The sequence below is a fragment of the Paenibacillus camerounensis genome (assembly GCF_000723885.1).
Lineage (GTDB): Bacteria > Bacillota > Bacilli > Paenibacillales > Paenibacillaceae > Paenibacillus_AQ > Paenibacillus_AQ camerounensis.
Genome location: NZ_CCDG010000059.1, coordinates 1 through 115,343 on the forward strand (window position 1 = coordinate 1; position 115,343 = coordinate 115,343).

105 protein-coding genes, 2 pseudogenes and 1 other annotated feature (1 of these 108 running past the window's edge) are annotated in these 115,343 nt (G+C 50.9%); of the genes and pseudogenes, 83 read left to right on the top strand and 24 right to left on the bottom strand.

The features are described from left to right. Window positions 1–244, top strand: a pseudogene (locus BN3772_RS21425) (hypothetical protein); the annotation flags it as partial. Window positions 245–324: 80 nt separating this feature from the next. On the opposite strand, the gene BN3772_RS21430 reads toward BN3772_RS21425, so the two are convergent. After that, window positions 325–531 carry a DUF1657 domain-containing protein gene (locus BN3772_RS21430; RefSeq protein WP_042176500.1) on the bottom strand — a complete coding sequence of 69 codons (207 nt, stop codon included), beginning with the start codon at window positions 529–531 and terminating at the stop codon, window positions 325–327. Window positions 532–705: 174 nt separating this feature from the next. Here BN3772_RS21430 and BN3772_RS21435 point away from each other — a divergent pair, with 174 nt between their 5' ends. The 7 genes from BN3772_RS21435 (at window position 706) to BN3772_RS21465 (ending at window position 8,907) form a co-directional block, all read left to right on the top strand. Beyond that, window positions 706–1,566: a DUF421 domain-containing protein gene (locus BN3772_RS21435; RefSeq protein ID WP_042202122.1), complete on the top strand. Its 861-nt coding sequence runs from the start codon at window positions 706–708 to the stop codon at window positions 1,564–1,566. Window positions 1,567–1,693: 127 nt separating this feature from the next. Beyond that, on the top strand, window positions 1,694–3,142 hold the full coding sequence (locus BN3772_RS21440) for a spore germination protein (protein ID WP_042202125.1): 1,449 nt from the start codon (window positions 1,694–1,696) through the stop codon (window positions 3,140–3,142). Then, window positions 3,139–4,299 carry a Ger(x)C family spore germination protein gene (locus tag BN3772_RS21445; RefSeq protein WP_042202127.1) on the top strand — a complete coding sequence of 387 codons (1,161 nt, stop codon included), beginning with the start codon at window positions 3,139–3,141 and terminating at the stop codon, window positions 4,297–4,299. The genes BN3772_RS21440 and BN3772_RS21445 overlap by 4 nt, the downstream gene beginning before the upstream one ends. 24 nt (window positions 4,300–4,323) lie before the next feature. Next, on the top strand, window positions 4,324–5,415 hold the full coding sequence (locus tag BN3772_RS21450) for a GerAB/ArcD/ProY family transporter (RefSeq protein ID WP_042202129.1): 1,092 nt from the start codon (window positions 4,324–4,326) through the stop codon (window positions 5,413–5,415). A 94-nt stretch (window positions 5,416–5,509) separates the two neighbouring features. Then, window positions 5,510–6,487: an AAA family ATPase gene (locus tag BN3772_RS21455; protein WP_042202130.1), complete on the top strand. Its 978-nt coding sequence runs from the start codon at window positions 5,510–5,512 to the stop codon at window positions 6,485–6,487. Window positions 6,488–6,490: 3 nt separating this feature from the next. Beyond that, window positions 6,491–7,573: a DUF58 domain-containing protein gene (locus BN3772_RS21460; protein ID WP_042202131.1), complete on the top strand. Its 1,083-nt coding sequence runs from the start codon at window positions 6,491–6,493 to the stop codon at window positions 7,571–7,573. Next, window positions 7,570–8,907 carry a hypothetical protein gene (locus BN3772_RS21465; protein ID WP_042202132.1) on the top strand — a complete coding sequence of 446 codons (1,338 nt, stop codon included), beginning with the start codon at window positions 7,570–7,572 and terminating at the stop codon, window positions 8,905–8,907. The genes BN3772_RS21460 and BN3772_RS21465 overlap by 4 nt, the downstream gene beginning before the upstream one ends. Before the next feature lie 61 nt (window positions 8,908–8,968). Here BN3772_RS21465 and BN3772_RS21470 read toward each other — a convergent pair whose 3' ends face one another. The 3 genes from BN3772_RS21470 to BN3772_RS21480 form a co-directional block, all read right to left on the bottom strand. Beyond that, entirely contained in the window at window positions 8,969–9,295 is a 327-nt protein-coding gene (locus tag BN3772_RS21470; RefSeq protein WP_042202133.1) for an AzlD domain-containing protein, read from the bottom strand. Then, window positions 9,286–10,023, bottom strand: a complete 738-nt coding sequence (locus BN3772_RS21475; protein WP_042202135.1) for an AzlC family ABC transporter permease — start codon at window positions 10,021–10,023, stop codon at window positions 9,286–9,288. The genes BN3772_RS21470 and BN3772_RS21475 overlap by 10 nt, the downstream gene beginning before the upstream one ends. A 221-nt stretch (window positions 10,024–10,244) precedes the next feature. Then, window positions 10,245–12,299: a beta-galactosidase gene (locus BN3772_RS21480; RefSeq protein WP_042202136.1), complete on the bottom strand. Its 2,055-nt coding sequence runs from the start codon at window positions 12,297–12,299 to the stop codon at window positions 10,245–10,247. Between the two features lie 144 nt (window positions 12,300–12,443). Here BN3772_RS21480 and BN3772_RS21485 point away from each other — a divergent pair, with 144 nt between their 5' ends. The 5 genes from BN3772_RS21485 to BN3772_RS21505 all read left to right on the top strand — a co-directional run bounded on the left by BN3772_RS21485 (window position 12,444) and on the right by BN3772_RS21505 (window position 19,299). Beyond that, window positions 12,444–13,277 carry an AraC family transcriptional regulator gene (locus tag BN3772_RS21485; RefSeq protein ID WP_052380632.1) on the top strand — a complete coding sequence of 278 codons (834 nt, stop codon included), beginning with the start codon at window positions 12,444–12,446 and terminating at the stop codon, window positions 13,275–13,277. Window positions 13,278–13,457: 180 nt separating this feature from the next. Beyond that, window positions 13,458–16,034: a hypothetical protein gene (locus BN3772_RS21490; RefSeq protein WP_042202138.1), complete on the top strand. Its 2,577-nt coding sequence runs from the start codon at window positions 13,458–13,460 to the stop codon at window positions 16,032–16,034. 34 nt (window positions 16,035–16,068) lie between these two features. Next, window positions 16,069–16,782 (top strand): ABC transporter ATP-binding protein, encoded by a 714-nt coding sequence (locus BN3772_RS21495; protein WP_042202139.1) that lies wholly within the window; start codon window positions 16,069–16,071, stop codon window positions 16,780–16,782. Beyond that, a complete protein-coding gene (locus BN3772_RS21500) occupies window positions 16,779–18,158 on the top strand; it encodes an ABC transporter permease (RefSeq protein WP_042202140.1) in 1,380 nt (459 codons plus the stop codon). Before BN3772_RS21495 ends, BN3772_RS21500 begins: the two co-directional genes overlap by 4 nt. A 43-nt stretch (window positions 18,159–18,201) precedes the next feature. After that, window positions 18,202–19,299, top strand: a complete 1,098-nt coding sequence (locus BN3772_RS21505; protein WP_042202141.1) for an efflux RND transporter periplasmic adaptor subunit — start codon at window positions 18,202–18,204, stop codon at window positions 19,297–19,299. A 65-nt stretch (window positions 19,300–19,364) separates the two neighbouring features. Here BN3772_RS21505 and nagZ read toward each other — a convergent pair whose 3' ends face one another. Then, the gene (nagZ, locus tag BN3772_RS21510) at window positions 19,365–20,723 is read right to left on the bottom strand and encodes a beta-N-acetylhexosaminidase (protein ID WP_244444810.1); all 1,359 of its coding nucleotides are present in this window, start codon (window positions 20,721–20,723) and stop codon (window positions 19,365–19,367) included. Window positions 20,724–20,819: 96 nt separating this feature from the next. On the opposite strand from nagZ, the gene BN3772_RS21515 reads away from it, so the two are divergent. Beyond that, window positions 20,820–21,323, top strand: a complete 504-nt coding sequence (locus BN3772_RS21515; protein WP_042176531.1) for a ferritin — start codon at window positions 20,820–20,822, stop codon at window positions 21,321–21,323. A gap of 71 nt (window positions 21,324–21,394) precedes the next feature. On the opposite strand, the gene BN3772_RS21520 is transcribed toward BN3772_RS21515, so the two are convergent. Further along, window positions 21,395–22,747: a PQQ-binding-like beta-propeller repeat protein gene (locus BN3772_RS21520; protein ID WP_042202142.1), complete on the bottom strand. Its 1,353-nt coding sequence runs from the start codon at window positions 22,745–22,747 to the stop codon at window positions 21,395–21,397. 295 nt (window positions 22,748–23,042) lie between these two features. Between BN3772_RS21520 and BN3772_RS21525 the strand changes: the two genes are divergently transcribed. The 11 genes from BN3772_RS21525 (at window position 23,043) to BN3772_RS21575 (ending at window position 33,290) form a co-directional block, all read left to right on the top strand. Continuing rightward, window positions 23,043–23,906 carry a cation diffusion facilitator family transporter gene (locus BN3772_RS21525; protein ID WP_042202143.1) on the top strand — a complete coding sequence of 288 codons (864 nt, stop codon included), beginning with the start codon at window positions 23,043–23,045 and terminating at the stop codon, window positions 23,904–23,906. Window positions 23,907–24,500: 594 nt separating this feature from the next. Next, entirely contained in the window at window positions 24,501–25,400 is a 900-nt protein-coding gene (locus BN3772_RS21530; RefSeq protein ID WP_042202145.1) for an NUDIX hydrolase, read from the top strand. 28 nt (window positions 25,401–25,428) lie between these two features. Continuing rightward, on the top strand, window positions 25,429–25,905 hold the full coding sequence (locus BN3772_RS21535; RefSeq protein ID WP_042202147.1) for an NADAR family protein: 477 nt from the start codon (window positions 25,429–25,431) through the stop codon (window positions 25,903–25,905). Between the two features lie 30 nt (window positions 25,906–25,935). Continuing rightward, complete coding sequence (locus BN3772_RS21540) at window positions 25,936–26,799, top strand: TIGR02452 family protein (RefSeq protein WP_042202148.1); 864 nt, start codon at window positions 25,936–25,938, stop codon at window positions 26,797–26,799. Window positions 26,800–26,890: 91 nt separating this feature from the next. After that, on the top strand, window positions 26,891–27,301 hold the full coding sequence (locus BN3772_RS21545) for a bacteriohemerythrin (RefSeq protein ID WP_052380633.1): 411 nt from the start codon (window positions 26,891–26,893) through the stop codon (window positions 27,299–27,301). 154 nt (window positions 27,302–27,455) lie between these two features. Next, complete coding sequence (locus tag BN3772_RS21550; protein WP_042202149.1) at window positions 27,456–28,646, top strand: metallophosphoesterase; 1,191 nt, start codon at window positions 27,456–27,458, stop codon at window positions 28,644–28,646. A gap of 82 nt (window positions 28,647–28,728) precedes the next feature. After that, window positions 28,729–28,968, top strand: coding sequence for a DUF3977 family protein (locus BN3772_RS21555; protein ID WP_042202150.1), 240 nt, complete (start codon window positions 28,729–28,731; stop codon window positions 28,966–28,968). A gap of 379 nt (window positions 28,969–29,347) precedes the next feature. Beyond that, window positions 29,348–30,025 (top strand): response regulator transcription factor, encoded by a 678-nt coding sequence (locus BN3772_RS21560; protein WP_042202152.1) that lies wholly within the window; start codon window positions 29,348–29,350, stop codon window positions 30,023–30,025. Beyond that, a complete protein-coding gene (locus BN3772_RS21565; protein WP_042202153.1) occupies window positions 30,022–31,398 on the top strand; it encodes a sensor histidine kinase in 1,377 nt (458 codons plus the stop codon). Before BN3772_RS21560 ends, BN3772_RS21565 begins: the two co-directional genes overlap by 4 nt. 69 nt (window positions 31,399–31,467) lie before the next feature. Continuing rightward, a complete protein-coding gene (locus BN3772_RS21570; protein ID WP_042202154.1) occupies window positions 31,468–32,586 on the top strand; it encodes an ABC transporter permease in 1,119 nt (372 codons plus the stop codon). After that, window positions 32,583–33,290: an ABC transporter ATP-binding protein gene (locus tag BN3772_RS21575; protein WP_042202156.1), complete on the top strand. Its 708-nt coding sequence runs from the start codon at window positions 32,583–32,585 to the stop codon at window positions 33,288–33,290. Before BN3772_RS21570 ends, BN3772_RS21575 begins: the two co-directional genes overlap by 4 nt. A 42-nt stretch (window positions 33,291–33,332) precedes the next feature. Here BN3772_RS21575 and BN3772_RS21580 read toward each other — a convergent pair whose 3' ends face one another. Beyond that, window positions 33,333–34,220, bottom strand: a complete 888-nt coding sequence (locus BN3772_RS21580) for a LysR family transcriptional regulator (protein ID WP_042202157.1) — start codon at window positions 34,218–34,220, stop codon at window positions 33,333–33,335. A 182-nt stretch (window positions 34,221–34,402) separates the two neighbouring features. Here BN3772_RS21580 and BN3772_RS21585 point away from each other — a divergent pair, with 182 nt between their 5' ends. Continuing rightward, window positions 34,403–35,509 (top strand): YeiH family protein, encoded by a 1,107-nt coding sequence (locus BN3772_RS21585; protein ID WP_042202158.1) that lies wholly within the window; start codon window positions 34,403–34,405, stop codon window positions 35,507–35,509. Between the two features lie 37 nt (window positions 35,510–35,546). Here the strand turns inward: BN3772_RS21585 and BN3772_RS21590 are convergent, their stop codons facing one another. Beyond that, entirely contained in the window at window positions 35,547–36,527 is a 981-nt protein-coding gene (locus BN3772_RS21590) for a helix-turn-helix domain-containing protein (protein WP_341872587.1), read from the bottom strand. Window positions 36,528–36,903: 376 nt separating this feature from the next. On the opposite strand from BN3772_RS21590, the gene BN3772_RS21595 reads away from it, so the two are divergent. The 7 genes from BN3772_RS21595 to BN3772_RS21625 all read left to right on the top strand — a co-directional run bounded on the left by BN3772_RS21595 (window position 36,904) and on the right by BN3772_RS21625 (window position 43,738). Next, window positions 36,904–38,067: a Gfo/Idh/MocA family protein gene (locus BN3772_RS21595; protein ID WP_042202159.1), complete on the top strand. Its 1,164-nt coding sequence runs from the start codon at window positions 36,904–36,906 to the stop codon at window positions 38,065–38,067. Window positions 38,068–38,094: 27 nt separating this feature from the next. Continuing rightward, a complete protein-coding gene (locus BN3772_RS21600) occupies window positions 38,095–38,859 on the top strand; it encodes a sugar phosphate isomerase/epimerase family protein (RefSeq protein ID WP_042202160.1) in 765 nt (254 codons plus the stop codon). Window positions 38,860–38,877: 18 nt separating this feature from the next. Further along, entirely contained in the window at window positions 38,878–39,966 is a 1,089-nt protein-coding gene (locus BN3772_RS21605; RefSeq protein WP_042202161.1) for a Gfo/Idh/MocA family protein, read from the top strand. A gap of 44 nt (window positions 39,967–40,010) precedes the next feature. After that, a complete protein-coding gene (locus tag BN3772_RS21610) occupies window positions 40,011–41,045 on the top strand; it encodes a Gfo/Idh/MocA family protein (RefSeq protein WP_042202162.1) in 1,035 nt (344 codons plus the stop codon). Window positions 41,046–41,125: 80 nt separating this feature from the next. Beyond that, the gene (msrA, locus tag BN3772_RS21615) at window positions 41,126–41,638 is read left to right on the top strand and encodes a peptide-methionine (S)-S-oxide reductase MsrA (protein WP_042202164.1); all 513 of its coding nucleotides are present in this window, start codon (window positions 41,126–41,128) and stop codon (window positions 41,636–41,638) included. 238 nt (window positions 41,639–41,876) lie between these two features. Then, window positions 41,877–43,235 (top strand): glycoside hydrolase family 64 protein, encoded by a 1,359-nt coding sequence (locus BN3772_RS21620; protein WP_042202166.1) that lies wholly within the window; start codon window positions 41,877–41,879, stop codon window positions 43,233–43,235. A gap of 77 nt (window positions 43,236–43,312) precedes the next feature. Beyond that, on the top strand, window positions 43,313–43,738 hold the full coding sequence (locus tag BN3772_RS21625) for a MaoC family dehydratase (protein ID WP_042202169.1): 426 nt from the start codon (window positions 43,313–43,315) through the stop codon (window positions 43,736–43,738). A gap of 76 nt (window positions 43,739–43,814) precedes the next feature. Here the strand turns inward: BN3772_RS21625 and BN3772_RS21630 are convergent, their stop codons facing one another. Next, the gene (locus tag BN3772_RS21630; RefSeq protein WP_042202171.1) at window positions 43,815–44,261 is read right to left on the bottom strand and encodes a GNAT family N-acetyltransferase; all 447 of its coding nucleotides are present in this window, start codon (window positions 44,259–44,261) and stop codon (window positions 43,815–43,817) included. 312 nt (window positions 44,262–44,573) lie between these two features. On the opposite strand from BN3772_RS21630, the gene BN3772_RS21635 reads away from it, so the two are divergent. Continuing rightward, complete coding sequence (locus tag BN3772_RS21635) at window positions 44,574–45,281, top strand: response regulator transcription factor (RefSeq protein ID WP_209443689.1); 708 nt, start codon at window positions 44,574–44,576, stop codon at window positions 45,279–45,281. Beyond that, complete coding sequence (locus tag BN3772_RS21640; protein ID WP_042202172.1) at window positions 45,278–46,693, top strand: sensor histidine kinase; 1,416 nt, start codon at window positions 45,278–45,280, stop codon at window positions 46,691–46,693. Before BN3772_RS21635 ends, BN3772_RS21640 begins: the two co-directional genes overlap by 4 nt. Window positions 46,694–46,732: 39 nt before the next feature. Here the strand turns inward: BN3772_RS21640 and BN3772_RS21645 are convergent, their stop codons facing one another. Beyond that, on the bottom strand, window positions 46,733–47,218 hold the full coding sequence (locus tag BN3772_RS21645; RefSeq protein WP_042202175.1) for a DUF6803 family protein: 486 nt from the start codon (window positions 47,216–47,218) through the stop codon (window positions 46,733–46,735). Window positions 47,219–47,365: 147 nt separating this feature from the next. Here BN3772_RS21645 and BN3772_RS21650 point away from each other — a divergent pair, with 147 nt between their 5' ends. From BN3772_RS21650 to BN3772_RS21675, 6 genes are all read left to right on the top strand, one after another. After that, the gene (locus BN3772_RS21650) at window positions 47,366–48,040 is read left to right on the top strand and encodes an HAD family hydrolase (protein WP_042202177.1); all 675 of its coding nucleotides are present in this window, start codon (window positions 47,366–47,368) and stop codon (window positions 48,038–48,040) included. Window positions 48,041–48,478: 438 nt separating this feature from the next. After that, window positions 48,479–50,392, top strand: a complete 1,914-nt coding sequence (gene thrS / locus BN3772_RS21655; protein WP_042202179.1) for a threonine--tRNA ligase — start codon at window positions 48,479–48,481, stop codon at window positions 50,390–50,392. A 186-nt stretch (window positions 50,393–50,578) separates the two neighbouring features. Then, entirely contained in the window at window positions 50,579–51,175 is a 597-nt protein-coding gene (locus tag BN3772_RS21660) for a GNAT family N-acetyltransferase (RefSeq protein WP_086074704.1), read from the top strand. A gap of 246 nt (window positions 51,176–51,421) precedes the next feature. Continuing rightward, entirely contained in the window at window positions 51,422–52,930 is a 1,509-nt protein-coding gene (locus tag BN3772_RS21665; RefSeq protein WP_042202180.1) for a hypothetical protein, read from the top strand. Between the two features lie 11 nt (window positions 52,931–52,941). Next, complete coding sequence (locus tag BN3772_RS21670; protein ID WP_042176583.1) at window positions 52,942–53,700, top strand: DUF6063 family protein; 759 nt, start codon at window positions 52,942–52,944, stop codon at window positions 53,698–53,700. Further along, on the top strand, window positions 53,687–58,168 hold the full coding sequence (locus BN3772_RS21675) for a coiled-coil domain-containing protein (RefSeq protein WP_042202181.1): 4,482 nt from the start codon (window positions 53,687–53,689) through the stop codon (window positions 58,166–58,168). The genes BN3772_RS21670 and BN3772_RS21675 overlap by 14 nt, the downstream gene beginning before the upstream one ends. A gap of 52 nt (window positions 58,169–58,220) precedes the next feature. Here BN3772_RS21675 and BN3772_RS21680 read toward each other — a convergent pair whose 3' ends face one another. Continuing rightward, the gene (locus tag BN3772_RS21680) at window positions 58,221–58,649 is read right to left on the bottom strand and encodes a hypothetical protein (protein ID WP_042202182.1); all 429 of its coding nucleotides are present in this window, start codon (window positions 58,647–58,649) and stop codon (window positions 58,221–58,223) included. Between the two features lie 83 nt (window positions 58,650–58,732). Continuing rightward, on the bottom strand, window positions 58,733–58,972 hold the full coding sequence (locus BN3772_RS21685) for a hypothetical protein (protein ID WP_042202184.1): 240 nt from the start codon (window positions 58,970–58,972) through the stop codon (window positions 58,733–58,735). A gap of 201 nt (window positions 58,973–59,173) precedes the next feature. Between BN3772_RS21685 and BN3772_RS21690 the strand changes: the two genes are divergently transcribed. The 4 genes from BN3772_RS21690 (at window position 59,174) to BN3772_RS21705 (ending at window position 64,152) form a co-directional block, all read left to right on the top strand. Further along, window positions 59,174–60,667 (top strand): TPM domain-containing protein, encoded by a 1,494-nt coding sequence (locus tag BN3772_RS21690; RefSeq protein ID WP_052380634.1) that lies wholly within the window; start codon window positions 59,174–59,176, stop codon window positions 60,665–60,667. Between the two features lie 185 nt (window positions 60,668–60,852). Further along, the gene (locus BN3772_RS21695; protein WP_042202185.1) at window positions 60,853–62,001 is read left to right on the top strand and encodes a phosphodiester glycosidase family protein; all 1,149 of its coding nucleotides are present in this window, start codon (window positions 60,853–60,855) and stop codon (window positions 61,999–62,001) included. 84 nt (window positions 62,002–62,085) lie between these two features. Further along, window positions 62,086–63,018 (top strand): LysR family transcriptional regulator, encoded by a 933-nt coding sequence (locus tag BN3772_RS21700; protein WP_042202186.1) that lies wholly within the window; start codon window positions 62,086–62,088, stop codon window positions 63,016–63,018. 15 nt (window positions 63,019–63,033) lie between these two features. Continuing rightward, window positions 63,034–64,152, top strand: coding sequence for a 5-methyltetrahydropteroyltriglutamate--homocysteine S-methyltransferase (locus BN3772_RS21705; protein ID WP_042202188.1), 1,119 nt, complete (start codon window positions 63,034–63,036; stop codon window positions 64,150–64,152). 432 nt (window positions 64,153–64,584) lie between these two features. Here BN3772_RS21705 and BN3772_RS21710 read toward each other — a convergent pair whose 3' ends face one another. Beyond that, window positions 64,585–65,322 carry a thermonuclease family protein gene (locus BN3772_RS21710; RefSeq protein WP_052380635.1) on the bottom strand — a complete coding sequence of 246 codons (738 nt, stop codon included), beginning with the start codon at window positions 65,320–65,322 and terminating at the stop codon, window positions 64,585–64,587. 153 nt (window positions 65,323–65,475) lie between these two features. Here BN3772_RS21710 and BN3772_RS21715 point away from each other — a divergent pair, with 153 nt between their 5' ends. The 7 genes from BN3772_RS21715 to BN3772_RS21745 all read left to right on the top strand — a co-directional run bounded on the left by BN3772_RS21715 (window position 65,476) and on the right by BN3772_RS21745 (window position 71,592). Then, window positions 65,476–65,832 (top strand): hypothetical protein, encoded by a 357-nt coding sequence (locus tag BN3772_RS21715; protein ID WP_042202190.1) that lies wholly within the window; start codon window positions 65,476–65,478, stop codon window positions 65,830–65,832. Window positions 65,833–65,903: 71 nt separating this feature from the next. Next, window positions 65,904–66,172: a binding site (T-box leader), on the top strand. 60 nt (window positions 66,173–66,232) lie between these two features. Continuing rightward, window positions 66,233–67,792 carry a lysine--tRNA ligase gene (gene lysS / locus BN3772_RS21720; RefSeq protein ID WP_042202192.1) on the top strand — a complete coding sequence of 520 codons (1,560 nt, stop codon included), beginning with the start codon at window positions 66,233–66,235 and terminating at the stop codon, window positions 67,790–67,792. Window positions 67,793–67,884: 92 nt separating this feature from the next. Beyond that, window positions 67,885–68,601, top strand: a complete 717-nt coding sequence (locus tag BN3772_RS21725) for a YebC/PmpR family DNA-binding transcriptional regulator (protein WP_039873029.1) — start codon at window positions 67,885–67,887, stop codon at window positions 68,599–68,601. An 82-nt stretch (window positions 68,602–68,683) separates the two neighbouring features. Beyond that, on the top strand, window positions 68,684–69,124 hold the full coding sequence (locus BN3772_RS21730) for an NUDIX hydrolase (RefSeq protein ID WP_042202193.1): 441 nt from the start codon (window positions 68,684–68,686) through the stop codon (window positions 69,122–69,124). 59 nt (window positions 69,125–69,183) lie between these two features. Further along, window positions 69,184–69,948: a TSUP family transporter gene (locus tag BN3772_RS21735; protein ID WP_042202194.1), complete on the top strand. Its 765-nt coding sequence runs from the start codon at window positions 69,184–69,186 to the stop codon at window positions 69,946–69,948. 23 nt (window positions 69,949–69,971) lie between these two features. After that, window positions 69,972–70,430, top strand: a complete 459-nt coding sequence (locus BN3772_RS21740) for a GNAT family N-acetyltransferase (RefSeq protein WP_209443690.1) — start codon at window positions 69,972–69,974, stop codon at window positions 70,428–70,430. Further along, window positions 70,423–71,592, top strand: a complete 1,170-nt coding sequence (locus BN3772_RS21745) for an alanyl-tRNA editing protein (protein ID WP_042202196.1) — start codon at window positions 70,423–70,425, stop codon at window positions 71,590–71,592. Before BN3772_RS21740 ends, BN3772_RS21745 begins: the two co-directional genes overlap by 8 nt. Window positions 71,593–71,799: 207 nt before the next feature. On the opposite strand, the gene BN3772_RS21750 is transcribed toward BN3772_RS21745, so the two are convergent. After that, the gene (locus BN3772_RS21750) at window positions 71,800–72,324 is read right to left on the bottom strand and encodes a YfiT family bacillithiol transferase (protein WP_042202198.1); all 525 of its coding nucleotides are present in this window, start codon (window positions 72,322–72,324) and stop codon (window positions 71,800–71,802) included. Window positions 72,325–72,407: 83 nt separating this feature from the next. Here BN3772_RS21750 and BN3772_RS21755 point away from each other — a divergent pair, with 83 nt between their 5' ends. The 12 genes and pseudogenes from BN3772_RS21755 to BN3772_RS21810 all read left to right on the top strand — a co-directional run bounded on the left by BN3772_RS21755 (window position 72,408) and on the right by BN3772_RS21810 (window position 83,557). Beyond that, window positions 72,408–74,759 carry an ABC transporter permease gene (locus tag BN3772_RS21755; protein ID WP_042202200.1) on the top strand — a complete coding sequence of 784 codons (2,352 nt, stop codon included), beginning with the start codon at window positions 72,408–72,410 and terminating at the stop codon, window positions 74,757–74,759. A 17-nt stretch (window positions 74,760–74,776) separates the two neighbouring features. Continuing rightward, complete coding sequence (locus BN3772_RS21760) at window positions 74,777–75,553, top strand: ABC transporter ATP-binding protein (RefSeq protein WP_042202201.1); 777 nt, start codon at window positions 74,777–74,779, stop codon at window positions 75,551–75,553. 63 nt (window positions 75,554–75,616) lie between these two features. Next, window positions 75,617–76,303 (top strand): response regulator transcription factor, encoded by a 687-nt coding sequence (locus BN3772_RS21765; RefSeq protein WP_042202203.1) that lies wholly within the window; start codon window positions 75,617–75,619, stop codon window positions 76,301–76,303. Further along, window positions 76,290–77,570, top strand: coding sequence for a sensor histidine kinase (locus tag BN3772_RS21770; RefSeq protein WP_052380636.1), 1,281 nt, complete (start codon window positions 76,290–76,292; stop codon window positions 77,568–77,570). The genes BN3772_RS21765 and BN3772_RS21770 overlap by 14 nt, the downstream gene beginning before the upstream one ends. Window positions 77,571–77,709: 139 nt before the next feature. After that, window positions 77,710–78,172 (top strand): annotated as a pseudogene (locus tag BN3772_RS31750) (YdcF family protein). Window positions 78,173–78,230: 58 nt separating this feature from the next. Further along, window positions 78,231–78,449, top strand: a complete 219-nt coding sequence (locus tag BN3772_RS21780) for a hypothetical protein (RefSeq protein ID WP_042202208.1) — start codon at window positions 78,231–78,233, stop codon at window positions 78,447–78,449. Window positions 78,450–78,734: 285 nt separating this feature from the next. Beyond that, on the top strand, window positions 78,735–79,538 hold the full coding sequence (locus tag BN3772_RS21785; protein ID WP_042202209.1) for a GNAT family N-acetyltransferase: 804 nt from the start codon (window positions 78,735–78,737) through the stop codon (window positions 79,536–79,538). Window positions 79,539–79,634: 96 nt separating this feature from the next. Beyond that, the gene (locus tag BN3772_RS21790; protein WP_042202210.1) at window positions 79,635–79,814 is read left to right on the top strand and encodes a hypothetical protein; all 180 of its coding nucleotides are present in this window, start codon (window positions 79,635–79,637) and stop codon (window positions 79,812–79,814) included. Window positions 79,815–79,962: 148 nt separating this feature from the next. Beyond that, window positions 79,963–81,927: an elongation factor G gene (locus BN3772_RS21795; protein WP_042202211.1), complete on the top strand. Its 1,965-nt coding sequence runs from the start codon at window positions 79,963–79,965 to the stop codon at window positions 81,925–81,927. 104 nt (window positions 81,928–82,031) lie between these two features. Then, the gene (locus BN3772_RS21800; protein WP_042202212.1) at window positions 82,032–82,433 is read left to right on the top strand and encodes an NUDIX hydrolase; all 402 of its coding nucleotides are present in this window, start codon (window positions 82,032–82,034) and stop codon (window positions 82,431–82,433) included. A 169-nt stretch (window positions 82,434–82,602) separates the two neighbouring features. Next, complete coding sequence (locus tag BN3772_RS21805; RefSeq protein WP_042202213.1) at window positions 82,603–83,028, top strand: DMT family transporter; 426 nt, start codon at window positions 82,603–82,605, stop codon at window positions 83,026–83,028. A 25-nt stretch (window positions 83,029–83,053) separates the two neighbouring features. Beyond that, window positions 83,054–83,557, top strand: coding sequence for a DMT family transporter (locus BN3772_RS21810; RefSeq protein WP_042202214.1), 504 nt, complete (start codon window positions 83,054–83,056; stop codon window positions 83,555–83,557). Between the two features lie 238 nt (window positions 83,558–83,795). Here the strand turns inward: BN3772_RS21810 and BN3772_RS21815 are convergent, their stop codons facing one another. Further along, on the bottom strand, window positions 83,796–84,851 hold the full coding sequence (locus BN3772_RS21815; protein WP_042202215.1) for an anthranilate phosphoribosyltransferase: 1,056 nt from the start codon (window positions 84,849–84,851) through the stop codon (window positions 83,796–83,798). A 12-nt stretch (window positions 84,852–84,863) separates the two neighbouring features. Continuing rightward, window positions 84,864–85,460 (bottom strand): ANTAR domain-containing response regulator, encoded by a 597-nt coding sequence (locus BN3772_RS21820; protein WP_042202216.1) that lies wholly within the window; start codon window positions 85,458–85,460, stop codon window positions 84,864–84,866. 342 nt (window positions 85,461–85,802) lie between these two features. Between BN3772_RS21820 and nirB the strand changes: the two genes are divergently transcribed. The 5 genes from nirB to BN3772_RS21845 all read left to right on the top strand — a co-directional run bounded on the left by nirB (window position 85,803) and on the right by BN3772_RS21845 (window position 90,702). Then, window positions 85,803–88,235 carry a nitrite reductase large subunit NirB gene (gene nirB, locus BN3772_RS21825; RefSeq protein WP_042202217.1) on the top strand — a complete coding sequence of 811 codons (2,433 nt, stop codon included), beginning with the start codon at window positions 85,803–85,805 and terminating at the stop codon, window positions 88,233–88,235. A gap of 19 nt (window positions 88,236–88,254) precedes the next feature. Then, window positions 88,255–88,566, top strand: a complete 312-nt coding sequence (nirD, locus tag BN3772_RS21830; RefSeq protein ID WP_042202278.1) for a nitrite reductase small subunit NirD — start codon at window positions 88,255–88,257, stop codon at window positions 88,564–88,566. Window positions 88,567–88,597: 31 nt separating this feature from the next. Then, a complete protein-coding gene (locus BN3772_RS21835) occupies window positions 88,598–89,473 on the top strand; it encodes a formate/nitrite transporter family protein (RefSeq protein WP_042202218.1) in 876 nt (291 codons plus the stop codon). Continuing rightward, a complete protein-coding gene (cobA, locus tag BN3772_RS21840; protein ID WP_042202219.1) occupies window positions 89,470–90,240 on the top strand; it encodes a uroporphyrinogen-III C-methyltransferase in 771 nt (256 codons plus the stop codon). Before BN3772_RS21835 ends, cobA begins: the two co-directional genes overlap by 4 nt. 129 nt (window positions 90,241–90,369) lie before the next feature. Further along, on the top strand, window positions 90,370–90,702 hold the full coding sequence (locus tag BN3772_RS21845; protein ID WP_042202220.1) for an iron-sulfur cluster biosynthesis family protein: 333 nt from the start codon (window positions 90,370–90,372) through the stop codon (window positions 90,700–90,702). Between the two features lie 331 nt (window positions 90,703–91,033). Here BN3772_RS21845 and BN3772_RS21850 read toward each other — a convergent pair whose 3' ends face one another. Continuing rightward, on the bottom strand, window positions 91,034–91,792 hold the full coding sequence (locus BN3772_RS21850) for an SDR family oxidoreductase (protein ID WP_042202221.1): 759 nt from the start codon (window positions 91,790–91,792) through the stop codon (window positions 91,034–91,036). A 148-nt stretch (window positions 91,793–91,940) separates the two neighbouring features. Here BN3772_RS21850 and BN3772_RS21855 point away from each other — a divergent pair, with 148 nt between their 5' ends. The 7 genes from BN3772_RS21855 to BN3772_RS21890 all read left to right on the top strand — a co-directional run bounded on the left by BN3772_RS21855 (window position 91,941) and on the right by BN3772_RS21890 (window position 98,315). Continuing rightward, the gene (locus BN3772_RS21855; RefSeq protein WP_052380637.1) at window positions 91,941–93,431 is read left to right on the top strand and encodes a sedoheptulokinase; all 1,491 of its coding nucleotides are present in this window, start codon (window positions 91,941–91,943) and stop codon (window positions 93,429–93,431) included. 338 nt (window positions 93,432–93,769) lie between these two features. Then, on the top strand, window positions 93,770–94,516 hold the full coding sequence (locus BN3772_RS21860; protein ID WP_244444812.1) for a carboxymuconolactone decarboxylase family protein: 747 nt from the start codon (window positions 93,770–93,772) through the stop codon (window positions 94,514–94,516). Window positions 94,517–94,557: 41 nt separating this feature from the next. Next, window positions 94,558–95,427, top strand: coding sequence for an aldo/keto reductase (locus BN3772_RS21865; RefSeq protein WP_042202224.1), 870 nt, complete (start codon window positions 94,558–94,560; stop codon window positions 95,425–95,427). 14 nt (window positions 95,428–95,441) lie between these two features. Then, a complete protein-coding gene (locus tag BN3772_RS21870; protein WP_042202226.1) occupies window positions 95,442–95,849 on the top strand; it encodes a cupin domain-containing protein in 408 nt (135 codons plus the stop codon). 269 nt (window positions 95,850–96,118) lie between these two features. Then, on the top strand, window positions 96,119–96,715 hold the full coding sequence (locus BN3772_RS21880; RefSeq protein ID WP_042202227.1) for a DUF2441 domain-containing protein: 597 nt from the start codon (window positions 96,119–96,121) through the stop codon (window positions 96,713–96,715). A gap of 262 nt (window positions 96,716–96,977) precedes the next feature. Further along, window positions 96,978–97,562: a hypothetical protein gene (locus BN3772_RS21885; protein ID WP_042202228.1), complete on the top strand. Its 585-nt coding sequence runs from the start codon at window positions 96,978–96,980 to the stop codon at window positions 97,560–97,562. Between the two features lie 327 nt (window positions 97,563–97,889). After that, complete coding sequence (locus tag BN3772_RS21890) at window positions 97,890–98,315, top strand: VanZ family protein (protein WP_052380638.1); 426 nt, start codon at window positions 97,890–97,892, stop codon at window positions 98,313–98,315. A gap of 356 nt (window positions 98,316–98,671) precedes the next feature. Here the strand turns inward: BN3772_RS21890 and lacZ are convergent, their stop codons facing one another. Beyond that, complete coding sequence (gene lacZ / locus BN3772_RS21895; protein WP_042202229.1) at window positions 98,672–101,782, bottom strand: beta-galactosidase, LacZ type; 3,111 nt, start codon at window positions 101,780–101,782, stop codon at window positions 98,672–98,674. A 108-nt stretch (window positions 101,783–101,890) separates the two neighbouring features. Here lacZ and BN3772_RS21900 point away from each other — a divergent pair, with 108 nt between their 5' ends. Beyond that, window positions 101,891–102,712 (top strand): helix-turn-helix transcriptional regulator, encoded by an 822-nt coding sequence (locus BN3772_RS21900; protein WP_042202230.1) that lies wholly within the window; start codon window positions 101,891–101,893, stop codon window positions 102,710–102,712. 61 nt (window positions 102,713–102,773) lie between these two features. On the opposite strand, the gene BN3772_RS21905 is transcribed toward BN3772_RS21900, so the two are convergent. Continuing rightward, window positions 102,774–102,998, bottom strand: coding sequence for a DUF6199 family natural product biosynthesis protein (locus tag BN3772_RS21905; RefSeq protein WP_052380639.1), 225 nt, complete (start codon window positions 102,996–102,998; stop codon window positions 102,774–102,776). Window positions 102,999–103,189: 191 nt separating this feature from the next. Here BN3772_RS21905 and BN3772_RS21910 point away from each other — a divergent pair, with 191 nt between their 5' ends. Then, complete coding sequence (locus tag BN3772_RS21910; RefSeq protein WP_042202282.1) at window positions 103,190–104,113, top strand: NAD(P)/FAD-dependent oxidoreductase; 924 nt, start codon at window positions 103,190–103,192, stop codon at window positions 104,111–104,113. A 623-nt stretch (window positions 104,114–104,736) separates the two neighbouring features. Beyond that, entirely contained in the window at window positions 104,737–106,404 is a 1,668-nt protein-coding gene (locus BN3772_RS21920) for a DUF6138 family protein (protein ID WP_042202234.1), read from the top strand. Here BN3772_RS21920 and BN3772_RS30730 read toward each other — a convergent pair whose 3' ends face one another. The 3 genes from BN3772_RS30730 to BN3772_RS21930 all read right to left on the bottom strand — a co-directional run bounded on the left by BN3772_RS30730 (window position 106,405) and on the right by BN3772_RS21930 (window position 107,864). After that, a complete protein-coding gene (locus BN3772_RS30730; protein ID WP_157643636.1) occupies window positions 106,405–106,569 on the bottom strand; it encodes a hypothetical protein in 165 nt (54 codons plus the stop codon). Window positions 106,570–106,631: 62 nt separating this feature from the next. Then, window positions 106,632–107,213 (bottom strand): nitroreductase family protein, encoded by a 582-nt coding sequence (locus tag BN3772_RS21925; protein ID WP_244444813.1) that lies wholly within the window; start codon window positions 107,211–107,213, stop codon window positions 106,632–106,634. Between the two features lie 63 nt (window positions 107,214–107,276). Further along, complete coding sequence (locus tag BN3772_RS21930) at window positions 107,277–107,864, bottom strand: P-loop nucleotide/nucleoside kinase family protein (RefSeq protein WP_042202235.1); 588 nt, start codon at window positions 107,862–107,864, stop codon at window positions 107,277–107,279. Window positions 107,865–107,992: 128 nt separating this feature from the next. On the opposite strand from BN3772_RS21930, the gene BN3772_RS21935 reads away from it, so the two are divergent. Both BN3772_RS21935 and BN3772_RS21940 read left to right on the top strand, forming a co-directional pair. Then, window positions 107,993–108,469: a GNAT family N-acetyltransferase gene (locus BN3772_RS21935; RefSeq protein ID WP_042202237.1), complete on the top strand. Its 477-nt coding sequence runs from the start codon at window positions 107,993–107,995 to the stop codon at window positions 108,467–108,469. A 20-nt stretch (window positions 108,470–108,489) separates the two neighbouring features. Further along, window positions 108,490–109,056, top strand: a complete 567-nt coding sequence (locus BN3772_RS21940) for a 5' nucleotidase, NT5C type (RefSeq protein ID WP_042202239.1) — start codon at window positions 108,490–108,492, stop codon at window positions 109,054–109,056. Window positions 109,057–109,142: 86 nt separating this feature from the next. Here BN3772_RS21940 and BN3772_RS21945 read toward each other — a convergent pair whose 3' ends face one another. Both BN3772_RS21945 and BN3772_RS21950 read right to left on the bottom strand, forming a co-directional pair. Next, the gene (locus BN3772_RS21945; protein ID WP_042202242.1) at window positions 109,143–110,864 is read right to left on the bottom strand and encodes an ABC transporter ATP-binding protein; all 1,722 of its coding nucleotides are present in this window, start codon (window positions 110,862–110,864) and stop codon (window positions 109,143–109,145) included. Between the two features lie 161 nt (window positions 110,865–111,025). Then, entirely contained in the window at window positions 111,026–112,078 is a 1,053-nt protein-coding gene (locus tag BN3772_RS21950) for an ArsR/SmtB family transcription factor (protein ID WP_042202244.1), read from the bottom strand. 179 nt (window positions 112,079–112,257) lie between these two features. On the opposite strand from BN3772_RS21950, the gene BN3772_RS21955 reads away from it, so the two are divergent. Together BN3772_RS21955 and BN3772_RS21960 are read left to right on the top strand one after the other, a co-directional pair. Next, on the top strand, window positions 112,258–114,111 hold the full coding sequence (locus BN3772_RS21955; protein WP_042202248.1) for a glycoside hydrolase family 13 protein: 1,854 nt from the start codon (window positions 112,258–112,260) through the stop codon (window positions 114,109–114,111). 40 nt (window positions 114,112–114,151) lie between these two features. Further along, a protein-coding gene (locus tag BN3772_RS21960; RefSeq protein ID WP_157643637.1) for an amylo-alpha-1,6-glucosidase crosses the window boundary here: on the top strand, window positions 114,152–115,343 show its 5' portion. Its footprint extends 1,085 nt past the window's final position; only the first 1,192 of its 2,277 coding nucleotides appear in the window; its start codon is at window positions 114,152–114,154; its stop codon lies beyond the right edge, outside the window.

Below are 115,343 nucleotides of genomic sequence, written 5' to 3' on the forward strand. Positions count from 1 at the left end.
ATACGAGCGGACGCAGGGAGCTGAGGTTCTGATGGATGAGACCTTCCATCACGGCTGCCTCCGGGAAATGTTCCAAGCCGTCAGTGAGCGGCGCCCGGCTGAAACGGACTGCCGGGACAACATTTACAGTATGGCGATGGTGTTCGGGGCTCTGGAAAGTGCAAGAACCGGCCGCAAGCTGGAAATTGCCGACCTGCTAGGCCAATCCGGCGGAGAGCTGCGGCAGAAGCTGGAATCTGTATAGAATAGAACTTAAAGAGGCTGTTCCGTATTCTGCAGAGGTCTGCAGCGGAACAGCCTTTTTACTGTATCTATTAATTAACGTTAAAATCCCCGGTACTGCGGCTCCTCCTTCTCAAGCTGGGCTACCCGGCCTTCAACCTGCTCCACGATCTGCTGGGTCTGCCCGGCAGCATTAGTGAACATTGTTTTGGCTTCTTCGTTCTGGGTCTCCATAGCGAACTGTTCGAGGCTGGCCTGAGCACTTTTGAGTGAAGAGAGGCAGGTCTTCACTTGTGAGGCAACGGTCATATTGTAATCCTCCTTGTGATTAAAGTTGTACAGACTTGTATACCTAGTATCGGCTGCGTAACGGAAGATGATTCAGGAAATGATCTAACCTATAGGGAGTAAATCCCCCCTCTTTTGACAAATAATGAATAGGACACAGGTACGACAAAGCTCTTATTCACAGGGGGAATCCAAATGCCGGATTGGTTAGAGGTTATGGTAAGAACTATATTTGCTGTAGTGGTCTTGTTCTTTTTGATTAAGCTGCTTGGTAAAAGACAGGTGTCCCAGCTCTCCTTCTTTGAGTATATAACAGGGATAACCATCGGGAATCTGGCTGCTTACATCTCGCTGGATACGGATAATACGTGGCATCTGGGGTTTCTGGCCCTCTTTGTATGGGTTGCCTTTTCGCTGGGCATTGAGTTCCTGCAGATCAAGAGTAAAAAGGCCCGCGATTTCATCGACTTCAAGTCCACCGTGCTGATCAAGGACGGCAAGATTCTGGAGAGCAACATGCGCAAAGAAAAGCTGACGACCGATGAGCTGCTTGAAGGACTGCGGAAAAAGGATGTTTTTACAGTTGCAGATGTGGAATTTGCCATTATGGAGTCGGACGGTGCCATTAATGTGCTGCTTACAAGAGAGAATCAGCCGCTTACCCCAAAGCATCTTGGGATTAAGGTAGCTCCGGAGAAGGAGACACAGGCTGTTATTATGGACGGAAAAATACTGGATCAGCCTCTGGATGATCTGAATCTGACACGCGGCTGGCTGAATATGCAGCTAGAAAAGCTGGGGCTGACGGTGGAGAATGTTTTTCTCGGACAGGTGGATTCCTACGGGGAGCTGACAGTTGATCTGTATGCAGATAAGGTGCAGGTGCCGCAGTCCCAGGAAAAGCCCCAGCTGTATGCCCTCCTGAAAAAATGCGAAGCGGACCTGGAGCTGTTCAGCCTGTCAACAGTTAATCCGGAGGCGAAGCAGCTGTATGAGGATTGCTCGGTAAAGCTGCAGCGCCTGATACAGGAGCTTAAACCGTTTATTCAAAGTTAGTCACGCTTAGACCGGCACAGCTGCCGGTCTTGTTGGCTGTGTGCAGGTGGGCAGCAGGTGTATATTTCCAGTGAGGCTTGGCAAACTAAGCCAGATTCAAATTTATGCTGAAGGAGGCGGGAAAGCGATGGCGGCAAGCGTTCTGGATGCGATTAAAGAGCAGCTGCACGGCAGCAGTGATGCAGTCTACCAGTCGATTAACATTCACGGGCAGCCCTGCATGCTGATCTACATCCCGTCCATTGTGGATACGCTCAGTCTGCAGGAATTTGTTGCTTCCCCGCTGAAGGCCGAGGCCAATGCCGAGCCGGACTGGCCCGGATTTCTGAAGCGGCTGGATCACGGGTCAGCCTTTGCTATTCCTTACATCAAGGTATATGACATTGACAGGGCGGTGGAGCTGGCGGTCAGCGGAAATGCAGTGCTGTGTATCGAGGGTATGCCTTTTCTCTATTATTTTGAAATTACCCATTATCAGAAGCGGGCTGTATCTGAATCACAGAATGAGCTGGTGGTTATCGGGCCGCAGGAAGCCTTCATTGAGGATGTGGCAACCAATCTGTCCCTGCTGCGCCATATCATTAAGCATGCCGATCTGAAGACCAAGCATTTCTCCATCGGAAAATATACTAAAACCGACGTGTACCTGGTTTACATTGAGGGTCTCTACAAGCCGGAAATTCTCGCTGAGATTGAGGAGGTTCTGGTTAATCTGAATATGGACGGGGCCCTGGGCATCAGCTATATCGCCGAGCATGTGAAGCAGGGCAAGTTCTCTCCGTTTCCGGTATTCCAGTATACAGAACGTCCTGATTCTGTAGCTGCCTCTCTGATGGAAGGCCGTGTCGGTATATTACAGGACGGAACACCCTCCGCGCTGCTGACTCCGGTAACCTTTATGTCGCTGCTGCAGTCGTCAGAGGACTACTATCAGAGCTTTTATGCAGGCAGCTGGATCCGGATGGTCCGTTTTTTATTTTCAATAATAGCCTTGGTGCTTCCAGCCTTTTATGTAGCGGTAACCACGTTTCATTCGCAGATTGTTCCGTCTGACCTGCTGCTGACGATTGCGGCAGCACGAGAAAATATTCCCTTCTCTGCCCTTACGGAAGCACTTATTATGGAGCTGACCTTTGAAGCGCTGAGGGAAGCCGGAACCCGGATTCCCAAACCCGTCGGCCAGACAGTCTCTATTATCGGAGGGATCGTTATCGGCCAGGCAGCAGTGCAGGCAGGCATTGTATCTGCCCCGATGGTCATTGTAGTCTCCATTACAGGCATAGCCTCGTATATCATTCCGCATCTGGAGCTTGGGCTGACCTTCCGGCTGCTGCGTTTCGTGCTGCTCGTGCTTGGCGGTACTATGGGACTGCTTGGCGTTATCGTAGCTGTCTTCATTATTTACGGGCATCTGGTTCATTTAAAATCATTCGGCACTCCTTACATGCAGCCAATAGCCCCGCTGATTCTGGAGGACTGGAAGGATACGCTGCTTCGTGTACCTAATCCGTTCATGACCAGGCGGAGCAGCTCCTTCACCGGCAGTAAAAATGACAGGAGGCAGAGACCGAAATGAAGCTGCTCAGGCTGGGAATGGCTCTGCTGCTGTTGTTTAGCCTGACCGGCTGCTGGTCCAAGCTTGAGCTGGATGAGCTGACATTTATTTTCGGCATGTATGTTGACTCCGGGAAAGAGCCTGAAACTGTGGAATTAACCATCAGCACACCGCTGCCGAACCGCTTAGTATCAGGTACTCAAGGCGGAACTTCCCAGGGCAAAAGCTATTCGACCGTTACTAAAACGGCCCACAGCATTACCGATGCTATCATTATGATTCAAACGGATCTGTCCCGGCGTCTGGAAATTTCACATATTAAGGCGATTGTCATCGGTCAAGAGTATGCGGCGAACGGGATACATGAACTGCTTGAGTGGTGTAAGCGGCAGCCTGAGATTCCGCAGGGAACTTATATTATGGCGGCTCCGGGTAAGGCCAGTGAGGTCGCCAGGCTGTCCGCGGTCTATGAGCAGCTTCCGGATCAGGTGCTGAGAAACTTTTCCGAGCTGAATCTGACCTATGCTACAACGATCAGAGATTGCCTGCTGGCAGAGGCTAACAATATGGGATATGCCATGAACTATCTTTCGTTTGGCGTGAAGCCGGATGAGAAGGATCAGGGGGAGCCGGTGAAATGGGCAGGCGTGCAGGGGGTCATGCTCTTCAATGGTATGAAAAAGACAGGAACGCTAAACAGTGACGAGAGCAGGGCGCTTTCCTGGGCCGCGGGAGATCTCTCCGGACATCTATCCCTTCCAATGTACACGGTAGTCTGGAATGAGCAGGACAGCAAAGGCAAAGCCAGCGCTCTTTTTTATAGTGATACTGTATCCAGAAAGGTACAAATGACAGCAGACGGGCCTGTTTTTCATATCAGGTTGAAGGGGAAGGCCAGCGTTACTCTTTTTGACGACAATAATACAGATGAGGCAGTGGATCACAACCGCCTGATTCAATCCAAGCTTGAGGAGAGAATTAAATCAGAAGTAAAAAAAGCGCTGGAGCATACTCAGGAGGCGGGATCAGATGTCCTGCAGCTTGGGATGCTGCTTGAATGGAACCACCCCAAGGAATGGAAGAAGCTGAAGGAACGCTGGAGTGACTATTATGCTGACAGGGCGAGAATTGTCGTGAAGACAGATATAAGCATTGTTGATTTTGGGGCAAGCAAATAAACGATCGGAAACAGGAGGGGGGCAATGCGTACAACGAACTGGCAGATTTTCCGCTTCAGTCTGGTTTATTTTAACTCGCAGACCTCTATATTTCTGATCCCCGTCATTGTATCCGGTTCTGGCTATCAGGGCTGGATATCAATTCTGTTCGGCAGTGCAATGTCGGTGGTCCTGCTGTTTTTTATGATTAAGGCCGGAAAGTTGAAGACAGGGGACTCCTGGATAGATTTTGGCAGCCAGTTTATGGGCAAATGGGGACATCGTGTGCTGGTGTTGTTACTGTTATGCTGGTGCGTATACTATACTTCTTACGATATAGAAAATTTTGTGCTGTTCTTCGGATCGAATTATATGCGGGGCACCCCTCCGCTGTTTATTCAGCTTGCCATCGGCATAGTCATCGCGTATACGGCGGCTAAGGGGGCGGCTACGATAATCTATATGGCAGACGGCGTTTTCCTGCTGTTAATTGCCACTACTTTTTTTTCACTGTATCTGTTTTTGCCCAATGCCAATTTTCAGATGCTTCCGGCTTTTATTCACTACTTTGATCCGGGCACAACAATTAAGGATGCCGTCACAGTTACTTCATGGTTCGCGGAATGGGTGGTACTCCTGTTTGTCGCGCCAGAGCTTAAGATCAACTATAGCTTTATGAAAAAGGTTCTGCTGGCTGAATTCGTATTGACGGTGCTCGTTCTGGCCGGTTGGGCGCTTACTATGCTGAACTTCGGACCGCATCTCGGAAAAGACGTTCAGTATCCTTACCTTGATATGGTGCGCAGTTCGTCGCATGACGATATTATGGGTAATCTGGACCCGATTCTGATCGGCATCTGGTCCGCCTCCATGTTCATTCACAGCTCCTTTATGATCTATGCAGCCAGTAAGTGCGCCCTGTACCTGACGAAGCAGAAGGGGAAAAAGCTGATGGTACCATTCCTGGTCTTCTGTTCAATACTCATCGCCTACCTGTATTCCCGCAGCATAACCAGATATTACAGTGATTTTAATTCATTCCTGGTGGTTATACTCTGGCTGGTTGTGGAGTGCATTCCCGTCTATTACACTATGGCTGCGTTCATCAAATCCAGAATAAATAAGCCTGCCAGCTGATTGCAGCGACTTATGTATTATAAAATGGATGCGCTTTCTGGTATGATTAAGCTTTAGTACATACCTTATAGACGATAGGATGGTGGAATGCTTCATGAATATTCAAGAGGCTGGCAGGCTGATCAGCTCTATCCGCAGCAATCTCTCAAAGGTTATCGTAGGAAAAGAAGCCGGTGTGGACCTGCTGCTCACGGCGCTGCTGGCAAACGGCCACGTGCTGCTGGAGGATGTCCCGGGTACCGGAAAAACACTGCTGGCGAAGACACTTGCCCGGTCTCTGGACTGCCCGTTCAAAAGAATTCAGTTCACCCCGGATTTATTGCCCTCTGATCTGAGCGGAATCAATTACTACAATCAGAAGACCGGTGAATTTGAATTCCGGCCTGGTCCGGTGTTTGCCAGTATTTTGCTGGCGGATGAGATCAACCGTGCGACTCCGCGGACACAATCCAGCCTGCTGGAATGCATGGAGGAGCGCCAGATTACCATCGACGGCGTAACGCATGGGCTGGAAGCACCTTTTCTCGTTATAGCAACCCAGAATCCGGTTGACAGCCAGGGAACCTTTCCGCTTCCGGAAGCACAGCTGGACCGGTTCCTGCTGCGGATAACGACCGGTTATCCTGCTTTTGAGGAGGGCGTGCAGATTCTTCAGCGGTTCCGCCTGAACAATCCGCTGGAGGATACCGGCGCTGTTGCGGATGCCCGTCAGATTCAGGAGGTCCAGCGCCTGACTGCTGAAGTCAATATCAGCGATGATCTGCTGGCTTATATGATACGGATTGTAGAAGCGACCCGCAAAGCCCAATCTGTCAAGCTCGGTGCGAGTCCACGTGCAGGCTTTGCGCTGCTGCGCGCATCACAGGGCTATGCCTTAATCCAGGGCCGGAGTTATGTCATTCCTGATGATATTAAGGCTGTGGCGGGACCCGTTCTCGCGCACCGTCTGGTCCTCCAGCGCGGTCCCGGATCACGGGAGGGGCAGGCTGCAGAGGTTGTGCAGCAGATCCTCCGCGAAGTGGAGGTTCCGGCCGAGCCTGTATCGGCAGCCAGAGGCGGAAGGGGGGAGTAGCCCATGTCCCTTCCCTGGCTTATTATGAGCACACTGCTGCTGCTGGTGTTCGTGTCAGTGATTTACCAGCGCAGCGCACTCAAAAATCTCAGCTATACCCGTTATTTCTCTGCATCTACTGTCTATCAGGGGGAACAGATAGAGATGGTAGAGGAGATTGCCAACGGCAAGCTGCTGCCGCTCCCCTGGCTGCGTCTGGAATCCAGTATTGCCCGGGGGCTTGAATTCGGCAGCCAGGAGAACCTGGGGGTCAGCAGCGGGGAGATCTACCAGAATCATATCAGCCTGTTCTATCTGCGGTCTTACCGGCATATCAAGCGCCGGCATCAGATCCGGTGTGAACAGCGCGGCCTGTTCCGGCTGGAATCGGTAACGATGACGACCGGAGACTTCTTCGGCATGAGCCGCCGAAGCCAAATGTTTCCGCTGCAGCTGGAGCTGCTGGTATATCCGGCAATGATGGATGTCTATGAGCTGCCTTTGCCTGTCCACAGCTGGCTCGGTGAGCTGCCGGTCAAGCGCTGGATCGTAGAGGACCCGTTCCTGACGGCCGGAACCCGGGAGTACAGGCCGGGAGACTCACTCGGCGGGATGAACTGGAAGGCTACTGCCCGGACCGGCAGGATGCAGGTGCATCAGAAGGATCACACCGCCGATGCCAGGCTGATTATCTGTCTGAATGTGGAAATCAGCGACGCGATGTGGCGCAATATTACAGATAAAGAACGGATTGAGCTGGGTATCCGCTATGCGGCAACAGTAGCGGAGTATGCAGCCGGACACGGTCTTGAAGTCGGACTGATGTCTAACGGAAGGCTGGACGGAGAGAATGATCCTGTAAATGCCGGTCCGACGGGAAGCCTGCCGGAAATGCTGGGACTACTGGCCCGGCTGCAGCTGGACCGTACGATTCCGATGTCGCGGCTGCTGGAGCTTGAAGCTGAGGGCAGTCCGTCTGACAATGACTACCTCATCATCAGCTGCCACAGGGGTGCTGAGCTTGATCTTGCGGCAGAGGAGCTTAGGCTGCTCGGAAACGGCATTGCCTGGCTTGATATTCCCGGTGAAGGGAGGAATAGCGCATGAGCAGCAGGGTAGGTGAGCCGGTTATGGCTTCCTTAAGATTATGGCTGGCCTGTCTGATTGAAGGATTACTGTTTCTTCCGCTCTGGATCTTCCTTCAGGTATATCTGCAGTCCGGTCAGGCTTCGTTGCCGTGGTACTGTATTCTGCCGGTATTATCCTTGGCCGGCGTACTAATGCGGCATGTGTTCAAGCGCAGATGGATGCAGATTCTGGCCTCGCTTCCCCTTGGGGCAGCAGCAGGATTAATAGTAGGGGGAATGGAGCCTGATGCCATTCCGTTTATGGTTGTCAGTGCACTATTCGCGTATCTGGGAATGAACGCGGCTAACCGGGAGCATGGGATCAAAACCTATGCGATCGGCCTCATGGTATATTTTGCAGCGGTCATTATTTATGCAAGGGTTCCTGAGCTTCAGCATAGTCTGACTCTGTTGACCTGGTGCGGCGGAGTTTGTCTTGTGCTGGCCCTGCTGAATACTAATACCAGCTTCATGAACTATAATATATTCGCTGCAGGAACCAAACGTCTGCCTCCCGGAATGCGGCGGTATAACCGGATGTTCATGCTGATCTTTATTATCGCAGCGGTATTATTAGCTTCCGGGGCCGTTAAAGCAATCGCAACGGTAGCGTTAGGTGCCGTTTATACACTGTTTGGTTTGCTCTCCAGGCTATTCTCCAAGTCAGAGGACGTCCCGTTAACCCGTCAGGACATGCCTTCGTCACAAGAGTTTTTGCAATTCGAAAAGAAAGAGCCCGGATTGCTGTCAGCAATTCTGGATGTGCTCTTCTATGGGCTTGCGGCTGTAATCGTTATCGCTGCTTTATATTTCGGCCTGCGCTGGCTGTACAGGAACAGCACCGGTATTTTCCGCCGGGCGGTTGATGCACTGCTGAGCATGCTGCGCAGGGAAAATAAGCAGGAGCAGGCTGCTTATCAGGATGAAGAGGTGAGTATTTTTGCCTGGGAGAAAACGGTGCAGAATTTCCGTGAGTACTGGCGCAGCCGGCTGAAGAGCGGAAGCAGGAGTGACCGTTGGGAGGCTATGGAGGGCAGCCGGGAGCGGGTGCGCTGGCTGTACCGGCACTGGCTGACGGCCAGAGCGTCTGAAGGTTATGAGGTCAAAGCCTACCTGACTCCCAAGGAGACCGGTGACGACATTGCTGAGTGGTCGGGAGGCAGGAAGCAGAACCGCAAAGGGGATCGCAGCGGCAGCGAGGCTTCTCCTGCAGAGCTGCTGCAGCTGTATAATGAAGCGAGATATGGCCAGACAGCCGGTTCAGGCAAGGAAGATGTGCTACTGGAGCAGCTGAAAAAACAGCTGAAGCTGTGATCTTTAGCTGTGATCTCTAAAGGTAAGCAGGGTTGCTGCAGCAGGCAACAGATTACGCGGGTCAGAATACCAGCCGCAGCAGCATTAGTGATAACACACCCGTGATGACAGTCCCCAGCAGGCTGCGGGTTTTGACGGCAACCCAGAAGGCCGGGAGGGCAGCAATCAGCTCCACATTGGTGGAGAGCGCCGAGAACCGCCCGCCGTCAATGAACAGCTCCTGGGCGATGAGTGCGGACATAACAGCGATAGGCATGTAATTCAGCCAGCGCATTCCCCATCCGGGAATGGTAATCCGGCTGAGCAGCATTAGCGGCAGCACCCGCGGGATAAAGGTGACCAGTGCGGCTCCGAGAATAATCAGAAAGATATCAAGCCTTACTTCCATTTTTCGATCACAGCTCCTATCGTTGAGGCTATTACCGCAGCGGCAATAACGCCGATGCTGGGGGACCATAGGATAGACAGGCCGACGGCTACAGCCATAGCAATGAGGCCGACTGTAATATCCAGCGCATATCTGCTTCTGCTGATCAGCGTAAGCACCAGCAGTCCGATGAACATGGCCGGCAGAGCGAAGTCCAGCCCCCATTCTTCGGGACTGGAGATCCACTGCCCGAGCACAGCACCGGCCAGATTGGCAATGATCCAGTTGAGATATGCGGTAATATTGAGGCCGTGCATCCATTTCTCGCTGATGGCCTTCCTGTTCGCGCTTCTCTGGATTGCCACACCAAAGGTCTCATCTGTCAGCAGTGTGCCGATCAGCAGGTTGCGCAGCGGCGTCAGATGGCGAAAGTAAGGCGAGAGAGCTGCACTGAGCAGCAGATGGCGGAGATTAACCAGCAGAATTGTAATAATGATGCTGGTCGCCGTGCTTCCCGCTGCGATCATCCCGGCCGCTATGAACTGGGCTGACCCTGCATACAGTATAGTCGAGATCAAGGCGATTTCGGCCAGGGAGAGGCCGGCGGTCTTCTCGACAACACCGGCGGCGAAGCCGATGCTCAGATAACCAAGCAGCGTTGGAATACAATCCTTCACCCCCTGCAGGAAGCTCTCCTCGCTAACCGGTGCGGCAGCAGCAAGCTCCGCCTGTACAGATTCGGATTTCATGTTTACGGCCTCCTTTCGGGCTGTCATGAGTTAACGTATTGCCGGAAAAACGCATTATCTTAATATCTTATACTTTCCGCAGCTTGGCAAGGGAAATCTTCATGCCCCTTCCGCTGGCAGCCGGAACAGAAAAGGTCCCGCCGCATGAAAGTCATGCGGCGGGACCTTTTTGAAGTTAAAGAATGCCTAACTAGGCAGCTTCATCGGCCCTAGACACCCGTTTATTGCAGCACCAGAACGCCGAAGCCGTCCATAATAAATGTACCGTTCAGTGTTTGGCCTGTCAGCAAATCGGTGCGCGGCTCCTTGAGCAGAATTTCTACCGGCAGCTCATTATAGTTGAGCAGGAAGGTCAGGCTGGCAGACTCGCTGCTGCGGATCTGCAGCTCTACCTCCGACGGGAGCTCCAGCCAATCAGCAGCAGGGGAGGCCAGCTCCAGGCTGTCGATGATGCGCAGTGCCGATTCTTCATTGAATACAGCCCCGTAGTACCATACCTCGCCAAGACCGCGTTTGTTACGGGTAACCGCAGGCTTGCCGGCATAATAATCACTGGCGTACGTACCCATGACCTCGACAGTATCAGCTTCTACCTGCAAAATATCATTGAACGAATCGGCACCGGTCAGCTCTTCACTGCCTTGGGTCCATTTGATTGTTGTAGGGAGACGTCTGCCTTTGACCATAGTGAACTCTTCAACGGTTATCCCGCACAGCTCCTTGGCAGCTCCCGGGAATGCGCGCATATAGCATTGCCCCCTGGAATCCTTGTATCCGGTCCGGCAGCCAAAGATGAGCTTACCGCCCTGCTGCACGTATTCATCCAGTACAGCAGCTGTGGCATCGGTCATAATGGCCGGATGCGGATAGACAAGTACGTCATAACGGGACAGCTCCTTGGCGGTGGTCTTGCTGCGCATATACACTACATCCGCCGGGATATGCTTATGCTGCAATGCTTTGAACCACTCTTTATTGCTCTGCCACATGAACGGCCCGTGCCAGATATCATATTCGCCATCCCACTCATTATCGTAATCCCGCACAATGGCAATTGAGGCTTGAGCCTTTGTGCCAATAATGGTGCTGCCTGCTGCAGCGAGCTCCTTGCCGATAGCAGAAGCTTCGCGGACCCGGCGGTTAGGCAGATTGTGATAGTCATTAATGCCGTGCCAGTAAATCTCGTTCCCCATGGTAGCTGTGCGCCAGCGGAAGTAGAGCACCATATCCGCGCCGTGGGCAATAGACTGGTAAGTCCACAGACGCATCTGCCCCGGCTTAGGTGAAGGCATATCCATCCGGTTAACCCAGCCGCCCGGACCGGACTGCTGCTCCATAATGCAGTAGTTCGGGCTGATTGAACGGATGACCGACAAGGATAGGCTCCAGCTTCGGTCAGCAAGCGGATTCTGCTCATCCGGATCGGAATGGATGCTTGAGAACTGCGGATATGAATCGTAGCTGAAGAAATCCAGCTGTTCATTGTTAAGCTCATGGCTGTCAAGATGGCCAAACAAGCCGTTGGTTGTCACCCATTGGTCGGGCGCCTTAGCGCGGAGTATATCGGACTGTACCTTGGCAAAGGAAATCGTATTATCTGAGATGAAACGCTTCTCGTCCAGCGCCTGATGCGGGTTCGGCTGATGTGGGACAGGAGTAGGGCGGGTCAGGAAGACCTGTGACCAGTCTGAGTAAGTCTGATTCCAGAATATAGCTCCCCAGGCTTCATTCAGCTTATCCAGCGTACCGTATCTCTGCTTTAGCCATTCGCGGAAGCAGGTGTGATCGCTTTCAGAGTAGAAAACATTGATCTCGCAATTCAGCTCATTATCAATCTGCCAGCCGGTAACACCCGGATGATTGGCATAATGCCCGGCCATCTCAGTTACAATCCGGGCACACAGCTCACGGTATTTGGGGCTGCTGTAATTATAGTGCCGCCGCATGCCGTGCTGAAGGGTTACACCTTCCTGGCTCACGTTCAGCACCTCAGGATATTTATAAGTAAGCCAGGCCGGCGGTGTGGCTGTCGGTGTACCCAGAATGACCTTAAGTCCATGGCTATGCGCCAGATCAATAGCCCGGTCGAACAGTCCGAATTGAAAGCTGCCTTCCTCCGGCTCAAAGATGGACCAGGCGAATTCGCCCATCCGGACAATTGTGAATCCGGTCTCCACCATACGGCGGTAATCGTCATCCCACATTTCCTCCGGCCAGTGCTCCGGGTAATAACAGACGCCGAGTTCAAACTGCTTATCAGCAACGGGTTTCTTCATAATAACCTCCAAATGTAAAAAGATGCTTTATTAAAGCTATGAATCTATTGTAATGGCAGCAGTGATATATCTTATATAACAGAATATTGCTATTATATGATTATATTGCGTGCCCCGTGTTAAGAGGCGGAAAGAGGTAATGTAATGATGAAGCAACGGGTACTCCCGGCTCCGGCCTATGCCCATTATGTCTGTTATCCGGATTTTATCGGACATTACAGCGAATTCCCGCAGCATGCGGTCCGCAGGAGTGAGGGGATGCTTAACAGCTACAATCTGCATCTGGTTGTTGACGGCTCCGGATATGTGTTTCAGGACGGTGAACGGATTCCAATGGGAAAAGGCAGCGGCTTCCTGTACTCCCGCGGAGCATATCAGCAGTACGGCTCAGACCCCACGCAGCCGTGGGAGATCCGCTGGGTCCACTTCAGCACCTCGGTTTCCTTGCCTTTGCTGGAGGAGGCAGACCAGTCACGGGGCTATTTCTTCACCTTTGATCTGAACGCCGGCCTTGAACAGCTGTTCGAGGAGATGTACGGCCTCAGTGCAGCCTATGAGACCAGGAGCGAGCCGCGCCTGTCAGCTGTCCTGTATGAAATTCTGGTCACCCTGCTGCAGAATTCCGAACCGCTGCACGGCTCGGTACCGCTGGAAATCCGTCATTCGATCCGCCGTACGGCCGATCTGATCCATAATGAATGTGAACGGCCCTGGACGCTTGAGAGCATGTCAAGGCTGGCAGGATACAGCAGCTATCATTTTCTGCGGCTGTTCCGTTCCACCATGGGGAAGACGCCCAACCGCTATTTAAGCGAATGCCGTCTGGCCAAGGCTAAGCTGCTGCTGGTTTCAACCGAGCTGCCTGTAGAGCAGATCGCCCTGCAAAGCGGATTTCAGCAATCCAGCTATTTTATAAAAGTATTTAGAGGGGCAGAAGGTCTGCCTCCAAGCCAGTACCGGCGCTCTTTCCGCTCATAGTCTGTTGACAGGGAAGATAAAGTTAACAAAGCCTGTGCAGAAAACAGCAACCATTATGCTGTTTTTGGCGTATTTAGGGGGAAAAGGTTACAACACAGCCGGAACAGTTACAAATTGGATACAAATCCCTGGTTGTCAGCAACTATAATAACCTTAGCAAATATTTCTGGGAGGATATCAATGAGAGAGTTCAGCAAAAGAACGGCCGTTCTGCTCTTAAGCAGCCTGGCCTTGGTTCAGGCTGCCGGGGGGATAGCGGTGCCCGCAGCCCAGGCTGCAGGCACACAGGCTGCGGCCAGCACTGCAGCAGCAGTCAAAATTAATCCGGTTACGATGGCGGCTGGAGTTACAGCAGCAATTGAAGACATCAACATCTGGCCGCAGTCCGGCGGTAACATACTGGCTTACACCCTGAAGATTACGAATAACAGCAGTTCAACTGTGAATCTGCAGCGTTACTTCTCACGCGTCGTCACTCCTGGAGGCTCGGTCATTCCGGGCAATCCGGTAACCGCAGACGCTACGAAGAAAAAGATTGCTGCCAAGAACAGTATGAGTATTACATACTATGTGAATATCGGACAGACCAAATCCCTATCAGGCGTCAAAATTGCCATGTATGTGTGGGATGCCAAAAGCAAGGGTTACCTGAAGCATTCCGGTTCCTTTGCCATTCCGGCTGCTTATTCCAACATGGTGGCAACGGGCAAGAGCCTCGACACTAAGATGAATGACATTCCGGTTACAGCAAGTGCAGCATCGCTGGAGCTGTACAAATACGGCGGCAAGGTATATGCCAAAGCAGGCATCAATATTACGAACAAAGGCGGTAAAGTGCTCGGCGATCCGGGCTACACAGCCTATCTGGTCACAGCCAGCGGAACAGCCTTTGAGCTTGCGCTCAGCAGCTCCCAGACCGGCTATAAGATCCAGCCGCAGGAAAAAAAGAGTATCTATTATTTGACCGAAATTCCGGCCTATCTGAATACCACCAATATGAAGCTGCAGTTCACGCAGAAGGATGAGGCGCTTAAGCTTGAGCTTCCGAGGTCTTCATTTAAGCTTCCGGCAGCGAGTACGCCTAATCTGGTCGTAGCCAGCGGCGCCGTCAAAAAAATCGTCGTAAACAACAACACGGTCGACACTAAGCTCACCGGAGCTTCTGTCTTTGCAGAGGATGCCACGGCGGTCTGGGCATTCCAGCTGCAGCTTAAGAATACCGGAAATACAGCAGTGACACTGCCTGCTTATGAGCTGGCTGTGAAGTCAGCCAAAGGAACGGCATTTCCGGTTAATGCCAAAGGCTTGAGCGGTCTTACCCTGAAGCCGATGGAGACAAAGGTGGTTCCGCTGACGGTGGAAATTCCGTTACAGGTGGAGCAGTCCTCGCTGCAGCTGCAGATGATTGAAGCTGTTACCGCTGCTGCCGGAACGGACGGCGGTACTTCCGGTACAGGGGATACAGGCGCTGCCTCCGGGAAGCTGATTTTCCCGGTTGCTTATTTCACTATTCCATACACCCTTAAGGCTGACGTTCGAAGCGGGCAGGAATATGGAGCAACGAACCAATATGGTTCATTCGCCTACAGCCTGCAATCGCTGCAGCGTTATCCGTGGAAGAATGATGACATTGTCCTTGCCAAGGTTAGAATAACCAACACACAAGCCGTAAATCTGACGATTCCTGAGCTCAAAGGAGCGCTGAAGCTCGATACCGATAATCTGTCGGCAACGACGGACCTGCTCATGGATAAAGAGGCTGCAGTACTTGCTCCGGGGAAATATGCTGATATTTCGCTGATAACCAAAATTCCCTATACCGATGAGTTCAGCAATGTGCGGGTAAACCTAAGTGTCAAATCGGAAACCGAAAGCATTCCGTTCCTCGACTTCAGTACAACCAGCTTTATAAGCAGTGTAGACCAGCTGAAGCGCGGGGACAGCTACACTATTTCCGGCAAAGGCAAAAATGCTGCAGTACAGGAGAACAAAACTACCGTCTATGAAGGCAGCAACTATAATATTCTGTACACCGAGGTGCTGATGACCAGTGCCGAGAAACGGCAGAGCAAGATGGCACGTCTGCAGGCGTATTTCAAAACAGCGGACGGGCAATTTTATGAAGCTAAGGTGAACCAGTCTGACAGTCTGGCGATACCGGGCGGCAAGCAGCTGGTTACATTGTGGGCTAAGCTGCCTAAACCGGCAAGCACAACGGATGTGTCATTGTATGTGGGATCTGGCGTCACAGCCGGCAGACTTAGCGAGAGCGGAGAGGAAGCAACCGGATTTATTAATGTAGCCTCACTGCCGCTTACACCAAGAGCTGTTGTTCCTGCTAACAATCTACAGAACGTCGTCCTTTATCCTTATACTTTAAATGTTCTTACCTCAGATGCGAGCCATGTAGAAGCCAGTGATACAGTAACGTTGAACATTACCTACAATCTGACGCGGGAAAACAGCTATGATGCCGGAGAATCAGAGCATAAGCTGGTTCTGCGGATTACAGATCCATTCGGCCAATCTCAGGACAAGGTACTGGCAATCGGTACGGAGCTGACAGAAGGGACTAATCATAATTTTGCCGTGTCCTTTACCAAGAATCTCTACCGGCAGATCACAGGCGGTTCTTATAAACTGACGGTATATGATGAGTTCCAGGGGGAACGGCAGGAGCTGGGCGGCCAGACCTTCACTATGCGCTTTATCCCGCTGCCAAAGGTTGAAGATGAGGAGAAAGAGACAGGAAAATAACGTTCTATTCTAAGTCCGTAAAGGAGCAGCACCCATGTTGCGAGTTGAAAATATCAAGCATTCGTTCAAAACCGGCAACGAATGGACCACGGTTTTGCACAATATTAATTTTACAGTTAACAAAGGTGAGATGGTCGCGCTGCTCGGAAGCTCCGGCTCAGGCAAGTCCACCATGCTGAATCTGATGGCCGGGCTGATGAAGCCGACGGAAGGCCATATATACATTGCCGACCATGATATCGTCCAGATGGGGGAGAACAAGCTGGCGGAATTCCGCCGTAAGCATATCGGCTTTATCTTTCAGGCTTACGAGCTGATTACAAGCCTTACGGTACGTGAAAATGTTGAGCTGCCGCTCGTATTCCAATCCATATCGCCTTCGGTCCGCAAGCAAAAAGCGCTGGCGCTCCTGGAGCAGGTCGGCATCCCGGACAAGGCGGATCTGTTCCCGTCGCAGCTGTCAGGCGGCCAGCAGCAGCGGGTCAGTATCGCCCGTTCGCTGATTACCGAGCCCTCCGTTATCTTCGCGGATGAGCCGACCGGGAATCTGGATACCAAGACTGAGGAAGAGATTATTGCAATTCTGCTGAAGCTGAACCAGTCGCTGAAGACAACCTTTATTGTTGTCACACATGAACTGGAGGTTGCAGAGCAGATGCAGCGTACATTCTCCCTGCGTGACGGCTATCTGATCAATAATCAACAGCCGCCAGCAGATGCGGAGTCTGCGGAAGGAGGCGCCGGATGAAGATCAGGGATATTTCCCGGATGGCCTGGGATCAGGTGAAACGGCGCAAGGTCGTTACCGGACTGTGTATGACCGGGATTTCAATCGGCTGTGCCGCCATTATCGTGGCGCTCAGCATCGGGCAATCCGCCCAGACCTATGTTACCGATCAGGTTAACCAGAATTTCAAAATGGATGAAATCACCGTAACTCCCGGCGGGGGCATTCCCTCACGGGGAGGCGGCGGTGGAGGTTCTGGAGAAAGTAACGAGAACCTGGACCCTGGCAAGCTGACTGCCCAGAAGCTGGAGATCATCAAGAGCCTGAATCATGTTGTAGCCGCTGCACCTTTTGAAGATGCCGGCTATATGCAGATGCTGACCGTCGATAACAAAATTGCCGATGTTCAGGTCAAAGCGACGGATCTGCGGATGTTAACCGAGTTTGGCTTTAAGTTCAAGCAGGGCGGTGTTACGGATCTGCCGGGCATGGTCGTGCTGAATTACGGGGCTACACTCGGACTGATTGACAATGAGACCCGGCAGAAGCTGTATGAGCAGCTGGGAGCGGACCCGTTCAACTCTGCACTGATGGACCAGTATAACAGCATGTCAACCCTGCCTTCTGAGATGTACCGGCAGCAGGTGCAGCTGCAGGCCACAGATTATTCCACTTCGGAAGGGAACATCAGGCTCAGCTCAGCGCTGCAGGTCGGCGGTATTCTGTCTACAGCGGAGGGAACCGATGATCTGCGTGCCTCCTACGAAAAGATTATGTATGTATCGCTTGAAACGGCGGCCCAGCTGACCCAGCAATTATCTTTCGGCACTAATAACGGTATGACTCCGAATGTGGAAGAAAACAGCTACAAAACGGTTACAGTCAAGGTTGACAGCACGGATAATATCAAATCGGTTGAAGCCATAATCCAGAAGCTCAATCTGAATGCCATGGACAATCTGTATCAGCAGGAGATGCTTAAAGAGCAGTTCGATATGATAAAAATGGCTGCGCTAGGTATAGGGGTATTCATTCTGATTATTGCCTCTATCTCAATCATTGTGGCCATGACCATGTCCACACACCAGCGCAGGCGGCAGATCGGGATCATGAAGGTGCTTGGCGCCAACATGGGGCAGATCCGCAATATGTTCATCACGGAAGCTGCTCTGCTGGGCCTGCTCGGAGGCCTGCTTGGAGTGCTGTTCTCTTATCTGATTATCATGGGTCTTAATAAGCTGGTGGGCACTGCAGGGGACAGCCTGAACTTCGTTATCCCGTTAACGACCATTCCGGTCGGACTGGCCTTTGCAATTATGACAGGCGTTCTGTCCGGTATATATCCGGCAATCAGTGCCTCCAGAACAGATGCGCTTACAGCAATTAAACGGGATTAATGCCTGACCGATTTTGTATTTCAAGCTGAAAGGAAGCAGGGGAATGAAAAGGATATTAAAGCGCAGCCTGAAATGGATTATTATCGCGGTGATCATTATAGGCGCAGGGTACATGCTCTACGGAAAAATATTTAAAGATAAAGAGGCGGAGATTGTGATGGAGCCGCCGCAGGTAATCAGTTTTCCTGTGACCGAAGAGACCATGACAAGCACCGTTCAGGTTAAAGGGAAATCACAATATCAGGAAGAGACACTCGTATATGCACCTTTTGCTTCCAAGGTAACCGGCTGGAAGGTAGAGAACGGCGGGCAGGTGAAGAAGGGGGATGTGCTCTTTACGCTTGACCAGTCCACGCTTAAGAACGAGATTGCCCAGACGGAGGCTGCAATCCGCAAGGCTGAGCTGGAAGCAGAGCTTAATGACTTTGTCAGCCAGCAGGAGGATGAAAATACAGCTCCAATCGGCACTGAGGCAGAGCGGCTGAAGGCACTGGCAGCCGAAGAGGCAGCAAGGCTGAATGAAGAGCTGAACCAGGTGAATGCGGAAATCCAGCAGAAGGATCTGGCGGATAAAAAAACCAAGCTGAACACTGCTATTTATCATGCACCGGCAACAGGAATATTCCTGTATGACAGCAGTACGGAACGGCCCCAGACGGTGTCTGACAACCAGTATATCGGCAAAATTGTCGACCTGAACAAGCTGGAATTCATCGCCTCTGTCGGAGAGCAGGAAATATTCAAAATCAAGCAGGGAATGAAGGTTAACGTCAAAATGACCGCGATGAAGGATTTAGTTCTGAGTGGTGAAGTGACTGAGGTTTCAAAATTTGCGACCAACACTACGGGGCAAAATTCAGCCAGTCAAATTCCGCAATTCGAGGTTGTAATTTCACTGCAGCCGGACGAGCGACTGATTGGCGGCCTTAGCCTAAGCGGGGATATTGAAACCCTGCGCAGGGAGAATGCTGTGGTCGTCTCCAGTATGGCTGTTATCCATGAAGGGGAACAGGCCTTTGTTATGCTGGATAAAGGGGACGGACAGTATGAACGGCAGGAGATTACAATTGGGCTAGAGACCTCTGATAAGACAGAGGTTCTGACCGGCTTAAAGGCAGGAGATACGGTTGTTCTGCAATAGCAGGTGATAAGATTAAGGGAGCACCGGCAGATGATGCCGGTGCTCCCTTTTTCGATAGACAATCCTTATTCGGCTAAGGCTCTGCGCCATTTCTTAATGTCTTGGTTCAGTAACGTCAGGTCAGGTATTGCGGCGGGCTTGTCCGTGAGCTGATACTTTTCTTTCAGCTTCAGAATCCGCAGAACGCTCTGATCGATACGCGCTTCGGAGATAACTCCGTTATGAACACTATCCAGAAGAGCTGCCCGTACCTTCTGCTCGTTGGAATACCCGTGGGCAATCAGCAGAATGTCGCTGCCTGCCAGCACAGTATCTACTGCTGCGGCAGGCAATGTATAGTGATCAGTGATGGCGCCCATAGTCATATCGTCGGTAATAACAACCCCGCTGAAACCCATCTGTTCCCGGAGCAGGCCGCTAATAATGTCTGCAGAGAGGGATGCGGGCTTATCCGGATCAAGCTGCGGATACAGGATATGGGCGATCATCACGGCGTCCGCACCATCCTTGACCGCTGACTGGAATGGCAGCCACTCCAGCCGTGCAAGCTGGGCAGCGCTCTTATTCACGACAGGCAGCTCAAGATGAGAGTCAACAGAAGTGTCACCGTGACCCGGGAAATGCTTGATAACCGGAATAACGCCTTCCCCGGCGATTCCCTGCATTTCGGCTATACCCAGCCGGGTTACAAGCTCAGCAGTATTCCCGAAGGAGCGGTCCCCGATAACCGGATTATCAGGGTTACTGTTAATGTCCAGCACAGGGGCAAAGTTCATATTGAAGCCGGCGGACTGGACTTGTCTGGCCAGCAGGCTGCCCATCATCCTGGCACTTTCCGGACTATCAGCTGTCCCCACCTTGCTGTTTCCGGGCATTACAGCATACGCCTCAGGCATCCGGCTGACTTTGCCGCCTTCCTGGTCAACGCTCATGAACAGCGGTATATCATTGCTGCTGTTGCTTTTTTTGAGATCATTGATAAGACTGACCATGCCTGTGAGGCTGCTTATATTATCCTTGTACAGAATAATTCCGCCGATCTGATCTTCAGCAATCATCCGTCTGGCTTCACTACCCTGAACCCTGCCGTCGATACCAGCCAGCAGCATCTGTCCGATCTTCTGCCCGAGCGTCATTCCGGCGATTTGCCGGGCAATGGCATCATCGCTGCTGCCTGGTACGGGAGAGGGTGAGGCTGGCGGTAATGCAGAGATTTCAGGTGTAGTCTGCGGCTGAGGAGTATTTGCCGGCATGGCTCCTGCACCTGACGGCGCTGAAGTACCGGTGGCATCCGGTACCTGCGTAGATATCCCGACAGCGGTAGTATTGCTGCCGCAGCCAGAGATAAGCAGAGCAGAGAGGAAGACGGTTAAAGGTATATTTTTACGGCAGAGATGAATCATTTCAGTTATCCTTTCTCTCATTTGCAGATTAACCTGCCATGATGATAAGATGTATAAGATGAAGTGGTACATAGGTTTATAAGGTAACTAATTATACAAGGATGAGGTGGCGTGTTAATGAAGGAAGATTTAATGAAGACACTCAATGAACAGATGAACTTTGAGTTTTATTCTGCTCATGTCTATCTGGCTATGGCTGCTTATTGTTCCGGTGAAAGCCTGGACGGCTTCGCTAACTTTTTCCTGGTACAGGCCGAGGAAGAGCGGTTCCATGCGATGAAGATTTACAGATTCCTCAATGACCGAGACTACCGCGCCACTCTGGCTGCCCTGCCGGAGCCGAACAACACTTACACTTCCATGCTGGATGCATTCGAGCATGCCTATGCCCACGAGCAGCAGAACACCAAGAAATTCTATCACCTTGCTGATCTGGCGCTGGATGCGCGTGAGCACGCCACGATCTATTTCCTTAAATGGTTTATTGATGAGCAGGTGGAGGAAGAGGCCCTGTTCAGCAATATTATCGCCAAGCTCAGACGGATTGAGACGGACAGCAATGCTTTCTATATGCTGGATAGTGAATTTGCAGCCCGTTCCTTTACACCGCCGGCTGAATAACCGCGCTCAGACAGACACGGAGATTATCCCTTCAGGGATAATACCCGTGTCTTTTTTATAAGCATAGTGGATTATTTAATTGACGCCGGAAGCTTGACACCCATCAGCTTGCCTCCGCTCCGCACGATCAGCGTGCTGCCTGTTTTGAGGGTAGGCGCAAAATCGCGGGAACCGGTATTAACGGTGAACAGCGGTTTGTAGCTGATAAAATCATAGGCATGGAACAGTCCGTCGGATTGCCCTGTGTATATGGTGGAGCCGAAGATATCAAGCTGGACCGCCGGATTTTCTCCAGCCGGGAGCCGCATTACCTGTCCGTTGGCTAATTTGAGTGCAGCAAGGGACTGGTCCCCGTAATTGATAAACAACATCCGCTGCTGGTGGACTTTGTAGAGTGGAGCTTCACTTTCAAGGATAGCCTGCTCCCATACCTGCTGCGGTGTGCCGTCTGCCGAATACTTCCAGAAGTCATACCTGGCCAGTGTGTCTCCTTGGAAGATGTAGAGGCTGTCACCATCGAGAAAAGCGGAGCCGTATGCACCTCCTGAACGGAACCCGATGTCCGGGTTGGCTGTTTCTGTCCAGCGGTATTGCCGCTCGCCTTTGATTTCGCCGGTTTTTACATTGATCACGGATACGGGGATTTTGCGGTTCACCGGATCTTCATCCAGCACTGCCAGATTCTTCACGGAGTATAGAAGGCCGTCCTTTATAGCCAGCGGCAGCTCGTGGCGGTACTGCTCCCACAGCTTTTTGCCGGACTCTGCGTCGTAGGCAACGAGCGTGGAAAGGGCCAGGACACTTTCACCTATATAGGTGCGTAAGACTACTCCGTCTGCTTGGGCAAGCTGGTCGAGGCCGTAATAGCCGCTGTTTAAGTTGATCTTCCATTTGAGCTTGCCGCTTGCTGCATCAACTGCCGCAAGGTAGATTCCCTGGGTGACATAAACGGTATTGCCGATTTTTTGAATACTGGAGGCATTAGGCAATGCAAGATCTGTTGACCACAGCTTTGTACCGTTCTCCTTGACGGCATAGAGTGAGCCTTTTTGTGTAAGCCCGTAAATATTTCCGCTATTATAGATGAAAAGCGGGGCAAGGGCACTGCCGAACTCCCATATTTTTTTGCCGGTAGCCGCCTTTAGTGCGATTAATTTGTAGTTATTCTGAAGGGCAAATACGGTGCCGTTTTCGGCGAGAGCTGTCACGGTCTGTGTGCTTTGCGGATTGTTTACAGCAGCAGTAGTGAAGCTCCATAGCGGTTTGAGGACTGGTGCAGAGACCTTGGTGTAATAGGGATTGCCAGAAGTGATGATTGCGGATTCTGCAGATGCATTCGGAGCAAGCCAGCCCGCAGCAAGCGGCAGTATTATAGCACCTATGGCTAATATCGCAGCTGCTTTGTACTTTTGTGTATATTTCATTATAACAACTCTCCCTTTGAGCGGAATGTATACACTGGAAAATTCTCTCTCTGTATAGACTCCTTTTATTGAAAAAAGTTACATTTACGGTCAAAGTTATGATTGTGCTGACAGCTTATGGTATGAAAGTTGAACGGATGCAAACTATATTGCGTGCGGCAACACACTTCCGGCTGCCCAACTCTATTTAGGAGGGTTAACTATTACGCCGCCCGGCAACACTGTTTCTCTAGACCCACCCGGATGCCAGCGTGTAGTATGGAACAATACTAACTGTTTTGGAGGTTCTTTTGTTTTGGATAACTACAGCGACATCAAACAAAGCGAAAAAGGAGCCTGGCTAAGCCTGCTGGCATACATAGTGTTATCTGCGGTCAAGCTGCTGATCGGGACCTACTCGGGCTCCCAGGCGCTGCTTGCGGACGGACTTAACAACAGCACCGATATTATTGCATCTATCGCCATTCTGATCGGTCTTAGAATATCGAGAAGGCCTCCGGATTCCAATCACAGCTACGGGCATTTCAGGGCAGAGACGGTTGCCGCACTGATTGCCTCATTCATTATGGTTGCTGTAGGTTTTCAAGTTCTGTACCAGGGAGTGAACAAGTTCATTCAGCCGGTGCTGGAGACGCCTGACCTGATTGCTGCATGGACGGCTGCAGGCAGCGCAGCGGTTATGGTGATCGTATACAGGTACAACATTAGACTGGCCCGCAGGCTGAACAGTAACGCAATGCAGGCGGTGGCGCAGGATAACCGTTCAGATGCGCTGGTCAGCATGGGTGCCTTTACCGGTATTCTCGGCTCGCAATTCGGCCTGCCATGGCTTGACCCTGTAACGGCGGTTATTGTCGGCCTGCTGATCTGCAAAACGGCCGGGGACATTTTCAGCAAGGCTACGCATGACCTGACCGACGGCTTTGACGCCGGACAGCTGGAGCTGATGAAGCAGACGGTCGCAGGAATTGCCGGTGTGGAATCCATCAAAGATATTAAGGCGAGAGTCCATGGCAACAATGTGCTGGTCGATACAACGGTGTTAGTCAAGCCCAGCCTGAATGTGGTGCAAAGCCATGATATAACTGAAGAGATCGAGGATCAGTTAAAGGGACAGTATAAGGTTTCTAATGTGCACGTGCATATTGAGCCGGTGTGAAATGTTAATGGTATAGCGGTATAAGCGGAAAGCCTGAGCGATCAGGCTTTTTTCGTTGTATAGGAAATTATACAATGCAAAAAAATGTGGATAACTCCGATGAAAAATAAAGGAGGGGTGGACGTGAAGAATCAGGAGACATGGAAGAAACGACCTGATACCCCCCCAACATTCGTTTTTTCGCATAAATTGGCCCGTTTACCCTCATGGTGGCAGAATGTATTCGTTTTTTCGCATACATTTGGCCAGTTTACCCTCATGGTGGCCTAATGTATTCGTTTTTTCGTATACATTAGGCCAGGGTATGTGCCTATATTCGCTATTTCAATACAGCTGCCAGCTGCCAAGAACAATGAACGCCTTTAGTGAGTAAGACCAAATTAAAGTTAAGCAGCTGCCAGAAGTCAGCAAATTAGATTCTTAAGTACTCTATATATTGATCCACCCTTCGGGTAGATTTGTTCTGTTGTTCCACCCATACTTAACCAATATATACTTGACTTCAGTATGGCTTATATGTATATAATAACAATATGATAATAACAATGTAATAATAAGTTGAGATGCCATTTACAAGCAGAAAAGGAGCGTTGTATGAATAAGCAACCGATAACCGATGCCCAGGGACTGACAGAAGAGCAGTTTCTGCAAAGCTATGATGCCGGGGTGTATGAGCGCCCGTCCGTGACGGTTGATATGCTGATTTTTACCGTAATGGAGCAGGAGCAGAATAACTACCGCAAGCTGTCTGAGAAGTCACTTCAGCTTCTGCTGATTAAGAGAGGCCAGCATCCGTACCTTGGACAATGGGCATTGCCGGGAGGTTTTGTATCTGTAGAGGAGAGCATTGAGGATGCTGCGAGAAGAGAGCTTTATACAGAGACGAATATTGATAATATTTACATGGAGCAGCTCTATACCTGGGGGGATGTTGGACGTGATCCGCGTATGCGTGTCATCAGCTGCTCCTATATGGCGCTGGTTGACCGGACGACGCTGAATGTACAGGCAGGCGATGATGCGGATGATGCCGCGTGGTTTGAGGTTACGCATCAATTGCTCGATACGGTCCGCACGGAGCTTGATCAGGGATTCGAGCTGGAGACAATGATCCGAATTACGCTGCAAAATGAGCAGACAACACTTACCGGTGTGGTTAAGCATACTGTGACTGTCCAAGGGCATGTCCGCAAATCGCATAGCCGGATCGTCGAGAGCGACGGCTTGGCCTTTGATCACCTGCTGATGGTTCAGTACGCGATTGAACGCCTGCGGGGCAAGGTTGAGTATACAGACATTATTTTTAATCTGATGCCTCCGCTGTTCACCCTGTCTGAGCTACAGCGGGTCTATGAGATTATACTCGGCAAAGAGCTGCTGGCCGCAGCCTTCCGCAGGAAGATCGCCGACAGTGTAACAGAGACGGATGAATACACAAAAGACGCCGGACACCGGCCTTCAAGATTGTACCGGTATAACATGAACAAAGAATAAACAGGACGGGATAGAGGTGTTATATAAGATGGAAAAGTTCACCTATTTCTATAAAAGTCAATCTCCCTTTTCACAATGGTATCCGTGCTCGTTCACAGTAGGTGATAATCATTTTAACAGTGCGGAGCAATATATGATGTACGGGAAGGCTGTTTTATTCGGGGACGAGGAACGGAGCCGGAAGATTCTGCTGGCCCGCATCCCCAGAGAACAAAAGGAATTAGGCAGACAGGTTAAGGGCTTCGAACAAAGCTTATGGGTACAGCATTGTAAAGCTATCGTCTACGAAGGGAACAAAGAGAAATTTATTCAGAACGAAGAGCTGCTTCAGCAGCTGCTTGATACTCAAGGCACGACACTCGTGGAAGCGAGTCCGACAGACCGGATCTGGGGTGTAGGCTTGACGGAGGATAATCCGGCGATCCGCAGCAGAAGTACATGGCGCGGCTCGAACTGGCTGGGAGAGGTTCTGACCAGTCTGCGGGATGATCTGATCAAGGGGTAGCTACAGTGATTCCAGTAATGGAGGGAAATAATGAATAATACCAGCAACGCAAGAAGTAGAAGGGCGTTAACCGCACAGGAAACATTAGATATTATTGCCTCAGGGAGCTATAAGAGCCATAACGGACAACTGGTGGACATAACGGAATCCGTCAGAGCGGCTGTCTCCGGCTCGCAGTTATATTCTCCGGAGCAGCTGAAGACGCTTGATGAGCGCACAGCCGGGCAGATCCGCAGCTTAGCGCAGCACAAGGCGGTAATTACCGTAACGGACGAATCTACCTTGGAGGCTGCCCGGCGCCTGGTTGATCAGGAGGGTATTCAACACACCGTGTGTCTGAACTTCGCCTCAGCCAAAAATCCCGGCGGCGGCTTCCTGGGCGGCAGCCAGGCGCAGGAGGAAAGCCTGGCACGCGCCTCTGCCTTGTATCCGAGTATCTCACAAATGAAGGAAATGTACGACTATAACCGCGGACGCAAAACCTGTCTATATTCGCACTACATGATTCATTCTCCGGGTGTTCCCGTATTCCGGGACAGCCGGGATCTGCTGCTGGAGAAGCCGTTCACGGTATCCATGATTACTGCCCCAGCCGTTAATGCAGGTGTAGTCAGGGAACGGGACCCGCAGGAGGTACCGCTAATTGCCGGAGTAATGCTGGAGCGGCTCCGATATATCCTTGCGGTTGCTGCGGATCAGGGACACCGGGCCATTGTGCTTGGAGCGTTCGGCTGCGGCGTATTCCGTAACGACCCGGTTGAGGTTGCCGGATTCTTCCGGAAGGTGCTGCTGCAGGAGGGTTATCTGGTGCTTTTTGACAAGATTGTATTTGCGATTCTTGACCGTTCACCGGGGCAGGCCGCAATCAACGCCTTCCGGCAGAAGCTGTTGTGATGTTGTTCACAGAACATGCGCATGGAAACGGTGAAAATAAAGGAGGTTGTATCTGTATATTTAAGAAATATGGAAAAGGGCAGGGTGAGCTATGATCCACTGGAAGGAATCGTACGACATCGGTGTGGAGCAAATTGATTGCCAGCACAGACAGCTGCTTGTGAAGCTGAACGAATTTTTTGATGCGTGCACCAATCAGAAGGGCAAGGAGCAAATCGAAGAAACACTGAGATTCCTTAAAGAGTATACGCTTGAGCATTTCAGCAGTGAAGAGCAGCTCATGAAGGACATTGATTTTCCAGAGCTGGCCGAGCACCAGAAGACGCATGCTGAATTTGTAAAGACAGTACTTGAGCTGGAGGAGACGGTTAAGACCAAGGGAGTATCCGTACTTTCGACCATTAAGCTGAACCGCACACTCACAGACTGGCTGCTCCAGCATATCAGTAAATGCGACCAGTTGATCGGCGATTGTATCGCTAACAAGGGCAAGGCAGTCTAACTACATAAAGATAGATTCGAAGATGCCGCAGGGCATTTTCTTTTTTTTTGTGTTTTGTAGTATACACCGGGCAGAATTTATACCTGGCAAATACTTTGTGATATGATTTGAACTAGACCGTAAAGATAGGCTCTATGCTAAAGGAGTGGGGATCATGAAAAACCTGCGCATGCTGCTGTCAGGAACTGTAATGCTGCTGGTGCTGGGACTTGTTAACTTCTATATCGGGTATCATCTCTGGGTTCTGCTGGAGGAATTCGTGCCGGGTCTTTCTGCAGGCTTTTACTGGACGGTGTTCATGGTCATTGCTTTTGCATATATGATCGGAATGGTACCGTGGCCGAAGAGCTTGAAGCCTGCAGCCAGATTGTTCAAGGTAGTCGGCTCTTATTACCTTGCCTGTATGGAGTTTGCCGTTATTATGCTGCCGTTGACCGATTTACTCTATTGGATACTGGGTCTTACGGGTGTTGAACGCAGTCTGTTTACTGCTGAAGCAGGGGCGACACTGTTGCTGCTGCTTGCCGTATTCCTGATCTGGGGCTCACGCAATGCCTGGAGTACAATTGTACGCTCGCATCCGATCCGGCTTGATAAGTCAACTGGAACGAGCAGTCCGCTTACAGTCGCTGTGGCATCCGACCTGCATCTGGGAAATATCGTCGGCAACCGCCATCTGCGCAAAATGGTAGCTGAAATCAACCGGATGAACCCGGATATCGTCCTGCTGGCAGGGGATGTGCTGGATGACAGCATTGAGCCGTTCATCCGCAACCGGATGAGTGAGCAGCTGAAGCAGCTGAAGGCCCGCCACGGCGTGTATGCCGTTCTCGGCAACCATGAATATTACGGCGGCTCTATCGCACAATACACCCGGGTAATGGCGGACATTGGTATTAAGGTGCTGCAGGATGAAGTTGTTGAGACCGGAGGCGTATACATTGTCGGGCGTAAGGACAAAACGGCGGAGTCCATGGAAGGCGGCAGAAAAAGTGTCGCTGCGCTGCTTGAAGGACTTGACCATTCGCGGCCAATCCTGATGATGGATCATCAGCCCACCGGATTTGATATTGCTGCCAAGGCGGGAGTGGATGTTCTGCTGTCAGGGCATACCCACCGCGGCCAGATCGCTCCCAACCACTGGATTACGAGACGTCTGTTCGAACTGGACTGGGGTTATCTGCTCAAAGAGAAGCTGCATGTCATCGTCTCCTCAGGATATGGAACCTGGGGCCCGCCGATCCGGCTTGCCAGCCGCTCCGAGCTGATTAAGCTGGAGGTGCTGCCGGAAGGCAGCAGGAGCTATAACGAAGAACCGCTGTCTGCGAAGACTGTGCTGGCTTAAATGTAATTGATTTGACTTTATTTTGCCCCCTGCCTGCGTTCTCAGCAGTGAACAGGGGGCTCTTAACATTTGGGGGGGACTGATGAAATATATTGAGATCGGACTGGGTAACCGCTGGCTGGTTCGGACAGAAACAGAGCTGGCGGATGGCAGCGAGTATGAGCAAAAAGGAATTGTTTGGCCGCTTAAGCTGCATTCAGTATACATAAGATGCTGGGCCGGGCACACCGTATATGTGTTTGACATCAGATCAGGCTTCAAAAGAACCCGTAAGAGCCGGAAAGCATTCAAGCTTATTTTCGGTATCAGCAGTTACCTGTAATCATATTATTTGACAGCTTTAGATGGAAAAGGCACATTGAAGTAGTTAAGCTATTTACTAAGTGGAGCTGAACCGAGATGATAGATGATTTACACAAGCTGGTGCAGGAGCAGCCGCCGGCAACCGAAGCTTTTTTCACACTGGTAGAGACTACGGCAAGTGCTGTAGCGGAATTATGATTATAGGAGCAACCGGTCAGCTTGGAGGCTTGATTATTAATCATTTGCTGCAAAACCTGATTACCGGTTATGGGAGATTACCATATATTCCTTGCAACTAAATAACAACGTGCTGGTCTTACAGGGCTGTCCGGTTGTCATCCTCAAGTATTGTTGCTACCATATAGAACAGCTAGATTTGATAACGGGAGTGGACGATGATGAAGAAAATTCTGGTTGCCGACGATGATGCGAATATCCGCACCCTGCTGCGGCATGTACTGACCCGTGAGGGTTATCTTGTTGTTGAAGCGGGGGACGGACGGGAGGCGCTCGGGCTGCTGAAGGAGCACACGGTCGATCTGGCGGTTGTGGATGTGATGATGCCGCTGATGGATGGACTGGAGCTGTGCCAACATATACGGGAGACCTATGATATACCGATTATTCTGTTAACCGCGCGCCAGCAGCTTAGTGATAAGGAGCAGGGTTATCTGCACGGGACGGATGATTATGTGACGAAGCCGTTCGAGCCCGAGGAGCTGCTGTTCAGAATGAAGGCCTTGTTCCGCCGCTATTCGGTGGCATCGGATGACCGGATCCGCCTTAATTCGCTCGTCATTGACCGCAAGAATTATGAGATCAGTGACGGAAATGATGTACTGCTGCTGCCGGTAAAAGAATTCGAGCTGCTGGCCCAGCTGGCGCAGTACCCGGGGAGATTATTTTCGCGCAGTGAGCTGATTGAGCTGGTGTGGGGAGCGGATTATGAAGGGGATGAGCGGACGGTGGATGTGCATATCAAGCGGCTGCGCCAGCGGTTCGCGGATTACCAGAATGATTTTCTGATCCGGACCGTACGCGGAATCGGCTATAAAGTGGATATGGTGAATTCATGAAATCAATGTATATAAGAATGTGCCTGCTGTTCTGTTCAATGATTGTCATGAGCAGTGTGCTAGGCTTCCTGGTATCCAATCTGTATTATCAGGCCCGTATCAAACCGCAGAACGACGCCAAGCTTACCAAAATGGCCATCGGGATGCAGCAGTTCATCCAGGATCATCCGGACAGTGCCGGTGAATACCTGCTAAGTACGGCATCAGTAGGCTACAAGCTGTATCTCACCAACGGGGAAGGGGAGGAGCGGTTCTACGGATTGCCTTTCCGGAAAAATGATCTCCCCGCAGATAAGCTTCAGCTGGTACTGGACGGTAACGTTTATCACGGCGTGGCGGACTTTCCTGGCAGTGCGTTTATTACCGGATTTTTTGATAATCAGCTCAGCAATTCAATCGGCGTTCCGGTTCTGCTGGACGGACAGACGTACGCGCTGTTTATGCGGCCGGATGCGCAGGTACAGTTCGGCGAGCTGCGGCTGTTTTTTGCCATGCTGATCGGGTTCAGTATTCTGTTCAGTCTATGGTTTGTGGTGGTTGCCGTGCTGCATGTGGTCAAACCGATTACCCGGCTTACCGCTGCCACACAGCGTATCTCCACGGGCAGATATGATATCAGGCTGAATACGAGACGGCGGGATGAGATCGGCCAGCTGGCCTCCCATTTCATGATCATGAGCCGGGAGCTGGAGCGGACGAACCGGGCGCGCCAGGATTTTGTTGCCAATGTCTCACACGAGATTGAGTCGCCGCTGACCTCCATTCAGGGATTTACACATGCGTTACAAGATTCTGCGTTACCGGAAGGCCAGCGTCTGGAGTATCTCTCCATTATTGACCAGGAGAGCCGGCGGCTGTCCAAGCTGAGCAAGCAGCTTCTTACGCTGTCTACACTCGATTATGACGAGAACGCGCTGCAGAGGGAGAGGGTCGATCTGCGGGCCCAGCTCCGCCAGGTCATCCAGACTATGGAATGGCGGCTTACCGAAAAAGAACTGGCAGTCCGTCTGCACGCTGAGGAGATTACCGTAATGGCAGACGGTAATCTGCTTCATCAGGTATGGATGAATCTCGTATCGAATGCAATCAAATATACACCCGCCGGGGGGACAATCACCCTGTCAGCTTCAGCATCCAACGGCATCTGTACCGTAACTGTAACGGATACCGGTGAAGGCATATCAGCCTCTGAGCTGCCGATGATTTTTGACCGGTTCTATAAGGTGGATAAAGCTCGTACTGCGGGCAGCAACAGCAGCGGTCTGGGGCTTTCTATCGCCCAAAAGATTGTTATGGCACATAACGGAACCATTGAGGCTGCCAGCACCGTGGGGGAGGGAACCTCTTTTACAGTCACGTTACCGCATCTGTAATCGTTTATTCATACTCCGTTCATTTTCACCCTTTACACTGTTGCCATACAGAGATGAAGGAGTGGTAGTATGTTTTTGGCATTAAGGGAAATGAGGCACTCCAAGGCTAGATACAGTCTAATTATGGTGATCATGCTGCTGGTTTCGTTCCTGGTGCTGTTCGTGACCGGACTGGCCCGCGGGCTGGCATACGCTAATATTTCTGCTGTGGAAAATATGCCGGCGAACTATTTCACAGTACAGGATGATGCGGAACATACCTTTAGACGCTCACAGTTAAGTGAAGCGGAGCTGGCTGCAGCCATGTCCGTTGTCGGTGACGGTAACGCTGCAACACTTGCTGTGCAGACAAGCACAGTAACGGCTGAGGCTGCAGAGGTAAAAGCGGATATCACCTTTTTTGCAGTTGATATGGACGGGATGCTGGCACCTAAGGTAGTGCAGGGTGAGGCTTTAACCAATGCTTCTCAGGGAAGTGCTATTGTGGACTCAAAGCTGGAGGAATCCGGCATTGCAGTCGGGAGTACAATAGTTGACCAGGCATCCGGAATGAGCTTCAAAGTGGCAGGCACTGTTGAGGACAGCTCCTACAGTCACATGCCGGTCGTGTATATTACCAAATCGGATTGGCAGCTCATGAAGGGAGGAGCAGCGCAGGAAGGCTCAGCCCAGCTGTCTGCCCCTTACAATGTAATCGCGCTAAAGGCAACTTCCGCAGAGGCTGATCAGGTCGCAGGCAAGCTGGATCATGTTGAAGTGATTACGCAAAAGCAGGCCATTTCAAGTATTCCCGGATATGCTGCCGAACAAAAATCGCTGCTGATGATGATCGCATTTCTGTTTGTCATTGCAGCATTTGTGCTGGCCGTGTTCTTCTACGTGATCACGATCCAGAAGACAAGCCAGTTCGGTATCCTGAAAGCGATGGGCACCAAAATGTCTTACCTTGCCTGGAGTGTAGTGGGCCAAGTACTTATCCTCTCTGTGGCGAGCCTGGCGGTCAGCCTGCTGCTGACCTTCGGTATGAATATGGGGCTGCCGGATACGATGCCGTTTCAGCTGGAGCGTTCGACCATCCTTTTGACCTGTGTATTATTTATCGGTATGTCTCTGCTCGGTGCATTGATTTCTGTGGTGAGAGTAGCTAAAGTAGATGCTTTGGAAGCGATAGGGAGGGCTGGGGCATGAGTGCAATGCTGATGATGAAACAGGTTACCAAAAATTACGGGGACGGCGGCCGGACGATGTCGGTGCTTAACAAGCTGGACCTGACAGTGAATGCCGGAGAATTCATCGCTGTGCTGGGACCTTCCGGTTCAGGCAAGAGTACCTTTCTCTCTGCGGCAGGAGCGCTTTTGACACCGACCAGCGGGGAAATCTGGATTGACGGCGAATCATTGACTAATAAAGATAAACGCGAGCTGACAGAGCTGCGGCTGCAAAAGATCGGCTTTATGTTCCAGAATGCACAGCTGCTGCCCTACCTGAAAGTGGAGGAACAGCTGCTGTACGTCGCCAGACTGGCTAAGCTGGGGACCAAAGAGTCCAAGGAACGGGCTGCCGGCTTGATGAAGCGGCTCGGTATCTGGGAACGCCGCAGCCATTATCCCGAGAAGCTGTCCGGGGGCGAGAAGCAGCGGGTGGCGATTGCCCGGGCCTGGATGAACAAGCCGGCCATTCTGTTTGCCGATGAGCCGACGGCCAGCCTGGATTTCGAGCGCGGGAGAGAGGTCGTCCGGATGATAGCCGACGAGGTGCGCAGCGAGGGCAAGGCCGCAGTCATGGTGACCCATGACGAGCGGATGCTGGACTGGTGTGACCGTGTGCTGCATCTGGAGAATGGAATGCTGGCGGAGCATCAGAACACAGAAGCTGCCACTGTTCAAGTATAATCATTTATAATGATAAGCCTGGTTTCTCGCAATGAGATGGAATCAGGCTTTTTCGGCTGCAAGCAGCTTCTCCAGGAACACCCGGCTAGCCATTCCTATCTGGTTTTCTTTGCGGCGGATAATCAGGAACTCTCTTTCCGGCAGCTTCTGCCGGGTTCTGAGTTCGCTGATCTCTCCGCTGCCCAGCTCCTTGCGTACAATCCAGCGGGACAGCAGAGAGATGCCGAGACCGGCGGCAACAGCCTCCTTCACGCCCTGGCTGCTGTTGAACACATAGGAGCGTCTAGCGGAGAGCTGGGCTTCCTGCAGAAAATGATCACTGTAAGCACGCGTGCCGGACCCGGGTTCCCGCAGGACCCAGACTTGATTCTGCAGCATCTCATTATCTACAGCGAGTGCTGCGGTGAGCGGGTGTCCGGTGGCAGCGGTAACGATCATCTCATCCTTCATATAGGGGATAATATCCAGCTCAGAGTCGCGGGTTTCACCCTCTATGAAACCAATGTCCAACTGGTTTGACTTCACCGCGGCAATGATCTCCTCGGTATTCCCTATCGTAACCTGCACTTCGACCTGCGGATACTGTCTGGCAAAGCCGGCTAATTGGCCCGGCAAAATGTACTCTCCTATAGTAAAGCTCGCCCCAAGATTAAGGCTGCCCGTAACTTCATCCCTCAGCAGCCGGATCTCCTGTGCTGCTTCCTCATAATGGGCGAGAATTTGCTTCGCATGCTTAAACAGCACGGCGCCAGCCTCTGTAAGCCTGACCGACTTCGGGGAACGGTGCAGCAGCTTGCTGCCCAGCTCATTCTCCAGATTGCGGATGTGCAGACTGACTCCGGGCTGTGACAGGTTCAGCAGCTCCCCGGCCCTGGAGAAATGCCGCTGCTCAGCAACGGTAACAAATACCCGCAGAGCATCAACGATCATAATAATCCCTCACTTGTAGGTTGCTATAGATATTCACTTCTTCATAATAGCATACTGCTCAGATCAATCATAAGTAATCGTAATGATTGAAATAGCAAACCGGTATTTCACATTCCGTCTGCACAACCCTATAGTTAAGGCAGCGCAGCCGCCAGAGATGCGGCAGACAGGGAGTGGAAGTTATGCACATCCAATTCTTTCAGCACTTTAACCGGCTTGGGGCGGGAAGTAAATATGAGTGGATTATTAACCGGACCCGCAGGCTCGGCAGAGGGCTGCTGATTACCGCAGTGTTGGCGGCAGCGGCCAAGGTTTTGGCTCAGCTGCCTTTTCTGACTATAATGGGCCAGCTTGTATTGGCGATCCTGCTTGGAATTCTGTTCCGCGCCGCCGCCTGCTTGCCGGAAAAAGCAGCGGAAGGCATTCAATTTTCCGCGAAGAAAGGGCTTAGAGCAGGAATTATCCTGCTGGGGCTCAGGCTAAATCTGCATGATATCGTCCAGGCGGGCCCTAAAGTGCTGGCTTTGGCTGTAATGAACATAGTATTTACGCTTGTTACTGTATATCTATTGAGCAGAGTTATGAAAATCGGCCGGAGGCTCGGTATTCTGACCGCCTGCGGAACCGCAATCTGCGGAGCCGCGGCAGTAGCGGCAGTCTCCCCGCAGATTAAGGCTACCGATAATGAGACAGCTGTGAGTGCCGCGACTGTTGCTGTTTTGGGTACTATTTTTACACTTGTTTATATTACAGCTTATCCGTTCCTCGGACTGGGTGAATCAGGATATGGTATTTTTGCCGGAGCAACGCTTCACGAGGTTGCGCATGTCATCGCAGCGTCAGCACCGGTTGGTCAGCAGGCCGCCGATCTGGCGGTTATCGTCAAGCTGACCCGGGTAGCACTGCTTGCACCGGTAGCACTGGGATTGGGCTTATGGGAAAACCGCCGCCAGCGTATCAAAAGCGAAAAGCTCCAGAGTAAAAAGGGGGAACACAGCAAGGATGAACTAAACACCCAGCCCAATAAGCTCCCTGTTCCCTGGTTTATCGGAGGATTTCTGCTGATGAGCGGTGTGAATACCTTAGGTATTCTTCCCGGTGAGCTGACTGCCGGGCTACTAGCTCTGGCGTATCTGCTGCTTGCAATGGCTATGGCCGGACTTGGTCTCGGCATTGATCTAAAGACCTTTTGCCGTTTAGGGGGTAAGCCTTTTGCAGCCGGGTTAGCCGGGTCGCTGCTGCTTTCTCTGCTTGGATTTGTTCTTATTCAGCTTATGGGCTTGAAGTAGCTTTTCATTATGTGTGAAGCATGCTTTAACGGCTTTTTTATCGGGTACTGCTGCGGTAGGCCGACGGCGATACGCCTGTTGTCTTCTTAAATACTTTGGAGAAGTGAGCCAGATCCATACCGACCTGCTCGGCGATGTCACCGATACTGAACTTGGAGCCGGACAGCTGCCGTTTGGCCTGCTCCATTCGTTTGTACTGCACATAATGCATCGGAGGCATCCCCATAAACTTCTTGAAATAAGGGATAAAATAATTCGGATGCAGATGTACAAGCGCAGCCAGCGCATCCACCTCCATGGGCTCATGAAGATGCTCCTCGATATATCCCAGGACACTGGCCAGCTTGCCGTGATCCCCCGTATGCGCTACATCGTCCAGAAAGTTCGCATACCCGCCGCCCTCAAGGCACATAGCCAGCAGCTGCAGCAGACTGGCCTGCCTGCGTAACGTGGACAGGAAGCTGTCATCCTGGAACAGATCAATCAGCTCATTAAAAATCTGCCGGACCGCATCCGGATCAGCAACCTCACAAATATAGAGCTTACCTGCATTGTGGAACAACGGCCATTCCCCGATCTGCGCGTCAAAATGGCAATAATAACGCACATACGAATTATGTGCATACGTTACGGAGGTCTGTGTTGTCCCGGCCGGCATAATCATCAGATGACCGGCATGCGGATAATGTGTCTCGCCGTTAATAATCACCTTACCTTCTCCGCTGTCTATGAAATACAGCCGGTTAAAGGAGGGGGTCTCATTGCTGCGGTCCCAGCCCGGATATTTGCTGCTTAATTGGGCGTGAGTCACTCTCACCGTCAGATTTTGAAGCAGCCGCCCGGTCAGATTGCCTGTATGGGTGCCGCTATGCCTATTGGTTGTTCTGCCCTGCATCCCCGTATTCGCCTTATCCTTCTGCTTATCTTCTGCCGTATCAATCATCTCTTTCTTCCTCATCTTTTCATCCCTCGTCTTTTCATTCTTCAGCGTTCCGTTCATCATGCCGGAAGAGTTCATTTCTGCTTTCTCTCCTTAATGGTTAAATTGTTTTGCCGGATAAGATTATCCACTATAGGCGGAAGCAGCGGAGGGGAATTTTGGAACTGGAGGAGCGGTAGCGTCCGCCTTTAGGTTTGGATTTCTACCGCAATCTGTGGTCTGAAATCAGGAAATCCAAACCTAACAGCGGCCGGAAGTCCAAACATTCTCTGGAGCTGCGCACTCTGCCGGCTAGTGCACAAATTTTGAAGGCTAGCGTATTTCACCATTATACCGCTTTCATTTGTACGTTACATCTTAATAATATACAAAAACACCTTAATTCCACTCATGTTCATTACACGGATTTAGGGTTATTCTCATTTCATAAACATTTACAGGAGTGATCTTTCAGATGGATAAGGTCAGGTTTGGAATTATTGGTGTAGGCAACATGGGCAGATCACATGCCTTCAGTCTGTTGAATGAAGTGAAAGGCGCCGAATTGACAGCAGTCTGCGATATCAGTCCGCAGCGGCTGGAATGGGCGGCGGAGCAGCTGCCCGAGCATGTCCTGCGGTTCAGTTCAAGTGAAGAGCTGTTCAAGTCTGGCAGCGTGGATGCAGTTCTGATCGCCACGCCGCATTACGACCATCCGCCGCTTGCGATTGAAGCACTGAAGCATCATTTACATGTGCTGATCGAAAAGCCGGCAGGCGTATTTACCAAGGCTGTACAGGAAATGAACGATGTGGCTGCACAGAGCGACCGCAAGTTCGGTATTATGTACAATCAGCGGACAAATCCGCTGTACAGAAAGCTGAGGGATTTGATCACATCCGGTGAGCTTGGCGAAATTCGCCGCACCAATTGGATCATAACGGACTGGTACCGTTCGCAGAGCTATTACAATTCCGGCGGCTGGCGCGCGACCTGGGCCGGTGAAGGCGGTGGGGTGCTGCTGAACCAGGACCCGCATCAGCTCGATCTGTGGCAGTGGACAACCGGGATGATGCCGAAGCGGGTACGCGCCTTCTGCCAGTTCGGCAAATACCGTGATATTGAGGTAGAGGACGATGTAACGGCTTATGTTGAGTACGAGAACGGTGCGACCGGCCTGTTCATTACGACGACCGGCGAGGCTCCGGGAACGAACCGCTTTGAAATTACCGGAGATAACGGCAAAATTGTTGTCGAAGACGGCAAGCTGACCTTCTGGCGGCTGCGTACACCGGAGTCTGAATTCAATGCCACCTATACCGGAGGCTTCGGGCAGCCGGAATGCTGGAAATGTGAAATCCCCGTAGATAAAAATAACGGAGGCAGTCATCAGGGCATTCTGCGCAATTTCACGAATGCAATCCTGAACGATGAGCCTTTGATAGCTCCCGGTGAAGAAGGCATACGCGGCTTGACACTGTCTAACGCGATGTATTTATCCGCCTGGACAGATAACTGGGTGGAGCTGCCGATTGATGCGGAGCTGTTCCATGAGCACCTGCTGAAGAAAGTACAAGCCTCTACTTTTAAGAAGGAAACAAGCCAAGGGAAAGCGCTGGATGTATCAGGAACCCACTAAAATTATAATAAGGAGCGATTCTGCATAATGAATCTGTCATCGATTGCTGCTCAAATGTATACACTTCGTGACTATACCAAAACGCCGGAGGGGCTGCGAGAATCCTTTCAGAAGCTAAAAGAAATCGGCTACAAGGCTGTTCAGATTTCTGGCATCGGGCCAATTGATCCGCAATTGGTTAAGGAATATGCCGATGAAGCAGGGCTTGCCATCTGTGCGACCCATGTTCCCTGGAAACGGCTGGTGAATGATCTGGAAGCGATTGCGGCTGAACATAAGCTGTGGAACTGTAAATACATCGGGTTAGGCTCCCTTCCGGCGGAGTATCAGACGAGTCAGGAGGGCTACCGCAGCTTTGTCAGCCAAGCCTCTGAAATTGCCCGCACTTTGAAGGAGAAGCACGGCCTGCAGTTCATTTATCATAATCATGATTTTGAATTTGAACGCTTTGACGGTATAACCGGAATGGATGTGCTGATTAACGAAGGAGATGCTGATGCTCTGGGCTTCGAGCTTGATCTGTACTGGGTCCAGGCTGGAGGCGGGAGCCCGGTCAGCTGGGTTCGCAGGGTAGAAGGAAGAATGCAGGTTGTGCACCTCAAGGATATGGCAATTGTTGAACGGAAGGCGGCTTTTGCTGAAATCGGGGAAGGGAATATGAATTATCCCGACATCATTGAAGCCTGCCGCGAGACCGGTGTGGAATGGTATGTGGTTGAACAGGATGTCTGCCGCCGTGATCCGTTCGTGAGTCTAGCCATCAGCCTGAATTATCTGAAAAAGCTTTTGTAGCCGGAAGGAGACCAGAAGATGAACCGCAAAGACGGAATGATGTACGCACCCAAAAATGAAGCACGTCCGGTAGTTCAGCCTGGCGAATTCACATTTGCTGCTATTGCACTGGATCACGGACATATTTATGGCATGTGCAACGGGCTGATTGAGGCTGGAGCGGAGCTCAAATGGGTGTATGACCCGGATGAGGCCAAGGTTAACGCATTTATCAGCACCTACCCGGGGGTTAAAGCGGCAGGCAGTGCAGAAGAAATCCTGGAGGACCCGGAGATCAGGCTTGTTGCAGCAGCAGCGGTTCCCTCAGAACGTGCGGCGTTAGGAATCAAGGTTATGGAGTACGGTAAAGATTATTTTACAGACAAAGCACCGTTCACCTCGCTGGAGCAGCTTGCCGCGGCAAAGCAGCAGGTTCAGAAGACGGGCCGGAAATACATGAGTTATTTCAGCGAACGGCTGCATGTCGAGAGCGCAGTATATGCCGGACAGCTGGTGAAGCAGGGGGCTATCGGCCGTGTAATCCAGGTCATGGGTACCGGACCGCACCGCCTGAACGCCCCAAGCCGGCCGGAATGGTTCTTTCAGCGTGACAAATACGGCGGTATTATCTGCGATATCGGCAGTCATCAGATAGAGCAGTTTCTATATTATGCCGGCTGCAGCGATGCTAAGGTGCTGCACAGCAAAGTCGCTAATTACAACAACCCGGAGTATCCGGAGCTGGAGGATTTCGGGGATGTCACACTGGTCGGGGATAACGGGGCTACTCAATATTTCCGGGTGGACTGGTTTACGCCGGAAGGCCTGGGAACCTGGGGAGACGGCCGGACGGTAATTCTCGGAACCAAAGGGTACATCGAGCTTCGCAAGTATATTGATATCGGGCGTTCCAAGGAATCAGATCATGTCTATTGGGTTGACAGCGAGGGGGAGCATTATGAGCATGTAGCAGGTAAAGTGGGTTATCCGTTCTTTGGTGAGCTGATTCTCGACTGCCTGCACCGGACTGAAAAGGCAATGACCCAGGAGCATGTATTCAAAGCTGCGGAGCTGTGCCTGATCGCCCAAGCCTCGGCATTGAATCTTACACCGGAAACACTGAAATAGACTGAAAATCAACCAGATGTGTATAAAGATCGGATGGTGTTAATATGACTGCACTCGGTGCAGCAATTATTGGCTGCGGGGCAATAGCTCCGCTTCATGCCAATGCAATTGCTGCTATGGAAGGGGTGCGGCTGGTTACTGCAGCGGATAGTGATGCCGGACAGGCGGCAGCCTTCAGCACACTGTACGGCTGTGAGACCGTGCCGGACTATCAAGAGCTTTTGGAGCGGAAGGATATTGATGTTGTCCATTTGTGTACCCCTCATTATCTGCATGCGCAGATGGCAATCGACTGTCTGAATGCGGGCAAGCATGTCCTGACCGAAAAACCGCTGGCTGCTGATGTAGCTGACGCCCGGCGGATTATTGAAGCAGCGGACCGCAGCAAGGGGCAGTTAGGGGTTGTTTTTCAGAACCGTTATAATGAGCCCTCACAGAGGATAAGGCAGATTATAGCTAGCGGTGAGCTTGGACCGCTGGTGTGCATGAAGGCAGTCGTGACCTGGCACCGCAGTGAGCAGTATTACACAGCAAGCGGCTGGAGGGGCAAATGGGCTACCGAAGGCGGCGGGGTGCTGATCAACCAGACGATTCATACACTGGATCTGCTGCAATGGTTCGGCGGGGAAATAACATCCGTCAAAGGTAAGGTAAGCACAGATGTGCTGGATAACGTTATTGAAGTAGAAGACAGCGCGCACGCCTGCATTACTTTTGCTGATGGAGTAAGAGGGCTTTTCTATGGTACGAATGCTTATCCGGTTAATTCGCCTGTTGAGCTTGAGCTGGTGTTTGAGCAGGGGACGCTGCTGCAGCGCCGGGACTGTCTGTACCTGTGGCAAGACGGCCGTGAGCAGCTGCTGTGTGAGCCCGGTACCGTAACGAACGGCGGTAAATCTTACTGGGGCACGGGACATCAGCTGCTGATCAAGGATTTCTATCAGCATCTCCGGGATGATCGTAAGTTCTGGCTGGACGGGCGGGAAGGCATCAAGGCGCTGGAGATCATTGCAGATATATACCGCTCATCGGATAGCAGGAAGCTTCCCGTAACCGTAGCAGCCATTCTCTCAAATTGACTTTACGGATAATTAGCCTTATCTTCATAACATGTGCTTTTATGATCAGCAGATGAGAGATAGGGAGAGGGAATGTAAGAATGGAACAGGCAATGTTTGCAGGAGGCTGCTTCTGGTGTATGGTAACCCCGTTTGAGGAGCTGCCTGGAATTCACGGAATCGTATCCGGGTATGCCGGAGGGACAGTGGAGAATCCGACATACGAGCAGGTTAAGACAGGAACAACCGGTCATTATGAGGTGGTACAGATTACCTTTGATCCGCAGCTGTTCCCTTACGAGACTCTGCTGGAGCTGTTCTGGCCGCAGATTGATCCTACGGATGACGGCGGGCAGTTTCAGGACCGGGGAAGCCAGTACCGGACAGCGGTATTCTACTATAATGACAGCCAGCGGCAGGCGGCAGAAGCGTCCAAGGAGCAGGTTGCGTTAAGCGGGAGATTTGAGGGCCCGGTCGTAACTGAAATTTTGCCGGCGCCGGTCTTCTACCGGGCTGAAGAATATCACCAAGATTATCATAAAAAGAATCCCAAGCACTATAAAGAGGACCGCGAGCAGTCCGGACGCGATACGTTTATTTCAAAGCACTGGTAATGTTCTGATACTGCGAAGCCTTATTTCTCCTGCCTTCTGGAGAAATAGGGCTTTTTGGTTTTTTTGCAGCAAGCCGTCAGTCAGCAAGCGGAATAAAAACGTTTCACCCCAAATTTTGGGGCGTAAACCGAAAATCTGCGCCTATAAAACAGGCCGGACCAAGTTTATAATCAGTGTTGAAAACGCAACCATAAATGGGGCGTGATTGATTATAATCCATTAAATGGAGGGAAATGCAATGAGAAAAAAATGGTCCATGCTAACGCTCGCGCTTGTGCTCCTGCTCTCCTGCCTGCCGATGTTTGGTTCCAAAGCTGCTGCTGCCGACTACACCCAAGGGGTCAGCCTCTCGGGCACGACGGCAACGATCTGGTTCAAATCAAGTGTCAGTACCTCATGGGCAGATGTGCACTACAAGGTCAACAACGGCACACAGCTTAATTACCGGATGACGTATAACAGCAGCACCGCCCGCTATGAGCAGTCTGTAACCGGTGTATCCGCCGGTACAGCAATCAGCTATTTTTTCACATACAACAATGGCACTCCGGCCTACGACACAGGCTGGTTTACCTGGACAGCCTCAGGCACAACACCAACCACACCGCCTAATTCTTCGAATTCCATCTATTCCATTACCGCAGCCTCCATACCTACAGCTCCAAACGGTTCGATGTCCCTCAAAGTAATGAATGGAACGGGCGGCGTTTATCCCGACAGCCAGATTTACTGGGGTGTCATCGGCATTAATCCGGCCAATGGCAAGTGGAGCTATCTGGATCTAAGCGGTAATCTGCTGCCGATCTCAACTGCGCTTAATGATGCTTCCGGGCACCTGACCAAAAACGGGGTTAACTATGCCAATATTTATCACACCGTCAGCCAGGCCTCATGGGTGAACCTGCCGAAGATCACCTCTGGACGGATGTTCCTCAGTGTCGGCACCCCGCTCTATATTAAGACCTATGACGACGGCTTCGCCGGACCGGATATTAATAATCCTACTGATCCGAACCGCAACATCTATTTCGATTTCATAGAATTTACTGTTGACGCAACCGGCTATCACGGTAACACAACCCGTGTGGATGCCTTCGGTTTCCCGATTCAGCACCGGCTGGTCAATACCAGCGGCTCCTTCGACCAGACTGTCGGTGAACTCGAGTCGGAGACACGGGCCGGAATCTTTACGAAATATCAAAACGAAGTGCCTGCTGCATTTAAACCGCTTGCTACCCTCCAGGCGCCATACCGGATTGTAGCACCCATTTACGGATCTTTTGCAGCCGGTGGTGCGAACGCCAATTATTTTGCCGGATATTCCAGCTACAGCACGCAGGATATTCTCCGCTGTGACGGTGCTCTCACCGATGCCGCTACCGCTGCAGCGATCAACCGTCATGTCTATACCACCAGCAACTGGAACAATGTAGCGAACTACTATAATGCGGCCCCGGCCAACTATTATGCGAAATTCTGGCATGATCACAGTATCAACGGCCTGGCGTACGGCTTCCCGTATGATGATGTCAACGGACAGGCGGCATACCTGGAGACCGGCAATCCGAAAGGCCTGATTATCCGTGTAGCCTGGTAAACTCAGCTCAAGTCTTGCTACATTCTATCACCTTGATCTAATATAGTTACATACACAGACAACCAAGAGGTGGAAGAATGAAGTTTCATGAATTTAGCACCGGCCAGACCTTTAGAACGAAATCATTAAGTATAACTCCTGAGAATGTTAAAAGCTTTGCTGCTGAATTTGATCCGCAGTATATGCATCTGGACGAAGAACGGGCGAAGCAGGGGAGATTCGGCGGAATTATCGCATCGGGCATTCAGACCTTGGCCGTTTCCTTCAAGCTCTGGGTCGAAACCGGCAGCTATGGTGAGGATATTGTAGCCGGGACTGCGATGAATAACATCCGGTTTATCAAGCCTGTGCTGCCGGGAGATGAATTATATTGCATTGTGGAAGTAATAGATTTGGCGGAGAAGAAGAATGATACAGGACTTGTGACGGTAAGGCTGTCAACGTTCAATCAGGCGGAGGGTCTGGTGTTTGAGGGCGAGCTGTCGGTGCTGGTCCAGAAGTAGAAGAATACCTGAAATGAAAAAAAACGGCAGTCCGGATCTTTAGAATCCGGGTTGCCGTTTTTTGTACTAAATCATATTAATCTATCTCTAGCAGACGTATGATTTCACCGTCTATTACTTCTTCACTGACTTTATTAAACCCCAAGGATTCGTACAGCCTTCCCGCAGCCAGATTGTCCGGCCGGTGTCCGATCATGATCCGGGTACAATTGGAACTGCGCATAAGCTGTATTAAAGCGTTCATTGCCGCTTTGCCCAAACCGTTACCCTGATATTGTTCATCGATCATAACGGCGGGAATCCAGCAGTTACCGTCTTGATCCGGATTCATACAAAATACGAGAAATCCGACCAAGGTCTCTTCCGAGTAAACGGCACGCAGTTCAAAGTCATCAACATATTTCGATTCCGCGATCCAATAGACCACAGGTGCAGGAAAGATGTCCAGCTGCCCGGGTTTGACTTTAAGCTTGGTGCAGGCGTACCAGTTATCAGCCGTTACAGGCTTCAATTCAACGTTCATCGACTTTCCTCCCGAATGTTAATTCGCAGAGGAGCCCGTCCTCCGCGATTATGGCGCAATTCCTCTTGTATCAACAACTGGATGGCTATTCTTCATACCACATCACTCCTCTCGAAATGGAACCCTCTGGTTATAATATTCGCTTGTTAGGATTAAACCTCCTCTTACGGTTTGATTCCACATGCTTTCTACATAATTATGGGCTAAACTGCAGCTAGTGAATTACACAATGGAGCTGCTGCCGGCTTGTGTTTTTATTAAGGTATAATAAAAGAAAAGTGTAGTTCAGTACAACCACAAAGGGTGATTAGCTTGACGAAGCCTCAGGTGCTGATCGTTGACGATGAATGGAATATGCGGAATCTGCTGCGGATTTATTTGCGCAGGGCAGGTTTTGACACAGAGGAAGCAGCCACAGGCTATGAAGCACTGCAGAAGATAGAACAGCAGGCGTTCAGTTTAGTGCTGCTGGATGTCATGATGCCGGATATGGACGGGTGGCAGGTCTGCAAGTCGGTCCGGGCCCGAAGTAATGTGCCTATCATTATGCTTACAGCACGGTCAGAGACGAGAGACAAAGTGCTTGGCCTCGGGATTGGCGCTGATGATTATCTGTCCAAGCCGTTCGAGCCGGAGGAGCTGCTGGCCCGGATTCATTCCTTGCTGAGGCGCTCTTTGTTAACCCGCGCGGCTGTCCCGCAGAAGGAGGTTCTGGGCTTCCCGGAGCTGAATATTTATCCGGAAGCCCGCGAGGTGGAAGTTAAGGGGGAGAAGGTTGTTTTTACGCTGAAGGAGTTTGATTTGCTCGCTGCACTTGCCCGCGGCGGACAGCGCGTATACACCAGAGAGGAACTGGTTGAGCAGCTGTGGGGGAATGATTACGGGGGAGAAACACGGGTGGTGGATACCCATATCAAGAATATCAGGGAAAAGCTGCAAAAAGCGGAGCTTTCCTATCATCCGGTGCAGACGGTATGGGGACTGGGCTATAAATTTCAGGCACCGGAGCATGCGGAATGAGGGGCAACAGAATTGGCTTTAAGCTTGGTCTGGCGATTATGTCCCTCTTTCTGGTCGTACTCCTGTCGCTGGGTGTGATGATCGACCGGATGTTCAGCAGCTTTTATTACCGGGAAATGCGCACTCAGGCAATGGAGCTGGCATCACATTTTACGGCCATGGCTGAATCCGGCGATACGACCAATGAGCTGATGATGGGGTCTTTTGCAGAATTCACGGATGTCAGCATCTTTAATATATCCCGGGACGGCAAGGTAGAGCTTCACTCTGGACTACATGATGCTGCGGACCGTATGTTTATACAAGACGGGGACCTTGAGCATATTTTTGCCGGAGCGGACAGCAGCTTTGTCTATTCAGATCCCGCCGGTCACCGTTATTTCGTTACAGCCCAGCCCATCAAGCAGGGAACCAGCATCATTTCGGCGTTATATGTTATGTCCTCGATGGAGAATATGGAGCAGACCCTTGCGGCTGTAAGGGATATTCTGCTGCTGGCAGGCGTTAGTGCCTTTGTGCTTGCACTGCTGATTACGCTGGTTATCGCCAGGATTTTGTCGCGTCCGCTAGTGCAAATGCAAAAGGCTACCCGCAAAATTGCCGCAGGTGAGCTGGAGACGAGGCTTACGATCAGCAGTAACGATGAAATTGGAACGCTGGCAGGAGCAATCAATGATCTTGCTGTCGATCTGCAGCGGTTCAGGGATACACGGCAGGAGTTTCTCGCTAACATTTCACATGAATTACGCACCCCTGTCACCTATCTGCAAGGCTATGCGAAGGTGGTAAGGGATGGACTGTACGAAACCGAAGAGGAGCAGCAGCTGTACCTGAATATCATTCATCAGGAGGCGCACCGCATCCAGCATCTGGTGGACGATTTGTTCGAGCTGGCCAAAATGGAAGAGGGTCAGATTCCGCTGCATATCGGACCGGTGGATTTCACCGGCATAGCCGGGCAGGCAGTCAGCAAGCTGGAGCTTACAGCCAGAGATAAGGGGATCAGGCTTCTTTTTAACGTAAGCGGAGCGGCTGCTCCTATACCCGGGGATGCGAAACGGATGGAACAAATTGTAATGAATATACTGGAAAATGCTGTCCGCTACACGGATGAGGGAGAGGTCCGGGTCCTGCTGCAGTATGACAGCGATAAGGTCAGGTTCATTGTGGAGGATACCGGGATTGGTATTCCGGAGGAAGAGCTTCCCTTTGTGTTTGAGAGATTCTACCGGGTGGAGAAATCACGTTCCCGGCAGTACGGCGGAACCGGACTCGGTTTGTCCATTGTGCATAAGCTGACGGGGCTATTAGGAGGAACGGTGAGTATATCCAGCAAGCCGGGGGAGGGTACGAAATGTGAGGTTGTATTTGAAAAAACAGATAACACTCAACAAGCAGAGCTTGTCCGGTAAACGGAGCTCTGCTTATTTGAGTGTTGTCAGGTTAGGCTATCAGTGGTTCATCCCGGCCATCCCGCTGATAATTTCCGGATTGATCATCCCGAAGATCATCGCAATATGCGCTACCACCAGGAAACCGCTGACCAGCAGGAAATGCAGCTTCAGCTTATCCTCTTCCGTACGCTTGCGGGCAATCAGGCCGAGATCGAGCAGCGCGAGCGGCAGGAGAAACAGAACTCCGCTCAGGTAGAAGCCAACAGCAACAACGTCAACCCAGGTATGCCATTCACCGTTAACAGTAAGCGGTACAAAGGCGGTTGGGAACAAGTAGAGAAATATTCCGGTGAAATAAAGACCGGCGAGAATACTGCATATCCGGTTGAAGGCTCTCAGCGGTCCGTTCAGTTTTTTGGTGAACAGAATAAAGAATTCGGTTACAGTAATCGTCTCTGCGAAAATAACGGGAATCGCCATAAAAAGTATCAGATTCCATGGCTGATTGTCCGCCAGCAGCGACATGTAGTGTGTCATTGTCATGTTACATCCTCCAATAGCAAAATTACTTACTCTGAGATGGTAATAGATAAGTGTGTGGAAAGTATGTAGAAACAGGGGTATGATGGAACAAGCTGCGCAGTTAGGCGCTGGTGCATAAATATGCATATAAGAGGGGAGCAGACAAATATGAATGAAGCGCTGAAAAGTATCTTATTTGACCTGGACGGTACGTTGACCGATCCGAAGGAAGGGATTACCCGGTGTGTGGAATATGCCCTGAACAAGTTCGGAATTACAGTTGAGCACACAGATCTGCTGCTGCCGTATATCGGGCCGCCGCTGTATGACTCTTTTGTGCAGATTCAGGGGTTAACGGAGGAGCAGGCTGCGCAGGCGGTAGTCTTTTACCGTGAACGCTACAGCACTGTCGGGATGTTCGAGAATGCCGTCATTCCCGGAATTCCTGAGCTGCTGGAGGCGCTGCAGGCCAAGGGATATTCCTTGTACGTGGCTACGTCTAAACCTACGGTATTCGCAGAGGAGATTCTCAAGCATTACGGGCTGGACAGGTATTTCCGGCATGTAGGCGGCAGCAATCTGGATGGTACCCGCTCCAAAAAGGCTGAGGTCATCCGGTATGTGCTGGAGCAGGGTGGTATTACACCTGAGGAGGCTGTAATGATCGGCGACCGGGAGCATGACATTATCGGGGCAAAAGCCTGCGGCGTCCCTTCAATCGGTGTATTGATCGGCTATGGCTCTGAAGCGGAATTATCCGCCAGCGGCGCGGATTATATAGCAGCAAACGTTGCGGAAATCGGAGAGATTATTACACGGATCAGTGTGCCGGCTGCAGGTTAACCTTACCGGGTGTTTAGACTATTTTTTATAATGACTATTGACTTATCAGATTGTCATTGAGTAATATGTAACCATCAACACCAAGCAACATCATAACCAAGGCATTGACCAAAGACAGGATATCCTCCAAGGACTGACCAGAGAGAGAAGTGAGTGGTGAGAGCTTCTTACAGAGACCGGCCGGATGTTACCCCTTTGCAGCCGTGGCACTGAACCCTCCCTGCTGTCAGGGCGGCTGTAAATGCCACCGACTTATCCCCGATACCGGATACCATGAGGATTATGCGACTTAGCTTCCGCCTGACAGCAGGGGGTTGTTACAGCGCAGGTCAAACTAGGGTGGAACCACGAGCTTAAGCGCACTCGTCCCTTTTCGGGAGAGATGCGTTTTTTTGCGTTCAAATGTTCCTTTACCTTGAAGAGACGGAGGCTATAATCATGGAGATCAAAGTAAAACTGCCGGATGGACAAATAAAAGGGTATTCATATAACACTAGTATTAGTGCGGTTGCAGAATCTATTAGTCCCAGTCTGAAGAAAAATGCAGTTGCAGGGAAAGTTGACGGTAAGCTCGTTGACCTGAATTATCCGCTTGTTAAGGACAGCCGGGTTGAGATTGTGACACTGGACAGCAAGGATGGACAGGACGTACACCGGCACAGCACTGCACATCTGATGGCTCAAGCGATTAAACGCATCTACGGCGGCAAAAAGGTGAAGCTGGGCATCGGTCCGGTCATCGAAGACGGCTTCTACTACGATGTGGATATCGAGCAGCCGTTGTCGAGCGAGGATCTGGCGGCAATTGAGCAGGAGATGAATGCTATTGTTAAGGAGAATCTGCCGATCGTCCGCCGGGAAGTCAGCCGCGATGAGGCGGTTAACCTGTTCGCAGACCTGGAGGAGCCGCTTAAGCTGGAACTGATCCGTGATCTGCCCGAAGACGCTGTTATCAGTATTTATAATCAAGGGGAATTCTCCGATCTGTGCCGCGGCCCGCACTTGGCTTCCACAGGCCAAATTAAGGTGTTCAAGCTAATGAGCGTGGCCGGAGCCTACTGGCGCGGGGATTCGAACAATAAGATGCTGCAGCGGATTTATGGTGTGGCTTTCCTGAAAAAAGCCCGGCTCGATGAGCATCTGCACATGCTGGAGGAAGCCAAGAAACGGGATCACCGCAAGCTCGGCAAGGAGCTGGAGCTGTTCATGTTCTCCGAGGAATCACCGGGCATGCCGTTCTATCTGCCAAAAGGGATGATTATCCGCACAGAGCTGGAGGATTTCAGCCGCGGACTGCAGCGTGAGCGGGATTACAGTGAGGTCCGCACACCGCTGATGATGAACAACCGGCTGTGGGAGCAATCCGGACACTATGACCACTACAAGGACGATATGTATTTCACTCAGGCGGACGAAGCAAAGTTTGCACTGAAGCCGATGAACTGCCCCGGACATATGCTGATCTTCAAAAATAACCTGCACTCCTACCGTGAGCTGCCGATCCGGCTGGCTGAATTCGGCCAGGTGCACCGCAACGAATCCTCAGGCTCGCTGAACGGGATGATGCGTGTCCGCACTTTTTGCCAGGATGATGCCCACCTGTTCGTACTGCCGGAGCAGATCGAAGCAGAAATCGGGCAGGTGCTGGACTTAATTGACCATATCTACAAAGTGTTCGGCTTTGAATACAAGGTAGAGCTGTCCACTCGTCCGGCAGATTATATGGGTGAGGAGTCACTCTGGGATCAGGCGGAGGCTGCGCTGGAAAAGGTACTGCAAAACCGCGGCATGCCGTACCGGATCAACGCAGGAGACGGCGCTTTTTACGGGCCGAAAATTGACTTCCACATCCTCGACGCGCTAAAACGGAGCTGGCAATGCGGCACAGTGCAGCTGGACTTCCAGATGCCGCAAAAATTCGACCTGACTTACGTCGGCGAAGACGGCCAGAAGCACCGTCCGGTTGTCATTCACCGCGCGGTATACGGCTCGATCGACCGGTTCATCGGGATTCTGACTGAGCATTTCAGCGGTGCTTTTCCGGTGTGGCTGTCTCCGGTTCAGGTAAAGCTGCTGCCGGTATCGGTGAATCATGCGGACTATGCCTTCGAGGTGAAGCAGGCGCTGGCAGCTGCCGGAATCCGGGTTGAAGCGGATGTGCGTAATGAGAAATTAGGCCTGAAGATCCGGGAAGCCCAGCTGGAGAAGGTTCCTTACATGCTCGTGCTTGGTGACAATGAGCGTGATTCCGGCACAATCTCCGTGCGTAAGCGCGGCGGCGGAGATGCCGGCCCGATGGGCATAGATGAGCTGGCCCGGCTGATTGCCGCAGAGATTGCAGGGCGGAAATAAAAAGTTTCTTCATTAATATGCTGCAGCTCCGTTTTTACACAAACGGGGCTGTTTTTTTATCAAAACCATACAGACAGAGGACAGGCAGATCGTTTACAATTTAGGGACAGCTGGTCTTTTAAGTGGAGATCGGCGTTTAGTTATGCAGCGTGCTTTGAACTCATCCGCATCTTAGGAGGCAATTGTGTGATCTCGGAGAACATCAGACCTTTAAACGGCACGTACATTCAAATGGTTCCCATGGAGGCAGCGCATAGGGCGGAGCTTACAGCGATTCTAAGCAACCCGCAAATCTGGGAATTTACCTGGAGAAAAATCACCTCCGCCGCACAGGTAGAGCAGCTAATCGATACGGCGCTTATGAACAAAGATAAGGGTCACGATCTGCCGTTTGTTATGCTGGACCGTTCTACCGGACGGATTGCCGGGACCTCGCGGATTATGCATATTGATCATGCCCACCGCAACGCGGAAATCGGTTGCACCTGGATTGCCCCTGAATACTGGAGAACACCGGTGAATACAGAAGGCAAAGCGCTGCTGCTGCAGCATTGCTTCGAGGAGCTTGGACTGCTCCGGGTGAATTTTACAATTGTCCGCGGCAACCTGAGGTCACAACGAGCGATTGAACGCATTGGTGCCGCAAAAGAAGGTATCCTCCGCAAGCACCGGATCAGCTCCGATGGCAATGTAGTCGATAATGTACTGTACAGCATCATTGATGAGGAGTGGCCGGGGGTAAAGGCGAATTTGCATTATCTTTTGCAGGAGAAATATATCTAAAGTCAATAATGTAATGTTGATTGCAACGGGCTCTGCTTCCAGCTGAGTCCTTTTTTGACGTCATGACGGAATCCTCCACAAGGATCATAGCCAACTCTTTATTTCATTGTTATAATAGAAACATATATTCGTAAGGAAAATGTTAGTTATCTGTGATTGCTAACCCGTATTTCCCTCTTTGGGCTGATATGGGTTATGTTTTTTTGTCACCAATTATGAACTGATGGCGGGGTTGGCTTATACATTATGAACTGGTCTGATTTTGGGGAACGGAACAAGCGGCTTAATCCGCTGTGGAGCCTTGGTGCGGGAATGAATCTCGGTGAGCTTCAGCCGTACAAGGAGATGATCGCGCTCAGTGTGCTCCTGCAGGTCTACTATCTGGAGCTGGAATCGAATGAGCAGCGGTCCAAGGAGGATATCACCGGTCTGGCGTGGAGCTCACTGGAGCGCTTTAAGATCACTGGGCTGGGAACCGCAGAATCGGTGGAACGCCTGGTGGACGGACTGCTCTGGAGCGGCAGCGGCGGCGATTTTGAGACGGTATATTATGATGATCACACACGGCAGATGACTATGCAGAAATATAAGTATTTTACTGTGGATGAGGATGCCACACGCAGCAGCTGGGAAGAGAGCGGAACCACAATCTACCGGCTGTCCGAGCATGCGATGGAGCTGATCTTCATGAGCCACGAGATTATTGAGGAATTCCAGATCAGCATCAAGCTGCTGGAGATTCAGATGCATATCAAGCATGGCCGGGTGACGCGCGCGCTGCAGGATGTGAACGAGCTGATTTCACGGGTACGCAAAATGACCCAGCAGCAGCAGGAATACCGGAACGCGCTGCGCCGTAATCCGAAGCATATGTTCAGCGAATACGGGGTGATGCGCCATCAGCGGCTGGAGGATATACATCAGCAGTTTGACGAGGAACGCAGGCACTTTGACAGTATTCACCGCTCGCTGGCCCGGCTGGTTAATGACGAGAAGGATCTGACCGATTTCAACGAGCTGCGGCTGCTGTCTGAACGGGTGGAGCTGTCACGGAGAGTCCATGATGAGCTGGCCGAGGTGGTGCTGGGCATTTTTGAGGCGGAAACGAATCTGCGGCTGAACTTCCCTGAGCTGTTCTGGGGGGCGGCCGGCTTTAACTTCCGGACCAATGTATGGGAGGAATGGGTCAAAAGTGACGGGCTTCCCTCCGGGGACAGTCTTGAACTGCTGGTCGGCGGCTTGTTCGCACCGCAGCAGGACTTTATTTATCCGCTTGCCTGGGCGTGGGAGGAGCAGGAGACCGGATTCCTGCCGGAAGAATGGCTGGAGGAGCCGGAGGATGCAGGGGAAGAACCGGAAGTATCCTATGTTCCCAAAACAATCTCTTGGGCCGAGGTTGCAGAGCTGTGGCTTCCCGTATTTGCGGGGCTTGCAGCTGAGGGCAGATTTACCTTTGCTGCAGAAGCCTTTACCGAGGAACAAAAGCTTGGCTGGACGAACAACCCGAATGCGGTTGATTTATGGGCACAGTTTTTTCATGCTGAGGTGAGAGTACAGGAATCGGCTGAAGAGAATACGGCTGGAACAGATGAATGCCAGAGGCTCATTCAATACCTGCTGGACAATCATCCTGAGCTGGAGACTCTGCGGGGCAAGATGCTAAGAACAAACATTACCGGTACCGGGCAGCAGCCGGCAGTTAAGTGGCCGGGGCTTGAGATGAGTCCGTACACTATTACTATAGAAGAAAGATGAGTGGTCCGAACATGAGTTATACATTGGAACAACTGCAGCAGGCGTCAAGGCTGTTCTTTGACCTGCTGCGGCGGAAGGTCATTTCGCTGGATGATCCGGCGGCAGCGGAGTGTCTGCAGGACACTGGCGCTTATGATGCATTGCAATATCTGGCTAAAGAGGGAGGCTGCCGGATCATGAACTCCGGTCACCGCCTGCATCTGCTGGTCAATCCGTTAGGGTCGGGCTTTGCGACTAACTTCACCCAGTTGCGAAATAAATATTCGAGGATTGAGCGCAAGACGCATTTACATATTATCAACGTCATCATCCTGGTGTTCTTGGCAGAAATGGATCAGGACGAGCAGCATTTCAAACCCGGGCAGGACAGTATGTCTTATATTCAGCTGGCTGATCAGGTGTCGGCTGTTTTGAAGGCCTGGTATGAAATGGATGAAGAGGGCAGGTTCAGCAAGCAGTGGCGGCTCGACATTCAGGCGATGTACAAGGTATGGGCCAGCCTGTATATGCAGACCAAAAGCCAGGAGGATGCCGATACACTGTCCAGAGGCTCCGGTTCACGGATCGGACTGATCCATGAAGGGATGAAGCTGCTGGAGGACGAGCATCTGGTGTTCATTTCCGAGAATGAAAAACGGATTTTCCCGCGGGAGGAATTGTACGAACGGATGCGCTATCTGTATCACGATGTAGAACGCTACAAAGAGCTGAAGGCGCTTATCGGCAGCACACTGGCGGAGAAGGAGGGGGACGCCCATGCCGCGCATTGAACGGATCCGGATCGCCGGACTGAAGTATGAGAAAATGCTCAAGAAATACGACGATATGGTGCTTGACCTGTGCAACGAGGAGGGACCGGCGAATACCCTGATTACCCTGATGAACGGCGGGGGAAAAGGGGTGCTGCTGCAGTCGATTTTTCAGCTGCTGATTCCGAAGACTTCATGGGGGAAGGACAATGAGAATCAGGTCGAGGCTTTTTTCCATAATCACAAAAAACAGCTGAAGCCGTATACCTTCCACGTCGCCATTGAATGGAAGCTGGACTCCGGTGACCGTAATGAATACATTACCACCGGGATTGCCATGACAGCGCATAGCTCGGCGGATCAGCTTGAGATCAAGGTCGATTATCTGCTGTATACACTGACCGAATACGATGAGCATGCGGATATTACGTTATCTACGCTGCCTCTCTACAATGCTGAGGAGGGCGGTCCGGCAAGCTTTGAGGCGATTCAGCAGTTTGTAAGGGAACGGCGGAGTGAGATTATCTACTACGGAAGCAGCCAAGCGGAGCTGAAGAAATATTATGCCTTCCTGGCCGGACGGGATATCCATATCGGCGAATGGCGTAATATGAAGAAGATTAACGGTGAAGAGGGCGGGATCAAGGGCTATTTTCAAAAAAATGACGCCTTCACGAACCACAATCTGTTCGAAAAGCTCATCATTCCGGAGATCGGCTCCAGCCTGAATGACGGGTCGCGTGAGGAGGACGGTTCACTTCAGCGGATGTTCACCGATACGGCAACGGTAGCCCAGCGGCTTCCGATGCTGGAGCAGCGGGAGAAGGCATTTGCCGAGTTCACGGCGCTGGCTGCGCCGCTGCATGAGCTGGTCAAGCAGGGTGCGGAAGCAGAGCGGAGCTTTCAGGACACGGAGCTGCTTGGGCGGCAGATTTACACGGTCATTTATGACGAGCTGAGATCAGCCGAAGACAGCCGGGGCAGACAAGCCGACGAGCTGGTCCGGCTGCAGTCTGAAGCGCGGCAGCTGCGCTTTGAGGCGGATAATCTGAGCTATCTGCGCAGCAAAGAGGAGCATGATCAGAAGCAGGAAGAGTTCAAGGCCATCAGTGATAATCAGGGGCGGGCGCGTTCACGCCTTGATGAGTCCAAAGCGCAGGAGAAGCGTCTGGAAGTAGCGCAATATCTGGCCAAACGCCAGGTGCATAAGCGTGAAATCGGGCAATGGCAGAAGGAAATTGAAGCGATCGAAGGCTCGCTTGAAATGAAGGAGCGCCAGGAGGTTATCCAGAGTGCCAAGTTGGAGCTGCGCTCTCAGTGGGATCAGGTATTCCGGCTGTGGCAGCAGGAGCTAACCAGCTTCGCAGGACGCCAGCAGGTACTCTCAACTGAAGAAGCCGGGCTGCGCAAAGAACGGGAAAGTTATGTTCTGGAGCTGGGCGGACTGGAGAGCCGGATTAATGAGCTTACCGGCTCCATTCGTCAGTTCACCGAGGAAGCGGGTGTATTCGCTTCCCGGCATGGACAGGAAGCAGCCAGTGCACCCGGGCCGGTGCTGCAGCGGACACTCCTGGCTGCCAATTCTATTGCAGATTCCATTGCAGACCGCGCTGGTCAGCGTAGCCAGGGGGAAGCGCGCAGGCTTAGCCTGCGCACACACCTGGCGGAGCTTCAGGCCAAGCTTGCCGCTGAACGGCGTCAGAACGATGAGCTGAACAATCAGCTGGAAGCGCAGATGGGCCGGGAATCGCAGCTGTGGTCACAGCTTGTTGTGCTGCTTGAGCTATACGAAGAGCATCAGATCCTGGGGGCAACAGCGCTGTTTGAAGCAAAGGCTCTGATTCAGGAGCGGTTCATCCGCAGACTGGATGATACAGAGCAGCAGACCAAGCGGCTGCGCAGAGAGTATTATCATCAGCAGCTGGACGTAGAGCTGCAGCAGGAGGCTTATTGGCTGCCTAATGCGGATGTGCTTACCGTTAAGGACAGGCTGGATGCACTTAAGATCAGCTCCATGCCCGGCAGCTCGTATCTGAATGACCTTAGTTATCTGCAGCGTGAGGAAGAGCTCGGACGTCATCCGCTGCTCCCATACGGACTAATCGTCACACAGCGTGAGGCGGACAAAATCCCGCCGGATGCACTGAAGAATGTTATTCTCAAATCGGCGGTTCCGGTCTTTATCCGTGAGGGAATGGGGGCAACAGCGGTGGAGCCGTTCCTCCTGCCGGCTAATCAGGGGCCGCAGATGGTTCTGCAGCCGGAGCAGTTCCACGACTGGAAGCGGGGGATTGCCTCCCGGCTGAAGGAGCAAGAAGAAGAGCTGCAGGATGCTGAGAATTATATGTCCAAGCTGAAAACAGCACGGCAGGAGTTTGAGCGGCTGTTCCAGACTGAACATACGGTAATTTTGAAAGCCAAGTCCCGTGAGCTGGAGCTGGTTGTGAACGAGCTGGATGGAGCTGCTGCCGGTCTAAAGACAGAGATCAGTGAGAATGAAGAGCTGCTTGCTTCCATTCAGAAGGAGCTTACTGAATACGAGCAGGAAAAGACCGGACTGGAGCAAAGAGCTCAGGCCCTGCGGCTCTGGGAAGAGCGGACCCGGAAGCAGGAGCAGGATTACAAGGATAAGCAGAGAGCGGTGGACCGCAGACAGGCGCTGGTTAAGGAAATCTCTGTTAAAGACCAGGGACTGGTTCAGCTGAAGTCAGAGATGGAAAGTGCAGCACAACTCCGGGAGCAGTGGATCGGGGATACCCGTTATTCTCTGTTCCCAAGGCTGCAGAGCTGGTTCCCGGAGCTTGTATTTCCAAATGACCGCCAGAGTGAAATTGGCGCGGCAGAGGAAGAACTGAACCCGGATGCCCAGAATAAAATGCTGCAGCTGCTCAGTACAGTGGAGAGCTTGCAGCAGTCGCTGACCCATAATGAGCTGGAAATCCGTACTCGTCAGGGTAACATTAAGCGTGCAGGTGAACAGCTGAGAGAGCTTGAGGCTGCTGTCTACCAGGTTGACCGTGACTGGCACGGCGCGCCTGAGCCGCAGGATTCACCTGAAGCAATAACGGCAGCGCGGGCGCGGCAGAAGAATGAGACGGTATATCTGGAGGAGGATTACCAGAGCGTACGCGAATCGTACATCCGCTGCCAGACGATCCTTGAGAATCTGCAGAAGGATCTGCGCAAAACCGAAAAGTCAATTAAGGAGAAGCATGAACGGCCTGTGGAATTATGGACTGACGCGCTCTCTGCCAAAGAGCAGGAGATCTCGGAAGATACCCGTGAGAATGAACGGCAATTAAGCCTGTGTAAACAACGTCTCACTGCTGTGGATCAATGGCTCCAGACGCTGGGCAACCAGAGACAGATTCTCGACACGCATGTCGAAGGCCGGGTTCAGCTCCGTGATGTACCGGAGGAAGTACAGCAGCAGGTGAGAGAAAGCTGTGAGCTTACAGTCTCTGACTGGCTGCTGCAGAGTAAAGAAAGCCGTGCACAGCGTACAGAGCTAACCCGTAAAGTAAAGGATGAGAAAAATGACTTAAGTGCCAAGCTGTCCAAGTGCGGCTGGAGCAGCGAGCTGGAGACCAAGATCCAGGAGCGGCTGAATACCGTACACTGGGAGGACTTCTCCATTGCCGGGCAGGTGCTGGATTCGATGCTGCAGAGCTCGCGTGATCAGATCGAGAGCATCCGCAGCGATAAAGAGAGTATGGAGCTCTCGCGTAAGCTGTGGGTCGGACGTGCGGCCAAGCGGGTCGTGCAGATTACGGATATCCTGAAGCGCATGGAGCGGCGGATGATTATTCATAACGAGAATGGTCATGCTTTTCCGCTGGTGAAGCTGAATTATAAGCATATTACTGTTCCTAAGACGACGGATGATATCGAGCCGCTGGTCAGCGAATACTTCAACCGCTGCATCAGCAGCCTGCTGGAGAAATATCCGAAGATCGAGCAGGTGCCGGCGGCAGCGGTTAAGGAGCTGATCAATGACGGCAAGCTCGTGTACGCAGCCATGCAGAACCGCTTCCCGGTGCTTCAGGTGTACAAGCCGGTTACGGAGAATTATTTCCTGTATGCGGCACCTGAGGAGTTCCATTACTCCGACTGGGAGGTCATCAACCGCGGTGCGCTTGATGAAGCTGTCGGCAGCGGCGGCCAGCGCCAGTCGGTGCAGCTGCTGGTGGCGATGATGATCATGACCCATAAGCGGGTTAACCGAGAGAACAAGGGCTGGACCGTCTTTCTCTATGACAACCCGTTCGGTGAGATGGTCTCCAACAACGTGCTTGATCCTGTCTTTGAAATCTCCAAGGCGCTCCGGTTCCAGTGGCTGATCGTGACCCCGCCGGAGCTGGTAAAGAATGATGTCAGTGTGCGCTTCGGCGTCTACTGGCAGCTGTATTTTGGCGGGGACAAAGGTGAGATGCTGGAGTCTACGCTCGTAAAAGGCGGCAGAAAGATGATCCCGGCATCATTATTCTAGTTGTAACTTAAACAGGACCCGTCTGGCTGATGCCTGGCGGGTTTGTTTTGAATTAGGGTGAGAGGTGAAGGAGCTCAAAGGCAAAAATGCCTTTGATTCCGGCCCGCGTGGCTGAATGTGCGAAATCAAAGGCAAAAGTGCCTTTGATTCGGGCCTGCGCGGCTGAATGTGCGAAATCAAAGGCAAAAGTGCCTTTGATTACGGCCTGCGCGGCTAAATGAGGCAAATCAAAGGCAATAATGCCTTTGATTCGGGCCCGCGTGGCTGAATGAGGCAAATTAAAGGCAATAATGCCTTTGAATCGGGCTCGCGTGGCTGAATATGCGAAATCAAAGGCAAAAGTGCCTTTGATTCGGGCCCGCGTGGCTGAATATGCGAAATCAAAGGCAAAAGTGCCTTTGATTCCGGCTTGCGCGGCTAAATGAGGCAAATCAAAGGCAAAAGTGCCTTTGATTCCGGCTTGCGCGGCTAAATGACGCAAATCAAAGGCAAATGCCTTTCATTCCGGCACTCACGGCCTACTAAAAGCCTAAAGATTAATAGTATCCCGGCTATTACCTACTATTATTTATTCTTCTTAGGATTAATATTAGTAATGAGTAATAGAGTACAGCATATAATTAGTAGCAGATAGCCTACAAAAGCGAGCAGGTTGGTAGTCAGCACAAATATTTCACCAAATAAGCTTGAGCCGTAGCCGGACGGGAATATTCCAAGTCTTGCAGCACTGAGCAGCGGGTGATTCAACAGTGTCAGTACAAAACTTCCTAATAAGCAATAGAGTAAGTTAATATTGTTTTTCATTTTCCAACTCCTACTATATCCATTTATTTACTTAAGCGAGTTTAAAACGTATCATGTTCACATGTTGTTGTCTAGTAACAAGGTTATACCCGGTTGGCGTTAGCTGCTGGCAGGATTGATACACAGCCCTATAGAAAATATTAACAATGACCGCAGGCAAAGCCGATATTAAGACTAGAATAGACAAGCAGGGGGATTTATATGAAGCACAAAGGTATCATAGTTATGCTGGTTGCGATGCTGCTGAGTGTTATGCTGCTGCCGGAGGTAAGCCGGGCCGAGCCGGCGGTGCCGGAGCATACAGATGCTTTTTATGTGAATGACTTTGCCGGGGTTATTGACTTGAAAGCAGAGAATTATATGGTTAACTACGGTGTTAAGCTGCATCAGGAGACGGGGGCTCAAGTGGTGCTGGTTACGGTAGATTCCACTGGTGGAGTTACAATGGAGGAGTATGCGAAGACGCTGTTTAACAGCTGGGGAATCGGCTCGGCGGATAAGGATAACGGCGTGCTGCTGCTCCTCTCAATCAAGGATGATGATTACTGGGTGCTGCAGGGAGACGGTTTAAAAAGCTCGCTAACCGACAGCATGCTGTCGCAGATTCTCGCCCAGTCGCTGGAGCCGGATTTTGCCCGTAAGGAATATGCAGCCGGGGCACGCAAGACCTACGGTGCATTGATTGAAAGCCTGGGCGGGGTATGGACGGAGCCGCTCGGGACACGGAATTTTGTAGCAGACAATGCAGGGGTCCTTCCGCAGGTTACCAGACTTTATCTTAACCAGTCCAGCAACCGCTACAAAACAACGACCGGCAGCGGCATTTACTTCGTAACGGTTAAGAATTCCGGCAGCAGGACGCTGCAGGATTACACCTATGCCAAATACGCTTCAGTCGGTGCAGGACCCAGGGATGTTATGCTGGTACTCGATATTGAAGGCGACAATTATCATGTGCTGCAAGGCAAGGATGTAGATGCTACCCTGACGAATGAAGTGATCGGCGATATACTCAGCAGGGCATTGGAGCCTCCATTCGCAGCCAAAAAATACGCAGCAGGCGTTACGGCAGCAGCCAATGAGATGTTCAGCTTCTTTTTGGCCAGAGCCGATCACAGTCCGGCAGCAATAACGCCTCAGGAAGCAGCTGGCACTGCAGCGGCCGGAGTTACAGGAGCTGTTACGAATAAAGCTGGCGAGTCCGGTGAAGCCGCAGTGAAGGTAACGGAGCACATTTCCAGAGGCAAGGGCTTTGCGGTAATCGGTATTTTTCTGGGCATTGTTGGCTTAATCAGCCTGGCAGCATCCCGGCGCAACAGTTACATCGCCCGCTATGGATTGCCTGTTAATCCTTACAGCCGGCGTAACATCCGCCGCTACGGGGTATGGCAGGGCCAGCCGGGCTACGGCTACGGCAGCCGCTGGTATAACCGCCGGCACCGCCCGCGGCGCAGCTCAGCCTCCTATCGGAGTAGCAGCAGCTGGGAGACTAATCACGGAGGCGGAGGTTCGAGCAGTGGAGGCGGAGCCGGACGATACTCCGGGAGCGAAACGAATCATGGCGGCGGAGGCTACAGCAGCGGCGGCGGAAGCGGACGGCATTCATCACGAAGCAGCAATGAGGACCGGTCCTCAAGCTCATCCGGCGGCGGAGGAAATGCGAGCCGCGGAGGCGGAGTTGGCAGGCACAGCTAGGCAGATGCTTTCATTCCATAATTAAGCCCTCTTTTTTAAGAGGGTTTTCTTTTTTTGTTACATATTATGGATGATAAAATGAAAATACTGAAACCTTTGCCTCTGTAAGATCGTCTATCATGGGAGAATATGAGACTATACTATACCATTTTGCATGAGATGTATGACCAGGGAGGAACTTAGCAGTGAGCACTTCATCATTTCCCCAGCGCAACGGCGTTCGCAAGAAGAAGTCTGTCAAAAAGAAACGCAAGAAAGTAAGCTTTCTGCGCAGACTCACCAGAGTGTTTATGTTTTGCTTATTCATGATGACTATTGGAATCGGCTGGCTGTATTTTGCACCGTCTGCCAATAATGTCCGTTATCTGATTGCAGATACATTAATTACGACACAGCACCGCTATATGGCCAAGTATATTATCGGCGAAGATGAACTGAAGAACAGGGTTGCAGAATATAACCAGCGTTTTGATAATATGGGGGACGAGCTAGACACCCATACGATTGCAGCACCTGACCCTGAAGCTGATGCGGACTCGGATGCAGAAGCTCCGGCAGTGAAACCCCTTGTGGAGATTGAAAAAGTCACCGGAACCGGCTATTCGGGTTACATAATGACCGTCAATGATCCGACCAAAGTACGGCTCGGCATACCGGATAAAGTAGGCTCAGGCGAAAAGGTATCCAGCATGGTAAAGCGTACGGGAGCAATTGCCGGCGTGAACGGCGGAGGCTTTGCAGATCCGGAATGGAAGGGCAACGGATTTAAGCCGATCGGACTGGTCATTTCCCAAGGAAAGCTTTTTTACAACGGGCTTGGGGGAAAGGATTCAACACAAATTGTCGGGCTTGATAAGCAGGGCAAAATGATTGCAGGCAACTATACGCTGGGGGAGCTGAGTAAGCTCGGGGTACAGGAAGCAGTATCCTTTCAGCCGCGGATTATCGTTAACGGCAAGGGGCTAATTAAAAATGCAGCCGAAGGCTGGGGAATCGCTCCAAGAACGGCTATGGGCCAGCGCGCAGACGGCGCCCTGCTGTTCGTAGTGATTGACGGGAGACAGCCGGGCTACAGCATCGGTGCCAATCTGTATGATGTCCAGCAGATTATGCTCAAGCATGGTGCGGTGATCGCCGCCAATCTGGACGGAGGCTCATCCACGGTGCTGGTGAAGGACAATGAGATCGTCAACAAACCGTCTTCGCAATACGGCGAACGTTATTTGCCGACGGCCTTTCTGGTATTCGAGCATCCGGAAGAGGCACAGATCATGAATATCTGGGAAGGGCTTGACCCCTCGCAAATCGACGCTGCCAAAAAGCGGACGCAGTAGACACCGGACCGGAATTAAAGGTATTCTACTAACTAGAAGCCAGAAACGTAAAGGCGGCAGCCTTTGGTAAGAGGGGGAACAGGTTTGACATTGCAGCAGCTCCGCTATGCCATTGAGATTGCGAACAGCGGCTCGATGAATGAGGCGGCAAAACGGCTTTTTGTGTCACAGCCCAGTCTCTCCAATGCGATTAAGGAGCTGGAGAACGAGCTGGGAATTACTATTTTTGAACGGACCAACCGCGGAATCAGCATATCAGCCGAAGGCGTTGAGTTTCTAGGCTATGCCCGGCAGATCATCGAGCAGACCGAGTTCATGGAGAACCGGTATACCGGGAAGAAGCGCAGTCCGGTTTATTTTTCCGTGTCTACCCAGCACTATGCCTTTGTTGTAGATGCCTTTGCACACCTGATGAAGGAGCGGCAGCTTGCCGAATATAATTTCAGCCTGCGGGAGACCCAGACCTATGAGATCATTGAGGATGTGCGTACCCTGCGCAGCGATCTGGGCATCCTGTATATTAATGAGAGCAATTACAAGGTTATGAATAAGCTGTTCAGTGACGGAAATCTGAAATTCACACCGCTGTTCAACACGAACCCGCATGTCTATGTCAGAGCCGCCCACCCGCTGGCTGCAAAAGAAATCATTGTGCTGGAAGACATCCTGCCGTTTCCGTACATTACATTTGAGCAGGGGGACAACAACTCACTGCATTTCTCGGAAGAGATGCTTAGCTTCACGCAGATTGAGAAAAATATAAAGGTAACGGACCGGGCAACGCTTACTAACCTGCTGCTCGGCAGTGATGCTTATACGATCGGGACCGGCATAATGGCTTCCGAACTGAACGGCAACGGTATGCTGACCATTCCTTATGAGAGCAACGAAGTGTTTACCGTCGGCTGGATTGCCCATAAGGACCGTAAGCCGAGTGAAATTATGTCCGCTTTTATCGATCTGCTGAACGATCTGGTTGCCAGCAGCTATTTTGACATGAACCAATTCTTACTATAACAGCAGGAGGGTCGTATGATCAGTCCAATTACCGGTTCCGCCAGAAACGCCCCGCCCTTTCGTTATGATATTGTCGGCAGTTTTTTGCGCAGCGAGGGGATTAAGGCAGCGCGCAGTCAGTTTGAACAAGGTGAATTAACCTCAGCACAGCTGGGTGAGATTGAGAGTAAAGAGATTGCTGAGCTGGTGAAGCACGAGAAGGCTCTGGGGCTGAAGGCTATTACCGACGGCGAATTCCGCCGATCCTGGTGGCATCTTGACTTCTTTCTAGGTATAACGGGTACACAGAAGATTATTCTAAACCAGGGAAGCGGCTCAGCCAAGGAAAATACGCAGCGGGCGGAGAGCTTTAAGATTACGGGGAAAATATCATTCGGGGATCACCCGATGTTAGCTGATTATATGAAGCTGCAGCAGATGGCCGGTGACACGTTGGCTAAAATGACGATTCCCGCACCGTCGTTGTTCCACTTTGTGCAGGATTATAACGGAAATGAGATCTATCCTGACCGGGATCAGCTGTTTCAGGATATTATTGCGGTGTACCGTTCGGCCATCCAGGCATTTTATGATGCGGGCTGCCGCTATCTGCAGCTGGATGATACGACCTGGGGGACCCTGTCGAGCGGGAGGCACCGAGCACATCTGCGAAGCAGAGGCGTTGATCCGGATCAGTTGGCGCGTGACTATGTAAGGCTGATTAACGACAGTATCGCTGATAAGCCTGGGGATATGACGATAGCACTGCATGTATGCCGGGGAAATCTGCGTTCTACCTGGTTCGCTGCGGGGGGATATGAGCCTGTTGCCGAGGCGCTGTTCGGCGGGGCAAGGGTGGATGCTTTTTTCCTGGAATACGACAATGAGCGCTCCGGTGACTTTGCGCCGCTGCGGTTCATTCAAGACCAGTTCGTTGTGCTCGGCCTTATCACTACGAAGCATGGCGGTCTGGAGAATAAAGAGCAGCTGAAGCTGCGGATTGCTGAAGCTGCGCAGTATGTGGATATTGACAAGCTGTGCCTGAGTCCGCAATGCGGCTTTGCCTCGTCGGAGGAAGGCAATATTCTGACCGAGGAAGAGCAGTGGGACAAGATCCGGCTTGTGATCGAGACTGCAAACGAGGTATGGCTGTAAAAAGTAGGGTATGGTATAAAAAGGTACAGGGATGTCTTATGCAGCCGGAAGTGCTGCGGGACATCCCTGTTTATTGTTTTGCTGATACTGCGTAACTATGCCGTTGTAGGAAACGCTGCTGCAAGGAATAGCTGCACTCTGTACACTTAAAAAGCTCAAAAGTCTGCGATTGCTGTGTTTAGCTGTAGTTTGTGCAACTATTTCTGCAAGAAATAACCAAAATGAGCATTTTGCTGATTTTTAATTGTACAGAGTACACTTATACGCGTAATTCAGGGAAAAACAGGCATTTAGCTGTATAAAGTGCAGTTATCCCTGGTATGTGCAAATTGTAAGTTACCCGCCAGCACCTTGCCACTGCCTGTTAACCAAGCTAAGCGGACAATTGCCATCTGAATCTCTAGCAGCCCGTTAATTGGTATCATACGCCTACTACTGCCCGGAAGCAGCCGCATTTGCATCAAATCCCCTGTTAGTCACATAGTTGTCGATGCTCCAGATCCTGAGACTGGATTCCCGTGCCTTCGTTTCAATTTCTCTGAAAGCATCGACATACCTGGTATCCGGCGGGAAAACAGCCACTCTGGCCAGCCCCTTCTCCAGCAGCAGCAGATTAACCATCTGGTCATTCACGTATACGTAAGCGAGCAGTCTGCCGTATTGATCGCGCTCTGACTCGTCAAATTCAAGATGTACGGTTTGTCCTTCGAGCAGTTCTTTAGCATAGTTACGTGCTTCCAGTGCATAGGGCTCTGGTTGTTCTCCTATCTCCGGCGTGTCGATCAGCAGCAGGCGAACCTTCTCGGTATCCCCTTCATTTGTACGGATCCGGAAGGTATCACCGTCGATGACAGAGGTAACTTCAGCGTCCATTGTTTTCGATGTATATATAAATGTGCCAGCTACTTTATAATCTCTTAATATGAAAAAATTCTGTATCGAAGCAGCCTTCTCAAGCATTGTGGTTCCCGGTGCAGTAATAATAGAGAGGACTAAACTTACAGCTGCTGTAAGTAGAGAGATTTCTTTAACACGCTTACGGGATTTCCCGGCAGAAGCATTCCTGCGTCTAAACATCGACGGTTTGATGAAGCTGATCACCCAGACGATGATTGCCGGTATGGTTAGTAATAGAAACACTACTGCCGGATATGATTCAGTAAATAACATCGATCAGAGCTCCTCTAGTAACAATAATGATGCCAGTGTAGCAGAAAATAGCAGTATTGAATACCTGCCTGCAGCATTCAGTTGGACTAAACCCACACAATTATCATTTACATATATACCCAAATGCATTATGGTTACTGGAGGAGGGATAATATGGACCCATATTTTGATCAGCAGGTTGAGCGCCGGGCCAAGCCGGCAAGAATCAGAAATTTGTTTATTTTGCTGGTGATTTTATTAGGGGTGCTTACGCTGCTTAATCCTGCTATTGAAGATTTTGCTGAATATGCCGTCGATGACCTGCAGGATACGCTGGGCGCTTCGCTGCCGGGTGCTCTTACTCAGGCAATGATCAAACCGCTGGTGAAGAGTCTTGCAGATAGGGATAACTACATCATCTTTTCTGTTTTCAGTCTGCCGGATATTCAGGACAGCAGCACCTTTATTGGCGATATGAGTGCGAAGAAGCGTTACTTAGGCGTATTCAAAATCTTTTTCATTGAGTTGTAGTTAGATATGCAGCCCGAAATTTAAGCTTGAAAAAGCACAGCAAATCATGTTTAAATAGTTTTAATTGGATATGAAAAGCGATGATGAGAAGAGTAGTTAAGCAAACGTTGTTCCCAGAGAGCTCCAGCCCGGTGAAATGGAGCAGCAATGTGCCTGACGAAAAAAGTCTCTGAGCTGCATGCGGAATTGGGCGTACTGAACGCCTAAGGATGGTATGACGGGAGCTCCCGTTACAGAGCTAGGGTATAAGCGTGATGGCCGTACCCGAAGAGGCGGGCCTGGCAACATGTCCGCGAACAGAGGTGGTACCACGGTGCTTATGACAGCTCCCGTCCTCAAGATGACAATCTTGAGGCGGGGGCTTTTTTGTTTTTATTTCAAAATAGAGGAGATTATTAACATGCATTGGGCACAAAAAATCGCAAACGACTTGATCAGCAGCCATCCTGAACGCCAGACCTTTGTATGCGCATCGGGCATCAGCCCGTCGGGCTCAGTTCATATCGGCAATTTCCGCGAGATTGTCACCACTTATTTCGTCACTCAGGCACTTCAGAGAGCAGGGAAGGAGGTCCGTTTTATTTTTTCGTGGGATGATTTCGACCGGTTCCGTAAGGTTCCCGCGCAGCTGGACGCTTCATATGAGCAGTATATCGGATTGCCCTACACCAAGGTCCCATGTCCATGCGGCGAGCATGCTTCCTATGCAGAGCACTACGAGCAGGAGTTTGAGCAGGCGTTATCGGCCTTCGGCATCACACCTGAATTTATCTGCCAGAGCCGTGAATATCAGTCAGGCAGGTATAACCAGGCTATCCTCCATGCCCTGCGCAGCAGAGGGGAAATTTACGACATCCTGATGATGTTCAAAACAGGCAAAGCCACAGAGGAGGACAGGGTAGCCTTTTACCCGGTTCAGGTCTATTGCGAGCGCTGCGGCAAAGATTCGACCAGCGTCCATGCATTTGACGGGGAGTCGGAGGACATCATCTACAGCTGCAAATGCGGCTGCTATAACACGCTTCACGTTCCGCAGGCTTCAAACATCAAGCTGCACTGGAAGATAGACTGGCCGATGCGCTGGGGGATGGAGGATGTCGTATTCGAGCCGGGCGGCCGCGATCATTCGTCCGAGACGGGGAGCTATAATGTTGCCAAGGTCATGGCGGAGAAAATATTCGGAAATCAGCCGCCGTATTATGTTCCCTATGAGTTCATCAGTATTAAGGGCAGCCATGCCAAAATGTCCAGTTCGTCCGGGCATAACTATACGCCGGAGGACCTGCTGAAGGTATACGGGCCGGAGCCGATCCTGTTCATGTTCGCCAAATACCAGCCGGATGCAGCCTTCAGTATCGGCCTGGATGAGGATGTGCTGCGGAACTATACGGAATACGAACGGTACCGTAAAGCATTTGCCGCCGGACAATTGGAGAGTGAGGACATCCGTGCCGCTCTGGAACTATCCTTACGGAATCCTGCTGATGCGGAAATACCGGGCTTCAGTCAGGCTGCAGCCCTGCTGCCGCTGATCAACTGGGACAGCGAATTGCTGCACAGGCTGTTGAACCAGGATGGCGGACCCCCAGTTAAAGAGGCATTGTTCCGGCAAACCGCAGAGCGGGCCGAGCACTGGATCAGACATTATGCCCCGCAGAAGCTGGTTACGGTGAACACCAGTCCGGACCGGGTGCTGTATCAATCGCTGGAAGCAGCCGAACAGGAGCGGGTAATGGCCTTCTGCGGCTTGCTCCGTACCGGATTTTCCGATGAAACAGAGTTTATGCAGCAGGTGTACGCCATTTGTCACGATGCTGACAAAAAGACGATGAGGAGCAACCAGAAGGCGCTGTTTTCCATCCTTTATCAGCTGATTCTGCAGCAGTCGGAGGGTCCAAGGGTTCCTGTACTTGTTCAGGCACTGGGCAAAGAGCGCGTGCTGGCGCTGCTGGACTTCTAAACAGAGCGCCTATGCCCTTTACGGGATCGTCCCAAGAGAGGTATAATATAACGGACTGTTTATAACTTATGTTGGAAAGTGAGTCGAACACTATGGGCCGTAAATGGAATAATATTAAAGAGAAGAAGGCATCCAAGGATGCCAATACAAGTAAGGTCTACGCCAAATTCGGCGTTGAGATTTATGTAGCAGCTAAGAAAGGCGAACCGGACCCGGAATCGAACCGTGCTCTTAAGGTTGTTCTGGAACGCGCCAAAACTTATAACGTACCGAAGGCCATTATCGACCGCGCGCTGGAAAAAGCTAAAGGAAGCGGCGACGAAAGCTATGTGGAGCTGCGTTATGAAGGCTTCGGACCGAGCGGCTCGATGATTATCATCGATGCATTGACCAATAACGTGAACCGTACAGCTCCGCTTGTCCGTTCCGCATTCAGCAAAAACGGCGGCAACATGGGTGTCAGCGGATCCGTAACGTATATGTTTGATCCGACAGCTGTTATCGGCCTGGAGGGTAAATCCGCTGAAGAAGTAATGGAGCTGCTGATTGAAGCCGATGTGGATGTACGCGATGTGCTGGAAGAGGACGAGGCGGTCATCGTATACGCTGAGCCTGACCAGTTCCATGCTGTACAGGAGACGCTTCGCGGGGCCGGTATTACCGAATTCACCGTAGCCGAGCTTACAATGCTTCCGCAGAACTATGTGGAGATCCCGGAAGATGCAGAAGCACAGTTCGAGAAGCTGATCGACGCACTGGAAGAGCTCGACGATGTACAGCAGGTCTATCACAACGTTGACTCCGAATAATCAGGGCTATGGATTGTGAGGGAGCGGCAGGAGATGATCCTGCTGCTCTTTTTTTATTCCACAGGGAAGGAAGTGATTCAATATGCCGGACTTCCGGGTGCTCAGTGTTGTACATATCATGCTGGTCAAGGGCGGTAAGGTACTGCTGCTTAGACGCTGCAATACAGGACATATGGACGGTTATTACGGTTTTCCGGGCGGGAAGCTGAACGGCGGGGAGACGCTGCAGATGGCAGCGATCCGCGAAGCACGGGAGGAAACAGGTGCCAGGATTGACCCGGCACAGCTGCACATGCTGGGGACGATGCATATCAGGACTCCGGGCGGGGAACGGATTGATTTTTTCTTCCGGGCTGAGGAGTGGTCGGGAGAAGTAAGCAACCTGGAGCCGGATAAATGCGATGATCTCAGCTGGTTTGACGCGGACAGGCTCCCGGACAATACCCTTCCCTTCATGACAAAAGCACTGGATACCTTTGAACGCGGGGAATGGTTTATGGAATACGGCTGGGATTTAAGCTGACATAAGCCTTGCGGATTACAGTTTAATATATTCATTGTATACATAGCAGGAGGCCGGGGATGGAGCATATTAGTACAGGAATGATCATTGTTTTGGTGGTGTGCGGCTTTCTGGCCGGATTTATTGATTCTGTAGTGGGCGGCGGCGGGCTGATCTCGATTCCGGCGCTGCTGTCGGCGGGTATACCGCTGCAATTGCTGCTTGGAACGAACAAGCTGGCCGGAACCATGTGCTCTTTTACCAGTACGGCTTCCTTCATTAAGTCCGGTAAAATTAACTTTCAGCTGATCAGGCTGCTTATTCCCTTCTCCATTGCCGGTGCGGTTGCAGGCTCATTTACCGTCCGGCAGGTGCCTTCAGAATTTCTGAAGCCGCTGGTCATCGTGATGCTGGTGGTGATTACGGTCTATACCTTGTTCAAAAAATCGTGGGGTGATGTGTCCACCTTCTCCGGCAGCAGCAAAAAAACACGGATGACCGGCATGGTGGTCGCCCTGATCATCGGGTTCTATGACGGTTTTTTCGGTCCGGGTACGGGATCGTTCCTGATCTTTGCCTTTCTGATGCTGGGCTTTGAGTTCGTGACAGCAGCCGGCAATGCCAAGGTACTGAATTTTGCCAGCAATATCTCTAGTCTGCTTACGTTCATTGCACTGGGCTCGGTCAGCTATTCTTACGGGCTGCTGCTTGGCGTTCCTATGGTTGCCGGTGCAATCATCGGTTCCAAATTCGCGATCCGCAAGGGGGCCGGGTATATCCGCCCGCTGTTCATTGCCGTAACGGTGATCTTGATCGGCAAGCAGATCTGGGATACGATGCATTAAACAGAAGTAAACGGGGTGGACATATGGATATCAGGCTCATTTCTAAAGAACAGGCATGGCAATTAAGGCATGAGGTGATGTGGCCGGAGCGTGAGCTGGATTATGTGAAGCTGGACGATGACGATGCGGGAGAGCATTACGGGCTGCTTGAGCAGGAGCGGCTGATCTCCGCAGTGTCTTTATTTATTGAAGGCCACGAAGCGCAGTTCCGCAAGTTCGCCACTCTTGATTCGGAGCAGGGCAGAGGATACGGCAGCAGGCTGCTGCAGCATGTGCTGGAGGAAGCAGAGGCGCGCGGAGTCCGGAGAATCTTCTGCAATGCGCGGAGCAATAAAGCCCCCTTCTATGAAAAGTTTGGACTGGCTGCAACAGGGCAGTCGTTCACTAAAGGCGGGAAAGACTATATCATTATGGAACGGTTCTTCGGACCAGCCGAAGCCGGAGCTGTAGACAGAAACGGAGTGGAACAGACTAATGACTGATAAATTATATTATGAATCAGCGTATATACAGGATTGGGAGACTAAGGTAAGCCGGATTGTGGAAAAAGAAGACGGTCTGTATCTTGTACTGGAGCAGACAGCCTTTTATCCCCATGGCGGCGGGCAGCCGTGTGATACCGGAACGATCGGCGGCATTCCGGTGCTGGATGTCACTCTTGAAGGAAGCGAAGTGTTCCATAAGGTGGAGAGTCTTCCCGGAGGCGCTGAAGTCAGCTGCAGTCTGGACTGGGAGCGGAGATTTGACCATATGCAGCAGCATAGCGGGCAGCATCTGCTGTCTGCGGTGTTCCGTGAGCTGTGCGGGGCGATGACGCTAAGCTTTCATCTCGGAGCCGATTACGCGACTATTGATGTTGAGCTGACAGAGCTGTCGCCGGCCAGAATGCTGAAGGTGGAGGCCGAGGTTAACCGGCAGATTTACCGGAACCGCAGCATCACCAGCTATTTCGTGAACGGGGAAGAGCTTGCCCGTCTGCCGCTGGTGAAGCAGCCTACAGTAACCGAGAATATACGGATCGTGGAGATCGAGGGCATTGAATATAACGCCTGCGGCGGCACGCACGTCCCTTCAACCGGAGCGATCGGCATGATCAAGCTGCTGAGAGCGGACAAGCAGAAGGGTAACATCCGGGTGACCTTCAAATGCGGCGGACGCGCTCTGGCTGAATTCAACGATAATGTGCGGATTCTTGGCGCCTTGTCCGCCAAGTTCAATACCGGCAAAGACGAAATTATGGACCGGATTGAAAAAATGGAACAGGAGCAAAAGCAGCTTCAGGCCGAGCTTACAGCGCTTAAAGAGCTGAATGACGGCTATGCAGCTCATGAGCTGCTGGCCGCGCAGGCACAGGACAGCCGGATCATCGCCCGGAGCTACGAACAGAAATCGCTAAAGGATCTTCAGAGCCTTGCGGTCAAGCTTACTGCGCTCACTGATCTGCCAGTGCTGCTGCTGTCAGCCGCAGAGAATAAACTGGTGTTCGCGCAGAGCGGAAATGCCGGGCTGTCGTGCGGAGCGTTCTTTAAGGAGCACCTGGGCAGCTTCGGCGGCAAAGGCGGCGGCAGCGATAAGCTGGCCCAGGCCGGCTTTACGGACTATGAACAGGCACAGGCCTTTTACGAATTTGTACAACAGCAATAACACATATAGCCTGCCATGGGGAATGGGACAGAGGAGTGTCCCTTTTCCCTGGCAGGCTTTTTTAGAATAGAATGTATATGTTTTACGCTATCCATAATCCTTATCTTTCTCGCAGACACGGTTACCGCCTTCTCTGAAGGACGGTATATCCGTTTGTACTTGGAAATACATAATCAGCTAAGTTAAATTCCAATTTGTGAAGTTATTTTACCAGCCCATCCGGCTGCACAGCGAGGTAATATGGGCAAGATGATGCTTGCCGTGCCAGGCATAAATGCCAATGTTTCTGTCTAAGGAAACTACACCGGATTCCGGATGGATAAAGGTTTTGTCCATATCGGCAGGAGTCAGTTCATGCAAAACGGTAACCCAGCGCTGATGCAAGGATTCAATGAGCAGAAGGGAAGGCTCAACCGGCAAGGCATAATCCGGCAGCTCGGCCCATTTTGCCTCCTCATAAGGCTTAATTACCGGCTTGTCTTCGGTTAGAGCCAGTTTAAACCGGACATAGGCGTTCATATGACTATCTGCAACATGATGGACAACCTGCCGCACCGACCATCCGCCCGGACGATACGGAGTATCCAGCTGTTCATGATTCAACTCTTTTACAGCCTCCCGCAATAGTCCCGGTAATTCTTCAATTTCCTTGATCCACGCGGTGGTAACACTGGCGGTAATCTCACCGGCATACTCAAACTCGCCAATCGGGTATCTCAAATCCGTCTCCATAGTTTAAATCCCCCCAGTTAAGGATTATTTAATAACTTCCCCATTATAATCACTTCAGAGGATATGAGAAAGGGGAACGAAGCGTGTTTCTGAACATTCTGAAAAAGGATTTGCGCCGCAAAAAAACGATGAACATCGTACTGCTCGTGCTGATCACACTGGCTACAGCCCTGGTGGCGAGCGGAACCAACCTGATGTATACCACCTCATCGGCCATCGGCTATTTTATTGACAAGAGTAAGGTCGCGGATCTTAGTGTTACCATTCCCGATACAGCAGAGAACAGGCAGAAGATCAATGACTGGACCCGTGATCAGGCTATCGTCGGAGAGGTATACTCCGAGCCGCAGATCGGTGTAACCAGCCGGCAAATTAAGCTGCCGGCCAGCCGTAACGGCTTTTCAAGCAATCTGGTGCTTTCACTGGCGATGGTGCCAGACAAGATTAATCTGATCTTCGACCAGAAGGATCAGCTGTTCAAGCTGGATGCTGGCGAGATCGGGATACCGGTAAGCATCAGAAATGCTACCGGCATGGAGCTTGGCGACAGTGTCACTATGGATTTTGACGGTAGCTACAAAAGCTTTAAAGTAACAGCCTTTTTCAAGGATGCCTTTTTGGGTGCAGACCTGATGGGGTTAAAACGGCTGATGATCTCGCAGCAGGATTTTGCTGACATTCAAAGCGTATTACCTGAAGAGGCAATATCGGTGCAATATAGTTTTATGGCGGCTAAGGGAGTGGAGGCTTCAGCGGTAACGGCAGCTTTTGCCAAGGAGGATCTTCAGGCGAATTTTCAGGTCGACAAGGGGCTTGTAGAGACCTCTTTCCTTACCGATCAGATCATTTCCGCCATGCTGTTTGTAATCAGCCTGTTTCTGATTTTCATAGCTTTTATGACACTGAGATTCACCATTGTGTCTACGCTGCAGGATGAATACCGGGAGATCGGCGTGATGAAGGCCATCGGCTTCAAGAACGGATCGATCAAGGGACTGTACCTGGCCAAATATTCAGGCCTTGCTGTAATAGGCGGAGCCGCCGGACTAATTTCCAGCTTTCCGCTGAGTGCCCTTATGTCCCGTAAAACAGCAGAATATATTATTTTACCCGGCGGCATAACCAACATTATCATTTCCATAATCAGTGCAATAGCAATTGTTCTGCTGACCCTGCTGTTCTGTATCCTGTGTATGCGCAAAATTAATAAAGCCTCTGCGATCGACGCGATCAGACAGGGCCACACCGGTGAAAGGTTCAAGCCTTCCCGAAGGTTCCATCTTCACCGCAGCAAGCGGCTGCATCCGATGCTGTTTCTGGCCATGAGCGATGTTGTAAGCCGGCTGAAAAGCTATACCACGTTAATCCTCACCTTTATTCTTAGCGCAGCTATCATCATTATCCCTATTAATCTGACCAATACGATTCTCACACCGAAATTTATAAGCTATCTGGGAACAACGGAAGCGGATTTCTATACGAAAGCCGTCGTGGCTGATATCCCGCTGAATGAGATCCGCGGGGAGCTGTCGAAGGTAGAGCAGCAGTTTAAGGATGAGAATTTCGATGTGAAGCTTTCACTGGAGTACACGGCATTGACAAAGTATATATCCGATGACGGCGAGAGCAACAGAAGTATATCCGGAACGAAAAACGAGCCTGCGGCCAGTCTTGAATATCTGCAGGGAACTGCACCTGAGCTGGCTAATGAAATAGCGATAACCAGCATTATGTCAGAGGCCTATCACAAAAAGCTTGGTGATTATATTGTATTTGAGATAGACAGCCAGCAGCATTCCTTCCTGATCACCGGTATTTTTCAGGCCATCTCGAATGAAGGCTATATGGTCAGGCTTGCCGGAGAATTCTACCCGCAAATGACAACGTCTTATATGATTACCGGCATGATTCATGCACCGGATCAGGACAAGGCTGCAATCACGGCAGAGATGAAGCGGTTATTCAGCCAATATGAAATTAAGACTGCTGATGAAATGCTGAAGGAGGTCATCGGCGGCTTTATCGGCCAGCTGAAAAGCGTCATCAGCCTGCTTACGGTCATTGTGTGTCTGATTATCTTTTTTATTACAAGCCTGTTTGTACGGCTGCTTATCAGCAAGGAGATTCAGGGCATTGCCGTTATGAAAAGCCTTGGTTTTACAGACGGGCTGATCCGGCTGTGGCAGGTGCTGCGGATTATGATTCTGCTGACAGGCTCGCTGATTATTGGAGCGCTGGGAGCCAATATTCTTGGTGAACGGCTGTTCGGCTTCGTCTTCCGGATGTTCGGGCTTACGGAGCTTCACTTTCAGATTATGCCGCTTCAGGTTTACGTTATGTACCCGCTGATCATTCTGGCTGTAGTGGTAACGGCGGTATATACCAGCTGCGGACAAATTAAACACATTCACGTCTGGAATATGAATAAAGAATAATCAGGAGGAATGAAGCGATGAGTACCATACTTGAAGTTACCAATCTGTGCAAAACCTATATCGTGAACAAAAGCCAGCATAATGTGCTGCGGAATATTAACTTCACCCTGCATGAGGGAGAATTTGTGTCGATCATGGGACCTTCCGGCTCCGGCAAATCAACCCTGCTGTATACGGTTAGCGGAATGGACCGCCTGACTGCGGGAGAGGTCCTGTTTAACCGGAAGCAGCTGTCACAGCTGTCGCAGAATGAGATCGCAGAGGTTCGGCTGCATGAGATGGGTTTTATTTTTCAGCAAATGTATATGCTTGGAAATCTGTCGGTCTATGATAATATCATATTATCGGGCTATCAGGCGATTAAGGACAAAAAGGATAACCGCAGCCGCAGTGATATCAACGAGTATGCTGACAAGCTGATGCGGAAGCTGGGAATTATCGAAATAGCCGGACATGATATTGCCGAGGTGTCGGGCGGACAGCTGCAGCGGGCCTGTATCTGCCGGGCTCTGATCAACGCTCCCATGATGCTGTTCGCCGATGAGCCGACCGGAGCACTGAACTCCAAAGCTGCCAAGGAAGTGATGGAGGAGCTGTGCCGGATTAACCGGGAAGGTACAACGATCATGATTGTCACCCATGATGTGAAGGTAGCGGCGCAGACCGATAAGGTGCTCTATATGGTGGACGGCAACATCCAGGGTGAGCTGAAGCTTGGCAAATTCGCTGAGGCGGAAGGTGTCAGGGAACGCGAGCGCCGCCTAAATGAGTGGCTGATGGCACAGGGCTGGTAGGCGGGGGACGTGATAAAGGCTAATTGCCGCCCTGCCATAGAGAGATAGAAAGATACAGGAGGGATGGCATTGGCTGATATTTTGGTCATTGAGGATAATCTGGAGCTGTCTGCGGTTATACGGGATTTCCTGGAGGCGGAGGGTTACTCTGTAGCATCGGTTTCCAGTGCCGAAGAGGGACTGGAGCTTCTGAACAGCAAGGCGGTTAAGCTGCTGCTGCTCGATATTATGCTGCCCGGGATCGACGGCTTTGCCGTGTGCAGGCTTGCCAGGGAAAAATACAATCTGCCGATTCTCATCATGAGTGCCCGGCACGGAGATGACAACAAGATTATCGGGCTGGAGCTGGGGGCAGACGATTATCTGGAAAAGCCGTTTACCATTCAGCTGCTGATCGCCAAAGTAAAGGCGCATATGCGCCGGAGCTATGAGATGAATGACAACAAACAGCTGCTGACGGATGGCGACCTGCTGGTCAACCGCTCCTCCATGCAGGTATTTCTGGCGGAAGCTCAGGTGTCCATGACGATGAAGGAATATGAGCTGCTGGTACTGCTGCTGAATAACCGGGGCAAGGCGCTGCGTAAGGAATGGCTGTTCCAGCAGGTATGGGGTGCGGACAGCTTCAGTGAGCCGTCAACCCTTACAGTACATATTAACAAGCTGCGGGAAAAGATTGAGCTTAATCCGAAGCAGCCGAAACGGATCGTAACGGTGTGGGGAGTGGGCTACAAGTATGAGGCGGTTTGACCGGCTGATTCTCTGGACGATTAGTATCGGAATTGCGGTAATTTGCCTGTTTGCCGCCTATGGCTTCAAGCTGACAGGTGACTCAGGAGACAAAGCATACCGGATCGAGGTCAACCGGATTATCCGGGAGGTAAGTGACGGGCGTGAGCCCGGTGAACTTAAGGTGGAGAAATTCAGCTATGTGCGAAATACTGCCTGGCTGGAATGGAATGCGGAGCCGGAGGCCGTGCGCAGCTTTTTTGACGGTGCAGGTGTGCAGAGCAATGCTGAGTATACCGTTAAGCCTATATATCACGGCGGTGAGCCGGCAGGTTATTTGAGGCTGGAGTATGTGTCCGGCACAAGCCGTTCGCCGCTGCTGCTGCTGACGGTCATTCTGCTGGGCGCAGTGCTTGCGGCCATATCCGGCCTGCTTCTGTACATCCGCCAGCAGATCATCAGGCCGTTCCATACGATCGAGGAGCTTCCTTATGCATTGTCCAAAGGCAATCTGACCCAGGACATGAAGGAGAGCAAAAGCAGGTTTTTCGGCAAGTTTATATGGGGACTAAATCTGCTGCGCGAGACCTTGGAACGGCAGAAGCAGACCAACCTGCGGCTGGAAAAAGACCGTCAGACTCTGATCGCCTCCCTGTCGCATGAGCTCAAAACACCGGTTGCTGCGATTAAGCTGTATTCCAGTGCGCTGGCGGAGGGACTTTACGATAACGAAGACAAGCGCATTGCAACCGCCGGTCTGATCGGGCAAAAGGCAGCACAGATTGAGGAGATGATCAGCAGCATCATCGCCGCATCCGTATCCTCCCTGCAGGAGACAGAGGTGCATGTAGCCGAATTTTACCTGAAAGACTGGATCAGACGGGTGGTCGAGCATTATAAGGAACGCCTTGAACTGCTAAAAATCCGTTTTGAAGTGGCTGAACCTGAAGACAAGCTGCTGCTTGGGGACCCGGATAAGCTGCTGGAGGTGATGGATAACCTGCTGGAGAATGCAATCAAGTACGGCGACGGTTCCCTGATCAGAATCAGCTTCCGGGAAGAGGATTACCGCCAGCTGATTATTATTGAGAACACCGGCAATCCTGTTCCGGCTACCGAGCTGCCGCATATCTTCACCAGCTTCTGGCGCGGCTCGAACAGCGCCGGCAGACAGGGCAACGGCCTGGGCCTGTTCATCTGCCGCCAGCTGATGCGCAAGATGGATGGGGATATTTATGGTGAGGCTTATGCGGAGGGGATGCGGTTTGTGCTGGTGCTGCGGTATTGAGTAGATGTATGTGTAAGATACATAATGGTACGAGGAGCAGCTTGCAAGTCCGGGAGCTGCTCTATTTATATTGAAGGGATTTTGGATACTTTTAACGAATAAGAATTAAATTAACTGGCTATGGACCAAGGAGGTTTACATGCCTTTTCCTTTTAATTGCATTACAGATTTTATGTTTTTTGAAACAGAGCTGGAACAATCCGACGTTATACTAATTCCTGGAGGAAGTCATCCTCAGCTTATGAAGCAAGCGGCGTTGTTATACCATGAGGGAATTGCCCCATTGATTTTACCTTCTGGGGGTGCCGCTTCCCATGTAGAGACAACGGAGTGGGAATTCCTGCGAAACGTGGGGGATTCAGCCTGAAAAAGTGGTCCTGGTCTGTAAAAACTATCATGCGCGAAGGGCGCTTTTAAGTTATCAATTTATTTTTCCTAAGGAGACTATATTCTATGTAAGTCCGGTAGTGGATAAGACAGGGATCACAAAAGACAACTGGTTCACGAATGAAGAAAACATAACACGCGTTATGAATGAGCTGGAGAAGGTCGGGAAATATTTTAAAACCGCAATATACCGTACCGGGGCAAATGTTGAATAATAATGTGTACTGTCTGCATAACAGCTGTACAGATGCAAGTTATGAAAGGGAGTTGGATGTGGGAAATGCAGTAAATAATCTGACGGAGGACAAAAAAGCTGAGTTAATAGATAAATATGGTCTTTCTGTTGAACCCGATCCGTCAAAAGACAATCTGTTTCAAGGTGACTTTGGCTTGACTATCCATTTTCCAATATTAATTTCTGCAGTTGCAGTTATTGTTTTATTGACGGTGGGTGTTCTGTTGTATTTCTGGTTTAAGAAAAGAAGGTTGTGAAGGGGTCCTGTTTCGTAGTTAATGGCACGGCATAATGAATGCAACGGGTTGAAATAACTGTACTTTCTGCAATTAAACCTGGCTAATTAGCTCCGCAGCAGGTTTTAACTGCACTCTGTACATTTATATTTGCCAAAAACGCCCGAAACCGGATTTTTTGAGGGAAATAGATGTACAGAATACAGTTATCTCCTTAAAATGACTTAATCTCCCTGTTTTAATTGTACAATGTACACTTAAACTCATTAGACTGTGAACCGAATGCCGGATATTTGGAGGTGTATAATGGAAGAAATATTTGCTGAAGAGTTTAAGGCGGCAGAGCCTTTTTTTAACCGGAAAAAACAGCACATTCCTGCGCTATCAGTCTTGCGGGGACATTATCCGGGACGTGTGTTTGTAGATCGGCAGGATAAACCGGAGCTGGTAATTGTGTGGGCCACTGGCAGATGGATGTATGCGGCTGGAGATGCGGGTGCTGAACGGAACATAGCGCTGATTAGACTGTTTTTGCAAAATACGGTTATACCGGATTGTATAAGCAGGGGGGCCGGCTGGTTTGAGATTTATGCCGATGGCCCGGAAGCTTGGGATAGGCTGTTTCTTTCCGGGCTCCCGGGTGTGAGAGCGGATAAGCATTTTGAAACCGTATATGAGCTGCAGATTGGTCCGTTTAGAAGCTTACAGGAGCTCCTTCAGGCGGATCAAGGTGAGTTTGAGATTGAAATTGCAGAGTATCCGATTGTAGCCGGGAGCGATACTCTGTCGCTGGGTGCGGATCATCATTTTATGGAAAAGAAAACGGTTGGAGCGTCAGTGAATGTTGGAGGACAAACCGCTTCGTTGTGCAGAAATAACGGTTTTACAGTAGGCAATGAATATTTTATTGATGCCGATACTTACGAAACAGCTGAGCGGAACAAGGGATACGGGACACAGGCGGCTGCGGCATTGATCGGATATTATGTTGAACTGGACATGCTTCCTTTATGGGAGACAACGCAAGACAATTTGGCCTCGCAACGTCTCGCTTTAAAGCTGGGTTTCCTCCCGGCAGAGCAGTACCCGGTCTATACTTTCAAATTGTAAAAATAACAGTAAAAGTACATAACATCTGTCTTTTAGAGTGATTTCCACCAGTTTGGGTAATATTGGGTATAACCTGAATGAAGTGGGGGCGGGAACATGAGAACCTTTGGACGTGGTGTACTGTATTCCATTATAGTCATAGTTGTACTGCTTCTGATTTCGTTTGTAATCGGTGACACGGTAACGCTTCCCTGGTTTATTTTTATTCCGTTGTTTGTGCTGGTCTGGGCACTGGCCGTTTATCAGGAGGGCCGTAACCGGTCGGGCGAAAGGTAGATCAGCAGCTTCAGCTTCATAGGATTGATCATACACGGCAAACCGCCCATAATGAGAAGGGATGGTTTGCCGTGTGTTTTGTATGAGGTACATAATGGTGTAAATGAAGGGCTTAAACATTACTTTTGGAGGTGTACTAGCAGCAAGAATGACAAAGAATATAACAATCGGTCTGCTTGCCCACGTCGATGCCGGAAAGACGACCTTCGCCGAGCAGCTGCTCTACCATACAGAAGCGATCCGCAGCAGGGGAAGAGTGGATCATAAGGATACTTTTCTGGATACCCATGAGATTGAAAAAGCGCGCGGCATCACTGTATTCGCTGACCAGGCGGAATTCAGCTACGGCGGTTCACACTACTTTTTACTGGATACGCCCGGCCACGTCGATTTTTCACCTGAAATGGAGCGGGTGCTGCAAATTCTCGATTATGCCGTTGTAATTGTCAGTGCAGTTGAAGGAGTGGAGGGTCACACCGAGACGGTATGGCAGCTGCTGCGTAGTCACTGCGTCCCTACCTTCTTTTTTATCAATAAAACAGACCGTACCGGCGCTGACCCGCTTCGTGTGTTAGGTGAAATCCGCCAGCTGCTCAGCGGTGATGCCGTTATGCTGCCCGAGGCTGATGCTGGTGTTGTGGGTGAAGAGCTGCGTGCTTTTTTGGCGGAACGGGATGATACGCTCTTCGAGGCTTATCTGGATGGAAGCTTGGACGGGCCTGCATGGACCGGTGCCTTAATCAGGCTGGTGAGGCAGGGCAAGATCTTTCCTTGCATGACAGGCTCCGCCCTGCTGGATGAAGGCATCGGCAGCTTCCTGCGTAATCTGGATACGCTTGCGGTAACGGAGTATGATCACCGGCTGCCTTTTGCCGGAAGGGTCTATAAAGTCCGTTATGATGAGAAGGGTACCAGGATTACTTATATTAAAGCGCTGCAGGGTGTGCTCAAAGCACGGGAAGAATTGACCTATGGCCTGGAGGGAAGACGGATTTCAGAGCGGATCACGGGTATCCGCCGGATTAACGGGGCAAAGACGGCAGCAACTGACTGGGGTGCGGCGGGGGAATTATTTGCGGGTACCGGGATTACGGCTGCCGGACCGGGCGAAGGGGTCGGGGAGCTTAAGGATACTTTAGGCAGCGGACTCATTCCCGCCCTGAAATCCAAAGTCTGCTTCGAACCGCCGGTTCATCTGAAAGAGGTGCTTCAGGCGTTTCAACAGCTTGGGGCAGAAGACCCGTCGCTGAATGTAAGCTGGGATGAAGCGCTTCAGGAGCTGCAGATCCAGGTTATGGGGCAGATCCAGCTGGAGGTGCTGGAGCAGGTGCTGCGCGAGCGGTTCCGTCTCCCGGTAACCTTTGGTGACCCGGAGATATTATATATGGAGACGATTAGTAACGTAGCCTATGGCTGCGGGCATTTTGAGCCGCTCGGCCATTATGCCGAGGTCCATCTGAAGCTAGAACCGGGTGAACGCGGCAGCGGCGTAACGGTACATAACAAGTGTCATCCTGATCATCTGACGGCGGGTTATCAGAATCAGGTTATTCAGGTGCTGCTGGAAAAAGGGCATCACGGCCTGCTGACAGGCTCACCATTGACAGATGTGCAGATTACGCTGCTGAGCGGCAGGGCCCATAACAAGCATACCTCCGGCGGGGATTTCCGGGAAGCCGCGCTGCGGGCTTTGCGTCAGGGTCTGGAGCAGGCGGAGAATGTGCTGCTGGAGCCGTTTTACGATTTTAAAATACGAATTCATGCGGATCATGTGGGCAAGGTGATGTCGGATATTCAGCAGGCCAGCGGCAGCTTTACTGCACCGGAAATGAATGGGGAGACAGCCATCCTTGCCGGGACGGTGCCGGTTGCCACCTTCATGAATTATCCGGTCAGGCTGGCTTCCATGACCCAAGGCAAAGGGGCCTTGTCTCTGCGGGCCGGCGGATACCAGATCTGTCATCTGACTGAGCATATCATCAGCATGAAGCAGTATGATAAAAATGCCGATCCGGCCTACCAGTCGGCTTCGATCTTTTGCTCGAAAGGACAAGCCTATCCGGTTTCCTGGGATCAGGCAGCGGGGCATATGCATGTGAAGCTGGAGCACTGAGACATTTGCCGGACAAACTGTGTAGGACATCTGTCCTTTTAGAAGCGGCGGATATAGCTTTTAATGAGTAAAAAGCGAAGGCCTGAATTTCAAGGAGGATCATGATGACCACAGTGATAGACAAGATTGCCTGGATTCATGTTGCAGACGGGAAGGTGCTGGGAGCACGTTCTCACGGTAAAGACACCTACTATTTCCCCGGAGGCAAACGGGAAGCGGGAGAGACGGACAACGTAACGCTGATCCGTGAAATTGAAGAGGAACTGACTGTTCAGATCATACCGGAGAGCATCGCACAGTTTGGGATATTTACAGCTGAGGCGCATGGTAAAGAAGGCGGTGTGCAGGTGCAGATGACCTGCCTGACAGCAGACTATAACGGTACGCTTGCACCTGCGGCGGAAATTGCTGAGCTTGCCTGGCTTACGTTTGCCGACCGGGAGCAGGTATCGGCGGTCAGCAGGCTGATTTTTGACCGGCTGCATGAGCAGAAGCTGTTAGATTAATGGAGTGGGCGTGTATACTCGGCCCGTTTCAGCCTCTTAAGAAGAGGCTTGAAGCGGGCCTTTTCATATCGTGCAGAACAGTAAATTTGATTTTAGGACATATGTCCTTCACGGATAACGCCGGATGTCATTTAATTAAGTCAGAGATCACATAGAGGAGAGATACGAGATGAAGGGGATTATTTTTGCCTTTATAGGCGGGGCGTGCATTACGCTTCAGGGGGTTGCCAACGCAAGGATCAGCCAGGACATTGGCACATGGCAGGCAGCAACGATTACACAATTAACCGGTTTTATTATGGCCTTTGCTATTCTGATGTTTGTCCGGGACGGGAAGAAGCAGGGCTTCAAAAAAGTAAATCCGCTGTATCTGACCGGAGGCGCGCTGGCAGCGTTCATTATTTTCAGCGAGGTTACCGCCATTCAGCATATCGGGGTTACGCTGACTATATCAGCACTCCTGATTGCCCAGCTGTTCATGACCTTTATGATCGACAGCAACGGCTGGTTCGGGGTCGTGAAGCAAAAAATGCGCCTGCCGCAGTTCATCGGCATAGGGATGATGATTGCCGGCGTGCTGATTCTTAAACTTTAATGTACAGCGAAGGAGATAACATTGTATGATAATTGGAATTATATTGGCACTAGTGGCAGGTGCGCTTGTGGGCCTGCAGAATATTTTTAACATTAAAGTTAACGAACATACAGGCTCATGGTCAACAACGACGCTAGTACTCGGCATGGGCTTTATCGCTTCACTGGTGATGGGGCTGATTACTCAGGGGACAGGGATGTTTACACTCCAGCATATGCAGCCGTGGTACTGGTTCAGCGGTGTGATCGGCGTCGGCGTGGTTATCTGCCTGGTGCAGGCTACGAAGCTGCTTGGAGCAACCTTTGCGATTTCGATCGTGCTGACCTCACAGCTGGGATTTGCGCTTCTGTGGGATTCCCTTGGCTGGATGGGTCTGGAAAAGGTTCCGTTTAGCTTCAACCAGCTGCTTGGCGTTCTGGTTATCGTCGGCGGGATTCTGGTCTTTAAGCTGGGCGGAAGAGGGGAGAAGGGCGGGCAGGAACCTGCTGCGGCGGACAAGAAGCGCCAGGCTGCGCTGGGTACGAAATAAATAGAGGCCGGAGCTTCCTGGGATGGGGGCTCCGGCCTTTTGGTTAGCTGCTTAGTTGGCTGGCTGTGGAGGGTGGCGAGGTGGGAGGTTGGCTAGAAGGCTGGGGAGAGTGATTTGAGTAAAGGGAAAAATCCCTTTGAATAGGCTGTGTGCGTGCGAAAGTGGGCCCGTCAAAGGGAGAAATCCCTTTAATTAGGCCATCGGCGTGCGAACGCAGCCCTTCCCACGCCCAGCCGCCCTAGACCTGGCCGACCCGGCCCGCAAATGGTGCTTTGCTGCCAAGCAGCGCATTCCGCCATTGCTCGTACACCGCCCAGGCCTTGCCGTTGTCCAGCAGATGCTTGCAGGTGTATACGCCTTCCTCCAGCGAACCGGCTTTGCCGGCCAGATGCAGCCTGGCCCCGCCGTTCAGCAGGGTCTGATTATAGAAGGCCATATGGCCGCCGCCCTGCAGCACCGCTTCCGCGGTCCGCAGCTGAAGCTCCGGCGTCCAGTCCAGCTCCGGCACCTCTGTTTCAAGCCCCAGCAGCTCAGGGTCAATGATATCGAGCTGAGCCTGGCCATCAGCTACGGTGTACACACGGTTTGGCCGGTCAATGTACAGATCCTCGGACCCTTCAACCCCCTGAACAACAAGCCCCTTTTGGTAACCGAGCTTGATGATCAGCCTGGAAATCCGGTCGAAGACGGTATTATGGTAGATACCGAATACAATGAAGGGAGAGCAGGAGTAGTCGATCAGCTTCTCGGCGGTATTCAGAATCGTCCGCATCCCGATGTCTTCTCTTAACGGCCGCAGGTCCCCCAGCGGGGGACACCACAGATCCGCCTGGGCGAACAGCACACCGCTACCTTCAGCAGCAGCAATAGCGTCAGCCCGTGTTAGCTCAGCAACACGGACGCCTGATGCTTCAATAATATCCTGCAGCGTAATGCCCCATTTCGGCGGGAGCGGCGCTGCCCCGTGAAGTGTAACAGGTACACCGGCTGCAGACAGCAGGAAAGCTGTAGGAAAGGTTGCAATGAAGGAATTTCTCCGGCCGTCATACGGTCCGGCGCAGTCCAGTCCCTGCTGCACAGGCTCACGGCGGGCATACTTGCGGCATACTGCGACAAAAGCCTCCAGCTCCTCAATACTCTCCAGCTTAATCCGCTCGGCGATCAGAAAAGCGCCGATCTGCACAGGAGATGCCGTCTGGCAGAGAATCGCTTCAGCCGCTGCCAGCGCTTCGTCATAGCTCAAATCCCGGGCGCCTCGCTTGCCCCTGGCTACTTCTTTTAACAGGTTGATCATATCGGATTCTCCTTAAGTTTGATCCTGGAGCAGCTGGTAGACCTTGACGATTGAGGTGGCTACATCCACCATCCGTTTGCGTTCATTCATCGCCTGCTTGCGCAGGAGGTCGTAGGCTTCGGATTCACTGATGTTTTTGGCTTTGGACAGAATGCCCTTGGCCATATCAATCCATTTGCGTTCCTCTATCCGTGCGAGCAGCTGCTCCTTCTCCTTGTGCCACTGCTGGCGCTCGAAGCACTGCCTGGAGCTGAAATGAAGAATCCAGTGAATCTCCTGCTCATGCATCCAGGGGGATAGAATACCGTCCACAATAATATTGTCGCCGCAGGCGGAGACAGACAGATCAGCGGTAGCTTGAGTGCACCACCAGAGGATTGGAGCGGTTTTGTGCCGGAGCAGCTTTTTTCTCCATCCATTAATTTCGGTTATCGGCATACATAAGAGGGTGGCATCGGCATCCTGTATCATAATAGAAGCCTGCTCCTCGTCAGTTGCCGTCCAGATCACGTACCCGCAAGCTTCAAGAATACTACCGGGACTGTGCTCGGAGCGCGCCTCTGTGTCGTTCTCTGTTCTGCCGTTCTGAATCAAGAGCAGGGAATGCATAGCCAGACGCTCCTTTATAGGATCTTCAAGATCTCATTCTTACTACATTTCTATACTGTCCTTTAAACTATATGTAATAATATATAACACGGAAATGGCTGTTTTGTCGATGAATTAAATTATTCAAAATTTATATGTCATAATTGTTGACGTTTTGGGATGTGCTGTAGTATAGTCGATTTAACAAATTCATCAAATCTACGGATACAACGGTGTATCCGGTTGAAGCGGCAACGGCGCCTGCTTTCACTTTTATCGCAACGGGAATGTTATGTTTCCGGGCGGAGTGAAGCGGGCTATTTCTGTTGATTTCTGTTGTTCATATAGAGAGGAGAGAGACATATGTCAGCTGTACGCAAAAAACTGGTATTAGTCGGAAACGGAATGGCGGGGGTTAGGGCGATTGAGCATTTGCTCAAGCTGGCACCGGAGGCTTATGAAATTACTATTTTCGGTACAGAGCCGCACCCCAACTACAACCGGATCATGCTGTCATCTGTCCTGGCAGGCGGAGCGGATCTGAATGATATCATCATTAACGACCTGGAATGGTACCATAGTAACGGAATCCGGCTCTATACCGGACATACGGTAACTTCTATTGATACAGTGAACCGCAAGGTACACACGGATAAGGGAGTGGAGGCCGGCTACGATGAGCTGATTCTGGCAACCGGGTCCAACCCGTTCATGCTTCCGCTGCCCGGAGCGGAAAAAGATGGCGTCATTGCCTTCCGTGATATTAAGGATACGCAGATTATGCAGGAAACAGCCAAGACCCACCGCAAAGCGCTGGTCATCGGCGGCGGACTGCTGGGTCTGGAGGCGGCACGGGGGCTGCTGCATCTGGGTATGGAGGTCTCGGTAGTTCATATCAACGAATATATAATGGAACGCCAATTGGACGAAGCCGCTGCGGTCATGCTGCAGAAGGAACTGGAAGCGCAAGGCATGAAGTTCCTGCTGAAGAAGCAATCCGAAGCCATTCTCGGTAAAAAAAGGGTCAAAGGCCTGCTGTTCGCAGACGGCGAGGTAGCAGAGACGGACTTAATCGTCATGGCTGTCGGCATCAAGCCGAATGTGGAGCTGGCCCGGGGGAGCGGCATCAATGTGAACCGCGGAATCATCGTCAATGATTACATGGAGACGAATATTCCCGGCATCTATGCTGTCGGGGAATGTGCCGAGCACCGCGGAATCGCCTACGGGCTGGTCGCCCCGCTGTATGAGCAGGGAGCCGTTCTTGCCAAAAGACTGGCCGGAGCACAGACCGAAGGCTACGCCGGTTCCGTTACATCAACGAAGCTGAAGGTATCCGGGGTCGATGTGTTCTCAGCGGGCCAGTTCATCGAACAGCCAGGTACACGTTCACTGCGGTATCAGGATGAGATTGAGGGTGTCTATAAGAAGCTGGTTATACAGGAAGATAAGCTGATCGGTGCGGTTTTGTTCGGGGATACCAGTGACGGAGCGCCGCTGTTCTCCATCATCAAGAATGGTGAGAATATCAAAGGCAAGGAAAAAGAGCTGCTGCTCGGCATCTCCGCTGATGCACTGGGTTCAACGAAAGGGAATGACCGACTCGAAGCAATGGCTGATGATGAGATTATCTGCGGCTGTAACGGGGTCTCCAAAGGAGCGATTGCCGAGGCGATCCAGTCCGGCGGCTGCACGAGTGTGGGTGATATTAAAGCATGCACAAAGGCTTCTGCCTCCTGCGGCGGATGTAAGCCTATGGTAGAAGGTCTGCTCCAGCTGTATGCCGGGGATAAGGCCGTTAAGGTAAAAGAAGGGATATGCGGCTGCACCACACTTGGACGCGATGAGATCGTGGCCGAGATCAAACGAATGAAGCTGATGACCGTCAAGGAAGTTATGAACGTGCTGGACTGGAATAACGAGGAGGGCTGCACCAAATGCCGTCCTTCCCTGAACTATTATCTGGGCATGCTGTGGCCGGAGGAATATATTGATGAAAAAGAGTCCCGGTTTACGAACGAGCGTTATCACGCCAACATCCAGAAGGATGGGACCTATTCGGTTGTGCCGCGTATTTACGGGGGAATTACAACCCCGGCCGATTTGATCAAAATTGCCGAGGTAGCCGTTAAATTCGATGTTCCGATGGTGAAGTTTACCGGCGGTCAGAGACTGGATCTGCTTGGTGTGAAGAAAGAGGATCTGCCGAAGATGTGGGAGGAGCTGGATATGCCTTCAGGCCATGCTTACGGCAAGACGCTCCGTACGGTTAAGACCTGTGTCGGCTCAACCTTCTGCCGTTTTGGTACCCAGGATGCAATTGGAATGGGAATCCGGCTGGAAAAAGCCTTTGAGCGGCTGAACGCACCGTCCAAGGTTAAGCTGGCTGTATCCGGCTGTCCGCGAAACTGCGCGGAAGCGACAATAAAGGATTTTGGCGTCGTGGCGATTGACGGAGGCTGGGAGCTGCACATCGGCGGCAACGGCGGAGTTCATGTCCGGGCGACGGATCTGCTCTGCGTAGTGAAAACCGATGACGAGGTGCTGGAGTGGGCAAGTGCTTTCCTGCAATATTACCGGGAGAATGCGGTCTGGAATGAGCGCACCTCAACCTGGGTTGAGCGTGTCGGTCTGGAGAGCATCAAGCAGGCACTTGAGAGCCGCGAAGACCGGCTCGCCCTGAAGGAGCGGATTGAAGCAACGCTGGCTATGACAACCGACCCGTGGAAGCAGATTGTCGGTGAGCCGGAGCTGCGCAAAAACTTCACCCCGATCACAGAACCTGAAAAGGTATAAGGAGGCGTTATCCATGACAATGACCAAAGTGCTGGTAGGCAATGTAAAGGATATCGATATTAAAGGCTCACGCAAGCTGCAAATGGCGGGCACTGAGATTGCATTATTTCGTCTAACAAGCGGAGAAGTTCTCGCTATTGAGAATAAATGCCCTCATAAAGGCGGCCTCTTATCGGAAGGTATGGTGTGCGGCTCAAAGGTGCATTGTCCGCTCCATGATTCCCGGATTGACCTGCATAGCGGAGATGTTATGGCACCTGATACAGGACATGTAAGAACCTATGAAGTCGAAGTTGACGCGGACAGCGGACAGATTTATCTGACGATCTGATTAAGAATGATATTATACAGGGGGAACCGTTATGGATTATGTGAAACCGAATGAAGTGCTGTCTTCCATGATTGAAGCCGGAAAAACAAAAGCAGAGCTGTCCATTATGCAGCTGATTGTTCGCGGCGGCCTCGGCGGGGCAATCCTTGCCTGTGCGACCACACTCGCCTATACTGCTGCTGCGCAGACGAAGCTGCCTATGATCGGAGCGCTTCTATTCCCTGTAGGTTTTGTGATGATTATTCTGCTCGGCTTCGAGCTGGTTACCGGCAGCTTTGCCCTGATCCCTCTGGCGGTTCTGGAGAAAAAGACGTCTACCACACGGATGCTGAACAATTTCTTCTGGGTTATCATCGGACATCTGATCGGCTGTGCAGCTTATGCTGCACTATATGGACTTACTATTACCAAGATGGGTACGGATATGTCGAATCCGATGATCCAGACCCTCATCTCAACAAGTGAAGCCAAGACGACTGCATATAAAAGCATGGGGGCAGACGGGCTGGGCCTGGCCTTCATTAAGGCGATCCTCTGCAACTGGATGGTTACCCTTGGTGCGGTGATGGCGATGACCTCCAAATCTACTGCCGGCAAAATAACTGCAATGTGGCTGCCTATCCTGACTTTTTTTGCCCAGGGCTTCGAGCATACGGTTGTCAATATGTTCGTCATCCCGGCGGGAATGATGCTTGGCGCGAATGTCAGCTTCGCTGACTGGTGGATCTGGAACGGCATTCCTGTACTGCTCGGCAATCTGCTTGGCGGCGTGCTGTTCACCGGCCTGCTGATCTATCTCTCCCAGAACGGCTTCCGTGCCAGACGCTCCGTAACAGCAGTCACGGTGCCGCCAGGGCATGGTGAAGGCGCGATTGCCAAGACAGCGACACTGGAGAAAAGCCTATGAAACAAGGACATATCTCTATAGTTGGTGCAGGCCCGGGAGACCCGGAGCTGATCACGGTTAAGGCAATGCGCCGCATTCAGACGGCGGACGTTATTCTCTATGACCGGCTGGTGAACGAGGAACTGCTGAATTATGCGCCGGAGAAGGCGCTGCGCATCTATTGCGGCAAAGCGCCGGGCCAGCATTCCATGCCGCAGGAGTCCATCGAGCGGCTGTTGATTATGCACGCTGCCGCAGGAAACCGGGTGGTCCGCCTGAAGGGAGGAGATCCGTTCGTCTTTGGCAGAGGCGGGGAAGAGCTGCTTGCTGCCGCAGACGCCGGAATTCCCTTTGAGGTCATTCCGGGAATTACTTCAGCGGTCGGTGCGGCTGCTTCAGCCGGAATTCCGCTGACTCACCGCGGTGTAGCTACTTCGTTCGCTGTTGTCACAGGAAGCCGCTGCAATGACGCTGCCCAGCCTGTCCGCTGGGATATCCTGGCGCACAGTGTCGATACCCTGGCCGTCTACATGGGGATGAGCCAGCTGGCTGAGATCACGGAGCAGCTGATCAGGCACGGCAAGGATGCGCAGACGCCGGTGGCCCTGATTGAAAAAGGTACTACGGCCGACGAACGGACCGTTACAGGAACACTGGCTAACATCACTAAGCTTGCAGCTGTAATGAAGATCAGCAATCCGGCGATGATTATCATCGGAGAAGTGGTTAATATAAGGGAACAGGTATTCAGTCTGCAGCAGCATGCAGCCCGTTACCGGACTGGCTGAGCTCGCAGAAGTGAGTGTGGTCACACGTTATGGAGCTGCAGCAGGATTATACTTGTTTTAAAAGAATGTAGATGTGCTTTGTGATATACTCTATATACATTTTGTACAGCACCAAGGAGGTAATCACCTATGCAGGTTCAACTGGATGCACTTACTGCTGAGCGGCTGCAAGCAAGCCTGGCCGGACAGTCCGGCGCCTTTAAGCTATTTTATGACACCGAGGATTGCGGCTGTAACGGTGTTCTCGTTGTGCAGATCGTAGACGGGCCGAACGCCACTGACATTGTTTATGAGCAGGAGCCGTTCACCTTTATCGTTGACCGCCAGCAGGAATCGTTATTTGACAAGGTAATGCGGATTCAGGCGGAAGAGAACTACCCTTCTTATAAGGTGACCAGTGATTCCACGCTGTTCGGCAGTAATGTCAGATTACGGGATACGCGGCAGCAAGCGGTACAATAAAAGAAATATGAAGACAGCAGCCCTCAATTGCGAGGTGCTGCTGTTTTTTTGTTGTATAGGAAATTATACAATGCAAAAAATGTGGATAACTCCGATGAAAAATAAAGGAGGGGTGGACTTGAAGAATCAGGAGACATGGAAATAACGACCTGATACCAACCCCCACATTGTATTCGTTTTTTCGCATACATTTGGCCAGTTTGCCCTTATGGAGGCAGAATGTATTCGTTTTTTCAATTAGGTTCTTAAGTACTCTATATATAAATCCACTCTTCAGGTGGATTAGTTCTTGCAATGAATGGTGTTTCATATCGCCAATTTCAGATAAAGCTTAATAAGCCGTCCACCCGCCATCAGCCGTAATGACCGCCGCATTAACAAAGCTGGCTTCGTCGGATGCCAGGAACAGGGCAAGTGCCGCGATTTCGTCCGGCTTGCCGTTGCGCGGATTAAGCGCGAGTCCTGCCTGGATGCGGCCCATTCCAAATTCGTTAATATGCGTCATGGTCGAGCCGATATTCGTTTCAACTCCGCCGGGCGCAATGGCATTACAGCGGATGCCTTCCTTGGCATACATGAACCCGGTATTCTTGGTGAAGCCGACAACTGCGTGTTTGGTAGCTGTATAAGCAGCGCCTGCGCGGGCTCCGAACAAGCCGCCTGCGGATGCGATGTTGATAATCACCCCAGCTTTCTTTTCCAGAAAAATAGGCAGGACCTTGCGGGTGGCACGCATAACCGAAGTGGTGTTAACCGCGAAAATCTTATCCCACTGATCATCCTTTATATCACCTGCGGGCTCGAAATTGTCCATAATTCCGGCGTTGTTCACCAGAATGTCCACGGTACCATAAGTGCTGACTGTGGTATCTATTAAGGCTTGGATGTCTGCTTCATCAGCAACATTGGTCTTCACGGCAATGGCTTCGCCGCCTGCGGACTTAATCTCCCCGGCAGTTCCCTGAGCCGCAGCCTCATTAATATCTGATACTACGACCTTTGCGCCTTCTCTGGCATATAGAATAGCAATCGCCTTGCCCATTCCTGAGGCGGCTCCGGTTACTACTGCTATTTTGTTTTGAAGTCTCATACTCATCAAGCCCCCGTATTTTATTTGCTCATCAATCAGATAGTATTTATAACTTCAGCAGAAAATATGCAGCAGCTAATCAGGAAATTGAACCATGCTGCTTGTGTTGTATATACTAGAGTTACTTATGAGGAGAAGAGGATCGCTGATGAAGTTTGTCGGACTAGATATCGGGACTACATCTATTACGGGGCTGGTGTATTCCCTTGAGCACAAAATGGTGCTGTGCAGTATTACGGAAGAATGTGATACAAGGATCTCCGGACATCAGGAGGATTGGGAAAAGCTGCAGGACCCGGAGGTTATCTTGGCAAGCATCAGCCGTATTATTGAGGAGCTTATTATGACGGAAGAGGACATTATAGGGATCGGACTTTCCGGCCAGATGCACGGCATCGTCTATACCAATAACAGCGGACAGCATGTCAGCCCGCTGTATACCTGGCAGGATGGCAGGGCGGGACAGATTATTGGGGACGGCTTATCCTATTCCCGTAAGCTTAGCGCTTTGACGGGCTATTCTGTTCCTCCCGGCTACGGGCTTGCTACCCATTACTACAATCTGCAGCATGGGCTGGTACCGGACACTGCCGTCAGCTTGTGCTCCATTGCCGATTATGTTGCCCTCCGGCTGACCGGCAGCACAATACCTGTTGCTGATGCTACCCAGGCTGCAGCGATCGGGTGCTATAGCTTTTCAATGGAGGATTTCGATTACTCTGCTATTGGACAGGCTGGGATCGAACCGGGAATGCTCCCCAAGATCGTACCTTCCGGCACGCTTGCCGGACATACTCAGGGCGGAATCCCGGTCTACAGCTCGCTCGGGGATAACCAGGCCAGCTTTCTAGGAAGTGTGCCGTTTCCGGGGCAATCGGTTCTGGTTAACATCGGTACGGGAAGCCAGCTGTCCGCGCTCCTGCCGGATGGCGAGCCTAACATCTCTGAGATGGAGACGCGGCCCTTTCCCGGCGGCGGCAGACTGGTTGTCGGAGCAGCGCTGAGCGGGGGGAAGTCGTATGCGCTGCTGGAGCAATTTTACCGGGATGTAATCCGCAGTTATACCGGGGAGGAGCCGGGTGAAATATACAGCTTCATGGAGCAGCTGCTTAACAGCGGCAGCCCGCCTGCGCAAGGCTTGGCAGTGAATACCCAATTTCTAGGAACACGAAGGGATCCGGAGATGCGCGGGAGTATCGGACAGATTACACTGGATAATTTCACACCGGCTAATCTGGGACACGGATTCCTTCAGGGGATGGCGGATGAGCTGTATGCTTTTTATGAGGCATTAATCCGGGCAGGCAATATTTCGTACAGTTCCATCATCGGCTCAGGCAATGCGCTGAGGCTTAATGATACTTTGCGCGAGAAGGTGAGCATGACCTTTGGGCTGCCGATTGCGTTCAGCCTGTCTCTTGAGGAAGCGGCAGTCGGGGCAGCATTATGTGCTGCTGTTGGCAGCGGCAGTATTCTCAGCTTCCGTGAAGCTGGTCAATATATTGGACTGGCTCAGCCGGAAGTGCCCGCGACAAGAGTGCCGGAAGCAGACAGACAGCGGCTAATGGACATTTACGGATTGTCTGCACAGCCGGAAGAACCGGATAAGCAGATCAGTACTTTAAAGGTGAATTATTAAACAAATAGAGAACAGGTTCGCGGCTGTATAGTATTTTATTGGCTGCCATTGAGCTGACGAATTTCAGGGATTGATCCTGATTTCCGTTCAGCTCTTCTTTTGTTGTGCCTGCATATGCACTTACCAAGTATTGCAGTATGCGGAAGGAAGGAGCCCCTTTTCCCGCCAGCATCGTCTTAAATGATTAACACTTTTGCCTGAACTGTCGAGTAATCAACGAATAAGCGGAAATTAACGATTGTATCCACTGGAGATTATTCTATTATAGACATATGTCGAATAGACGAACATTATCGATTAATTATTAGGCATCTGAAGGAGGTCTCCCCTTGAACCGAGTGGAAAAGAGTACAGAGAAATACAAGCAGCTGTTCGGCGGCACTGTACCGGCAGCCTATGCGACGGACCCCGATTTTCAGGATATTCTGAACCGTTTTATCTTCGGTGAAGTCTTTTACCAGGGGAATCTGGATGATAAACAACGTGAGCTTATCACGCTGGTGGTGCTTACAACGAACCAAACCATGCCGCAGCTAAAAGCCCATATTCAAGCAGCCTTGAACATTGGACTAACGCCAGTCGAAATTAAAGAGGCGGTTTATCAATGCGCGCCGTACCTGGGATTCCCCAAAACGCTTAATGCAATGAATGAGATCAATGAGGTTTTTAAAGACAAGAATATTGCACTGCCACTAGAGAGTCAGTCGCAGACTGAAGACAATACCCGCTTCGACCATGGGCTTGCCATGCAAATCAAGATTTTTGGCGATACTATTTCTGCAATGCGTGAGGCTGCTCCGTCTAATCAAGTGCACATCCAGGACTATCTCTCAGCATTCTGCTTCGGTGATTTTTATACCCGGAGCGGGCTTGATTTGACAACAAGAGAGCTGCTGACCTTCTGTATCTTAAGTGCACTAGGGGGTGCTGATAGCCAGGTCAAGGCTCATGTGCAGGGTAATGTAAATGTAGGTAATGATAAAGACACCCTGATCGCGGCGATTACCCATTGCCTTCCCTATATAGGCTTTCCGCGGACGCTGAACGCATTGGCTGCTATAAATGAAGTAATACCGGAAGTATAGGGATACTATGAACCCATTCTAATCATAAAGGAGACACAAATATGTTTACCGAAGCTTTTAAATTAGCAAATGGTATAGAAATTCCAAAGTTAGGCTTGGGCACCTGGCTGCTTAATGACGAGCAGGCTGCACAGGCAGTACGTGATGCGGTATCGCTCGGTTATCGCCATATTGATACTGCTCAGGCCTATATGAATGAAGCCGGCATTGGTGAAGGGGTCCGTTCCAGCGGGATCTACAGAGAAGAGCTTTTTATTACGACTAAGGTTGCGGCAGAAGCCAAAAGCTATGATGCTGTTATGCAATCCATTCATGAATCTTTAGCAAAAATGGGTCTGGACTACATCGATCTTCTGATTATTCACAGCCCGCAGCCCTGGAGTGAATTCCGCGGGGAGAAGCGTTATTTTACGGAAAACAAAGAAGCATGGAGAGCCATGGAGGATGCGTATAAGGCAGGCAAGGTGAAGGCCATCGGGCTTTCTAACTTCCTGCAGGATGATTTGGAGAATATTCTTGAGAGCTGTGAGATTAAGCCGATGGTCAATCAAATTCTGGCCCATGTGAGCAATACTCCATTCCAATTGATTGAGTTCTGCCAGAACAATGATATCCTGGTCGAGGCCTATTCACCAATTGCGCACGGTGCTATTCTTGATCATCCGGAGGTTAAGGAAATTGCAGGAAAATATGGAGTATCTGTAGCCCAGCTCAGCCTTCGATACGATATTCAGCTTGGTCTTGTGGTCATTCCTAAGACGGCGAATCCCGAGCATATGCGAATCAATGCCGAGCTTGATTTTGTGATCAGCGATACGGATATGGAAACTATGAAGAATGTTGAGACCATTCAGCATTATGGTGAGCACAACTTCTTCCCGGTGTTCGGCGATAAGAATAAAGTGAATTAATTGGAGGGTGCAAAATGGCAAAACATGAAGAAGTCGCAAATGGCGTGATTTTCCCTGTCGGCGAGAAGAATGAAGCATTTGCAAACTATTTTATCGGACAAAGCTATCTCAAAATGCTGGTTGCCGATCCTGAAATCAATGTAGGGGTAGGAAACGTGACCTTTGAACCGGGTTGCCGGAATAACTGGCATATCCATAGAAACGGGTATCAGCTGCTGCTTGTCACTGGCGGCGAAGGCTGGTATCAGGAAGAAGGGCAAGCGGCCCGGCAGCTGAAAGCAGGCGATGTTATTGTTACCCGTGATGGTGTAAAACACTGGCACGGCGCAACAAAGGACAGCTGGTTTGAGCACATTGCCATCACTGCAGGCACACCGGAATGGCTGGAGCCAGTCTCTGATGGGCATTATAACGAACTTTAAGCTATAACAATTTCAGAGTATTGCAAAGACAGCCGGTCTAGATGATCAGCTGTCTTTGCCTATGTATCTTGTGATATTCTAATAGATAGAATGAACCGGCAGATTCAGGAAAGGCAGGAATATGTTATGAAACTCATGTTCACACGCGTGAATACAGCGGAAGAAACCGCCGAGGTAGCCCGGTTGGCTACAGAAATATGGCACGAGTATTATGTTTCCATTATTACAGCTGTAGTCAAAAACAAGGCGGCTGATATAGGGGGCAAGTTATGCAGGAAAGAGAATTTTATGCGTATCACCTTGTAACTAGAAAGAAGATGAACTTAGGGCAAGTAATCAGCTTTAACAAGAACCAAAAAAATACGCTTTATCATTTCTTTTTTGAGAAAGAGCAGCTTAATTCCAAGGGTGAAGATTTTTTTCAAATCTTGGAGGGAAATTATACTAATGACGGATTAAAGCTGGATAAAGCGGATGCAGACGTAGCTATACAGTATGTTGGACAAACCATCAGAGCGATTAGGGAAGTAATCGTTGAAATGGTAAGACTGCAAGAGTATCCGGGATATCCTTCACGCTTGTCTTGCTTATATGCTGCGAAAGACTACCAGGATGCGCTAAAGTGGAAGGAATTATTTGATTCGTATCATCGAAGGGTTTTGCAGATCGTTAAGCTTAGGGTTACCGGGACTTCCTTTGAAGGTGACGGAGGTCTGTTACCAAAGGAAGACGGTGCTCCTTTTTTCCTGAAAATTGAACAAGCCAGAGAATATTGGCAAGGCAATAAAGCCAATGTACTTCCTGAGCTGCTGATTAATGGACGAATCGAAGTAACAGAAATTATTAATGAATTCTACACGCAATAGAAAAAAGATAAACCTGAATGTAAACCTAAGAGCACTTCCTGATACAGCCGATCGTTGCCGGACACGGTCCTTAAGTACTGGGAGGAATCCGTGACCGGTTTAAGCTGAAGCTGAGAGGGACACAAGCTTTCGGCTCCGGTGTTGTGGTGCTGCGTTATAGTTCTGACCGTTTACAAACGTGCTCTTCCTGCTGCGAGTAGGCGATTTATGGAAACATGACCAGACCACTCACGTACTATCGTAGAAAGGGGGTAACGGTAAAATGAAGTCAAAAGTACAAACCTTAATTTTCATAATCATTATATTGTTATTCGTCGGTTATTTAAGTGGATACAGGTTAACAGGATTGAGCGCGGCCAGGGCAAACTCCTTTGTACCGAAAGACTCAGTATTGTTAGATACGGTAGATTATAGCTGGGGGAGCATTTATATTTTTGATTCGCCTGAAAAACCGGTATCCGCAATCAGTACAAAGACACTCGGTCTTATGTGGTCTTCAAGGTTGTCTGCTTACCATTACCATTCAGATGATCCGGTTCAAACAATAGGCGGGGTTTCGTATGGGGATTCAGGAGAAGAGGCAACAGTTTTAAGTGTTTTGATAAATGACCCGGAAGTTTCTTATATTGAAGCGGGGCCCGAAGGTAATAGAACAAAGAAAGAAGCTCGAATAGGAGAACCCCTGACGTTTTCGTGGGATGAAGCTTTTCAACTCGATAGGCTATCTCCACAGGCATTTAATAATAATGGTGAACTGCTATACGAATACAAATATCCAGTTCAAACTATTATAGATCCAAGTAAATTGAAGTGGTATCCGGTTGATACAGCTGCACAGCAATCCTAACAACGAACCCTAGCTCATAAAAACAGCGGTAGTTAAGGAGAATAGATTCACTCTCTGGCTGCCGCTGTTTCTTTTTTTATTCAAACGGTATATTGTCATCATCCGGAGTTTTGCTGGTCCAGTCATTCCCCTGAAAGAGCTGAACGCATTCAATGATGGCACCAAGCCCCGCATATTCCAGCACACATCTGTAAAAGTATACCTGATTATAACGCGGAGAGCTTATCCCGGACTATGCAAAAAGCCCTTGAAATTGCTTATGCTGCCCGCAGAAGGCTATAATAGCTACTATATCTGTTCTAACCTGCATCAGAAAGTAGGATTACTATGAAAGTCTTAATGCTGTTTCTTTGGGGAATTGTCCTGTTTATTTTCACCTGTGCTGCTGATTCCAGCTTCTGGAGCAAAGGGGCAATGCCGTATTTTCACCTGACGCCGTCCCCGGATTTCCGCAACCTGCTCCAGATGGACATAAGGTATACCGAAATCTTCATCACCCGCAAAATCGGCCATTTTGTAGGGTTTGCAATCTTCGGAATGCTGCTCTACCGGATTAATAAAAGCTACATACAAAGTATTATCTGGTCTATTCTGTTTGCTGTCTCCACAGAGATCTTCCAGCTTTACTTCGGGCGGGACGGAAGAATATACGACATGGTCAATGACTCCGCAGGTATTGTTACCAGAATAATCCTTATTGCCGTGGTGAAAAGATGGAATAGAGCTGCCGGATTGCAAAGCAGACGCAGGTGAATTTGAAGCTGTCACTGAACCACAGCCGAATAATTAACAGGTACAAAACGACGTCCATTCAAAGAAACAGAATGGACGTCGTTTTTTCGTATTCATTTTAACTGGATTCGCGCTGTCTCCACAGCGGACGTAACAGGCAACCGCTGAAAATCAGCAGATTAGCCGTAATGGTGATCAGGAACACGGTACGGGGATCTGACAGCTCAGAGATCCAGCCGCAGCTCCTTCCAGAAGCCTTCTCTGCTGCCAGGCGCAGATTGTACAGGCTCATTGGTTCGGATAAAGCGCGTCTGCGGTGCGGACAGCAAACAGGAGAGCCTGCGTAATGCAGGCTCTCCTGTAACTAACGATACAGCTTATTTAGGTGCAATCGTAAAGCGGAAGAAGTACGGGCGGTTCGCCGGCAGCATAAATTCTTTGTGAATCGGTGCTCCCCAGCTGTCATCCCCGCCGATACCCATCTGCTTGTAATTCACTCGCAGTACGGTTTTGTCTGAGGCAGGCAGCTTATAAACATGGTCGCTGGCTTCAAGCTCATCCGGTGTCCAAGGCATTGCATTAAGCTCGAACAGGGAAGGAGCATCGATATTGAAGCCCTTGCCGTCTGCACCACTGGTTAGCGAAGCGAATCTGACATCGGTTTTGTTGCCAGATTCCTGCGGACGCAGGTAAGGGGTGAACTGGTCACTCACCTTGCCGCTATAGCTGCCGACAGCTGCACTGGTGTTACGGTCCCAATGGTTCTCATGCGGGCCGCGGCCGTACCAGGAGATCGTATCAAGTCCGCTGTCCAGCACAAACATCATACCGAATTCCGGAAGCTCAGGCAGGCTGCTGCTGCCCGGGTTCAGCTCCTGGCTGATTTCTACAGAGCCGTCACTGCGGACATCGTATTTCACGCGCAGAATGGAATCCGGACCAGTGAACAGCACGTAGTCTGCAGAGATGGTGCAGCGGTTGTCCTGAGCCTCAAAGCTGAAGCTGATCAGGCTTTGGCTGCTTGAAGCCTCTTTCCATACAGCACTGCGCTTGTCGAGACCGTTACCCAGGTCGTTGTCGGTTACCGCTCTCCAGAAGTTGGTTCTGGCCGGCTGCAGAAGCTGCTCCTTACCGTTTGCCACATAGGAGTATAGCTCTCCGCTTGTTGTATTAAAGGAAACAGAGAAGGCTTCCCCGGATACCGTAACGTTATCATCCTGCTCAGTCACCTGCAGGGACCCGCCGGCATTAGTCCGGCTTGCGGCAATCCATGGCACCAGGACGAACTGCTCCCAGGCTATTTCATGACCTGCTTCCGACCAGGCGGTTGCTTCAGCCTGTTTGAAAGAGAGCGTTAGTACAGCTTCCTTATCGTTCAGCAGATCGCTGGCTTCATAAGGAACCGTTACTTCGATCGTTTCACCTGGAGCAGCAGATACCTGCAGAGTGCCTTGCTGAGCCGTTTCACCGTTCAGGGATACATTCCACTGCAGCTGATATTCACTCAGATCGCTGAACAGGTAGTTGTTCTTGATCTGGAAGTTGCCTTTTTGCAGGTCAAGGGCAGTGAGCTTGATGTACTGATAGCATTTTTTGACCTCAAGCAATTTCGGGGTTACCGCACGGTCAGCGAACAGCAGTCCGTTACCGCTAAAGTTGCCGTCATGCGGGCTTTCGCCGAAATCACCGCCGTAGGCCAGATACTCGACTCCATCTGCCGTTTTGGTCCGAATCGCCTGATCCACCCAGTCCCAGATGAATCCGCCCTGGATGATGTCGAATTGATCGAACAGCTCGGTGTAGAGGTGCAGCCCGCCGCAGGAGTTACCCATTGCATGGCTGTACTCGCAGAGAATGTACGGTTTTTTCGGATTGTTTTTGGCATAGTGCTCAACTTCATTGGGTCTGATATACATAGTGGATTCGATGTCGCTGGCCGCTTCGGAAGGTCTGTAGTGGAAAATCCCTTCATAATGCACCGGACGGGTCGGATCTGCTTCTCTCAGGTAATCGTGCATGGCAATGAAATTGTCTCCGCCGAAGGACTCGTTGCCGAGTGACCAGATGATGACCGACGGATGGTTCTTGTCGCGCTGCATCATGGCATTACAACGGTCGATAACATTTGCCCGCCATTCCGGTCTGCTTGCCGGTACGTTGGTTTCTACCAGCTCTTCCTGGCCGTATTTCCAGGAGCCGTGAGTCTCCAGATTGGTCTCATCGATGACATATAAGCCGTATTCATCGCACAGTTCATACCAGATGGACTGGTTCGGATAGTGGGAGGTACGCACAGAGTTGATATTATGGGATTTCAACAGCTGGACATCGCGGATCATATCCTCTTTGGAGAGGGCGCGTCCGGTGTCACAGGAGAATTCATGGCGGTTGGTACCCTTCATAACAATGCGCTTGCCGTTGATCTTCATCAGGCCGTCTGTAATTTCAAAGGTACGGAAGCCGACTCTGCTGCTGACCAGTTCCTGCACCTGCTGCTGATCGTCAATAACGCTGATGACTGCCGTGTACAGGTTAGGCTTCTCGGCGCTCCATTTCTCAGGACTTACGATATGCCGGCTTAGCTGAATCTCCTGAACATCCGTTCCGTTAAAAGTAACAGCGGCAGACAGCGGCTGCTCCCAAAGCGGCTGCTTTTGGGCGTCATAGAGCTGTACTTCAACCGAATAAGGACTAACTTCACTGTTAAAATAATTCTCCACATGCAGCTTCACTTTCAGTTCAGCATCTGTAAATGCTGCATCAAGCTCTGTTACTACAGCGAAGTCAGTAAGATGAACCTGCGGAGTAGTATACAGGTAGACATCGCGGAAAATCCCGCTCAGCCGCCAGAAATCCTGATCCTCCAGCCAGCTTGCATCACACCAGCGGTAGACCTCTACAGCCAGCTTGTTTTCGCCTTCGCGCAGGTAAGGGGTAAGATCATATTCCGATGGAGTAAAGGTATCCTCGCCGTAACCGACCAGTTCACCGTTCACCCATACATAAAAGGCTGCTTCAACTCCCTGAAAGCTGATGAATACAGGCTGTCCAGCCCAGCCTTCAGGTACTGTAAACGTACGTGTGTACGAGCCGACCGGATTGTACTTAGTGGGTGCAAACGGCGGCTTCAAGTCGGGCTCTGATTCAGCCCACGGATAACGGACATTGGTATATTGCGGGTAGTCATAGCCCTGCAGCTGCCAATGTGAAGGCACAGGAATCTCTGCCCAGCTGCTGTTATCATAATCCAGGGTATAGAAATCCTTAATGCGCTGCTCCGGAGTCTCTGCAAATGCAAACTTCCAGCTGCCGTTAAGGGAATGATAGTTAGGTGAAGCTGCAAACTCGCCCTGAAGTGCCTGCTCTACAGTCGTATAGGAGATCATAGAGGCATGAGCCGGCAGGCGGTTCAGCTGAAAAATTTCGGGATTGTTATTCCATTCGGGATAACCGTTGGCTGGTGGTTGGTAGTCTAGCTTCTTGCGCACATTAACATCTCCTTGTATTGTTATATTCATATTATAGAACGCCAAAAGGCTATAGGATATAAAAGGATATTAGTGTCTTATAATAAAATATGAAACAGGTGGATAACGATGGAGAGCATGATGGTATTCTGTGCGGCGGATGATACGATTCAGCTGCCGCTGTACGCTACAACGATTGGATACTGGGAGCATCAGGAAGAAACGGCCCGTCCTGCCGGATTTCCCGATTACCAGCTGCATCAGGTGCTGAGTGGCAAAGGGGAGCTAATAGTCGGGGAGAAGCGGTATGTGGTCGGACCCGGTGAGGTATTTTTCACTTTCCCGGATATTCCCCATTCTTATACACCCATTAGCCGGGAATGGGAGCTGGCGTGGATATCCTTTAACGGAAGAGAGGCGGGAGGTATGCTTTCTTATGCAGGTATCCGGGAGACGGGAATCCGCAGATTGCGGGATATTGAGCTGCTGGTACCGTTTCGAGAACTGCTTCAGCTGCCGGATGCCAATGATCTGGACAATAATCTGGAGCGCTCCAAGCTGCTGTATGCGATGCTGCTCGACCTGAAGCGGAATTTGCCGCAAGCGAGCGAGGAGGATGAGCTGGTGCGGATCAAGCCGGTGCTGGAGTATATTGAGCTGCATCTGCACCGGACACTGCCCCTCAAGGAGCTCGCCGAGGTCATTTCGGTTTCTCCGCAATACCTCTGCCGGCTGTTTCAGCGGACGGTCCATGAACGGCCGGTGACCTATATCAACAAGCAGCGCATTAACCGCAGCAAGCAGCTGATGTTTCAGCAGCGGGAGAAGAAGTTGTATGAGATTGCCCAGCTGACCGGCTTCGAGAATGCAAGCTATTTCTGTGCTGTATTCAAACGGTTAACGGGGATGCAGCCGGAGCAGTTCAAACAGCTGCACGGGCTTGATAAATGATAACAGGAGGAAAAGGCACGTTCCGCATCGTCCGGGGGACAGCAGAGCGTGCCTTAGCAGGTTACATAAACTGAAGCAGGCCGAATATTATGAATAACGCACCGATCGAGATACTTACAGTGCCCCGAAAGGTCATGAGACTGAGATAAGTGCGGCTAGGCTCAGAATCCCCTTGAACCTTCCAGCCCTCACTCATTTTCCAGGCAAAGTCAGGGTGCTTACGGATATATAAGCCAAATGCGATCATTCCGATACCCAATAAAAGCAAATAAATACCAAGTATCATACCATCAGCTCCTTTAAACGTTTATACGGCAGGTAGCGGTTATTGTTGCTGTTACTTTTTGAAAAATACCGGATAAGCGCGGAAAGAGACTTGTGTAAAGCTGCTGCTTGAGGTATCGTAGATATAAGGAGTCCGGGATAGCTTTTTATTATCGCGGATATTATAACTCTGGAAAGGGTGGCATGAATAAAATGAATGGAAGAGCAGACGTGGTAATTATCGGCGGAGGTCCGGCGGGCCTAAATGCAGCATTAGTTCTGGGGAGGGCCCGGAAATCGGTTATTGTGATTGACGATCTGCAGCCGAGAAATATCGTCACCCGCGAAACGCACGGTTTTCTTACAAGAGACGGAGCAAGTCCGCGGGAGTTCCGGATGGCGGCGCATGAGGAGCTGGCTGCTTATCCGTCAGTGAGCCGTTCCAGTGATACTGCTTCTGCAGTTACAGGCAAGAATGGGGCTTTTGAAATTACAACGGCTTCGGGGGCGGTGTATCGTGGTAAGAAGCTGCTTTTTGCTGTTGGAAAAAAAGATCTTCCGCTGTCCGTTAACGGACTCGCTGAGGTCTATGGCACAAGCGCGTTTGTCTGCCCGTATTGTGACGGCTGGGAGCTGCGGGACAAGAAGCTTGTCCTTATCGTAACAGGGGCTCACGCGCTACATTTGGCTAAAGTTATCTCAGGATGGACGAAGGATTATAGCATTTGTACTAACGGGCCGGCCGAGTTGACCAGTGAAGAACGCTGGGAGCTGGCGCGGCATGGGGTGCCGGTACACGAAGCAGCAATAGAAACGATAGTATCGGAAGAGGGAATGGTCCGGCAGGTTATTTTGGCGGATGGAGCCCGGCTTCCGTGTGAAGGTATTTTCTTTGCGCCTAAGCTGACAAGAGGCTCTGATCTTCCTCAGGCACTAGGCTGTGAGATGAATGAAGCGGGCAGCGTACTGACAGATGATTACGGCAAAACAAACATTCCCGGGGTTTTCTCTGCCGGTGATGCCGCCTCTGAAAAATATCAGGCCATTGCCGCAGCTGCTTCCGGCGCACTGACTGCTATTATGATTAACGGTGAGCTGAACGGGGAGACCTGGGATGAGAGTGAGAACGTGGAATAGTACAGTATGGAAGTCTAAATAACCTGCAGTTTAGTGCATGGCCGCTTTTATAATCTGCAGGTAGACTGGAAGTATCTTCAGAATAATTAAGTGATGATGGAGGGAAATCATTGCGGGCGGCAACTCAAATCATAGATACGGTAAGGCTTAAGCTAAGACCCTTTACAATGAAAGTTGCCCTGAGTATGCATGCTAACTGGATCAGCGACAGGGATGTCCAGCGAAATTATGGTGAACCCGTTTATAGCAGTATACCTTTACTCATACTTCACTACACCGGCTGCAGGCATATCACCGCGGGCAGAATGCGGGATCTGGAAAGGTGATGCAGAATGCTCACATGCAGTATGAAGGTACGCATAAAGAAAGTTACTATTACAGCGACACTGGAGAATACGATGATAAGCATTACTACGGAATCGTAAAAGGAACGATATGATTATCATTATGAGAGAGCAGCCCGAGGCTGCTCTTTGTTTTATTCACAGTAGATAAATTGCCCTACCTTTTCTGGAGCGAATTTGAACAGTATGTAAGGATACTGTACTATTTAATGTAATAATTAATAGAGTATACTCGAAAACTCACTTCCGATATTGCTGTGTAAAGGAGAAGGTAAAGCTATGGAACATTCACTGGAACCTGTTATAGAAGAAATGAAGCAGGAAGTAGACAAGTGGATCGCATGTATCAACGATAAGGATGCTGAGAAAATTGTAAAACGCACTACGCTGCAGGCGGGCATTCACGGCTACGCGCTCCTTAAATATGAGGGCGGCAGAGTGGATGTGACGGATTACCCGCTGGATTTATCTATGCAGGGCAAAAGCAGGCTGAGTACCAGCCCCGGGCTTACAGAGGAGCAGGTGCGGGAGCAGATTGTTCCTGAGCTTGCACACTATATGCAGCATAAATTAAAGGCACTCCCTCCGGCAGTTCTGGACTACCGGTTTGATTTTGAAGGGAACTTCCAGGTAGTAAGCGGCGGCACTGTCAAAGTGCCTATTCTCAAATATATGGACCAGGCGAAGAAGCAGCTGCTGCTGGAGCGGATCAGCTCCTATATCTCAAGCAAGCTCGAAGCCGGCAAGTATCCGACCAAACCGTTAGAAACGTTTTTCTTAGCCCGGCATCTGCTGGATGAAGAATTGTATCCCGTCTTGGATTCCGGCAGAATCATGGGTCTGTATGAGCGGATACAAGAGCTGAATAAGGGAAGCAAGCATCTTGCAGAGCATCGCAACACATTGACCGTGGCCCTTAGGAACTGGGTTGAGGAGCAGTGGCTGCCAAGATCCTTTGAGCTCACCGGCAGCGAATGGCAGAAAGAGTATAAGAAGAAGAGCGGTGCCGTGCTTGAGCAGAGCGGGAGCGGACAAGAAGCGGAGAAGCTGGTGATCTATGCTGCAGTTAGCATCCTCAGATATGAGCCTTCTTACAGCAGAAGTACGGGGCTCACCTTCCTGAATTGCCTGACTGCCCTCGGCAGCACCCGGGCTGAACAGCTGATCCGCGAGGGCAGCGGAGCCCTGCCTGAGGATATTACCAGACTGAGGGATGAACAGGTGGAGTGCACAGCTAACGATGTGTTTGCTGAGGTAAGTATCCATATGAGGCAGGAGTCAGGGGAGAGCTACGCTCAGTCGCTCCAGTTTCTGATCAAGCTGCTTGAACAGGGTTTTCCAAGAAGCTATCAGATTAAGCTGAAATCCGCAGTTAAGCGCTGGCTTCCGCTTAAGGGACTGGCCAAATCGGGCACGCACCGTTTTTTTGCGAATGCGCTTGAGTATCCCGAGGTCTACCCGTTGCTGGGAGAGTACGCCAGGGCTGCTATGGAAACCTTCGAATGGTATACGGATGCGGAAGGGGAGAAATGCTGCATGCCGGGCAGCTATGCGGTCTTTGGGCTTGGTCTCACAGACCGGGCATATTTCCCGTTGGTCAGACAATACATGGAGAAGGTAGACGTTGAACATCAGTCGGTCCAGAATGCGTTCACAGCAGCGTTATATGGGCATTACGGCATTAACACGGAGACGCTACCTATAATCGTGAGTTGTATGCTGTATAGTACGGATTCACTGAAGCTAAAGATGATGAAAGAGATGGGGGATGAACAGCTGCTCAGACTGCTGCTCGAGCAGGTCCGCAGCCTCCAGTACTACCAGACGGAACATCTTGTGTACCTGATTTGGGGCGGTAAGGACAAGCTGAAGAAGCTTGCTGACAAGGCTGAAGGGGATAAGAAGCAGGTTTTTGAAGAGCTGATACAAGCTGCCGGACGCGGCTAACTAAAGATCCTTCAGGTTGTGATGCAGTCTGGTGAGCATGTCTGTCAGCAGATTCGTCTCCTGTTCACTGAAGCCGTTAAGCAGCTGCCGGATAAATTGGGTCCGTTCCTTGTTAAAGTTTACAATAAGGCTCCGGCATTCCTCAGTCAGCCGTACAAAGGTCACCCGCTGATCTTCCGGGTTGCGTCTTCTGTAATAGCTGTTCATGTAAGCAGATAATGTATAACTTAAGCCCAAACCGTTGTTTGGTCAACCGGCAGACGGTAAGAATTGAAGCCCTCACTGGCAGCCTTACCGATGGTCAGCAGTATAACCGGAAGATAGCGCTCTTTGTCCATACCGAAGGCTTCGGCGATCTGGTCCTTTTCATAGCCGCCGATCGGATTGGTGTCATATCCGTGTGCACGAGCAACCAGCATCAGCTGCATGGATACCAGGCCGGCATCGAGCAGAATAATATCGCGCATATCTTTGTCGCTGATCTGCGAATACAGCGGCTTAAAGGCATTCAGCTGATATTCTTTTACCTCTTGCGGCATATAACCGAGCTCTACAGCCTTGCCATAAATTTCTTCGGAGTAATCGAAATTGTTCTTGTCTCCAAAGACTGCAATGACAGCAGAAGCCTGAAGTATCTTATCCTTATTGAAACGTGAGAGGGGAGCAAGCTTGTGCTTGCCTTCTTCACTGTCAATCACCAGGAAGCGCCATGGCTGCATATTGATAGACGAAGGAGCCGTGCTGGCTTCTTTCAGAATTTCCGTCATTTCTTCTCTGCTGATTATCACAGAAGGATCATAGGTTTTGATGGAACGGCGTCCCTAAACAATCTCATTGAAATCATTGGTTTGCTGGAATTCTTTCATGCCGGTTCACTCCCCGTAGATAAACTGCTCCACTTTGCCCGCAGTCACATCCAGATCAGGACTCGAATTGTCGATTACCGTTACATTTCCTTCCGGCAGCGGCCAGGCGACTGTGCGGGGGTTAAAAGCGGAGCGGAACTGCTCCCAGTTACGGAATTTCCAGCCGTCCAGCGGGGAGTTTCGGCTGGTAATCCGCTCGCGGAACAGCGTTTCATCCGCTAGTGTAACCAGTACTGCCTTTACTTCAATCTCCTGCAGCGTTCTGCCGATCCGGCGCAGCTCAGCTCCGATCCATTCCGGGTCGGCGGCTTCCTTGGTAAAGGGACCGACCACATAAATATCAGCGGACAGGCCGATGTTATCAAGCGCGGCATCCATCGTGATCCGGTAACCCAAATCGCGGCATAAGCTTTTATACTCGCCGGAATCGCGGTCATCCGGGTCAAGCCCGTGCAGGGTCAGGATGGCGGTAGCCGCAGGCCTTAATAGTATATCCATATCCATAACGGCCGCTTTGCGGCGGGCAGCCACTGCCTTGGCCAGTGTAGTCTTGCCTGCGCCCCCCGGTCCGAGAAAAAACACAAGTTTGTTCATGAAAGACACTCCTTTATGTAAGTCACACTGTATATATCCTAGCATTTTTTGCAGGATAAGTTCACTATGCTGATTTCATGTATAATAGACAAAAGAAAATAGAAGCTTACTTTGGAGGCAGTGTGCAGATGAACATAAGACCTATTGAACCTTCAGACAACCGTGCAGTCGAACAGGTCATCAGGGAATGCCTGATTGAATTCGGAGGCAACCGGGAGGGGCTGGCCTGGGCAGACGACAGTATGAGTGATCTCTTTAGCTATTACAACGAAGCGGATAACCGGGCATACTGGATCGTAGAAGAAGGCGGAACTGTGCTGGGAGGCTGCGGAATTGCTCCCTTTGCCGGGGCGGAGCAGGTCTGTGAGCTGCAGAAAATGTATCTCGCCAGCACCACGAGAGGGACCGGCATCGCTGCTGGGCTATTGCAGACTGCGCTTGCTTTTGCCGGACAGCACTATAAGCAATGTTATCTGGAAACCCTGCAGACAATGGGCGCAGCGAACCGCTTTTATCACAAGCACGGCTTCACAGCGCTGAAAGAGCCGCTCGGAGGTTCAGAGCATTACGCCTGCGATGCCTGGTATATTAAGGATTTAAGCTAACTAAAAGACAGGAGATACATATGAAGAAACCGATCATCGCCGTTGATATGGACGATACCATCTGCCATCTCGTTAAACGGGCCATATACCATAATAATAATGAATTTCCGACGCATCTCCTGCGCTATGAGGATATGATCGACTGGAACACAGACCATCTGCGTCATCCGGACAGCACGCTCGAAATTTTTTTCGGGCGGCCGGGGCTGTATGAGGAGCTTGAGCTGTTCGATGAGCATGTAGTTGTAGAGATGGAGAAGCTGCATAATGCCTACGATGTCATTATCGTTACTGCAGCTGTCCCCAAAACCGTAGCCGAGAAATGGAATTGGCTGCAAAAGCATATGCCGTACATCCCCGCAGAGAACTTCTTCACCTGCAAGCGGAAGCATCTGATCAACTTCGATCTGCTGATTGACGACGGTCCGCATAATCTGCTGCCTGCAGTGCAGGAGGGCAAGAAGGTGCTGTGTATCCCGCATCCGTGGAATCTTAGGGCGCGTGAGGAATATGCGTTTCCGCTGATGACCTCCTGGAAGGGTGCGAAGGAGCGGATTGATGAAATCCTGCAGACGGTTCAATCGTAATTAAAGTTTTGAAAAAAGTACGCCTCTGGAACACAGCCCATTTGCGGCCAGTGTGCATGGAGGCGTTTCTACTTGTTTGCATAGAATTAGCCGCCCACCAGCTGCGGCTGTGAACCCGTCACAGTCCTTTGGGCAAAACGGCGGAAGGCGCCTCCGCGTTCCTGTAATTCCCTGTAGCTTCCGGCTTCGGCAATCCTTCCATCCTCCATATACAGGATTTCATCATACTGCTCCAGCAGCTCCTCATTAATGTTATGGGTGATGGTGATCAGGGTTAGGTCAGGCATGGCCAACAGGCTGCTCTCAATCTCATGGGCGGCTCTATTGTCTACAGCTGAGGTAGCTTCATCCAGAATCAGGATCGGCGTGCTGCGGATGAGCGCCCGGGCAACCGCTACCCGCTGGCGTTGTCCGCCCGAGAGCTGGGTGCCATTTTCCCCGACTGCGGTAGAGAGTCCTTCTCCCAGCTGCTGCACATAGGCGTACAGGCTGCTGCCGCGGAGCGCTGATTCCAGTACGGGTTCCGGGAAATCCTCGCCTAGACAGATATTGTGCTCAATATCTGAATCAAACAGATATACATTCTGGTGAATCATAGAAGTTAGCTGAAGCAGGGATTCGTGATCCCGCCTGCTGACCTCCCTTCCGTCCACTGATATGGAACCCTTGTAATCATCGTAATATCCGCTAAGCAGCTTAATAAACGTTGATTTTCCGCAGCCGCTGGGTCCGAGCAGCGCGTATTTTTTTCCTTTTTGAAAGGTGAAGTGGATATCTCGGAGGACTGGCTGCTCCTGCTGATAAGCAAACTGAAGTTCGCGCACCTCCAATGCATGTTTCAATATTGTTGGCTCCTGCTGCTCAGCGTCTGATGATGCTTTGCTCTCACCTGCCAGTGCCTCAAAGCGTTCAAGAATGGGCTTAACGCTAGTAATTCTTGGAATGTTCTGCATAATGACAAGCACAGGGCCGACCAGTCCGCCGCTCAGCTGAACCAGTGCAACCAGACTTCCGGCAGAAAGGTTGCCGGTAATAATCAGGTAGGCAGCTACAAACATTACAGAGAACTGGCTGAGCATAGCAAGTGCTTCAGAGATACTCTCGTTGGCGGCGAACAGCCGGTCTGCTGTAAACCTGACATTGGCGGCCGTACGGTTGGCGTGCTGAAAGTCCTGTTCGGTTTGCTTTTTAAGCCCAAAGGAACGGATCACTTCAAAGCCTGCCAAGAGATCCTTAACGTATGCGGTGAACCGGGACATCTGGACGGATACGGCATTCAGCCTGCTTTGCAGCAGCTTACCGAACAGGGAGGGCACCAGAAACATGAGCACCATGCCTATGACCAGAACAAGTGTAATCAGCGGACTAATCGAGAGTAGAACAAGCAGGGAGGCAGTAAAAATAATCGCATTTTGGAATGTGCTGAGGAGTGGCTGAAGGGCATTTTCTTCAATCAATTTGATGTCATTGGTCAGCGCTGACAGGTAATCAGCGGTATTGGCTGCTTTGAAATCCGCTGTTCTTTTATGAAGTACACCGCGGAAAATCCTTTCCCTGACCGATATTGTAATATTGCGGATCAGAGCCTTGCTGCATAGGGAATATACAAAGCTGACCAGACAGAGCAACAGCAGATAAGCAGCTGACAGAAATAAAATACGCTGAAAAAGCTGCATATCCCCCTGAAGCGCAGCATCTATGACCTTTTGCAGGATAAGAGCAATCAGTACCCCGGCAGCGGCAGCAACAATACTGAATAACAGTGTGACAGAGAGAAGCAGCTTGTTCCGGGCTAAGGCATGTTTCACTTTTCATCAGCTCCATAATTAGATTGAGGTATAATTTGTAAGATGAAGATAACATATAAATTCAATAAAAGTCAAACGGATAAGATAAACATCGAACTTGATGTTGTAAAAAAGCTCCCCGCAGGATAACATTACGGGAAGCTAAGGGAGATCTATACAATTTATAAAAGAAACTGCTGGAGGTCAGAGATCAGCTCCTGCAGATTCTCTGAATCCAGATGATAATAGACTCTGCCGTTATTCTTTTCGACACGTACCATCTTGCAGGCGAGCAAAACATTCATATGGTGAGAAATGGTTGCTGCCGTAAGTCCCAGCTGATCAGCAATCTCCAGATTATACTTCGGGTTAACCTTAAGGGAAGCCAGGATCTGTAATTTACTGTTGTCGGCAAGCGCCTTCATCCGCAGCAGCATCAGCTCCCTGGAATCCTCCTGATTCTTACTGGCATTAGGCATCAGATGTATTAATAAGCCATAATAACATCGCGTGGACAGCATAATCAGTGCCAGCGGGGTAATAAGCGCTGGATGTACGATCACCTGCTTATCACTTAACTGCCTGACAAGCTTAATATAATGCTCGTCCTGTTGTCTGCCAAAGGCTTGAGTGTAAGTGGCTAATAGCCTGCTTAACGGCTTTTCTACCGCTTGGCAGGCCTTTTCATATGCCGGAAGATTCGTCGATACTGCTTCTGTGAGCGTGATCAGATGCCGGTGCGGATGCTGCAGCAGAGTCATCAGCTTCCATTTGACGGCTTCCTTCAGCGGACTTTCATTAAGAAAGCCAATAATCTCATCCAGTGACTGGAAGGAGACCAGTGCGGACTCACCAAAAGAATGATTTTGCATCGTTTCCATCTCTTTCACTGCTATTAATATCGTATCACGCAAAGTCTTCTCAGTGATGCTTGCCAGTGAAGTAAACCACTCCGGATTTTGACTCAGCAGCTCATGCAGGAGATTGAAAAACACACCGTCCTCGTCATTGAAAAAGAATTCAGCCTGCTTATTAACAATCCGGTGTCTGCTGAAGGTTGTAGTATATTTCTCCATGAATTTCAGATGCTTGTTGTAAAAAGCTTCTCCATTCAGACCAAATGTGTCCAGTTCCCCGATACTCTTCTGCAAATAGGACTCAGGCTGATAGCTTACATACAACAGCCCCATTGTTTCAAATACCGGGTCCAGCTGCTCAGTTATCTCCAGGTTCATAATGCCTCCGTCAGCTAAATAATTTGGTGATCATCTAATTTATTATATTTTGATAGAATTGTAATGGCAAGCCTGCGGCGCTTACAGCTTGGGAAAGACAATTGACAGAGCTTCGGCAGAGAGGATATACTTACATCACTTAAACGTATAAGTTAATATTCTATGAGGAGTGTGCTGCTATGGATTTGGCCTGTTTTATACATGAACCCAAGAGCCCTTTATCCTATGCCTTTGATGCTGAAACCCTGCATATCCGCGTGAAAACCAAAAAAGATGATCTGAAGTCGGTCACCGTGCTGGCGATGGACCCTTTTAACTGGAAGCCGGTATCGCGGGATTCGCATGTCTATGAATTTGCTGTTGATATGATGCAGCGGGTAGAGATGAAAAAGGAATATGTCACCCGTTACCACGACTGCTGGTTTGCGGAGCTGACCGGCTTTAACTGGAGAAGAATTAAGTACGGCTTTGTGCTGGATGACGGGGAGGCAACCTGCTTTGCCGGCTGTCAGCGGGTGACTCCGCTTGTCCGGGAATGGGCACCGCCTAAGGATTACACGAACTATTATAATTATCCGTACATTCTTGAAGAGGATTTGTATGAGGCACCCGAATGGGTAAAGGAGACCGTCTGGTATCAGATTTTCCCGGACCGGTTCAACCGCAGCAGCTCGTCCGCGCCTTCGGACCGTATTCTGGAGTGGGGCAGCGATCAGCTTGACGGTAACGGCAAAATATTCGGCGGCAACCTGCAGGGTGTCACCGAAAAGCTGGACTATATCCAGGGGCTGGGCTGCACCGGGATCTATTTTACCCCTATCTTTGATTCGCCCAGTTCTCATAAATACGATACTAAGGATTATTTTAATATTGATCCCGTCTTTGGGGATAACGAAATCCTCGGTAAGCTGGTGGAGGAAGCGCATAAACGGGGGATCCGGGTCATGCTGGATGCGGTTTTTAATCACTGCGGGTATGAGCATCCGTTCTGGCAGGATGTGCTGAAGCAGGGGCGTAACTCGCCTTACTATGACTATTTTTATATACTGGATGGGGACAAGGAGATTATACCGGACACGGAGCTGGCTGCCAGGGAAGGCTATTATTTCGGGGAGCATCTGAATTACCGGACATTTGCCTACACCGAAATGATGCCCAAGTGGAATACGGGAAATCCCGAAGCGCGTGAATACCTGATCAGTGCCGCAATATACTGGACGGAACGCTATAATATCGACGGCTGGCGCCTGGATGTGGCCAACGAGGTATCCCATGATTTCTGGCGGGTGTTCCGCACAAAGCTGAAAAGCATCCGCAGTGACATCTACATTCTCGGGGAAAACTGGCTTTATTCCAATCCCTGGCTGCAGGGCGACCAGTTCGATGCGGTGATGAACTATGAGTTCACGTGGCCGGTTACCCGGTTCTTCGGTACAAGAATGCCCCAGGAGGAACAATACAGTGCCGAGGATTTCAGGTATGCCATCAACCAGCTGCTGGTCAGCTATCCCAAGCATGTGGCCCTGAACATGTTCAATCTGCTCGACAGCCACGATACGGCGCGGATTCTGCATCTCTGCGGAGATAACCCGGAGCTCGTCAAGCTGACTTATGTCTTCCTGCTCACTTATGGCGGCTCGCCGAGCATTTATTATGGCGGTGAGGTTGGCGTTGGCGGCGATGAGCATCATAACCGGCAGTGTATGCCGTGGAACCCGGAGGAGCAGAATCAGAATCTGTATGAGACGGTCCGCAGGCTGATCTCGCTCCGGCGGGAGCATCCGCAGTTTAAGGAGATTGACCTGGAATGGCTGTCCGCAGCGGGGCATGAAGAAACATTGATTTACAAAAAAGCCAGCGCAGGAAAAGCTCTCTACGTGCTGCTTCATAACGCTGCTGTTACTGAGGCTGTAGCGCTGCCTGAGCAGCTGCGCAACCGGAAATTAATAGATTTGTATAATAATCAGGAGCTGGAAACGGGTAAGGAGATAACGCTTCTGCCATATTCCTTCCTGCTGCTGGCGGAGAGCTGATAACGAACTGAAATAAATGGATCTGGAGGATTTTGAGAAAATGACAGACGGCTACGTATCCGATTCTTTGGAGCAAATGAAGATTAAGGTAAGCCGTGGGGCCAACCGCGCGGTTTCCTTTACCAATAAAGAGGCCTGTTTTTATTACACGCAGACCCATGTGAATGATCATCCTGAGCATGCTTATTTTGAAGGGATGAATGTGGCGAAGAACCGGATTTTTGGCGGATATACGCTTTATGCTGACCGTCAGGAGCTGGATAATGAGCTGGCTGAGGTCCAGGTCAGTCCTTATTCACTGGTTCGTATCCACGGGAGCATTACGGAAGAGCTGTGGCTGTACGATTACCGGAATGTACTTGAGGTCGGCCTGACAGGCTGTGGCGCCAGCATCGGCATTTCTTTAAAAGGCAAGGAACTGGAGTTCCTGGAGCTTACTAAGGATACGGCTTACTTCAAGGCGATGGAAGGGGACTGGATTATCGCTCTGCGTGCCATGGGCAACGGGCCGTTAATGATGGAGAAGGGAGTCTTCCAGACCAACGGTGCAGCAGGCGGATTCTTTATTTCTGCCGCTGCAACGGCTGAAGAAGCTGCGCGGCTGATTGAGGATACCGAGCGGCAGAGGGCTTCGCTGAAGGCTGAGCGTAAACGCCGGATGGACGATTTTCTGCAATATAATGTGTATCTGGACAGCAGTAACAAGGAGCTGAAGCTTGCGCTGAACTGGATCAGCCTGACCATGGATCAGCTGGTAACGAGGCAGCAGGGGGAAGGCATCTATGCCGGACTGCCGTGGTTCAATGAATATTGGGGACGGGACCAGTTCATCGCGATGCCGGGAGCGGTGCTGGTCAGCGGCCAGTTTGAGACGGCGAAGCAGATTCTGCTGTCTTTTGCGGAATACCAGAATACAGATGAATCGTCGAAGTATTACGGCAGGGTTCCGAATATACTGGCTCCTGAAAATATCGATTATCACACCACAGACGGTACGCCCCGGTTCATTATTCAGCTGCAGGATTACGTGAATTACTCCGGGGATACCGGCATTATTAAGCAGCTGTACCCGGCAGTATACAGCAGTATCGAGGGCTCCATCCGTCACTGGGTGGATGAAAAGGGTTACCTGACCCATGACGATAATGAGACCTGGATGGATGCGCGGGATGCAGAGCTTAACTCCTATTCCCCGCGTGATACACGGGCCAATGATATACAGGCGTTATGGT

What these genes read in the sequence shown, in the direction of transcription:
- BN3772_RS21555 (WP_042202150.1), top strand. Translation starts at nt 28,729, where the DNA reads ATGAAATATATTGAGATCGGACTGGGTAACCGCTGGCTGGTTCGGACA.
- BN3772_RS21715 (WP_042202190.1), top strand. Translation starts at nt 65,476, where the DNA reads ATGGACCCATATTTTGATCAGCAGGTTGAGCGCCGGGCCAAGCCGGCA.
- BN3772_RS21485 (WP_052380632.1), top strand. Translation starts at nt 12,444, where the DNA reads ATGATGAAGCAACGGGTACTCCCGGCTCCGGCCTATGCCCATTATGTC.
- BN3772_RS21575 (WP_042202156.1), top strand. Translation starts at nt 32,583, where the DNA reads ATGAGTGCAATGCTGATGATGAAACAGGTTACCAAAAATTACGGGGAC.
- BN3772_RS21790 (WP_042202210.1), top strand. Translation starts at nt 79,635, where the DNA reads ATGAGAACCTTTGGACGTGGTGTACTGTATTCCATTATAGTCATAGTT.
- BN3772_RS21955 (WP_042202248.1), top strand. Translation starts at nt 112,258, where the DNA reads ATGGATTTGGCCTGTTTTATACATGAACCCAAGAGCCCTTTATCCTAT.
- BN3772_RS21815 (WP_042202215.1), bottom strand. Translation starts at nt 84,851, where the DNA reads ATGATCAACCTGTTAAAAGAAGTAGCCAGGGGCAAGCGAGGCGCCCGG.
- BN3772_RS21585 (WP_042202158.1), top strand. Translation starts at nt 34,403, where the DNA reads ATGCACATCCAATTCTTTCAGCACTTTAACCGGCTTGGGGCGGGAAGT.
- BN3772_RS21520 (WP_042202142.1), bottom strand. Translation starts at nt 22,747, where the DNA reads ATGAAATATACACAAAAGTACAAAGCAGCTGCGATATTAGCCATAGGT.
- BN3772_RS21465 (WP_042202132.1), top strand. Translation starts at nt 7,570, where the DNA reads ATGAGCAGCAGGGTAGGTGAGCCGGTTATGGCTTCCTTAAGATTATGG.
- BN3772_RS21480 (WP_042202136.1), bottom strand. Translation starts at nt 12,299, where the DNA reads ATGAAGAAACCCGTTGCTGATAAGCAGTTTGAACTCGGCGTCTGTTAT.
- BN3772_RS21625 (WP_042202169.1), top strand. Translation starts at nt 43,313, where the DNA reads ATGAAGTTTCATGAATTTAGCACCGGCCAGACCTTTAGAACGAAATCA.
- BN3772_RS21565 (WP_042202153.1), top strand. Translation starts at nt 30,022, where the DNA reads ATGAAATCAATGTATATAAGAATGTGCCTGCTGTTCTGTTCAATGATT.
- nirB (WP_042202217.1), top strand. Translation starts at nt 85,803, where the DNA reads ATGTCAGCTGTACGCAAAAAACTGGTATTAGTCGGAAACGGAATGGCG.
- BN3772_RS21805 (WP_042202213.1), top strand. Translation starts at nt 82,603, where the DNA reads ATGAAGGGGATTATTTTTGCCTTTATAGGCGGGGCGTGCATTACGCTT.
- BN3772_RS21800 (WP_042202212.1), top strand. Translation starts at nt 82,032, where the DNA reads ATGACCACAGTGATAGACAAGATTGCCTGGATTCATGTTGCAGACGGG.
- BN3772_RS21590 (WP_341872587.1), bottom strand. Translation starts at nt 36,527, where the DNA reads ATGAACTCTTCCGGCATGATGAACGGAACGCTGAAGAATGAAAAGACG.
- BN3772_RS21910 (WP_042202282.1), top strand. Translation starts at nt 103,190, where the DNA reads ATGAATGGAAGAGCAGACGTGGTAATTATCGGCGGAGGTCCGGCGGGC.
- BN3772_RS21490 (WP_042202138.1), top strand. Translation starts at nt 13,458, where the DNA reads ATGAGAGAGTTCAGCAAAAGAACGGCCGTTCTGCTCTTAAGCAGCCTG.
- thrS (WP_042202179.1), top strand. Translation starts at nt 48,479, where the DNA reads ATGGAGATCAAAGTAAAACTGCCGGATGGACAAATAAAAGGGTATTCA.
- BN3772_RS21475 (WP_042202135.1), bottom strand. Translation starts at nt 10,023, where the DNA reads ATGAAATCCGAATCTGTACAGGCGGAGCTTGCTGCTGCCGCACCGGTT.
- BN3772_RS21690 (WP_052380634.1), top strand. Translation starts at nt 59,174, where the DNA reads ATGAAGCACAAAGGTATCATAGTTATGCTGGTTGCGATGCTGCTGAGT.
- BN3772_RS21670 (WP_042176583.1), top strand. Translation starts at nt 52,942, where the DNA reads ATGAGTTATACATTGGAACAACTGCAGCAGGCGTCAAGGCTGTTCTTT.
- BN3772_RS21820 (WP_042202216.1), bottom strand. Translation starts at nt 85,460, where the DNA reads ATGCATTCCCTGCTCTTGATTCAGAACGGCAGAACAGAGAACGACACA.
- BN3772_RS21890 (WP_052380638.1), top strand. Translation starts at nt 97,890, where the DNA reads ATGAAAGTCTTAATGCTGTTTCTTTGGGGAATTGTCCTGTTTATTTTC.
- BN3772_RS21550 (WP_042202149.1), top strand. Translation starts at nt 27,456, where the DNA reads ATGAAAAACCTGCGCATGCTGCTGTCAGGAACTGTAATGCTGCTGGTG.
- msrA (WP_042202164.1), top strand. Translation starts at nt 41,126, where the DNA reads ATGGAACAGGCAATGTTTGCAGGAGGCTGCTTCTGGTGTATGGTAACC.
- BN3772_RS21745 (WP_042202196.1), top strand. Translation starts at nt 70,423, where the DNA reads ATGACTGATAAATTATATTATGAATCAGCGTATATACAGGATTGGGAG.
- BN3772_RS21770 (WP_052380636.1), top strand. Translation starts at nt 76,290, where the DNA reads ATGAGGCGGTTTGACCGGCTGATTCTCTGGACGATTAGTATCGGAATT.
- BN3772_RS21940 (WP_042202239.1), top strand. Translation starts at nt 108,490, where the DNA reads ATGAAGAAACCGATCATCGCCGTTGATATGGACGATACCATCTGCCAT.
- BN3772_RS21880 (WP_042202227.1), top strand. Translation starts at nt 96,119, where the DNA reads ATGCAGGAAAGAGAATTTTATGCGTATCACCTTGTAACTAGAAAGAAG.
- BN3772_RS21595 (WP_042202159.1), top strand. Translation starts at nt 36,904, where the DNA reads ATGGATAAGGTCAGGTTTGGAATTATTGGTGTAGGCAACATGGGCAGA.
- BN3772_RS21665 (WP_042202180.1), top strand. Translation starts at nt 51,422, where the DNA reads ATGAACTGGTCTGATTTTGGGGAACGGAACAAGCGGCTTAATCCGCTG.
- BN3772_RS21675 (WP_042202181.1), top strand. Translation starts at nt 53,687, where the DNA reads ATGCCGCGCATTGAACGGATCCGGATCGCCGGACTGAAGTATGAGAAA.
- BN3772_RS21435 (WP_042202122.1), top strand. Translation starts at nt 706, where the DNA reads ATGCCGGATTGGTTAGAGGTTATGGTAAGAACTATATTTGCTGTAGTG.
- BN3772_RS21920 (WP_042202234.1), top strand. Translation starts at nt 104,737, where the DNA reads ATGGAACATTCACTGGAACCTGTTATAGAAGAAATGAAGCAGGAAGTA.
- BN3772_RS21445 (WP_042202127.1), top strand. Translation starts at nt 3,139, where the DNA reads ATGAAGCTGCTCAGGCTGGGAATGGCTCTGCTGCTGTTGTTTAGCCTG.
- BN3772_RS21580 (WP_042202157.1), bottom strand. Translation starts at nt 34,220, where the DNA reads ATGATCGTTGATGCTCTGCGGGTATTTGTTACCGTTGCTGAGCAGCGG.
- BN3772_RS21685 (WP_042202184.1), bottom strand. Translation starts at nt 58,972, where the DNA reads ATGAAAAACAATATTAACTTACTCTATTGCTTATTAGGAAGTTTTGTA.
- BN3772_RS21905 (WP_052380639.1), bottom strand. Translation starts at nt 102,998, where the DNA reads ATGATACTTGGTATTTATTTGCTTTTATTGGGTATCGGAATGATCGCA.
- BN3772_RS21620 (WP_042202166.1), top strand. Translation starts at nt 41,877, where the DNA reads ATGAGAAAAAAATGGTCCATGCTAACGCTCGCGCTTGTGCTCCTGCTC.
- BN3772_RS21750 (WP_042202198.1), bottom strand. Translation starts at nt 72,324, where the DNA reads ATGGAGACGGATTTGAGATACCCGATTGGCGAGTTTGAGTATGCCGGT.
- BN3772_RS21870 (WP_042202226.1), top strand. Translation starts at nt 95,442, where the DNA reads ATGGCAAAACATGAAGAAGTCGCAAATGGCGTGATTTTCCCTGTCGGC.
- BN3772_RS21650 (WP_042202177.1), top strand. Translation starts at nt 47,366, where the DNA reads ATGAATGAAGCGCTGAAAAGTATCTTATTTGACCTGGACGGTACGTTG.
- BN3772_RS21935 (WP_042202237.1), top strand. Translation starts at nt 107,993, where the DNA reads ATGAACATAAGACCTATTGAACCTTCAGACAACCGTGCAGTCGAACAG.
- BN3772_RS21835 (WP_042202218.1), top strand. Translation starts at nt 88,598, where the DNA reads ATGGATTATGTGAAACCGAATGAAGTGCTGTCTTCCATGATTGAAGCC.
- BN3772_RS21440 (WP_042202125.1), top strand. Translation starts at nt 1,694, where the DNA reads ATGGCGGCAAGCGTTCTGGATGCGATTAAAGAGCAGCTGCACGGCAGC.
- nagZ (WP_244444810.1), bottom strand. Translation starts at nt 20,723, where the DNA reads ATGAGAGAAAGGATAACTGAAATGATTCATCTCTGCCGTAAAAATATA.
- BN3772_RS21810 (WP_042202214.1), top strand. Translation starts at nt 83,054, where the DNA reads ATGATAATTGGAATTATATTGGCACTAGTGGCAGGTGCGCTTGTGGGC.
- BN3772_RS21760 (WP_042202201.1), top strand. Translation starts at nt 74,777, where the DNA reads ATGAGTACCATACTTGAAGTTACCAATCTGTGCAAAACCTATATCGTG.
- BN3772_RS21450 (WP_042202129.1), top strand. Translation starts at nt 4,324, where the DNA reads ATGCGTACAACGAACTGGCAGATTTTCCGCTTCAGTCTGGTTTATTTT.
- BN3772_RS21535 (WP_042202147.1), top strand. Translation starts at nt 25,429, where the DNA reads ATGGAAAAGTTCACCTATTTCTATAAAAGTCAATCTCCCTTTTCACAA.
- BN3772_RS21505 (WP_042202141.1), top strand. Translation starts at nt 18,202, where the DNA reads ATGAAAAGGATATTAAAGCGCAGCCTGAAATGGATTATTATCGCGGTG.
- BN3772_RS21600 (WP_042202160.1), top strand. Translation starts at nt 38,095, where the DNA reads ATGAATCTGTCATCGATTGCTGCTCAAATGTATACACTTCGTGACTAT.
- BN3772_RS21765 (WP_042202203.1), top strand. Translation starts at nt 75,617, where the DNA reads ATGGCATTGGCTGATATTTTGGTCATTGAGGATAATCTGGAGCTGTCT.
- BN3772_RS21500 (WP_042202140.1), top strand. Translation starts at nt 16,779, where the DNA reads ATGAAGATCAGGGATATTTCCCGGATGGCCTGGGATCAGGTGAAACGG.
- BN3772_RS21640 (WP_042202172.1), top strand. Translation starts at nt 45,278, where the DNA reads ATGAGGGGCAACAGAATTGGCTTTAAGCTTGGTCTGGCGATTATGTCC.
- BN3772_RS21865 (WP_042202224.1), top strand. Translation starts at nt 94,558, where the DNA reads ATGTTTACCGAAGCTTTTAAATTAGCAAATGGTATAGAAATTCCAAAG.
- BN3772_RS21560 (WP_042202152.1), top strand. Translation starts at nt 29,348, where the DNA reads ATGAAGAAAATTCTGGTTGCCGACGATGATGCGAATATCCGCACCCTG.
- BN3772_RS21900 (WP_042202230.1), top strand. Translation starts at nt 101,891, where the DNA reads ATGGAGAGCATGATGGTATTCTGTGCGGCGGATGATACGATTCAGCTG.
- BN3772_RS21710 (WP_052380635.1), bottom strand. Translation starts at nt 65,322, where the DNA reads ATGTTATTTACTGAATCATATCCGGCAGTAGTGTTTCTATTACTAACC.
- BN3772_RS21540 (WP_042202148.1), top strand. Translation starts at nt 25,936, where the DNA reads ATGAATAATACCAGCAACGCAAGAAGTAGAAGGGCGTTAACCGCACAG.
- BN3772_RS21885 (WP_042202228.1), top strand. Translation starts at nt 96,978, where the DNA reads ATGAAGTCAAAAGTACAAACCTTAATTTTCATAATCATTATATTGTTA.
- BN3772_RS21740 (WP_209443690.1), top strand. Translation starts at nt 69,972, where the DNA reads ATGGATATCAGGCTCATTTCTAAAGAACAGGCATGGCAATTAAGGCAT.
- BN3772_RS21845 (WP_042202220.1), top strand. Translation starts at nt 90,370, where the DNA reads ATGCAGGTTCAACTGGATGCACTTACTGCTGAGCGGCTGCAAGCAAGC.
- BN3772_RS21530 (WP_042202145.1), top strand. Translation starts at nt 24,501, where the DNA reads ATGAATAAGCAACCGATAACCGATGCCCAGGGACTGACAGAAGAGCAG.
- BN3772_RS21610 (WP_042202162.1), top strand. Translation starts at nt 40,011, where the DNA reads ATGACTGCACTCGGTGCAGCAATTATTGGCTGCGGGGCAATAGCTCCG.
- BN3772_RS21645 (WP_042202175.1), bottom strand. Translation starts at nt 47,218, where the DNA reads ATGACAATGACACACTACATGTCGCTGCTGGCGGACAATCAGCCATGG.
- BN3772_RS21850 (WP_042202221.1), bottom strand. Translation starts at nt 91,792, where the DNA reads ATGAGACTTCAAAACAAAATAGCAGTAGTAACCGGAGCCGCCTCAGGA.
- BN3772_RS21545 (WP_052380633.1), top strand. Translation starts at nt 26,891, where the DNA reads ATGATCCACTGGAAGGAATCGTACGACATCGGTGTGGAGCAAATTGAT.
- BN3772_RS21795 (WP_042202211.1), top strand. Translation starts at nt 79,963, where the DNA reads ATGACAAAGAATATAACAATCGGTCTGCTTGCCCACGTCGATGCCGGA.
- cobA (WP_042202219.1), top strand. Translation starts at nt 89,470, where the DNA reads ATGAAACAAGGACATATCTCTATAGTTGGTGCAGGCCCGGGAGACCCG.
- BN3772_RS21455 (WP_042202130.1), top strand. Translation starts at nt 5,510, where the DNA reads ATGAATATTCAAGAGGCTGGCAGGCTGATCAGCTCTATCCGCAGCAAT.
- BN3772_RS21950 (WP_042202244.1), bottom strand. Translation starts at nt 112,078, where the DNA reads ATGAACCTGGAGATAACTGAGCAGCTGGACCCGGTATTTGAAACAATG.
- BN3772_RS21515 (WP_042176531.1), top strand. Translation starts at nt 20,820, where the DNA reads ATGAAGGAAGATTTAATGAAGACACTCAATGAACAGATGAACTTTGAG.
- lysS (WP_042202192.1), top strand. Translation starts at nt 66,233, where the DNA reads ATGCATTGGGCACAAAAAATCGCAAACGACTTGATCAGCAGCCATCCT.
- BN3772_RS21785 (WP_042202209.1), top strand. Translation starts at nt 78,735, where the DNA reads ATGGAAGAAATATTTGCTGAAGAGTTTAAGGCGGCAGAGCCTTTTTTT.
- BN3772_RS21930 (WP_042202235.1), bottom strand. Translation starts at nt 107,864, where the DNA reads ATGAACAAACTTGTGTTTTTTCTCGGACCGGGGGGCGCAGGCAAGACT.
- BN3772_RS21630 (WP_042202171.1), bottom strand. Translation starts at nt 44,261, where the DNA reads ATGAACGTTGAATTGAAGCCTGTAACGGCTGATAACTGGTACGCCTGC.
- BN3772_RS21570 (WP_042202154.1), top strand. Translation starts at nt 31,468, where the DNA reads ATGTTTTTGGCATTAAGGGAAATGAGGCACTCCAAGGCTAGATACAGT.
- BN3772_RS21705 (WP_042202188.1), top strand. Translation starts at nt 63,034, where the DNA reads ATGATCAGTCCAATTACCGGTTCCGCCAGAAACGCCCCGCCCTTTCGT.
- BN3772_RS21605 (WP_042202161.1), top strand. Translation starts at nt 38,878, where the DNA reads ATGAACCGCAAAGACGGAATGATGTACGCACCCAAAAATGAAGCACGT.
- BN3772_RS21725 (WP_039873029.1), top strand. Translation starts at nt 67,885, where the DNA reads ATGGGCCGTAAATGGAATAATATTAAAGAGAAGAAGGCATCCAAGGAT.
- BN3772_RS21730 (WP_042202193.1), top strand. Translation starts at nt 68,684, where the DNA reads ATGCCGGACTTCCGGGTGCTCAGTGTTGTACATATCATGCTGGTCAAG.
- BN3772_RS21735 (WP_042202194.1), top strand. Translation starts at nt 69,184, where the DNA reads ATGGAGCATATTAGTACAGGAATGATCATTGTTTTGGTGGTGTGCGGC.
- BN3772_RS21430 (WP_042176500.1), bottom strand. Translation starts at nt 531, where the DNA reads ATGACCGTTGCCTCACAAGTGAAGACCTGCCTCTCTTCACTCAAAAGT.
- BN3772_RS21855 (WP_052380637.1), top strand. Translation starts at nt 91,941, where the DNA reads ATGAAGTTTGTCGGACTAGATATCGGGACTACATCTATTACGGGGCTG.
- BN3772_RS21460 (WP_042202131.1), top strand. Translation starts at nt 6,491, where the DNA reads ATGTCCCTTCCCTGGCTTATTATGAGCACACTGCTGCTGCTGGTGTTC.
- BN3772_RS21470 (WP_042202133.1), bottom strand. Translation starts at nt 9,295, where the DNA reads ATGGAAGTAAGGCTTGATATCTTTCTGATTATTCTCGGAGCCGCACTG.
- BN3772_RS21495 (WP_042202139.1), top strand. Translation starts at nt 16,069, where the DNA reads ATGTTGCGAGTTGAAAATATCAAGCATTCGTTCAAAACCGGCAACGAA.
- nirD (WP_042202278.1), top strand. Translation starts at nt 88,255, where the DNA reads ATGACCAAAGTGCTGGTAGGCAATGTAAAGGATATCGATATTAAAGGC.